This window comes from Halomonas sp. BC04, from assembly GCF_000568385.1.
Genome location: NZ_AZQX01000177.1, coordinates 1 through 97,298 on the forward strand (window position 1 = coordinate 1; position 97,298 = coordinate 97,298).

84 protein-coding genes and 22 pseudogenes are annotated in these 97,298 nt (G+C 58.0%); 76 read left to right on the top strand and 30 right to left on the bottom strand.

Annotated elements, in window-relative coordinates; translation table 11 throughout:
• The 37 genes and pseudogenes from Q427_RS12440 to Q427_RS28855 form a co-directional block, all read left to right on the top strand.
• Positions 1-135, top strand: a pseudogene (locus tag Q427_RS12440) (NADH:ubiquinone reductase (Na(+)-transporting) subunit D); the annotation flags it as partial.
• A gap of 1 nt (position 136) precedes the next feature.
• Entirely contained in the window at positions 137-754 is a 618-nt protein-coding gene (gene nqrE / locus Q427_RS12445) for an NADH:ubiquinone reductase (Na(+)-transporting) subunit E (protein ID WP_043514297.1), read from the top strand.
• A gap of 71 nt (positions 755-825) precedes the next feature.
• Positions 826-2,058, top strand: a complete 1,233-nt coding sequence (nqrF, locus tag Q427_RS12450) for an NADH:ubiquinone reductase (Na(+)-transporting) subunit F (RefSeq protein WP_043514300.1) — start codon at positions 826-828, stop codon at positions 2,056-2,058.
• Positions 2,055-2,846, top strand: coding sequence for an FAD:protein FMN transferase (locus tag Q427_RS12455; protein WP_043514303.1), 792 nt, complete (start codon positions 2,055-2,057; stop codon positions 2,844-2,846). The genes nqrF and Q427_RS12455 overlap by 4 nt, the downstream gene beginning before the upstream one ends.
• A gap of 15 nt (positions 2,847-2,861) precedes the next feature.
• A complete protein-coding gene (nqrM, locus tag Q427_RS12460; RefSeq protein WP_043514307.1) occupies positions 2,862-3,119 on the top strand; it encodes a (Na+)-NQR maturation NqrM in 258 nt (85 codons plus the stop codon).
• Positions 3,120-3,166: 47 nt separating this feature from the next.
• A pseudogene (gene sthA / locus Q427_RS12465) lies at positions 3,167-4,557 on the top strand (Si-specific NAD(P)(+) transhydrogenase).
• Between the two features lie 484 nt (positions 4,558-5,041).
• Positions 5,042-6,130 (top strand): polysaccharide export protein, encoded by a 1,089-nt coding sequence (locus Q427_RS12470; RefSeq protein WP_269321234.1) that lies wholly within the window; start codon positions 5,042-5,044, stop codon positions 6,128-6,130.
• Between the two features lie 122 nt (positions 6,131-6,252).
• A complete protein-coding gene (locus Q427_RS34000; protein WP_051496327.1) occupies positions 6,253-6,759 on the top strand; it encodes a Wzz/FepE/Etk N-terminal domain-containing protein in 507 nt (168 codons plus the stop codon).
• Between the two features lie 5 nt (positions 6,760-6,764).
• Positions 6,765-6,905 (top strand): annotated as a pseudogene (locus tag Q427_RS36890) (hypothetical protein); the annotation flags it as partial.
• A 156-nt stretch (positions 6,906-7,061) separates the two neighbouring features.
• Complete coding sequence (locus Q427_RS12475; protein WP_442905485.1) at positions 7,062-8,525, top strand: polysaccharide biosynthesis tyrosine autokinase; 1,464 nt, start codon at positions 7,062-7,064, stop codon at positions 8,523-8,525.
• A 46-nt stretch (positions 8,526-8,571) separates the two neighbouring features.
• On the top strand, positions 8,572-10,374 hold the full coding sequence (locus Q427_RS12480; RefSeq protein ID WP_043514311.1) for an ABC transporter ATP-binding protein: 1,803 nt from the start codon (positions 8,572-8,574) through the stop codon (positions 10,372-10,374).
• 52 nt (positions 10,375-10,426) lie between these two features.
• The gene (locus Q427_RS12485) at positions 10,427-11,242 is read left to right on the top strand and encodes a hypothetical protein (RefSeq protein ID WP_043514313.1); all 816 of its coding nucleotides are present in this window, start codon (positions 10,427-10,429) and stop codon (positions 11,240-11,242) included.
• A gap of 91 nt (positions 11,243-11,333) precedes the next feature.
• Entirely contained in the window at positions 11,334-12,212 is an 879-nt protein-coding gene (locus tag Q427_RS31290; RefSeq protein ID WP_155833552.1) for a hypothetical protein, read from the top strand.
• Between the two features lie 111 nt (positions 12,213-12,323).
• On the top strand, positions 12,324-12,899 hold the full coding sequence (locus tag Q427_RS12495) for a hypothetical protein (protein WP_043514318.1): 576 nt from the start codon (positions 12,324-12,326) through the stop codon (positions 12,897-12,899).
• 98 nt (positions 12,900-12,997) lie between these two features.
• Positions 12,998-13,708, top strand: a complete 711-nt coding sequence (locus Q427_RS31295) for a hypothetical protein (RefSeq protein WP_155833553.1) — start codon at positions 12,998-13,000, stop codon at positions 13,706-13,708.
• 220 nt (positions 13,709-13,928) lie between these two features.
• A pseudogene (gene tnpA, locus Q427_RS12505) lies at positions 13,929-14,254 on the top strand (IS200/IS605 family transposase).
• 168 nt (positions 14,255-14,422) lie between these two features.
• Positions 14,423-15,259, top strand: a complete 837-nt coding sequence (locus Q427_RS12510; protein WP_231613674.1) for a glycosyltransferase family 2 protein — start codon at positions 14,423-14,425, stop codon at positions 15,257-15,259.
• Positions 15,250-15,390, top strand: a pseudogene (locus Q427_RS30090) (transposase); the annotation flags it as partial. The gene Q427_RS12510 and the pseudogene Q427_RS30090, both read left to right, overlap by 10 nt.
• A 109-nt stretch (positions 15,391-15,499) precedes the next feature.
• Complete coding sequence (locus Q427_RS30095; protein ID WP_081785975.1) at positions 15,500-16,606, top strand: glycosyltransferase; 1,107 nt, start codon at positions 15,500-15,502, stop codon at positions 16,604-16,606.
• A 147-nt stretch (positions 16,607-16,753) separates the two neighbouring features.
• Positions 16,754-17,983: an ArnT family glycosyltransferase gene (locus tag Q427_RS12520; protein ID WP_043514323.1), complete on the top strand. Its 1,230-nt coding sequence runs from the start codon at positions 16,754-16,756 to the stop codon at positions 17,981-17,983.
• An 85-nt stretch (positions 17,984-18,068) separates the two neighbouring features.
• Complete coding sequence (locus tag Q427_RS31300; RefSeq protein WP_155833554.1) at positions 18,069-18,830, top strand: hypothetical protein; 762 nt, start codon at positions 18,069-18,071, stop codon at positions 18,828-18,830.
• 262 nt (positions 18,831-19,092) lie between these two features.
• Positions 19,093-19,761, top strand: coding sequence for a sugar transferase (locus Q427_RS12525; protein WP_043514325.1), 669 nt, complete (start codon positions 19,093-19,095; stop codon positions 19,759-19,761).
• Between the two features lie 153 nt (positions 19,762-19,914).
• Positions 19,915-20,634: an aldolase/citrate lyase family protein gene (locus Q427_RS12530; RefSeq protein WP_197030618.1), complete on the top strand. Its 720-nt coding sequence runs from the start codon at positions 19,915-19,917 to the stop codon at positions 20,632-20,634.
• The gene (locus Q427_RS12535) at positions 20,631-21,614 is read left to right on the top strand and encodes a D-2-hydroxyacid dehydrogenase (RefSeq protein ID WP_051496332.1); all 984 of its coding nucleotides are present in this window, start codon (positions 20,631-20,633) and stop codon (positions 21,612-21,614) included. The genes Q427_RS12530 and Q427_RS12535 overlap by 4 nt, the downstream gene beginning before the upstream one ends.
• Before the next feature lie 3 nt (positions 21,615-21,617).
• Positions 21,618-22,781 (top strand): glycosyltransferase family 4 protein, encoded by a 1,164-nt coding sequence (locus Q427_RS12540; protein ID WP_051496333.1) that lies wholly within the window; start codon positions 21,618-21,620, stop codon positions 22,779-22,781.
• A 3-nt stretch (positions 22,782-22,784) separates the two neighbouring features.
• A pseudogene (locus tag Q427_RS31305) lies at positions 22,785-22,883 on the top strand (NAD-dependent epimerase/dehydratase family protein); the annotation flags it as partial.
• A 50-nt stretch (positions 22,884-22,933) separates the two neighbouring features.
• On the top strand, positions 22,934-24,409 hold the full coding sequence (locus Q427_RS12545) for an acyltransferase family protein (RefSeq protein ID WP_197030620.1): 1,476 nt from the start codon (positions 22,934-22,936) through the stop codon (positions 24,407-24,409).
• Positions 24,346-24,918, top strand: a complete 573-nt coding sequence (locus Q427_RS31310; RefSeq protein WP_231613668.1) for an SGNH hydrolase domain-containing protein — start codon at positions 24,346-24,348, stop codon at positions 24,916-24,918. Before Q427_RS12545 ends, Q427_RS31310 begins: the two co-directional genes overlap by 64 nt.
• Before the next feature lie 88 nt (positions 24,919-25,006).
• A complete protein-coding gene (locus Q427_RS12550; protein WP_043514329.1) occupies positions 25,007-25,906 on the top strand; it encodes a hypothetical protein in 900 nt (299 codons plus the stop codon).
• 276 nt (positions 25,907-26,182) lie between these two features.
• Positions 26,183-26,287: pseudogene (locus Q427_RS34005) on the top strand (IS200/IS605 family transposase); the annotation flags it as partial.
• A gap of 84 nt (positions 26,288-26,371) precedes the next feature.
• A complete protein-coding gene (tnpA, locus tag Q427_RS12555; protein ID WP_043514331.1) occupies positions 26,372-26,686 on the top strand; it encodes an IS66 family insertion sequence element accessory protein TnpA in 315 nt (104 codons plus the stop codon).
• Positions 26,686-26,919 (top strand): annotated as a pseudogene (tnpB, locus tag Q427_RS34010) (IS66 family insertion sequence element accessory protein TnpB); the annotation flags it as partial. The gene tnpA (Q427_RS12555) and the pseudogene tnpB, both read left to right, overlap by 1 nt.
• A gap of 24 nt (positions 26,920-26,943) precedes the next feature.
• A pseudogene (tnpC, locus tag Q427_RS12560) lies at positions 26,944-28,242 on the top strand (IS66 family transposase); the annotation flags it as partial.
• A gap of 24 nt (positions 28,243-28,266) precedes the next feature.
• Positions 28,267-28,602 (top strand): annotated as a pseudogene (tnpA, locus tag Q427_RS12565) (IS200/IS605 family transposase); the annotation flags it as partial.
• 299 nt (positions 28,603-28,901) lie between these two features.
• Positions 28,902-30,095: a nucleotidyltransferase family protein gene (locus Q427_RS12570; RefSeq protein ID WP_043514335.1), complete on the top strand. Its 1,194-nt coding sequence runs from the start codon at positions 28,902-28,904 to the stop codon at positions 30,093-30,095.
• A 24-nt stretch (positions 30,096-30,119) separates the two neighbouring features.
• Complete coding sequence (locus Q427_RS32245) at positions 30,120-30,860, top strand: ABC transporter ATP-binding protein (protein ID WP_051496334.1); 741 nt, start codon at positions 30,120-30,122, stop codon at positions 30,858-30,860.
• Positions 30,861-30,874: 14 nt separating this feature from the next.
• Positions 30,875-31,939, top strand: a complete 1,065-nt coding sequence (locus Q427_RS28855; protein WP_051496335.1) for an ABC transporter ATP-binding protein — start codon at positions 30,875-30,877, stop codon at positions 31,937-31,939.
• Positions 31,940-31,960: 21 nt separating this feature from the next.
• On the opposite strand, the gene Q427_RS12580 is transcribed toward Q427_RS28855, so the two are convergent.
• The 5 genes and pseudogenes from Q427_RS12580 to Q427_RS12595 form a co-directional block, all read right to left on the bottom strand.
• Positions 31,961-32,233, bottom strand: coding sequence for a lasso peptide biosynthesis PqqD family chaperone (locus tag Q427_RS12580; RefSeq protein WP_043514337.1), 273 nt, complete (start codon positions 32,231-32,233; stop codon positions 31,961-31,963).
• A gap of 24 nt (positions 32,234-32,257) precedes the next feature.
• Entirely contained in the window at positions 32,258-32,683 is a 426-nt protein-coding gene (locus Q427_RS12585) for a lasso peptide biosynthesis B2 protein (RefSeq protein WP_043514339.1), read from the bottom strand.
• Positions 32,684-32,861: 178 nt separating this feature from the next.
• Positions 32,862-34,141 (bottom strand): annotated as a pseudogene (gene tviB / locus Q427_RS12590) (Vi polysaccharide biosynthesis UDP-N-acetylglucosamine C-6 dehydrogenase TviB).
• Positions 34,142-34,201: 60 nt separating this feature from the next.
• Positions 34,202-34,540, bottom strand: coding sequence for a hypothetical protein (locus tag Q427_RS34015; protein WP_231613669.1), 339 nt, complete (start codon positions 34,538-34,540; stop codon positions 34,202-34,204).
• Positions 34,519-36,216, bottom strand: a complete 1,698-nt coding sequence (locus Q427_RS12595; RefSeq protein WP_231613670.1) for a polysaccharide biosynthesis protein — start codon at positions 36,214-36,216, stop codon at positions 34,519-34,521. Before Q427_RS12595 ends, Q427_RS34015 begins: the two co-directional genes overlap by 22 nt.
• Positions 36,217-36,839: 623 nt before the next feature.
• On the opposite strand from Q427_RS12595, the gene Q427_RS12600 reads away from it, so the two are divergent.
• From Q427_RS12600 to galE, 3 genes and pseudogenes are all read left to right on the top strand, one after another.
• Positions 36,840-37,283, top strand: coding sequence for a low molecular weight protein-tyrosine-phosphatase (locus tag Q427_RS12600; protein WP_043514342.1), 444 nt, complete (start codon positions 36,840-36,842; stop codon positions 37,281-37,283).
• Positions 37,284-37,449: 166 nt separating this feature from the next.
• Positions 37,450-38,445 carry an NAD-dependent epimerase gene (locus Q427_RS12605; protein WP_043514345.1) on the top strand — a complete coding sequence of 332 codons (996 nt, stop codon included), beginning with the start codon at positions 37,450-37,452 and terminating at the stop codon, positions 38,443-38,445.
• A gap of 32 nt (positions 38,446-38,477) precedes the next feature.
• A pseudogene (gene galE / locus Q427_RS12610) lies at positions 38,478-39,496 on the top strand (UDP-glucose 4-epimerase GalE).
• A gap of 81 nt (positions 39,497-39,577) precedes the next feature.
• Here the strand turns inward: galE and Q427_RS12615 are convergent.
• The 9 genes and pseudogenes from Q427_RS12615 to leuS all read right to left on the bottom strand — a co-directional run bounded on the left by Q427_RS12615 (position 39,578) and on the right by leuS (position 47,458).
• Positions 39,578-40,003 (bottom strand): DUF488 domain-containing protein, encoded by a 426-nt coding sequence (locus Q427_RS12615; protein WP_043514348.1) that lies wholly within the window; start codon positions 40,001-40,003, stop codon positions 39,578-39,580.
• Between the two features lie 40 nt (positions 40,004-40,043).
• Positions 40,044-40,280, bottom strand: a complete 237-nt coding sequence (locus tag Q427_RS36280) for a hypothetical protein (protein ID WP_331280628.1) — start codon at positions 40,278-40,280, stop codon at positions 40,044-40,046.
• Positions 40,237-40,989: a PA2778 family cysteine peptidase gene (locus Q427_RS12620; protein WP_331280629.1), complete on the bottom strand. Its 753-nt coding sequence runs from the start codon at positions 40,987-40,989 to the stop codon at positions 40,237-40,239. Before Q427_RS12620 ends, Q427_RS36280 begins: the two co-directional genes overlap by 44 nt.
• 11 nt (positions 40,990-41,000) lie before the next feature.
• Positions 41,001-41,396: a PA2779 family protein gene (locus tag Q427_RS12625; RefSeq protein ID WP_043514350.1), complete on the bottom strand. Its 396-nt coding sequence runs from the start codon at positions 41,394-41,396 to the stop codon at positions 41,001-41,003.
• A gap of 158 nt (positions 41,397-41,554) precedes the next feature.
• On the bottom strand, positions 41,555-42,676 hold the full coding sequence (locus Q427_RS28860) for a GGDEF domain-containing protein (RefSeq protein ID WP_051496336.1): 1,122 nt from the start codon (positions 42,674-42,676) through the stop codon (positions 41,555-41,557).
• Positions 42,673-43,200: a hypothetical protein gene (locus tag Q427_RS12635; RefSeq protein WP_043514352.1), complete on the bottom strand. Its 528-nt coding sequence runs from the start codon at positions 43,198-43,200 to the stop codon at positions 42,673-42,675. Before Q427_RS12635 ends, Q427_RS28860 begins: the two co-directional genes overlap by 4 nt.
• Positions 43,201-43,293: 93 nt before the next feature.
• Positions 43,294-44,352: a DNA polymerase III subunit delta gene (gene holA, locus Q427_RS12640; protein WP_043514354.1), complete on the bottom strand. Its 1,059-nt coding sequence runs from the start codon at positions 44,350-44,352 to the stop codon at positions 43,294-43,296.
• Between the two features lie 110 nt (positions 44,353-44,462).
• Positions 44,463-44,846 carry an LPS-assembly lipoprotein LptE gene (locus Q427_RS12645; protein WP_231613671.1) on the bottom strand — a complete coding sequence of 128 codons (384 nt, stop codon included), beginning with the start codon at positions 44,844-44,846 and terminating at the stop codon, positions 44,463-44,465.
• Positions 44,847-44,865: 19 nt separating this feature from the next.
• Positions 44,866-47,458, bottom strand: a pseudogene (gene leuS, locus Q427_RS12650) (leucine--tRNA ligase).
• Positions 47,459-47,669: 211 nt separating this feature from the next.
• Between leuS and Q427_RS12655 the strand changes: the two are divergent.
• The gene (locus Q427_RS12655) at positions 47,670-48,185 is read left to right on the top strand and encodes a zinc ribbon-containing protein (RefSeq protein ID WP_043514358.1); all 516 of its coding nucleotides are present in this window, start codon (positions 47,670-47,672) and stop codon (positions 48,183-48,185) included.
• A gap of 60 nt (positions 48,186-48,245) precedes the next feature.
• Here the strand turns inward: Q427_RS12655 and Q427_RS12660 are convergent.
• Positions 48,246-49,549: pseudogene (locus Q427_RS12660) on the bottom strand (hypothetical protein).
• An 83-nt stretch (positions 49,550-49,632) separates the two neighbouring features.
• Positions 49,633-50,523, bottom strand: coding sequence for a LysR family transcriptional regulator (locus Q427_RS12665; RefSeq protein ID WP_043514361.1), 891 nt, complete (start codon positions 50,521-50,523; stop codon positions 49,633-49,635).
• A gap of 286 nt (positions 50,524-50,809) precedes the next feature.
• On the opposite strand from Q427_RS12665, the gene leuC reads away from it, so the two are divergent.
• From leuC to Q427_RS12775, 24 genes and pseudogenes are all read left to right on the top strand, one after another.
• A complete protein-coding gene (leuC, locus tag Q427_RS12670) occupies positions 50,810-52,261 on the top strand; it encodes a 3-isopropylmalate dehydratase large subunit (protein ID WP_043514363.1) in 1,452 nt (483 codons plus the stop codon).
• Positions 52,262-52,264: 3 nt separating this feature from the next.
• Positions 52,265-52,917 (top strand): annotated as a pseudogene (gene leuD / locus Q427_RS12675) (3-isopropylmalate dehydratase small subunit).
• Between the two features lie 119 nt (positions 52,918-53,036).
• Positions 53,037-54,117 (top strand): annotated as a pseudogene (gene leuB, locus Q427_RS12680) (3-isopropylmalate dehydrogenase).
• A gap of 156 nt (positions 54,118-54,273) precedes the next feature.
• The gene (gene asd, locus Q427_RS12685) at positions 54,274-55,386 is read left to right on the top strand and encodes an aspartate-semialdehyde dehydrogenase (protein ID WP_043514366.1); all 1,113 of its coding nucleotides are present in this window, start codon (positions 54,274-54,276) and stop codon (positions 55,384-55,386) included.
• 228 nt (positions 55,387-55,614) lie between these two features.
• Positions 55,615-56,205 carry a type IV pilus assembly protein FimV gene (locus tag Q427_RS32250; protein WP_051496337.1) on the top strand — a complete coding sequence of 197 codons (591 nt, stop codon included), beginning with the start codon at positions 55,615-55,617 and terminating at the stop codon, positions 56,203-56,205.
• A 10-nt stretch (positions 56,206-56,215) separates the two neighbouring features.
• Complete coding sequence (locus tag Q427_RS32255; protein ID WP_231613672.1) at positions 56,216-56,374, top strand: hypothetical protein; 159 nt, start codon at positions 56,216-56,218, stop codon at positions 56,372-56,374.
• Positions 56,371-56,979 (top strand): hypothetical protein, encoded by a 609-nt coding sequence (locus Q427_RS12695; protein WP_043514369.1) that lies wholly within the window; start codon positions 56,371-56,373, stop codon positions 56,977-56,979. The genes Q427_RS32255 and Q427_RS12695 overlap by 4 nt, the downstream gene beginning before the upstream one ends.
• Before the next feature lie 43 nt (positions 56,980-57,022).
• Complete coding sequence (locus Q427_RS12700; RefSeq protein WP_043514371.1) at positions 57,023-58,282, top strand: type IV pilus assembly protein FimV; 1,260 nt, start codon at positions 57,023-57,025, stop codon at positions 58,280-58,282.
• 7 nt (positions 58,283-58,289) lie between these two features.
• Complete coding sequence (gene truA, locus Q427_RS12705; protein ID WP_043514373.1) at positions 58,290-59,234, top strand: tRNA pseudouridine(38-40) synthase TruA; 945 nt, start codon at positions 58,290-58,292, stop codon at positions 59,232-59,234.
• A 637-nt stretch (positions 59,235-59,871) separates the two neighbouring features.
• Complete coding sequence (locus Q427_RS30105; protein WP_197030624.1) at positions 59,872-61,779, top strand: asparagine synthase-related protein; 1,908 nt, start codon at positions 59,872-59,874, stop codon at positions 61,777-61,779.
• A gap of 20 nt (positions 61,780-61,799) precedes the next feature.
• Positions 61,800-62,675: a hypothetical protein gene (locus Q427_RS32260; protein WP_197030625.1), complete on the top strand. Its 876-nt coding sequence runs from the start codon at positions 61,800-61,802 to the stop codon at positions 62,673-62,675.
• 140 nt (positions 62,676-62,815) lie between these two features.
• A complete protein-coding gene (locus Q427_RS32265; protein ID WP_269321235.1) occupies positions 62,816-63,025 on the top strand; it encodes a PqqD family protein in 210 nt (69 codons plus the stop codon).
• Positions 63,026-63,213: 188 nt separating this feature from the next.
• A complete protein-coding gene (locus tag Q427_RS12725) occupies positions 63,214-63,879 on the top strand; it encodes a phosphoribosylanthranilate isomerase (protein ID WP_051496338.1) in 666 nt (221 codons plus the stop codon).
• A gap of 72 nt (positions 63,880-63,951) precedes the next feature.
• Entirely contained in the window at positions 63,952-65,166 is a 1,215-nt protein-coding gene (gene trpB, locus Q427_RS12730) for a tryptophan synthase subunit beta (RefSeq protein ID WP_155833558.1), read from the top strand.
• Between the two features lie 9 nt (positions 65,167-65,175).
• The gene (gene trpA, locus Q427_RS12735) at positions 65,176-65,991 is read left to right on the top strand and encodes a tryptophan synthase subunit alpha (protein ID WP_043514383.1); all 816 of its coding nucleotides are present in this window, start codon (positions 65,176-65,178) and stop codon (positions 65,989-65,991) included.
• A gap of 66 nt (positions 65,992-66,057) precedes the next feature.
• Entirely contained in the window at positions 66,058-67,089 is a 1,032-nt protein-coding gene (gene accD, locus Q427_RS12740) for an acetyl-CoA carboxylase, carboxyltransferase subunit beta (protein ID WP_043514384.1), read from the top strand.
• 73 nt (positions 67,090-67,162) lie between these two features.
• Positions 67,163-68,374: pseudogene (folC, locus tag Q427_RS12745) on the top strand (bifunctional tetrahydrofolate synthase/dihydrofolate synthase).
• 28 nt (positions 68,375-68,402) lie between these two features.
• Complete coding sequence (locus tag Q427_RS12750; RefSeq protein WP_331280630.1) at positions 68,403-68,882, top strand: hypothetical protein; 480 nt, start codon at positions 68,403-68,405, stop codon at positions 68,880-68,882.
• On the top strand, positions 68,824-69,105 hold the full coding sequence (locus Q427_RS36285; protein WP_331280631.1) for an SPOR domain-containing protein: 282 nt from the start codon (positions 68,824-68,826) through the stop codon (positions 69,103-69,105). Before Q427_RS12750 ends, Q427_RS36285 begins: the two co-directional genes overlap by 59 nt.
• A 34-nt stretch (positions 69,106-69,139) precedes the next feature.
• Positions 69,140-69,721, top strand: a complete 582-nt coding sequence (locus Q427_RS12755) for a CvpA family protein (protein ID WP_043514385.1) — start codon at positions 69,140-69,142, stop codon at positions 69,719-69,721.
• A 138-nt stretch (positions 69,722-69,859) separates the two neighbouring features.
• A pseudogene (purF, locus tag Q427_RS12760) lies at positions 69,860-71,382 on the top strand (amidophosphoribosyltransferase).
• A 74-nt stretch (positions 71,383-71,456) separates the two neighbouring features.
• Positions 71,457-72,653, top strand: coding sequence for an O-succinylhomoserine sulfhydrylase (locus tag Q427_RS12765; RefSeq protein ID WP_043514387.1), 1,197 nt, complete (start codon positions 71,457-71,459; stop codon positions 72,651-72,653).
• A gap of 185 nt (positions 72,654-72,838) precedes the next feature.
• Positions 72,839-73,393, top strand: coding sequence for a cytochrome b (locus Q427_RS12770; protein ID WP_043514389.1), 555 nt, complete (start codon positions 72,839-72,841; stop codon positions 73,391-73,393).
• A 74-nt stretch (positions 73,394-73,467) separates the two neighbouring features.
• Positions 73,468-74,051 (top strand): annotated as a pseudogene (locus tag Q427_RS12775) (YceI family protein).
• A 93-nt stretch (positions 74,052-74,144) separates the two neighbouring features.
• Here Q427_RS12775 and Q427_RS12780 read toward each other — a convergent pair.
• Positions 74,145-74,939, bottom strand: a complete 795-nt coding sequence (locus Q427_RS12780) for a 2OG-Fe dioxygenase family protein (RefSeq protein WP_043514391.1) — start codon at positions 74,937-74,939, stop codon at positions 74,145-74,147.
• Between the two features lie 240 nt (positions 74,940-75,179).
• Between Q427_RS12780 and Q427_RS12785 the strand changes: the two genes are divergently transcribed.
• From Q427_RS12785 to Q427_RS12795, 3 genes are all read left to right on the top strand, one after another.
• Positions 75,180-77,036, top strand: a complete 1,857-nt coding sequence (locus Q427_RS12785; protein ID WP_442905484.1) for a putative bifunctional diguanylate cyclase/phosphodiesterase — start codon at positions 75,180-75,182, stop codon at positions 77,034-77,036.
• 117 nt (positions 77,037-77,153) lie between these two features.
• Complete coding sequence (locus Q427_RS12790; RefSeq protein ID WP_051496344.1) at positions 77,154-78,494, top strand: MATE family efflux transporter; 1,341 nt, start codon at positions 77,154-77,156, stop codon at positions 78,492-78,494.
• Positions 78,495-78,570: 76 nt separating this feature from the next.
• Positions 78,571-79,038, top strand: coding sequence for a Spy/CpxP family protein refolding chaperone (locus tag Q427_RS12795; protein WP_043514395.1), 468 nt, complete (start codon positions 78,571-78,573; stop codon positions 79,036-79,038).
• A gap of 279 nt (positions 79,039-79,317) precedes the next feature.
• Here the strand turns inward: Q427_RS12795 and Q427_RS12800 are convergent, their stop codons facing one another.
• A complete protein-coding gene (locus tag Q427_RS12800) occupies positions 79,318-80,838 on the bottom strand; it encodes a uracil permease (protein WP_043514398.1) in 1,521 nt (506 codons plus the stop codon).
• Between the two features lie 362 nt (positions 80,839-81,200).
• Here Q427_RS12800 and Q427_RS12805 point away from each other — a divergent pair, with 362 nt between their 5' ends.
• Positions 81,201-81,956 carry a Crp/Fnr family transcriptional regulator gene (locus tag Q427_RS12805; RefSeq protein ID WP_043514453.1) on the top strand — a complete coding sequence of 252 codons (756 nt, stop codon included), beginning with the start codon at positions 81,201-81,203 and terminating at the stop codon, positions 81,954-81,956.
• A gap of 98 nt (positions 81,957-82,054) precedes the next feature.
• On the opposite strand, the pseudogene Q427_RS12810 reads toward Q427_RS12805, so the two are convergent.
• Both Q427_RS12810 and Q427_RS12815 read right to left on the bottom strand, forming a co-directional pair.
• Positions 82,055-83,241, bottom strand: a pseudogene (locus Q427_RS12810) (amino acid aminotransferase).
• Entirely contained in the window at positions 83,242-83,580 is a 339-nt protein-coding gene (locus tag Q427_RS12815; protein WP_043514403.1) for a 4a-hydroxytetrahydrobiopterin dehydratase, read from the bottom strand.
• Positions 83,581-83,714: 134 nt separating this feature from the next.
• On the opposite strand from Q427_RS12815, the gene Q427_RS12820 reads away from it, so the two are divergent.
• Positions 83,715-84,329: a hypothetical protein gene (locus Q427_RS12820; RefSeq protein ID WP_043514405.1), complete on the top strand. Its 615-nt coding sequence runs from the start codon at positions 83,715-83,717 to the stop codon at positions 84,327-84,329.
• An 8-nt stretch (positions 84,330-84,337) separates the two neighbouring features.
• On the opposite strand, the gene Q427_RS12825 is transcribed toward Q427_RS12820, so the two are convergent.
• Both Q427_RS12825 and cfa read right to left on the bottom strand, forming a co-directional pair.
• Entirely contained in the window at positions 84,338-85,246 is a 909-nt protein-coding gene (locus Q427_RS12825; RefSeq protein WP_043514407.1) for a GGDEF domain-containing protein, read from the bottom strand.
• Between the two features lie 219 nt (positions 85,247-85,465).
• Positions 85,466-86,616 (bottom strand): annotated as a pseudogene (gene cfa / locus Q427_RS12830) (cyclopropane fatty acyl phospholipid synthase).
• Between the two features lie 166 nt (positions 86,617-86,782).
• Here cfa and pyrF point away from each other — a divergent pair.
• Positions 86,783-87,481, top strand: coding sequence for an orotidine-5'-phosphate decarboxylase (gene pyrF, locus Q427_RS12835; RefSeq protein ID WP_043514409.1), 699 nt, complete (start codon positions 86,783-86,785; stop codon positions 87,479-87,481).
• A gap of 14 nt (positions 87,482-87,495) precedes the next feature.
• On the opposite strand, the gene lapB is transcribed toward pyrF, so the two are convergent.
• The 3 genes from lapB to Q427_RS12850 are packed head-to-tail and all read right to left on the bottom strand — an operon-like array spanning position 87,496 to position 89,312.
• Entirely contained in the window at positions 87,496-88,683 is a 1,188-nt protein-coding gene (gene lapB, locus Q427_RS12840) for a lipopolysaccharide assembly protein LapB (protein WP_043514411.1), read from the bottom strand.
• Positions 88,684-88,989, bottom strand: coding sequence for a lipopolysaccharide assembly protein LapA domain-containing protein (locus tag Q427_RS12845; protein ID WP_043514413.1), 306 nt, complete (start codon positions 88,987-88,989; stop codon positions 88,684-88,686).
• A gap of 26 nt (positions 88,990-89,015) precedes the next feature.
• Entirely contained in the window at positions 89,016-89,312 is a 297-nt protein-coding gene (locus Q427_RS12850; RefSeq protein WP_043514416.1) for an integration host factor subunit beta, read from the bottom strand.
• Positions 89,313-89,603: 291 nt separating this feature from the next.
• Between Q427_RS12850 and Q427_RS34020 the strand changes: the two genes are divergently transcribed.
• The 3 genes from Q427_RS34020 to Q427_RS12865 all read left to right on the top strand — a co-directional run bounded on the left by Q427_RS34020 (position 89,604) and on the right by Q427_RS12865 (position 91,544).
• Entirely contained in the window at positions 89,604-89,831 is a 228-nt protein-coding gene (locus Q427_RS34020; RefSeq protein ID WP_231613675.1) for an FAD assembly factor SdhE, read from the top strand.
• On the top strand, positions 89,791-90,189 hold the full coding sequence (locus Q427_RS12860; protein WP_197030627.1) for a hypothetical protein: 399 nt from the start codon (positions 89,791-89,793) through the stop codon (positions 90,187-90,189). Before Q427_RS34020 ends, Q427_RS12860 begins: the two co-directional genes overlap by 41 nt.
• A gap of 152 nt (positions 90,190-90,341) precedes the next feature.
• Positions 90,342-91,544 carry an IS110 family transposase gene (locus Q427_RS12865; protein WP_231613673.1) on the top strand — a complete coding sequence of 401 codons (1,203 nt, stop codon included), beginning with the start codon at positions 90,342-90,344 and terminating at the stop codon, positions 91,542-91,544.
• Between the two features lie 436 nt (positions 91,545-91,980).
• Here the strand turns inward: Q427_RS12865 and Q427_RS12870 are convergent, their stop codons facing one another.
• The 3 genes and pseudogenes from Q427_RS12870 to Q427_RS12880 form a co-directional block, all read right to left on the bottom strand.
• Entirely contained in the window at positions 91,981-92,436 is a 456-nt protein-coding gene (locus Q427_RS12870; protein WP_043514418.1) for an META domain-containing protein, read from the bottom strand.
• A gap of 180 nt (positions 92,437-92,616) precedes the next feature.
• Positions 92,617-93,056 (bottom strand): annotated as a pseudogene (locus Q427_RS30115) (VOC family protein).
• A 196-nt stretch (positions 93,057-93,252) separates the two neighbouring features.
• Positions 93,253-93,747: a DUF411 domain-containing protein gene (locus Q427_RS12880; RefSeq protein ID WP_043514421.1), complete on the bottom strand. Its 495-nt coding sequence runs from the start codon at positions 93,745-93,747 to the stop codon at positions 93,253-93,255.
• Positions 93,748-93,838: 91 nt separating this feature from the next.
• Here Q427_RS12880 and Q427_RS12885 point away from each other — a divergent pair, with 91 nt between their 5' ends.
• Together Q427_RS12885 and Q427_RS12890 are read left to right on the top strand one after the other, a co-directional pair.
• Positions 93,839-94,375, top strand: a complete 537-nt coding sequence (locus Q427_RS12885) for a DNA-3-methyladenine glycosylase I (protein WP_043514424.1) — start codon at positions 93,839-93,841, stop codon at positions 94,373-94,375.
• 67 nt (positions 94,376-94,442) lie between these two features.
• Positions 94,443-95,510 (top strand): metal-dependent hydrolase, encoded by a 1,068-nt coding sequence (locus tag Q427_RS12890; RefSeq protein ID WP_043514425.1) that lies wholly within the window; start codon positions 94,443-94,445, stop codon positions 95,508-95,510.
• A 134-nt stretch (positions 95,511-95,644) separates the two neighbouring features.
• Here Q427_RS12890 and Q427_RS12895 read toward each other — a convergent pair whose 3' ends face one another.
• Together Q427_RS12895 and Q427_RS12900 are read right to left on the bottom strand one after the other, a co-directional pair.
• Positions 95,645-96,253, bottom strand: a complete 609-nt coding sequence (locus Q427_RS12895; protein WP_043514427.1) for an FMN-dependent NADH-azoreductase — start codon at positions 96,251-96,253, stop codon at positions 95,645-95,647.
• A 186-nt stretch (positions 96,254-96,439) separates the two neighbouring features.
• A complete protein-coding gene (locus tag Q427_RS12900) occupies positions 96,440-97,018 on the bottom strand; it encodes a superoxide dismutase (protein WP_043514429.1) in 579 nt (192 codons plus the stop codon).
• Positions 97,019-97,298 lie beyond the last annotated feature (280 nt).

Sequence of the window (97,298 nt, forward strand, 5' to 3'; positions counted from 1 at the left end):
CTGCTGCTGCTGCCGCCGTCGGCGTTCTTCATTATTGGTCTGCTGATCTGGGTGATTCGTGAAGCGCACCCCGAGCAGGTGGAAGAGAACGAGTTCGAGATGAAGCCCAATACTGCGCCGAAGGAGGCTGTGTAACATGGAACACTATATTAGCCTTTTCGTAGCCTCGGTCTTCGTCGAGAATCTGGCCCTGGCGTTCTTCCTGGGCATGTGTACATTCCTGGCGGTGTCCAAGAAAGTCTCGGCGGCCTTCGGCCTGGGTATCGCTGTCATCGTGGTGCTGACCATCTCAGTGCCGGTCAACAACGTCATCTACAATGGCCTGCTGGCGGAAGGGGCGTTGACCTGGACCGGTATCAGCGGTACGGAAAACGTCGATCTCTCCTTCCTGGGCCTGCTGAGCTATATCGGCGTCATCGCCGCCCTGGTGCAGATTCTCGAGATGTTCCTCGACAAGTATGTGCCCGTGCTCTACAACGCCCTGGGTGTGTTCCTGCCGCTGATCACCGTGAACTGCGCGATCCTTGGCGGCGTGCTGTTCATGGTCGAGCGCAACTACAACTTCGGCGAGTCGGTGGTGTACGGTTTCGGCTCCGGTGTGGGTTGGGCGCTGGCGATCACTGCCCTGGCCGGTCTTCGCGAGAGACTCAAGTACAGCGACGTGCCCGGTGGCCTGCAGGGTCTGGGCATCACCTTCATCACCGTGGGCCTGATGTCGCTGGGCTTCATGTCCTTCTCCGGCATTCAGCTCTGAGCCAGTGCGCGTTTCCGGCGGCGGCCGCCGCCGCCGGGAATCAGGTTACTCACAGCAAATAGGAAACCGACATGGTTGCAACATCTGTCATCTTGCTCGGTGTGTTCATGTTCACCCTGATCGTCATCGGTCTGACGTTGGTGATCCTGGCCGCTCGCAGCAAGCTCGTGAGCACCGGGGACGTGACCATCGAGGTCAATGGCGACCCCGAACACACTCTGAGCACCCAGGCTGGGGGCAAGCTGCTCGACACCCTGGCCGCCAACGGCATCTTCCTGTCGTCGGCCTGTGGCGGCGGCGGCTCCTGTGCCCAGTGCAAGTGCCGCGTGGAGGAGGGTGGCGGTGCCATCCTGCCCACCGAAGAGTCCCACTTCACCATGCGCGAGAAGAAGGAAGGCTGGCGCCTCTCCTGCCAGGTGCCGGTGAAGCAGGACATGAAGGTGGAGGTCCCCGAGGAGGTCTTCGGCGTCAAGAAGTGGGAGTGCGAGGTCATCTCCAACCCCAATGTCGCCACCTTCATCAAGGAGCTCAACCTCAAGCTGCCCGAAGGCGAGAACGTTGACTTCCGGGCCGGCGGCTATGTGCAGCTGGTGGCGCCGCCCTACGATATCAAGTTCTCTGACTTCGATATCGAGGAAGAGTATCGGGGCGACTGGGAGAAGTTCGACCTGTTCAAGCTCTCCCACAAGAACAACGAGGAAGTCATCCGCGCCTACTCCATGGCCAACTACCCGGAAGAGGTGGGGATCCTCAAGTTCAACATCCGGATCGCCACGCCGCCGCCCAACACCAACCATCCGCCGGGGCTGATGTCGACCTATGTCTTCAGTCTCAAACCGGGTGACAAGGTCACGGTGATGGGGCCGTTCGGTGAGTTCTTCGCCAAGGAGACCGATGCGGAAATGGTCTTCGTCGGTGGCGGTGCGGGCATGGCACCCATGCGCAGCCATATCTTCGACCAGCTCAAGCGACTCAAGACCGACCGTAAGATATCCTTCTGGTACGGTGCGCGCTCCTGGCGTGAAACGTTCTACAACGAGGAGTACGACAAGCTGGCCGAGGAGTATCCCAACTTCGAGTGGCACCTGGCGCTCTCCGATCCGCTGCCCGAGGACAACTGGGAAGGCCCCACCGGCTTTATCCACAATGTGCTCTACGAGAACTACCTCAAGGACCATCCGGCTCCCGAGGACTGCGAGTACTACATGTGCGGGCCGCCCATGATGAACGCCTCCGTGATCAAGCTCCTGCTTGATCTGGGCGTGGAACCCGAGAATATCCTGCTGGACGACTTTGGCGGATGATCTCACTCGCCTCACGGCGATTTTCAGGGCTGGCCCACGGTGGGCCAGCCCTGTTCATGTTCCTGCTGGTGATGCTGCCCATGGCACTGCTGAGTGCCTGTCGCAGCCATCTTCAGGAACAGCTGTACCAGGGCACCGCCCTGGGCACGGGTTACCATATCACCCTGTATGCCGATCTCGAGGCACACCAGCGCGAACGTATCGCGGTCGGCATACAAGGTGAACTGTCACAGCTCCAGCAGCAGCGAGAAGTCCTCCTTGGCACGCTGGCGGCTGCCTTTTCCGCTACCCCAGGGATATTGTCAGTTGCCCCGGTTTCGTTTGGCGACGAGCTGGAGCGCCTGATACACGCGCTTGCCGTCGATCGCCTCACGGAGTGGCTGACCGAGCATGACGTCGAACACATGATGGTCGAGGTCGGTGGCGTGATTCGCACCCGTGGACGACCACCCCGGGGAGGCTGGTGGCTCTCCCTGGAGCATGCGGGGATGCCGGAGCAGGGCGCGGGGCATCGAATCAACCTGACGGACGCGGCACTGGTGCACCGTCTGGTCAGGCCCACCCCGGTGGCGATTCCCACTCTGCCCAGAACCCTTGGCATCAGCGTGGTGGCTGAAACTGCCAGCGAGGCGTCGCGTCAGGCGCTGTTGCTGATGGCAGCCGAGCAGCAGGGTACGACACCCAGCCAGGCCCTGGCGATGGATAGTGCCGCCCGGTTCGTTGTCAAGACACCACAGGGTATTGAAATTCTCTACTCCGCGGCGATGGAGCCGTGGCTCGAGTACTAATCAGAGGAGCGCAACATGAATATCTTTTTCATGGTTCTAGGTTTCATGCTGCTTGTCATGGCTGCCATGGCGATTGGTGTGATCATGGGGCGCAAGCCCATTGCCGGCTCTTGCGGCGGGCTCAACAACCTGGGCCTCAAGGACGGCTGCGAGGTCTGCGGCGGCAAGGATGAGATCTGCGAGGAAGAGAATCGCAAGAACGGCCCCAGCGCCCGTCGCAAGAGTGACGAAAGCCGCGGCGCCGACCTGGGATATGACGCAACCCGGCGCTGATAGCCATCCTCAACCATTGAACTAGGGAAAAGGAGACGCGAGAGCCCATGGCAGTTCATAACTATGACGTGGTGGTGATCGGGACCGGTCCTGCCGGTGAGAGTGCGGCCATCAATGCCGCCAAGCATGGCAAACGGGTTGCGATCGTGGAGAAACAGCCGGCGGTGGGCGGCAACTGTACCCACTGGGGCACGATTCCCTCCAAGGCGCTACGCCACCAGGTCAAGCAGATCATGGCCTTCAATACCAATCGCATGTTCCGCGATATCGGTGAGCCCCGCTGGTTCTCCTTTCCCCGGGTCATGGAACGATCGCGCATCACCATCGACCAGCAGGTCGAGATGCGCACCCGCTTCTACGCCCGCAATCGAATCGATCTGTTCAGCGGTGTGGCACGCTTCAAGGACGAGCATACGCTGCTGATCCGTGATCGCCAGGAAGCACTGGAAGAGCTTGTCGCACAGAAGATCGTCATTGCCACCGGATCGCGGCCCTATCGGCCGGCTGATATCAATTTCCGCCACCCGCGCATCTACGAGTCGGATACCATCCTGAGCCTGTCGCATACGCCTCGTACCCTGATCATCTTCGGGGCGGGGGTCATCGGCTGCGAGTATGCCTCGATCTTCTCAGGTCTGGGCGTCAAGGTGGACCTGATCAATAACCGCGACAGCCTGCTCTCCTTCCTCGACGACGAGATCTCCGACGCGCTCTCGTACCACCTGCGCAAGCATGGTGTGCTGATCCGTCATAATGAAGAGCACGAGCGCGTGGAGGGCGATGAGTCCGGCGTCACGGTCTACCTCAAGTCGGGCAAGAAGCTGCGTGCCGATGCCTTTCTCTGGGCCAACGGTCGTACCGGCAATACCGACGAGCTGGGGCTCGAGAATATCGGCCTGGAGGCCAACGGCCGTGGGCAGTTGCAGGTGGACGATCATTACCGGACTTCGATTCCCCATATCTACGCCGCCGGGGACGTGATCGGCTGGCCGAGCCTGGCCAGTGCCGCCTACGATCAGGGCCTAAACGCCTGCGACGAGCTGCTCGATCGGGACTACCGCTACGTCAACGAGGTGCCCACGGGGATCTACACCATCCCCGAGATCAGTTCCTTCGGCCGTACCGAGCGCGAGCTGACCGAGGCCAGGGTGCCCTATGAAGTGGCCCAGGCCTTCTTCAAGGATACGGCCCGCGCCAGATCACCGGCGATACCGTCGGGATGCTCAAGATCCTCTTCCACCAGGACACCCTGGAGATCTACGGCATCCACTGCTTCGGCGACCAGGCTTCGGAAATCGTCCACATCGGCCAGGCGATCATGCAGCAGAAGGGTGAAGCCAACACCTTGAAATATTTCGTCAATACCACCTTCAACTACCCCACCATGGCCGAAGCCTATCGGGTGGCGGCGCAGAACGGTCTCAATCGGGTGTTCTGACCTCCTTCCAGTGTCTGAGTCAAAGTACTAGGTATTTCATCTTGCGCCGGTCGTTCCGACCGGCTTTTTTCGTGCTCCTGTTTCCTGACAGTAACACATTCCTTGGATAAATTTTTCGATGTATCTGTCTGCATAATCACAGAGTGGTGGTCGAAAAGGCTGTGATTGTCCGGTTTGTCGTCGAATAATCTTGTTCAAGGCAAAGTATGAGAAAAATGGTGAACGCAGAACCGCCCCATACAATGTAATCTTGTGTAGTCAGATGCAGTTCTTATGTTTTATTAAATAGTGTTCACGTGCGCTTGGCGCATGTGCACGGCGAGTGCATATCGGCTCCGGAGAACGCCATATAAAGACTCCCGGGCGGTAGCGTGGGAAAAACTTAGTTCTTTAGATATGGTTCAAAAAATATAATAACAAATCTCATCCAACGACATGAGATAAGGATGGCAAAATGTCACGTCTACGCAGGCTAAACGGAATAATGGCCATAGTGTTAATGGCAAGTCTTACTGGCTGTGTCATGGCGCCGGGTGGGCATATCGATTACAGCGCGGAGACGCCGGATATCGATCATCTGGTCGATATACAGGCCATCACCCCCCAGCTGGTGGCGCAGTACCGCCGTGAGCTCAACGGCGATGTGGCCACCCTGATGCCCGCCAGCCTGCGTGACGAGATCGAACACTATGAGTATCGGGTCGGCCCGGGTGACGTGCTGAGCATCGTCGTCTATGACCATCCTGAACTGACCATTCCTGCCGGTGCCGAGCGCAGTGCGGTAGAAGCGGGTAACACCGTGCGCCCTGATGGTACTATCTTCTATCCTTATATTGGCCGTGTCCAAGTTGGAGGTAGAACGACGGATGAGATCCGTACTCTCCTGACACGCCGCCTCGCCAGCTTTATTACCAACCCCCAGGTCGATGTCAGTGTCGCGGCCTATCGCTCTCAGAAGCTCTATGTCAGCGGCGCTATCGGTTCTGCCCGAACGCTACCGATTACCAGTGTGCCCATGACCGTCCTCGACGCCATCAGTGAGGTGGGCGGGGCTTCCGAAAACGGCGACTGGCACAACGTGATTCTCAATCGCGATGGCCGTAAGGAGTCACTGTCGCTGTATGCCCTACTGCGCGATGGCGATCAAACCCAGAACCGGCTACTGCGCGACGGCGATGTGCTGCATGTGCCCACCCGCGAGACCCAGAATGTCGCGGTGCTTGGCCAGGTGCGTTCGCCGGGCAACCTGAACCTTGGCAACGAGCGAATCACCCTCACCGATGCCCTGGCGAGATCCGGTGGAATAGACGAGATACGGGCAAGACCCTCGGGCATCTTCGTGATCCGCGTTCAGCCGGAAACAAGCGACAAGATAGCCACCGTCTATCAGTTGGATATCAATAACGCCACGGCCCTGACCATGGGTACCCATTTCCCGCTGCAACCGCAAGATGTGATCTACGTGACGGCGGCCCCGATATCCCGCTGGAACAGCGTGATCAGCCAGCTGCTGCCCTCGCTAACTTTCCCGGGAAGGATTTCTGGCACGGCGACGCAGCTCGGGGATCTTTAATCGCTGATGTTCGACACTTTTCTGGTGACCTGCCGCTGCAATATCTGTCGTAGCCCGGTAGCCGCCGCGATGTTGGAAGGCCGCTTGTGCCTGCCGATACACTAAAGGTCAATGATACCCTTATGTCTGATACAGCCCCACAGCCTCCTGCGGAAGAGGTGATCGACCTGGGCCGCCTGTTCGGCGTGCTGCTTGATCACAAGTGGATTATTGCCATTGTCACTGTACTCTTCATGCTCTTTGGCATCGTGCAGGGCAAGTTGGCAACCCCGATCTACGAGGGGGATTCTCTCGTACAGGTAGAGCGGCGCTCCACGGTCAGCCCGCTGGGGGACCTGAGCCATGCACTGGGCGGGGCCGGTGATCTCACTAATACCTCGGCAGAGATCCAGATTCTCCAGTCACGCATGGTGCTTGGCCATGCTGTCGATCGACTGGGCCAGGAGAACATTATCCGCCCGGTGACGATGCCCATCATTGGTGACTATGTGGTGCGTCAGGGCATCCAGCGCCCGGACTTTCCCATTATGCTGCCGTATATCAGTGACTATGTGTTGAGCAGCGGAATTCCTCAGCCCTCCTTCATGGAGCGCCAGCCTATGTATGGGGCGGTGAGAACCTCGAAGTAGCACGCTTCGTCCTGGCAGAGCACCGGCGAGGCCATGTCGTGGTCGTCGAGCGCGATAGCGAGGAGCGCTACCGCGTGATGCTCAATGAGCAGCACATTGGCGATGGCCATATCGGACAACTTCACACCTTCCTCGATGGCGAAATGGAACTGCTCATCGACGAGTTCAATGCCGCGCCAGGCGCCCAGTTCCGCTTGGCGAAGCGCAATCGCAATGGAGATATCCGTTCACTCGGTGGCAGGCTGCAGATTACCGAAGCCGCCGGGGGGCGTGGCTCACCAACCGGGGTGCTGCGTCTCACCATGACAGGTCCTGACCCGCAGGAGATCGTGCGCTCCCTGGACGCGGTGGCCGATACGTTCCTGACGCAGAATGTCGAGCGTCAGTCGGCCCAGGCCGAGCAGAGCCTGGCATTTCTGGAAGAGCAAACACCGGAACTACGCAGTCAGTTGACTGCCGCCGAAGAACGCCTCAACAGCTACAGGGCGGAGTTGGATAGCGTCGATCTGTCCAGTGAGGCGCAGGCGGCCGTCCAGCGCTATATCGATATCGAGCGCCGGATCAACGAGTTGGAATTCCAGGAAGCCGAAATGGCCCAACGCTATACGCATAGCCATCCCAGCTACCGCACACTGTTGCGACAGAAGCGCCACTTGCAGAATGAGAAATCTCAGCTAAACGATCGGGTCAACGAACTTCCGGCGGCTCAACAGGAGGTACTTCGCCTGACACGGGATGTCGAGGTGACCCAGGCAATCTATATCAATGTTCTCAATAAGGTGCAGGAACTTCAGGTCGCCAAGGCTGGCACCATCGGCAATATCCGTATCATCGACCGGGCCGAAATCAGGGGCATGGTCGCCCCCCAACGGTCACGGATCACGGTGTTAGCCACTCTGCTGGGACTAACCCTGGCAGTTGGACTGGTGCTGTTACGGGCCCTGTTCAAGCGCGGTGTAGAAACGCCCGACCAGATTGAATCGGCGGGTATGCCCGTCTATGCCACGATTCCACTATCGAACCAGCAGCAGCGCCTGGCACGCCGGGTCAAGCGCTGGAAGAACAAGCGCAACTCGGGGCGGGATATCATGGTCGGTGTGCTGGCTGAGCGAGACCCGACAGATAGCGCCGTGGAAGCGATACGAGGCCTGCGTACCAGTCTGCACTTCGCCATGCTCGAGGGGCGCAACCACCGCCTGATGATCTCCGGTCCCAGTCCCGGTGTTGGCAAGAGCTTCGTTTCCATTAACCTGGCTGCTGTGGCCGCACAGGCCGGCATGAAGGTGCTGCTCATCGATGCGGACCTGCGAAAGGGGCATATCCATCATGCTTTTCGCATGCGCGGCGAGCAGGGGCTCGCCGACTATCTGGCCAAGCAATTGGAACTGGACGATATCATTAAAGAAACCAGCATCGATAACCTGTCGTTTATTCCCCGGGGCAGGGTGCCGCCCAACCCTTCTGAGCTACTCATGCAACCCCGTTTCGTAGAAGGCTTGCTACAGCTTGATAAGCGCTATGACCTGATCATTTTCGACACGCCCCCCGTGCTGGCCGTGACGGATGGCTGCGTGGTCGGCAAGCACTGTGAAACTTCGTTGCTTGTTGCACGTTTCGAGAAAAATCCAGTTCGCGAGATCCAGGCGGCCAAGCGGCGTTTGGAAAGCAATGGCGTGGACGTACAAGGTGTCATTCTCAATGCCTTGGAGCGTAAAGCATCAACGGCAGCAAGTCACTATGGTTACTATCAATATAATTATCGCTAAAATGAATTGAGCAAAACATCTTAACTGGAAGCGGCGATCTATAGCTATGCTGTCAAATCTAAAAGATCTTTATTTTCTGCTGACCAAGGAGCAGCGCCGACGTCTTCTTCGATTGCAAGTGCTGATCGTGATCATGGCTATCGCAGAAGTCTCAGGTGTTGTCGCCATTGGCCCATTTATGGCATTAGTTGGTGATATGAGCCGTCTGGAGGGTGATGGGGTTCTGGCAAAACTGTATCAAATAAGCGGCTTCAGTGAGCCGACCGACTTCCTGTTCTGGCTGGGTGTGGCCGTGCTTGCAGCGCTGACTCTGGCTGCCCTGATCTCAATGTTTACCATTTGGCGACTATCGATGTATGCCCACCAGTTGGGTGCTGAGCTCAGTATACGGCTCTACAATCACTACATGCAGCAACCATGGCTATATCACGCCAACGGCAGCAGCACAAACTTGACGAGCAGGATTTTCCAGGAATGTCGACGTGTCACGGAAAATATCATTACACCTTTGCTTCATATCAACGCCAAACTGGTGATGACGACGCTGATGGCAGCAGCGATCTTCCTGTACAACCCATTGGTAGCGACGGTAGGGGTAGGCGTCTTTCTTGCCGCCTATCTGCTATTGTATCGTACCGTACGACGCCGCCTGTCTGCCAATGGGGCGTCCATTTCCCGCACTCAGGGTGAGCGCTTCAAGCTGATGATGGAAGGCTTTGGCGGCATCAAGGATGTCCTGCTGCTGGGTAGGCAAGCCGTATTCAATGAGCGTTTTGAAAAAATCAGCAGGCGGTATGGTCGTGCGAAGGGCATCAACAAGACCTTGGCTCAGGTACCGCGCTATGCAATGGAGCTGGTGGCCTTTGGCGCAGTCATCTTCCTGGTACTGTATCTGCTGGCAGCACACCACGGTAACCTCGGCACCATCCTGCCGATTCTTTCTGTATATGCATTGGCGGGCTTTAAGATTTTGCCGGCTTTTCAGATGATCTACTCTAATATTTCGACGATACGCGGCAATATGGCCGGCTACGAAAGTATTCGTGATGACCTCTATGCTAGCCGATATGCCGAGCATAACTCCCCTTCACCTCCCGAGCAGGCCGGCTATCTTGTGCCAAAAGAAAACATTGAGTTGCGTGATGTTGTCTTTCGTTATCCGAACAAGAGCAGTCCAGCGCTGGACGGTGTTTCATTGACGGTGCCTGCCAAACGGGTCATAGGCCTGGTGGGGTCGTCAGGATCAGGAAAATCCACAGCTATTGATATTATTTTAGGTTTGATAAAACCAGATAGCGGTGAGCTGTTGGTAGATGGACAACCGCTACTGGGAAGTAAAATGCGTGCTTGGCAAAACAGCCTGGGATTTGTTCCGCAAGCCATATTTCTCGCTGATGCCAGCATTAGAGAAAACATTGCATTCGGTCTGCCGCCTGAAAAAATAGACCCCGCACAGGTTGAGCGGGCTGCTAGTATGGCGAATCTCAATGAGCTGTTGTCACAACTTCCTGATGGACTTGATACACGGGTAGGAGAGCGGGGTATTCAACTTTCCGGAGGTCAAAGACAGCGGATCGGTATCGCTCGTGCGCTGTACAACGATGCGGAAGTGCTGATCTTTGATGAGGCAACCAGTGCCTTGGATGGTATTACCGAAAAGTTGGTAATGGAAGCCATCCACGATTTTTCCGGCAAGAAGACTATCATCATGATTGCCCATCGCCTGGCCACTGTAAAGCGGTGTGACTGTATCTATCTGATGGAGGAAGGGAATGTAATAGATGCTGGATCATATAATGACTTGGTCAAGCGAAACTTTCTCTTCAGGAAAATGGCTGATTTATCCTGACTGTTTCGTGATGCTGCTATGATTTTAACTTTCACTCCAGGAACTATTTTATATGGCCTCTAGAGTTGAAATGTTTGGCCCTATGGGGGCAGGAAAGTCGACTGTTTTAAAAGCGCTGTCGAAAAACAAGATTATTATTAAAAATAAAGATAAGATATTGACTCAAAGACAGATCGAAAAACTGGAATTTCTTGAACAAGTCAAACGTGACAGCATCTTGGAATATTTGGCTTACAAAGTATCATTTTTGTTTAATTTTGTTGAAGAGAAATTTATTTTCAAACACATCAATTCAGCGGCATGGCAAAGTATCAATAAGTATGAAGGACTGCCAGCTCTTGAAGACATATGGAGGGTGACGGTTGGCAACAGAAGGTATGCTTCAATTAATGCTGAGTTAGAACTTAAGAGAATGTTTTGGTTCGTAAAAGCAATTGCAAATTGTGCTCTTATGGAATCAAGTGACAAAGCCACGGTCGCGTTACAAGACGAATCCTTTATACAGAGAGGCATTAGCTTGAGCTTTCAGGATATCAACTATCACGAGAATCTGGAGCCATATTACACGATAATGCCACTACCCATCCTGGCTATCCATGTGACAGCGCCAGATAGTCTTCTGAAGACAAGGGTAGAAAAGCGTGACGGCAGCCAGAGCTCCGCAATTAAATATCTTAACAAATCTATCGAAATAAGCAAAGAGGTAGAGAGAATTCTGGAAAAGAGGGGGTGCGAGGTTTTCAGTATCAATACCGCTGTACCAGTATCTGATTACATCGATAGTCTTGCAAAGCACATCATTAAAATCTCGGAAAATACGCTGTTTAGCGAATTTGACTTCCGTGAAAAATCCCATAAAGAGCTTTGATTGTGCCTGGTATATTGATTGTCATGCGGCTCTTTTACTATGAGAAAAAGTGGTTTCGTATGACCCGAATTGGACGCATGAAGATGATCATATGAACAAGCAGATAGTCAAAACTGTCAGAAAAATTTTGTCTAGCGTCGGATTGAGTATTTATGCGGTAAATGAATCCTTCGTGGACTTCCGTTACCAGTTTCCAGACCCCAGGATTGCCGCTGTTTATTATAAGCCGGTAGTCATGATGGCAAAAGTCAAGGATGCCAGATGGAAAGCTAATGGAAGTGCGATTGATCACACCCACCCCATTGTTAAGATCCTTCGCCAAGCGGCTGATTCAAGTGATCGAAGCAAATTTGAAAAGTTGATCCGAAATCAAATTTTCGATTACTATGCTGATTATCAGCCCAGTGGATTGTGGGAATGTATTGGAATTAATTATTCCTCGAAATTTGATGAACTTCCACTACCGAGCCATACTAACAACCCGCCGTGGCCATGGTCACTCTATACTTATCTGAAAGATGAAAAATCAGCCGTCATCAAAAATGGTAAATTGGTAAAATCTTTGGCAAAAGAACATGGAGTACAACATTGGGGTCCTTCCAGCAGGAGCAAGATAGAGGCAGAAATATGGAAATTTGGAAGGTTGTTTGAATCCATCAGAAGAAATGGATTCATAGATTCCCCAAGTCATCGGGGAGGTTTTGTTGAAGCAGACGTGCTGGTGAATAACGAAGGAGATTGGAGGTGGATGATAGAACAGGGCCAGCATAGAGTGATGATGTGTGCTGTGCTTGATATAGCCGAGATCAATATCAAAGTCAGGAGGGTATTAACTGAAGAGGCGATTGAATACTTTCCTCATGTAATAAGTGGGCTCTATTCACTTGATCAGGCTGGGGATATTTTTCATAGAGTGATAGGGAAAAAAAATATGCTCGTATCAAAACTGCAACCTGAAGAAAATCGATAAACAAATACACTGGGAAGAAAAGCGGGGGCGCCGATGATTCCAAGTCTTCAAACAATTATAAACAACTGCTTAATTACCTGTAACGCGCTTGTTCCGACTCATGGCTGGCCCTTGAAGAGCAAGTGGAAGACCTATTGGATTGATCCCAAAAAGATTGTCTTGATGCAGGCGGGCGAGCCGAGGAGGGGCTTTGATAAAAGAGGTAGGATATCCATACTGCGTTACGGGAAGGTCTTGTCTGGAGACTGGGATCTGAAAACCTTACCCATAAAGGATACTGCATTATATCGAGGAATATATCAGAGATTCTGCCTGGGAATGAAGTGGAGTAAGACTGATCTATATCCATCCCGACTGAAGATTGAACATCCTGCATCGTCAACCAATGCGTGGGTAGAAAAAGCTGATGATCATGCGTATTTTTTTCGAAAAATGAACAATATAGAAAGCCTATATAAGTCCATCAGCAAGAGAAAAATTGATGAGAAAATGATAAAAAGAAAAGGGTTCTATAAAGACTTTATGTTCATCAATGTGGGGCGAAGTGGTGAGTTGATCAGAAATTCGGGTGGACTGCATAGGTTGATTATCTGCCAGATTCTTGAGGTAGATAGAATACCGGTGTATGTGCATACGATACACCGAGAGGCATGTCCCCACCTTGAGCAAGGTGTTATAGTGTTATAGGAAGAACAATGATTCATCAGTAGTGTGCTGAAAAATTGCTTGGCTCAAGTATATCGACATGCCTGATCACATCTTTGAGAAAAGTCGCAGGGAAAAATATGCTAATAGAATTTTCCGGACCACCCGGTTCAGGAAAAACATCGATCGCTGTACTGCTTCGTGATCGGGGTTTTGTTACTGTCAGAACAGAAGGTGATCCCGTAAAAAAAATTTGGCTTGTGATCTCCTGCTTTCTTTCGGCTCAATTTTTACCCACATTCATCGTGAATTATTTTTTCTTGAAACATCAGCTGTGTGGGGAAAAAAAAGCGCCACGACTGGCGTTACTTGCTTTTTTTGGAGCAATGTCAAAGAGTCTTAGAGACAAGAGTAAATATTATGTCAGGGACCAAGGATTTCTTCAGCTCGGCGATTGGGTTAATCCGAAAATCTCAGAGAGTCCTGAAGACTTGGCAAGTGTTCTAAGGCATATTTCAGGGCAGCCAGATATCGTGGTCCTTTTTTCTTTACCACCATCCTTGAGCGTCGAAAGGCTTGCCATAAGAGGAGATTTAAGCATTTGGCAGGAATGGTCAATAAAACGTGGTTTCGCCTCAGTGGAGGAAAGGATGGAGTTTCAGAGATCCAAAGAGTGGATAAAAATCGAATTGTGTAGAAGGCTGAGTGTTCCTTGTGTTTTGGTCAAGATTGACAAGCAAGGCAACATAGCAAGTATCATAGAAATAACGAACAACGATTCAATCAGCAATGAAAAGAAGCGAGTGCTAAACGAGCTTACCTTGGGAATCAAAGAAAGCTGGAAAGGTTAGAGGCATTAGAGGCAGAGGGCGTGATTTGGCATATAAAATATTATCAGAATTTAAATAAACCAAGTAGTCCCATAGCTTTGCCGGGGGACTCCCGAGGTTTGACCGTGTGATGCGGTCATAGGGAACCTCTAATCTCGGCCAATAGATAGGATGTTTCCAATGAGAGAGTGTCAGAGTCCCTGCCCATACGACATGGAATTGCAGTTAGCATGTTGTTTTCATCCCGACAAGCGAAATAAAGTCATTTTCGGTGCGATCCGTAAGCACCTTGGTGAAGTGCTCCATGAGCTGGCAAGGCAGAAGGAGTGCCAAATAGACGAAGGCCACCTGATGCGTGACCACGTCCACATGTGTATCAGCATTCCGCCGAAGGATTCTATATCATGGGGAAAAGTGCGATTCCGTTCGATGGCAAGGCATTTTATGGGAAGAGCAAAGAACTTTACTAGCAAGAGCTTTTGGGGAAGTGGCTACTTTTTTGCGACAGTTAGGCTAGATGAAGATATGGTTCGGGCCTACATCTGTAACCAGGGAAAGGTGGATTAGCATTATGATCAGCTTAAGTTTGGCATGTGAGAATGGCCGCCTTCAGGCGGCTCCAATTTTTGCCCCTTTGGGGGGCTAATAATATAAAGCCACCGCCTTTACAGGGGGGAGCTTACTGCACATCTAGGAGGGCGGGCTGTGAGTGAGCGTGATGATGTTACAGTTGTAATGACGTTTAAAAATTGTGAACGAACACTGGCTCGCGCGTTGATTTCCATAATAAAACAAACTACCACGCCGGATTGTGTTATATTGATTGATGATGGATCCACAGACTCCTCACTAGATATAGCTTTACGCTTTGAAGAAAAAAAAGTCAGAGTCTTTTCTGATGGAAAGAATTTGGGTTTGGCTACAAGGTTAAATGAAGGTATTGAATTAACAAAAACAAAATATTTGGCAAGAATGGATGCTGATGACATTATGCATCCTGAAAGGCTAAGAAAGCAAAAAGAATATCTTGAAAGCAATCCTATAATAGACATTTTGTCGACAGGTTACTACTTGTTTATAGATGATCCTTTTCAAATTGTTAGTCATACAAACTTCGAAGAGACCAAGTTGCTCAATTTCGAAAACATCGCAAAAGGGTCTGCAATACTTCATCCATCGGTAATGGGCAAAACTGACTGGTTTAAAAATAACAAATACGATGCTTTGCTTAGTAAGTGCCAGGACCAAGAGCTGTGGGAAAGAACAGTAAGCTTCTCAAACTTTGCTAGACTATCAGAAAGATTATTTTATTACAAAATCGATCATCCCGTAAATATAAAAAAAATAATTGAGACCCAGTTGTGTTCAGCCAAGATAGCTAAAGCCCGCAACAAATCTGATTTTAAAAAATATAAGATTATGAAAGCATATGCTAAAATAGCTTTCTATAAATCTTGTCAAATCTTGAGGCTGGAAGAGTATATTTCCAATAAGAGATTGGAGCGACTCCCTAAAGATAGAATGTTGATACAAAATGCCAAAGAAAATGTCAAAGAATTTTTAAAAGTCTAAATGGTGAGAGCTTTTGGGCAAGAGGCTACTTTGTTGCGACAGTTGGGCTGGATGAAGATATGGTTCGGGCCTACATCCTTAACCAGGAAAAGGCGGATGAGCATTATGATCAGCTCAAGTTTTACATGTGAGGATGGCCGCCTTCAGGCGGCTCCGGTTCTTGCCCCTTTGAGGGGGTAACAATATAAAGCCCCGGCTTTGCCTGGGGATATTTACTATGCTCAATGCACAGGCTTCCCAATGAAAATCATGCATATCCTCTCGTCGGCTGCATCGGGTGGTGCCGAGATCTATGTTCGTGACTTGGCAATCGAAATGTCGAAATTGAGACATGCTATTTTTCTTGTTTTCATTGACCGTGCGGAAGAAACCGGAAGGAGTCTTGAGTTCGAAGAAGAGTTTCTTGAACTCCTTAAAATCAATGGAATAGGTTACGTATTTATAGGGCAAGCTTCCAGAAAAAATCCGTTGATAGGGATATTTGCGGTCAGAAAAGCCTTCAAAGAGTGGCAGCCCGATATCATCCACACACATCTATATTACGCAGCCATTTTTTCCCTTTTTGCGCCTCGGTGTAAGATTATTTATACGCACCATAACATCAAGATAGGCGCACCAGAATTTATTTATCATCTTCTGGATATTCGTGTTTCATCGTATATTGGGATATGTCAGGCATGTACCAACCTACTCAGGAGCCTTACGCGAAAAAATGTGCATCGAATAGACAATGGTGTCTCTGGAAGACGAGTAAAGGTAAAAGATACCTACGAAAATAGCTCTCCAGTCAAGTTAGTGTTCGTTGGCACTCTCTCGGCTCAGAAGAATTTGAATTTACTTTTCCATGCTCTATCTGAACTCGCGGAACTCGACTTTCAGCTGTGTATTGCTGGTGAAGGGGCCAAGCGTGAAGAGCTGGAGCTTCTTACTTTGGAGTTAGGGTTGTCCGATAAAGTAACGTTCTTGGGAAATGTTTTAAACATCAAAGAGTTATTGTATGCATCGGATATCTTTGTCATGTCATCTGCATGGGAAGGATTGCCGATAGCACAAATAGAAGCAACGATGACTGGGTTGCCTGTCATCGTCACCAATGTTGGTGGGTGTGCAGAAATCGTTAACCAAGTACAGAATGGCATAGTTGTTGACGGCAATGTTCATAACTATGCTGTAGCATTGCGTAGCCTTATTCAGGACTATGAATACAGGAAAGTATTACATTTAAATGCTATAAAATGGTCCAGCCAGTATGGCATAGCATCTTCAGTAAATGCACATCTTGTTGTTTATCAATCCTTGTTGGAAAATGATGAGCATTCCCATTATAACTCTACTGGGAATGTGTGATATGTACATGTTTTCAGGTCGTAGTGAGGCATAAAAAATAACGTTGACTGAGAGTTCCACCTGAAAGAAAGCTTTTGTAAAATAAGTGTACATGCTGTTAATGGCGATAGAGTTAAGAATTTTATCAAGCAGGGTAATGAAATTCATATGGATCCTTACTTATTTATCATGATCATGTTTGCCATAACAGCAGTATGCTGCCTGTTGTTTGCCTTGCGCCACCGTTGGTTACTCTGGCCGCTAGTGTTTGCATTTCTGTTTCGTGTTATATTGATAGTTCTTGATTATGCCAAGATATTTTCGCCTCCTGGTGCACATCGGGACGGTGCGCGGTTCAGGAGAATAGCCCAACAGTGGTCAGAGCTGGAGTGGCGAGAGCTCTTTGAAATTCTCGATATCTCGTCGGCTTTTTTTTATTCGTGGTTAGGGGCCGTTGTCCATAAATTGGTTGGTATCTCTGACTTTATACTGTCTTCCATGAACTTTTTATTTGGACACTTGATTGTGGCCCTGACCGCACTGATTGTCTATGACCTGTTTGGGAAAAAGGCTGCTGTAATATCCGCCTATATTATTGCACTATATCCGTTTGCGGCGTTCAATTCAGTAATATCATTACGTGAGGAAGTATCCACCCTGTGCTTTTTGCTTGGCTTATACTTCTTCATTAAATGGATTGGTGGAAAATCTATATCAGGAATTATGTTGGGGCTTCTATTCTTTTCAGCTGCAGTCATGTTTCATCCGGGATGGATTGGAGCTTTCGTTGGAGTTGCCATTTATATGGCATATTTTATGACTAAATTATTGATGGAGGCCAGAAATTCGCTTATCAGGAAATATGATGTGCAGCGGATGATGGTATCGGCGGCGGTATTTATTGTTGCAGTGAGTATCATAACATTTAGTGGAGGGCTTTCCTTGGGCAAGGGGGTTGAAATAGGTACTGAAGAGGGGGCGGTAGGTGGAGCCATTGAGTCTCGATTCGAACGGGATCCGCAAGGGGGATCCGCTTATCCTGGCTCCATTGCGACTGGTAACCCCTATGCACAGCCTTGGTTGATCCCCGCCCGAATTATCTATTTCAACTTTGCGCCCTTCCCGTGGGATATCAAGACTCCTCGTCATTTGTTAGGACTGGTGGCCTCGATGCTTTATATCTTTCTCGCCTGGCGAGTCTATAAAGGCTGGCATCTCATTAAGCGGAAAGAAGAATGTATTGCACTGCTGCTTATATTTGGAGCTTTGACATTTATTTTCGCCATCGGTGTAACAAATATTGGGACGGCTATTCGTCATAAATCGAAATTTGTTGCCTTGTTTGTAATTTTGGCAGCTTCTTCCTTTAACTCCATAAAGGTGCGCTTGGCAAAATAGTAACGTGTGCGTGCGTCATGGGATGAACCTACCGGTTCGAATATCGGTTCGAATATCCTTTGACTAACTTATAGGATGGAACACCATGGCAATGAGAAATATTTTAAACTCTGTTCTAAAAAAAGGTGTTGTTCGTCGTTTTAATGCGTATAAGGTAGATATTGTCAACAAATTCAAGTATGGACTGAATGCCCCACTAAAATACCAGCTTCTTTACTGTGAGCCATCTCAAATTAATTCATATACAAGATTCAATCCAACAAACCTTCCCGAGCATCTTTCGTATATTCCAACATATCTTGTCAAGGATCGCACAATGATAAATGCTCTCAAGAATCAGTTTATCGTGGGGGGGGATTGGGACAAGATGATTGTTCCAATAAACTGTTTGAGAAGTTATCGACAGACTATAGAAAAACTAAGATCCGGTAGGTCTTGGCAAGAGGTTGGTGAGTTTGAACGCAATGTCTCAAAAACCATAGCGCTAACCAACATTAACAGAAAAGACAAGGAAGTTTTAGCTGAGAATCGTTTTAAGAAACTTGATGAGCTTATAAAAAATGTTGAAGAAACAAAGTATCTGAAGTCTCAATTCGAGTTAAAAAGAAATAGTTTTAGAGAGATGGGTGGAATAGAAGTGTTTGTTGGTAGGGAAGGGGAGTTAATCCAGGCCCATGGAGGCAGGCATAGGCTTGCAATAGCAAGACACTTTAGTCTTTCAGTAATACCAGTTTGTGTTAGCCTTGTCCACGAAGACTGTGTAAAATCAGGAAAATTTTCAGAACTTAAGAAAAGATCACTTAAACTAAAAGGGCGTCATGAATATGCCCAAAAAAAACAATCATAGTTTCCAATATCATGAGCCATGCTGATTTTCTGGCCAATAGATTTCCTGAATTTTCAGTGTGCATAAGATGGGTGAATTAGGGCGAAGCTTCTTGCAGATGAAGAATAAGAATGGCTATTAATTTATCTGTGTCTTTTTTGTCACGACAAGCAGATTTCTTGTTTTGAAAAAAATGAAATATTTCTGCTAATCGAGTCAGTGTTTTTGATAATATGTATATTAAAAAATATATTTTGATAATTGTCAATGCAGTGGGGCTGATATGAGTAATTTGTTAAAGCGATCTTTTGATATCGTAATTTGCACGGTTGTTTTGATTTTTATTTCACCCTTGATGCTACTCCTGGCTTGCTGGATAAAACTGGACAGCGTTGGGCCTGTGTTTTTTTTTCAGCGTCGTGCCGGTTTGTATGGCAAATCATTCCACATGATCAAGTTTCGCACCATGGTGCACCGTTCTCCCGAAGAGGTTGACCAACATAATGAGCCGGTGGTCAGTGAAGGCCGAGACCCGCGCATAACTCGTGCAGGGCGACTCATTCGTGCAATGAGTCTTGATGAACTACCTCAGCTCATCAATATACTCAAGGGTGACATGAGCGTGGTAGGACCGCGTCCCGTTCTGATGGAGCAAGTTGATGTTGTTCCGCCAAAGTATATGAAACGCTTCAATGTGCGTCCAGGGCTTACTGGTCTTGCGCAAGTGCGTGGGCGTCGTAGCTTGAACTGGTTGAGGCAATTAGCCTTTGATATTGAATATGTGGAACGCCGTAGCTTCCTCAATGATATCGGAATAATTTTCAAGACACTCAAGGTGATAGCACCAGGTAGTCCTATCTATGGCGGTAAAGAGCTTAACTGGCGTAGCTATCGAGATAAACTCAATGGTCGATTGCCAGAGGATAAGGACGTCGAGGAGGAAGTAAAATGAGCGGGCTCCAATTCATGATGATTACTGCCAGTCCCGACGTGGCTGCTTTTGTCGAACAGCATGGAGTGGCACGTATCTTCATGGACCAGGAGGTAATAGGGAAGTCCGAGCGACAAGGACACCTTGATACGCATAAGGCAGCTCATAGTCTCGATGAGATTGCAGCAGTTTCCCAGTGTATTAAGGCAAGCTGAACTTATGGTTCGCCTTAATCCGCTGCATTCCGGGACGTTTCAAGAGATCAATGCCGCCCTCTACCACGGCGCCCAGCGCTTGATGCTTCCGATGTTCACCAGCCGGGATGAAGTTGCATGCTTCCTTGACATGGTGAGTGGGCGGGTACCCGTCTCCTTTCTGGCGGAAACCCCCCAGGCTCTGGTGAGACTGCCCGACTGGATATCCCTGCTTACCCCTAGCCATGACGAGGTGCATTTCGGCTTGAATGACCTGGCGTTGGGGATGGGCCTAGACTTTTTGTTCGAACCGATGGCGGCCAAGTTGTTGGACCCAAGTGCCGAGCTGCTCAATCGGGCAGGGATATCCTGGGGCGTGGGCGGTATCGCACGCATTGGCCAAGGAGAGCTTCCGGCGGAAACCGTTCTTGGTGAGCATGTGCGGCTGGGGTCTCAATGGGTGATTCTATCCCGCGCCTTTCATGGTGGGGCAGCTTCTTCTACAGAACTGTGTGAGTGGCTGGATTTTCCATCGGAGATCACGAAGCTTCGCGATAGTGAGTGTTACTGGCACCAGGCAGGAAACGTTGAGTTAGAACACAATCACCGTGTACTTGCCAGCATCGTATACAGGCAGTTAGTTCGAACATATAATAAAAGTCATGATGGTGTTGATTTGCCTGGAAATGGAAGATCATGAGAACATGCAGAATAAGAATTGGTGTCAGTGTTGATTCCAATAGAAATGAGATTGTAAAAGAAATAATCGAAGAGTCCCTCGCACAAAAAGGAATAGAGGTAGATATTTTTGTTTGTAATACTGGTGATGACTTAAGGAAAGTCGACCCCGAGGTGATCGTTGGACATCAGCACGATGATGTTTTGAATTATTTGAGCTTTTCGGGAGAAAGCCTCAAGTGGTTGCATGTTCTGACCTCGGGGGTTGATGTCTTGGTAAATAGGTTGAGCTCTGTTGGCAATGCCCACAAGTTTAGAGTGAGTTGTTCTCGTGGTGTTCATGGTATTGCCATGCAGGAATATGTGCTTAGTATGATGCTGTTTTACTCGAAGAATATTGCTCTGTGGCAAGAGCGAAAGCATCATAGAGCGTGGCACCGCGAGCCGCTTTCGATGTTGTTTCAAAGTCAAGTTCTGATATTTGGAACGGGAGAGATTGGAAGGGAAGTAGCCCGGATTTGCAAGTTTCTTGAAATGAACGTTGAGGGCATTTCTAGAAGTGGTAGAAGTTTCGATTACTTTGATTCAGTCTACCCACAAGAGTGTTTGTTATCTAGGGTGCCTTTTGCTGACTATATTGTTGTTGCGGCCCCTTTGACGAAGGAAACAAAGGGGGTGTTCAATCATAATGTCTTTAATGAAATAAAAAAAGGCTGTGTTTTGATAAATGTTTCTAGAGGAGAGGTCATTGATGAAAAGGCACTGATTGTTGCTTTAAAATCAGGGCGCTTGAAAGGAGTGGCTCTCGATGCTTTCAATCAGGAGCCGCTTCCGGAAGATTCGCTATTATGGAGTCAGAATAATCTCATTATCACACCGCATATTTCCGGTATATCGCCAGCCGGGTTGGAGAGAGCCATTGAGATATTTTCATATAATCTTGAGAGTTGGTTGGACAATGGAAGCCTTCCAACAGAGGTGTTTCTGGAGCGAGGGTATTAGTCCATGCAATATCAGGAAAGTGAGCCTGCAAGGGTAGATGTTCTATTTGTGGCTGCTAACTCAAGGTCTTTGATCCACAATCGTGGTGATCTAATAATCTCAATGAAAGAAAAAGGGATTAATGTCGCAGCACTGGTTCCTCGCTATGACTATATGGAAGAAGTGCGCGAGCTTGGGATTCCTATTTTTTTGTATGACCTTGACAGGCACTCGTTAAATCCGCTGGTTTTTTTCCAACAATTATTCGGCTTGCTCAAAGCCGTGCGGGAGGTGTCTCCTGGTTCTGTCTTCTGTTATGCAGTAAAGCCCATTATCTTTGGTGCTGTGGCGGCAAAGGCCGCTGGTGTCAATAAAGTATTTTGTCTAGTGACTGGGCTGGGCTATGCATTTGCAGCTGATAAGTTAAAGGCTCGAATGATAAAGAGGTTTTCAATTTTTTGTTACGGTTTGTCATCATTGCTGAGTGATGTTTTCTTTTTCCAAAATTCTGATGACTTGAGTGAGCTGAGACATGGTTTGATCTTTTCATTATCCGATAGGCTTGGATTTGATAAAAAGGTTGTCAACGGTTCAGGCGTCAATCTATCCGAGTATCCCTTTTCTGCCATATCGTTCGAGCCCTTTATCTTTTTGTGTATGGCCAGGATGGTAAAAGAAAAAGGGGTGTATGAGTTTGTTGAAGCAGCGCGGCTTCTCAAGCCAAGATACCCCAATATTCATTTTATTCTAGTTGGGGCGCATGACATCAACCTTACAAGTTCCGTGGGGCTGTATGAGGTAGAAGCCTGGAAAAAAAGTGATTTTGTTGACATTAAGGAGCCGTTAAGTGATGTTGTTCCCCTTTTGATGAGTTCTACAGTGTTTGTCTTGCCATCGTATCGGGAAGGTACTTCACGAGCCATTCTGGAAGCTATGAGCTGTGGTCGCCCTGTCATAACGTCTGATGTTCCTGGCTGCCGGGGACCAGTCGTTCATGGTCTCAATGGGCTACTCGTAGAGCCACGTGACTCGAAAGCATTGGCTTCTGCTATGGAAAACATGATTACAAAGCCTCATTTATTGTCTGCCATGGGCATGAACTCCAGAAAGCGAGTTGAAGAGCTTTATGATGTGAAGAAAGTCAACCAGGAGATGTTGTCTTCCATTTGTCAACATCTGGAGATTTGAGCTGTGACTATTTTGGTTACTGGTGGTGCTGGATACATTGGCTCTCACACCGTTCTTCCCTTGTTTGAGGCAGGCCATTATCTCGTAGTGCTTGATCACCTCTTGATTTAATTAGGTGCAAATACGTTGACAGATAGGGAGTGGGCTATCCTGTGAAAGATAAACGTGCTTGTCAATATAACTATTCCCAGTATCGTAGCGACATACAGGGTATTAGAGCCACTGGGGCGATTTTGATTCTTGTTTATCATATATGGGGGGGTAAAGTTTCAGGAGGGGTGGACGTTTTTTTTGTCGTATCCGGTTTCTTGATGACTAGCCTGATATTGAAGCAGTATGTTACAGAGGGGGAGATCAGGCCATTCCAGTTTTGGGGAAGAATCATCAAAAGGATTTCACCTTCGGCATATGTGGTACTTTTAAGTACCATGGTTATGGCTTATTTCTTTCTTCCTTCCCCTTTCTGGCTTGAGTTCATCAATGAAGTCATTGCCAGCGCAGTACATCTGGAAAACTTTCAATTGATAAGGAAGTCCGTGGATTACTTGGCGGCTGACACCCCGGCTAGTCCGGTACAGCAGTTCTGGGCCTTGTCCATTCAGATACAATTCTATGCTCTCATTCCATTCCTGATCGGCTTCGGTGTTTATCTTTCTCGATACTTAGTGTGCTTGAGAGAGTCGGTTTTTATTCCTGTTTTTATTGTTTTTATAACTTCGTTAGCCTGTTCTATTTATTTTACTAGCGTTAGCCCAGAAGCCTCATATTTCAACCCTGCAACTCGGGCTTGGGAATTTTTGGCAGGAGCGTTGGTAGCTATCGTCATTCCTTGGCTAAAGGTCGAACGCAAAACGTCTTCAATATTGGCTGCCGCCGGATTGTCTGGGCTGCTTCTTGGTGGCGCCATCATCCCTGCTAGTTTCTCTTATCCTGGCTATGTTGCCTTGATTCCTGTCATGTCTGCGATTTTTCTTATCGTGTCGGGATTTCACCACAGCCAAAGTGGTGGAATAGTGCATCAGCTTCTGTCCAGTAGGGTGATGGTTGCGATCGGAGGGGTTTCCTTTACCATATATCTATGGCATTGGCCGCTCGTCGTTTTCTTTCAGCATCATACAGGCAGCACAGAAATTGGAGCTGTTGCAGGTCTGGCAATCATTGCAGCCTCTTTTGTCCTGGCCTTCTTGACGACCATGGTGATCGAAGCCCCCTTCAAGGCAATGAGCGGAAATAAGGTTTTGGCATCATGGCTGGTAGGTTTGGTATTTTTCCTCCCTGTATTTGCATCAGGTTTTACATGGAGAGAGCATCTTATATCGACGCAGAATAAAAATGCGGAATTATGGCGCAGCACGGATATCCAGCCTTATCTAGGAGACGCAATTTATTTACAAGGTGATGCAAGCATGATTTCTAAAGAAGAGCTGATGTCTACGCATAGAAACTTACCTAGCCCTTATGATGACGACTGCCATCAGACAAGAACCGCCTCTGAGGTGAGAGTATGTGAGTTCGGTGACTTGGAGGCTCAGACTGTGATGGCTCTAGTGGGGGGTCTCATGCGGTGCAATGGCTGCCGGCACTGTCGGAAGTCGGAAAATCCAATTCTATTAAAATCATCAACATAACTAAAAGTGCGTGCTCGCTGGGAGTGTTACCATCTTCCGACAGCTCCTGCATTGCGTGGAATGAAAAGGTGCTGGAAGTGATTTCCTCAATCAATCCCGCTGTCGTTGTGACAAACTCGACGCGAGCTGATGGCAGAAACGGTGTGGAATATGTTCCTGAAGGATATGTAGAGCAGTGGGAGAAACTGAGAGTTCTAGGTATACCGATTGTTGGAATCAGAGATAACCCTTGGTTCGATTTTGATGTTCCAACCTGTATTGCAAAAAATCGACAACATGCCTCCTTGTGCTCCAAGTCTAAGGCGGATGCCTTGCTTGATACTGATCCTGCTGGTGATTATGAGGACCTCATTAACGTTGTCGATTTATCCGATATGTTGTGCGCAGAGGATATCTGCCCCACTGTTTTCGAAGGATATCTGATGTATCGAGATCGTCACCATATATCTGTTCCTTATGCCAGGTTTCTGAGGCACAAGTTAATCGAACGAATTAATTGGCATGATTGATTGATTGTCTAACAATGATGATGTCAATTCTATGTTTTGGTCTTTGATATTTGTTATGAAGCTAACCTTGACGAAGGAGTCTTCGTAAATGGATGACAAGATTGCAATCGTTGTGAAAACGTCGCCCAGCAGGAAGTCCCTACTTTGGTTGATTGAATCGGTGAAACTTTCTTTTTCTGGTTTGGACTATCGTTTTTATATTGGTGATGAACAGCCTCTGGATGACTGGAAGTTAAAACTCTATGATGATCTGAGAAATGAGGGGCATCATGTGGTTGTTTGGGATCAAGTGGTTCCCGTTTCCATAGCAAAGAACAGGCTGGTTCAATCCTTGCAAGATGAAGTATTCGTTCTTAGGGCTGATGATGATTTTGAACTGGGTGGAGAGTTTGATATTAGAAAAATACTGAGAATACTGAAAAATAATAAGCATATCGATTACTGTGCTGATGTCGAGAGGCAGATTGGAGGTGGAAAGGGTCTGATATCAGGGGATGTACGAATACGCTCGGGTTTGATAAGTTTTCGGAAGGGAGGTAAGCCTCCCGTAGTGAGGCTGATAAGGGACGATAAGTGGAAGTACTTGAAAAGTGATGAAGACAGATTTGCTTATGCTGATTATGTCAGAGGACTGATCGTTCTAAAAAGACACTGCTTTGACAAGGTGATGTGGGACGAGAATATTTTTTTCAGTGGTGGGCATATGGATTTTCACATGAGCATGAAAAAGGCTGGATTGCAGGGAGCGTTCACACCGGATTCTGTTCATCTGCATAGAGATGATTTAAAAAGGATGTCAGTTGATTTGAAAAAAGAAAAGGAGTGGAGAGGGGCAGGGTCGAAAAACCAGACCCTGAAAAATGATCTTATGGAAAAAAAGTGGGGAGGAGTTCCAAAGGTGACATACGGAGCGTATCAGGGGGCAAAGATAAAAATAATGAAGTTATTCAGGAAATTGGCAAGGCGTTATGGCAATCCTGCTTCTTGATTGGCTATGGGCAGGTCTCATGATAGAGGCTAACCTTTTCATTTTCCAACAGTTTATCTGCCCGCAAGAAGCCCGTAACTTGTATTGATCGGCTACCGTGACCCCGGTATCAGTTCAAGAACTGCAGTTGTCAAGTTGTCCGATTGGATAGACAGCGGTTCCTGTCCTAAATAAATAAGGTAATCCCCCGGCTTTGCCGGGGGACTACCCGAGGTTTGACCGTGTGCTGCGGTCAAAGGGAACCTCCAGTCTCCGCCAAGAGATAGGATGTTCCCAATGAGAGAGTACCAGAGTCTTGCCCATACAACATGGAATTGCAGGTATCATGTTGTTTTTATACCGAAAAAGCGAAAGAAAGTGATTTTCGGTGGCATACGCAAGCACCGTAAGCGCCAATAAATCGGCACCTGTATTCCGGGGCTCTGCTTGGACACACTGATTCTCTCATTGAAGGGAGAAATCCGTATGAGCAGTGCCGATCGTGAGCGATTCTGGCAACAGCAAATCGGGGACTGGCAAGCCTCTGGCCTGTCCGGAATCGCTTACTGCAAACAACACTCGCTGACCTACCACCGGTTTGTCTATTGGCGCAAGAAGCTGACAGATTCGGGGCATTACCCGAATGAGACGTCCACAGTCACTGGATTTGCCAGGGTGGCACCGGTCTCTGGCGTGGCCGCCACAGACGGTTTGACCGTGTCATTGCCTGGCGGCGTGTCGATCACTGGCCTGCACGCCGGCAATATCGAGTTGCTGGGCGCGGTGCTGAGGCAGCTGTGATGCGTCACCGGTACCTGCGCCCGTCACTGGCGTTGCCGGAGATTTACCTGTACCGGGCGCCGATTGATTTCCGCAAACAGGCCAACGGCCTGGCCTTGCTGATCGAACAGGAGCTGGGCCACAGCCCCTTTACCGGGGCCCTCTACGCGTTCACCAACCGGCAGCGGAACAAGATCAAGTGCCTGATGTGGGAAGACAACGGTTTTGTACTCTATTACGAGGCTGTCGAAGAGGCAGATGTCCCTCGTTCCACCCGCAAGCGTCGTCAACGGGGCTTCTCCGACAAGTTGCTGCGCGAGCGAATTGAACTGACGCTCAGCGACGAAGAAAAGGTCGGGGCCAGCAAGACCTTCTTCACCAAGGTCAAGGAAGAGCTGCAGTTCATCCCGGCCCAGCTGAAAGTGCTCGAGTACTGGCAGGAAAAGGCGGTGTTCGAACAGGATGGAGAAGAGCGCATCCTTACCGCCACCCGCCCGCTTCACCCCCTGGGCAAATGTGTGGCCACCACCTCGCTGCTGGCTTACCTCATTACCTCCAAATACGCCGATGGCCTGCCGCTGTATCGCCTGGAGAAGATGCTGGGCCGGCTGGGTCATGAGGTTAGCCGCACCAGCATGGCAAACTGGATCATCCGTCTGGAAGGCGTGTTCAAACCGCTCATCCACCTGATGCGTGAGGCACAGAACGGCAGCGACTACCTCCAGGCCGATGAAACCCGGATCCAGGTACTCAAGGAAGAGGGCAAGACGGCGCAGTCGGATAAGTGGATGTGGGTCACCCGGGGTGGCCCACCCGGGCAACCCACGGTGCTGTTCGACTACGATCCGTCACGCGCGGGCAGTGTGCCGGTGCGGTTGCTCGATGACTTCAGCGGCATCCTGCAAGCCGATGGCTACTCCGGCTACGGGCAGGTGTGCCGTGATAACGACATCATCCGGATCGGGTGTTGGGATCACGCCCGACGCAAGTTCGTCGAAGCCGCCAAGGCGGCACCGGCCAGCAAAAAAGGCAAGGGCCAGAACCTCAAGGTCTCCAAGGCCGATGTGGCCCTGGGCCATATCCGGAAACTCTACGCGATCGAACGTCGGATCAAGGACCTGACCGATGCCGAGCGCCACCGCATTCGTCAGGCCCAGAGCCTGCCCCAACTGAAGGCGTTCAAGGCCTGGTTGGAAACCAACGTCGGAAAGGTCCTGAAAGGCTCCCTGACCCGCAAGGCCATGGAGTACACGCTGAACCAGTGGGATTACCTGGTGGGTTACTGCGAGCGGGGTGACCTGCAGATCAGCAATATCCTGGCCGAGAACGCCATCCGTCCGTTCGCACTGGGTCGAAGGGCTTGGCTGTTTGCCGATACCTCACAAGGCGCCAAGGCCAGTGCCACCTGCTTCTCACTGATCGAGACCGCCAAGGCCAATGAGCTGGAGCCTTCGGCCTACATCCACCACGTGCTGGCACACATAGCCGGGGCCGATACCGTCGAGAAGCTGGAAGCCTTGCTGCCCTGGAATGTGGATCTGGAGCCGGCTTCAAAAACGGTCGCTCAATACCGCTAAGGCAAGTGGGTCGATTTATTGGCGCTTACCAAGCACCTTGGTGAGGTTTTTCATGAGCTGGCCAGGCAGAAGGAATGCCAGATCGTAGAAGGCCACCTGATGCGAGATCATGTTCACATGTGCATCAGCATTCCGCCAAAGCACTCCGTGTCGCATGTGGTTGGTTATATCAAAGGGAAGAGCGCCATTTCGATAGCCAGGAACTTCATGGGAAGAACTCGCAACTTCACAGGTGAGAGCTTTTGGGCAAGAGGCTATTTTGTCTCAACAGTCGGGCTTGATGAGGCGATGGTCAGAGCCTACATCCGTAATCAGGAAAGAACTGACGAGCATTATGACCAACTAAAGTTCGGCATGTGAGGCTGCCGCCTTCAGGCGGCTCAGGTTCTTGCCCCTTTGAGGGGCTAACAAAATAAAGCCCCCGGCTTTGCCGGGGGATACTTACTAGATGCCATCGTGCCGTGGCAACGGCTGATCCGAATAGCAAGGCTGCCGAGCCGTAGAGGCCACTTCATGGTGGCCTCAAACAAGATGCTGGAGTAGAAAATCGTTCTCGGGCAGCTTCACAGGCCAGGTGATCAATTGTTCAGTGATTCCTTAGTGGCGAGTTTTCCTGAGTCCAGCGATTCGGATCCATCAAGAATAAGGATTGTCTTCTCATGCTGTCCATATCTTCTTCCCCTGCTTCATTTTCCCCTTCGCTGCAACTTCTCATCCTGCTATCCCGCCTTGAGCTTTCGATGGAGCAGGAAAAGTCGGCTTTGACGCTTTGCCAGCAGATCGACGACTGGACGCAGGTTTCCCGCCAGGCTCAACGGCGCTTTGTGTTGCCGCTGATATTTCAGCACCTGCGCCGACTGGCACCGGAAAACCTGCCGCTAGATCAGCTGAAAGCCATGAAGTGTCAATGCATAGGAGTGGTCCAGCATAACCTATTGGCGATTTCTGCCCAGCGAAAACTGGTCCAAGAATTACTGCAGCCACTCGGTATTTCTCACCTTTTCTTCAAGGGGTATAGTTTGGCGGCGCGCTACTATGATGATCCAGTTGTGCGCTTTTCCCGCGATATCGATGTTCTTTTACCGCGCAATCGAATGGTAGAATTGCTCGAAGTTGCCCTGGATAAGGGGTATCTCCCGCATGACCCGAAGGGGTTGGAAACGGATCGCACGAGTCTTGCCTTTCTCGGTCGTGTCCAAGGGGTTATCACATTGATGTCACCTCAGGGAGTGGTGGTGGAGTTTCATCAGCGTATCGATAATACTGGGACGATTTACAACACTGAGGAGCTCCTGTCGACTGCTGAGTTCGTTGCATTTGGGGATGTTGAAATACCCGTCATGCCCACGGCTGAACTGTTTGTCTATATCTGCCTGCATCATACCAAACACCACTGGTCTCATTTGCATTGGTTGGTGGATCTTGATGCGATTCAACGGCATCCCTCTTTTGATTTGAATGACGTCTATGCCTGTGCAGAAAAGAGGAACTTGACTGAAACTGTCAAAGCTACACTGGAACTGTACAAGGCATTGGCGTCTCCTAACCCAGGCAGCCAGCCGATGTCGGCTCATGGTAGACAATTGTTAGGGTCTTGTCTGGCGGCACTTGAGGGTGACTATGAGGTGGAGCAGGCGCTGAGTAGGTCTAGAGTCACACCTGATTTTTCCTTCGCTTGGCAAACGAACCGCTGGCATTGGCTTCGCTGGAAGTTTTTTGGTTGGTTACGAATCTTTCGCCCCAGCTACGCAGATTATCGCGACTGGCCCTTGCCGGTCGGCAGGCAGTGGCTCTATCGCCCACTTCGTCCTTGGCGAGAACTGTCTCGACGTCTTGCTTCATCCAGGCGTTGATTGCTACCACAACCAGGAGAGGGTATGTCCCAGCTTGCCAAGCTTACCGCACCACTCAACACCCTGCGCCGCATTCTGCCACTCTTGTGGCACAGTAGCCGCAAGTGGACGGTTCTCAGCGCCCTGCTGATGGCCCTGGAGGTGGTCTTCGGGTTGGCGGTGCTCTTTATGCTCAAGCAACTGGTAGATGTGGTGACCCAACAGCTGGGTAGCGAGGCCCCCACCGAAGGCATCCGCTCGGTGCTGTGGTACGTGGCTCTGACCGGGGGGTGTTCGCTGGCCTATCTGGTGTCGCGAGCCATGTCGGGCCTCGCCAGGGAAGCGCAGGGGCTGCTGGTGGCGGACCATATCGACCGGGAAATGCATGCCCGAGCGGTGAGGGCGGACCTGGCCTTCTACGAAAGCCCGCGCTACTACGACACGCTGCAGCGGGCGCGCCAGGCGGGTAACCAGCGGCCGGTGCAAGTCGTCGGCAACCTGATGCTGCTAGTCAAGAACGGCTTGATGCTGGCCGCCATTGTGGTGTTGATCATCACCATCAACTGGCTGTTGCTGCCCGTGCTATTGATCGCTATCGTGCCGGCGCTGCTGGTGCGCTTGCACTTCACCCGCCACCTCTACGAATGGCAGCACCACCGCACGCAGATGGAACGGCGGGCCGGCTACCTGGATTGGCTGATGACCTCCGATATCAATGCCAAGGAGCTGCGCTCAATCAGTTGGGGGATTACCTGCGCGAAAGCTATTCCGATTTGCGTGGTGTGATTCGGCGGGAGCGCATGCGTATCACCCAGCGACGCACACAGGTCGAGCTGGTCGTCGCGAGTATCGCCACTCTAGCGTTCTTTGGTGCCTTGGCCTATCTGGCGTGGCAGACCTCGCTAGGACGCAACAGCGTCGGTGATCTAGTGCTGTTCCTGTTGATTTTCCAGCGTGCCCAGTCGATGGGGCAGGAGGTGGTAAGGCAGCTTTCACAGCTCTATGAGGATCATTTGTACGTAGGGCTGCTGTTCGAGTTTCTCGATATTCGTCCGGCAATTGCCGAGCCGGTGCGCCCATTGCCGGTGCCGGAGCCAATGCATGAGGGCATCCGCTTCGAGCAGATCGGTTTTAGCTACCCCGGCACCGACAAGCCGGTGCTGTGTGATATCAATCTGCGTATTCGCCCCGGGCAGATCGTGGCCCTGGTCGGTGCCAACGGCTCCGGCAAGACCTCGCTGATCAAGCTGCTTTGTCGCCTCTACGATCCGACCTCGGGGCGGATCACCCTGGACGGCGTGGACATCCGCGAGTATGGCCTTGAAGAGTACCGCCGGGTGTTCAGCGTGATCTTCCAGGACTACGGGCGTTTTGCCGCCACGGCGCGGGAGAATATCCGCTTCGGAGATATTCGCCAGCCGGTCGACACGCCGTCGGTCGAGGCGGCGGCGGTCAAGGCCGGTGCGGATCCGTTTATTCAGGGGCTCAAGGCCGGATACGATACGCCCCTCACCCGGATGTTCGACGACGGCCAGGAGATCAGCATCGGGCAGTGGCAGAAGATTGCCTTGGCCCGGGCCTTTATGCATCGCTCCAGCGTGATCATTCTCGACGAGCCGACTAGTGCGCTGGACCCGGGGGCGGAGTTCGAGCTGTTCGATAACTTCCGTGAGCGCATCGATCACCGAGCCGCCCTGGTGATCAGCCATCGGCTATCGACGGTGCGCATGGCGGATTACATCTACGTGCTGGACCAAGGCGTGATCCGCGAACAGGGCACCCACGACGAGCTGATCCGGCAGGAGGGGATGTACTGCGATTTGTTCAGCCGGCAGGCACACCATTACCGGGAAGTGGATGCCTGAGCGGATGCATGAACAGCGGCGTTAACTGAGTTTGATCAAGTCCTCCTGCTGGAGCTGGTCGAGAAAAGTCACGACCTCGCGCTCGCAGGTCTCGCGATCCACGTCGAACTCCTCCAGGAGTCGATCACGGATCTCGGCGATGGTGGTTTCCTGCTCGATCAGCGACCAGATACGCTTGCCGACGGCTTGGGTGCCGTAGTACATGCCGTTCTTGGAGCTGAAGATCACCAGTTCGTCATCGACTTGGGAGGAGAGTGGCTCGTCTTGGCGCGTGACTCGGGTGTCCAGGTTCATGGTCGCTCCTTCAGGGTGAGGTTATTATGCCGAGCGGTCGGAGGCGGTGTGCCCGGGTGTTTTGATAAAGCTTGTAAGGGCAGTGAAACGGCCGTCGTGCTGGCCCAGCACGACGTGGTTGCCTACTCGCAGCCAGGCATGCGCCTTGAAATCCATCTCCTGCCGGTCGTTGAGCTCGTTGCAGGTGCCCAGCACCAGGCTGCTGGCAATGCCGCGTCGATTCAGCATCCACTGCGCCGCCATGGCCAGCATCAAGCAGGTAAAGCGGCCGCCGGCGCGGCGGTTGATGGCCTTGAGGGCCAGGTAATATCCCGAGCGCGGGCGTCGTACGCGGCTTGGGCGGGGTCGGCTTCGCCGGGGACCGAGGTGCCCAGCCGGCTCGACCACCAGCGAAACGGCAAGGCGCGGACCAGGAACCACGCGGCCGGCAGCAGCATAGCAGCCTCGCATAGCAGCCGTTTTCGGTTCCCTGCGAGCCGACGAAATTTGACAACCGAGTGCATGGCGCTTCCACTGTTGTTCGCTTGATTCATAACGTTTCGACTACCTCAGGCAGTATAGGCACGGTAGGGCGCCGTAACCCATGCTTCCGTTCTTATCGCACTAACCGTGGTGCATCAGCTGGGCGTTAGAGCCGCAGGTCGGCATCCCCATTCCCCAGCATGTATTTGAGATCATAGAGTACATGCTCGGCCTTTCCCCAGCTGCGAATCCGGGCTATGCCGAGATCATGAAACTCCCGGTGGCATACGGCCAGGATCACGGCGTCATAAACGCCCTCTTCGGGCTGGTCCAGGGGCTGGATCCCGTAGGCCAACAGGGCCTCGTCCTTGTCGGCGTGTGGGTCGAACACATCCACCGTGACATTGAAGTCAGCCAGTTCGTGGATGATATCGACCACTCGGGTATTGCGCAGGTCCGGGCAGTTTTCCTTGAAGGTCAAACCCATCAACAGCACCCGGGCGGCCTGCACCTGAATGCACTGTTTGATCATCTGCTTGACCAGCTGGCCGGCCACATAGGCCCCCATGCCATCGTTGATGCGCCGCCCCGAGAGGATCACCTCGGATGGTAGCCAACCTGCTGCGCCTTGTGGGTCAGGTAGTAGGGGTCGACACCGATGCAGTGGCCGCCTACCAGGCCGGGTCGGAAGGGCAGGAAGTTCCATTTGGTGCCGGCCGCCTGCAGGACTTCCTCGGTATCGATATGCAGGCGATTGAAGATCATTGCCAGCTCGTTGATCAGGGCGATATTCACATCTCGCTGGGTGTTCTCGATGACCTTGGCCGCTTCGGCCACGCGAATGGAGCTCGCCCGGAAGGTGCCGGCGGTGATGATCGAGGCGTAGAGATCATCGACAAAGTCCGCCACCTGGGGCGTCGACCCCGAGGTCACCTTGCGGATAGTGGTAATGCGGTGTTCCTTGTCGCCGGGGTTGATACGCTCGGGGCTGTAGCCGGCGAAGAAATCGACATTGTAGGTCAGGCCCGAGGCCGCTTCGACCACCGGAATGCACACCTCCTCGGTGGCGCCCGGATAGACGGTAGATTCGTAGATGACGATATCCCCCCGGGATATCACATGCGCTATGGTCTCGCTGGCCTTGATCAGCGGCGTCAGGTCCGGGCAGTGCTGACTGTCAATGGGGGTAGGCACGGTGACGATGTAGACGCTGGCCTCGCGCAGCGCGGCCATATCACAGGTGAAGCGTAGCTGGCTGGCCTGGCGCAGCTGCTGGGGCTCCACCTCCAGAGTGGTATCGAGCCCGTCACTCAGCTGTGCGATGCGCTGGGTATTGATATCGAAACCCAGGGTGGGGTAGCACTTGCCGAACTCCACGGCGAGCGGCAGGCCCACATACCCCAGGCCGATGATCGCTATCTTGACGCCTTCCAGGCCATCTCGCATGTCCAGGTTCGGTCGCATGTCGCTGTGCCTCGTCTCCATGATCATCCATCCTCACCGGTGTTAGCAGGGAGGGCCCTTGAAGAGTGATGCTGCGGTGGCTGCCTTGAGCAGCTCCTCAACCTTACGGGATGGCTGCGACTCCAAGTTGTCCTGGGTGGGGCAGTCGGGCAGCAGTACAGGACGCTTGCCAAGCTCGTTCCAGGCCAGGTCGACAATGGGCCCCTGGGGGTGGTAGGCGGCGGGGGCCTCTAGCAGCAGTTGTTGAATGCGCTGTAGATCGCCTGTCTTGGTGGCGACTCGCAGGCGCTGCAGCAAGTCTTCCAGGCGAGGCCACTCCCATAAGGTTTCTCGGGCAGAGAGGATCCGAGGATGCTGGGTCAGGGAGACATTCTCCCCCACCAGCAGCTCCTCATAGAGCTTTTCACCGGGGCGCAGCCAGTGAAATGGATCTCGATATCCCCATCTGGGTTGTCGTCATCCTTCACTTCCAGGCCCGACAGCCGCACCATTTCCCTGGCCAGCTCGGCGATCTTCACTGGGCTGCCCATGTCGAGCACGAAGACATCCCCACCCTGGCCCATGGCGCCAGCCTGCAGTACCAGCTGGGCTGCTTCGGGAATGGTCATGAAGTAGCGTGTAATGTCAGGGTGGGTGACGGTCAGAGGTCCGCCACTGGCGATCTGACGACGAAACAGCGGCACTACCGAGCCGGATGAGCCCAGCACATTGCCAAAGCGCACCATGCAAAAACGGGTGTCACGCTGGTTCATCGAAAGCGCCTGACAGATCAGTTCGGCCAGACGCTTCGTAGTGCCCATGATGTTGGTCGGGCGAACTGCCTTGTCGGTGGAGATCAGGACGAAGGTCTCCACTCGGGCGGCGATGGCGGCCTGAGCAGTGGCCAGGGTGCCAAAGATATTGTTGCGGACGCCTTCCAGTACGTTGTATTCCACCATTGGCACATGCTTGTAGGCGGCGGTATGGTAGATGGTCTGGACGTGAAACGTATGCAGTAGGGTTTCGAGACGCTGCTGATGTTGTACTGAACCCAGCAGGGGCTTGATCCGCGTGGTCACCCCCCCTGCCTGGATATGTAACAGCTCTTGTTCTATGCGATATAGTGAGTGTTCGCAGACATCCATTAGCAGCAGCTTGCGAGGCTTCAGCGCCAGAATCTGGCGGCACAGCTCCGAGCCGATCGAGCCGCCGGCTCCGGTCACCAGCACGACCTTGTCGCGGATATTGGCGTTCAATAGCTCCGGGCAAGGGGGCACGGGATCGCGCCCGAGCAGGTCTTCCAGGGAGACATCGCGGATGTCGTCCAGGTGAGCGTGCCCGTTGACCACATCATCCATACTCGGCACGATTTGCACGGGCAGGCCATGGGATTCCAGTGATCTCAAAATCTCGCGGCGTCGTGTATGCGTGGTACTGGGAATCGCCAGCAGGATCCGCTCGATGCCATAATCGGCGATCAGCTTGGGCAACTCAGAGGGCGCATGAACCTTGAGTCCCTCGAAATAGGTGCCTTGCATCCCGCGCCAGTCGTCGACAAAGGCGAAGGGAGCAAACTCGCTGCTCTGTCGCAGTGAGGCGATGAGCCGTGAACCGCAAGCACCGGCCCCATATATCGCCACGCGGGCCTTGTCGCGCACCAAGCTCCGCTGATAGAGACTACGCAGAAAGAAGCGGATTCCCCCGACGGAGAGCAGCGCCATCATGCCATAGATCACGGTTAGGGTGAGGGGGGCGGCCAGCCCGATCAGATAGCCCGTAGTGCCCATGATCAAGGCAGATGCTGTGACGCCGAAAAGAATGGTCTGCAGCGCCCGGGGACTCATGTAACGAATCACCGCGCGGTAGAAGCCCAGGCGAATAAAGAGCAGCAGGCTGAGAGTCAGCGTGACCAGCAGTACCTGCCAAACGACAGGCTCGAAGTGCAGAAGCCAGCTATCCTGCTTCACCATTATCGCCACCAGCAGGCTAGCTGACAGAAGTGCTACATCGGTCAGCAGCAGGATGATGCGCTTGTACCTTCTAGGCAGGCGAAACAAGTGCCTAAGCATCAATCGCATATCACGTTCCCTTTAGTAGGCGTAGATTCTCCCAATTTTCTTTCGAGTTGTGCAGCAGCATATGCCCTGATTCGGCTGCCACTGGGGAGTGGTTATCAATGTTATTATGCTGGATAACTTTACAAGCCTTACAAATTTTCCAACAGAATTATGAGGGAAGATACATGAAGTCTAGCGTGAAATTTCTTCGGCATAAGGTCAGTCCATTTTGAGTTTTAATTCATAAGAAAGTACACGGATTTTTGCAAAGCATTATGCGGAAGAAGAAGGTTTGTAAGCTACTTGTAAGAAAATGTACATATGAGTGTAAAAGAAAATTAGCAACGGACCCACTTGAATTTTGTGATCTAATAACAATTGATAACATAGTTATCTACGGTGAATGAAGCATGGCAAGTGGTTCAATGCGGGTGAGGCGGGGAGTAACCAGCAAGCATTACCGGACTGATGTTGTAAGGTAATAAGAAAGAATGGGAAGAGGCGTGGTGCTGAATTAGGCTAAATTCAAGTACAGGTTGGCGGCGAAGGCCCATGCCCTGCTGCTGGGATGAAAGCTCATAAAAGGCTACTACTATAGTAATGGTTGTAGTACTAACCTGTTAGGTGAGAGTAAAGAGGCTGCAATGTTCCAGCACATACTGGTGGTATGCACCGGAAATATCTGCCGCAGTCCGGTGGGTGAGGTGTTGCTCAAGCATCGCCTTCCTGACAAGCGCATTGAATCCGCCGGGCTGGGGGCGCTGATCGGCCACGGTGTGGCCCCCAATGCCGCGCGCCTGGCCGAAGCCGACGGACTCAACGTCAGCGACCACCAGGCTCGCCAGCTTACCGCCGAGATGGTTCAGGCCGCCGACCTGATCCTGGTCATGAGCGAAGGCCAGCGCCGCGCTGTCAGTGAGTTGTCTCCCCCCGCTCTTGGCAAGACCATGCTTTTCGGCCGCTGGTTGGGCAAGCCGGGTGGGCAAGGCGAAGAGATCCCCGATCCCTATCGCAAGAGTCCGGAAGCCTTCGCCCACGTCCACCGCCTGCTGACCGAGGCCGCCGCCGCCTGGGCGGCCAGGCTTTAAACGGCAGGGGCAAGCTACAGGGAACAAACTACAAGGAAAAAGTAGCCACCGGGTAAGTAACACCCATGAAATTCGAGGACCTTGCCGACAGGACCATAGTGTAGGCAGGCACAAGGGCGGCGGGGAATCTCCTGCGTCACGATGAATTTATAAGGGAACTTATCGAATGAAACTATTGATCACCGGCCTGGCCGGCTTTATCGGCCACGCCGTCGCGCGTCGGCTCAGCGGGCAGGGTCACGAGATTGTCGGTATCGACAACCTCAACGACTACTACGATGTGGCGCTTAAGCAGGCGCGCCTGAATGACCTGGCTGACTGCTCGGATGTGCGCTTTGAGCGACTGGACCTGGCTGACCGCGAGGGCATGGCGGTGTTATTCGCCGAACACGGCTTCGAGCGGGTGATTCACCTGGCAGCCCAGGCCGGGGTGCGCTATTCGCTGGAGAATCCCCACGCCTATGCCAATGCCAATCTGATCGGGCACCTCAATGTACTGGAGGGCTGTCGCCATCACGACATCCAGCACCTCGTCTATGCCTCGTCCAGCTCGGTGTATGGCATGAACGACAAGATGCCGTTTGCCACCGGTGACGCTGTGGATCATCCCGTCAGCCTCTATGCGGCCACCAAGAAGGCCAACGAGCTGATGTCGCACACCTACTCTCACCTGTACGGCTTACCCACCACGGGGCTGCGCTTCTTTACCGTCTATGGCCCCTGGGGCCGGCCGGACATGGCACTGTTCATGTTCACCCGGGCGCTGCTCGCCGGCGAGCCGATCCCGGTGTTCAACCACGGCGACATGTGGCGGGATTTCACCTATATAGACGACATCGTCGAGGGGATCCTGCGTATCCTCGACGTGGTACCGCCACCGGGTGGCGATACTGCCACCCCCGACAGCAGTAGCTCGCCCTATGCGCTCTACAATATCGGCCACGGCAGCCCTGTGGCGTTGATGGACTTTATCCACGCCATCGAAGGCGCCACGGGTCGCGAGGCGATATGCGACTATCAGCCCATGCAGCCCGGCGATGTGCCGCGCACCTGGGCGGATACCGAGGCGCTATTCGCAGTCACCGGCTACCGCCCGCAGATCAAGGTGGAGGAGGGCGTGGCTAACTTCGTCAGGTGGTATCGCGAGTTCTACGGGGTATAAACCCCTCACTGGAAGGGAAGGAGTTCCGTACCGTGACGATTCTGGTGACCGGCGGGGCTGGTTATATCGGTTCCCATACGGTGTTGACGCTGCTCGAAGCCGAGTATGAGGTGGTGGTGCTGGATAACCTCTGCAACGCTTCTCGGGAATCGCTCCGGCGAGTGGAACGGCTGACGGGGTGCGAACTGGCCTTTGTGGAGGGGGATGTTCGCGACCGGGCCCGTCTCGATACGCTGTTCGCTGAGTGGGACATCACGGCCGTGATTCACTTTGCCGGCCTGAAGGCCGTTGGGGAGAGCGTGCAGAAGCCACTTACCTATTACGAGAACAATGTGGCCGGCACGCTGAACCTGTGCCAAGCCATGCAGTCGTCGGGTGTCCATCGGCTGGTGTTCAGTTCATCGGCCACTGTCTATGGTGCCGAGGCGCCGGTTCCCTACCGAGAAGACTTGTCTAGAGGGAGTGCCAGCAGCCTTATGGTGCCTCCAAGGCGATGGTGGAGCAGATACTGGAAGATCTGTGCCGCGCGAAGAGCAGCTGGTCCGTGGCGCTGCTACGCTATTTTAACCCGATAGGCGCCCATGAGAGCGGCCAGATCGGTGAAGACCCTCAGGGTATCCCCAACAACCTGATGCCCTTTATCGCCCAGGTCGCCGCCGGGCGCCGCGAAGCACTGTCGATCTTTGGCAATGACTATCCCACCGCTGACGGCACCTGTGAGCGCGACTACCTGCACGTGATGGATCTGGCGGAGGGGCATGTCAGGGCTCTGGAGCACCTGGGCCGCGCTGGCGTGCAGTGCTACAACCTGGGTACTGGCAACGCCGTCTCGGTGCTGCAGATGGTTGCACGTTTTGTTGCCGTGAATGGGGTGCCCGTGCCTTACACGATTGCTCCTCGACGTTCCGGTGATCTGCCTGCCTTCTGGGCCGACCCCGCCAAGGCCCAGCAGGCGCTTGGCTGGCATGCGCGTCGTAGCCTGGATGACATGTTGCGTGACACCTGGCGCTGGCAGCAGCTCAATGCCAATGGCTACTCATCAACGATTTGACCCCTTTGGGGCCAATCCCTCAAGTCGGCTTGGCAGCTGGCGCGGTAAGCGAACGGTTACTGCACACCAGCCTAAGAGTCTCTATTCCTCATTCAGTTGATGCCCAAAACAGGGCGGTGAGCTTGGTTCGAGGTCGGCAGCATCTTCGTCGTGCAGTGCCTGCAGCAGCGCATCCCGCAGTAGAGGCAAGTGGGAGTCGTCGAGGTGCCGGGCTGCCGAGAGCAGGGTCAGTCGCCCGCGCCGGGCATGGCGCATCAGGGGCGTCAGGCAGTCTGGATCATCACGCAACTCGCCCCGGTAGCGTGCAGCGAAGACAGCCTCGCTGATCTCGCCCTGGTGGTACTGGCGCCTGAGTAGCGTAGAGGGCGATGCATCACGATACCACTCCGTCAGGGCCAGGCCCTCGCGGCGCTTGCCGCGAGGCCAGAGGCGATCTACCAGTACCCTGGCACCATCCCCTGCCTCGGCCGGGCTGTAGATGCGCTTGAGGACAATCTCGTAGCTCATGATCCGTCTCTTCCTGTTGCGAATGACGATCTAGCACATCCTAGTGCGCCTGCAATGCCTCTTGGGCCGTTGTCTGCCACTGGCCGGGAATCTCCGCCGCTCTCGATAGGGCGTGGTGGGCGTCATCGCCGTCACCTCGATTCTGCAGCGACAGCCCCAGGTTGAGCCAGGCCACGGCGAGTTTATCATCATGACGCACGGCGTCGCGGAAAGCCTCGATGGCGCCGTCCCGGTCACCAAGCCCATGGCGTGTATTGCCCAGTGCGAAGTGCCCCATGCGGACGTCGGGAAGCGGCTGACCAGGCTTCCCAGGCGGGTAGCGCCGCCTGCGGCCCCTGTACCTGTTCGTAGGAGGCGATCGAATCGAGCGCACGAAACTCGCCGATCGCCTCCGGCAGCCGTCCCGGTGGCAGTGCGACGAAAGCCCAGCGGTCGCTGCGCGCCCAGGTGGCGTCGAAGCGCCTGAAGGACTCGATGCGCTCGGCCTCCTCGCCGCTATGCAGGATCATCTCCCTGGCCTCAAGATCGTAGCCGATGGCCACGGCGTAATGCCACATGGGCCAGGCCGGGAGTGACAGATTTTGCATCACCACTACCGGATGGCCTGCCGCGATCTCGGTGAGCAGCGCATCGAAGGTATTGTTCAGCACGTAGGGGATGAGGCCATGGCGACGAGTGGTTGCCAGCATTTCCGGCTGGACGCTGCCCTCCCGGTCCGGGATGAAGACCTGTGGTATCAGGGTGTCCACCGTCACATCGACACCCTGGCTGTTGAGCACCATGGCCAGCGAGGCAGGCCCGCACTGGTACTCCCGCTGGGCATGGAAGGGCACGCCTGCGATCTCGGCCCGCATGGGCAGGGACGCTTCCGTGGCATCGGCCAGCTGCGGTGTGGTGGCGCAGCCAGCGAGCATCATCGAGAGGGCCGACAGCAGAACGCCCGCAAAGCGGGCGTTCAGGAGCTGCCGGAGTCGGCGGGCTGTCATGACGATTCCTGTCAACGTGTGAAGGGGAAGACGTTGGTCAGACCGAGGATGTCGGTGACCAGCAGGACGACGAAGACGAACAGCAGGGCACCCACGACACTGGCGCCCGCCGGCAACTGCTCGAGCTGCTCGGCCATTTGACGCGCCTCTTCATCGGAGAGGGCGGCCACTCGCGCTTCCACCTCGTCAAGGTCCACACCCTGGGCAATGAGCTGCTCCTGGACGTCGGCCCGAGAAAGTATCTCATGGATCCGCTCGCGATCGGCATCGGGCTGCTCGGCGCTCAGGGCGGCCTGGGTGGTCACCAGGTCACTGGCAGGCACGGGGGCGGCAGCGGCGACGGAAACACTCCCCAGCAGCATGGCGAGGATCAGTAGCGGGCTGAGATAGCGGTAGAGTCTTTTCATGACGATCTTCCTTCTTTTTGGTTTGGGCTTCCGGCTCTTGAATGATCCATATCGCCGTCGTGGCGAGCTGGATGCGTCCTGTACTCCAACGATGTCTTCCTAGTATAAGCAGAAAGGCCGTGATATTTCATGCCCTTGCAACATGTAAATGGCAGCGTTCAGGCGACCCGGGTGCAATTTCGCCCATCGGCCTTGGCTTTGTAGAGCGCCTTGTCGGCACGTGAGTAGAGCGAGTCGAAGTGTGAACCCTGCCCCTCTCCCGTAGCCAGCCCCAGGCTGACAGTGAGTGTCGTCGGCGCGCCGAGTGTCGGCTCGGTGAGCTCAGCGATATGGTGTCGAATCCGTTCAGCGAGTTCAAAAGCCCCTTCTGCCGATGTGTCAGGCATCAGGATGCAAAACTCCTCGCCCCCGATCCGTGCCACGATATCGGCCTGGCGTACCTCTTCCTGCAAGGCGTTGGCAAAGGCCTTCAGCACTCTATCACCGGCTGGATGCCCCAGGCTGTCATTGAGCTCTTTGAAGAGATCGAGATCGAGTAGCGCCATGCTCAGCGGCTGGTCGTTGCGCAGGCTCTGCTCGTGAAGACGACCCGCGACTTCCAGAAGATAGCGCCGGTTGCCAAGTCCGGTCAGCTCGTCGGCCAGGCTGAGGCGCTTCACGGCTTCTCGTTCCCTGTGCAGGCGTAGAAGAGCGAGCATGAGCCCGCCGACTACCATCAACACCAGCACGACCAGGGCACCGATTGCCCAGGTGAGCCGTTCCATGGTCAAGCGCTGCTCGGCGGCTGCGACGTGGATGAGTTCGTTGAGCTCGCTATAGGCCCATGACAGCTCGTTCTCGATCACGTAACCGAGACGCGTTAGCCCATCCGGGGCGACTCCGGCCAGCACGTCATCGACGTGGCGCTGCAGCTCTGGGATCTGCTCTTCTACACGACGCAGCCTGTCGAGCGCCGCGGCATAGTCGCCCGGATCAAGTTGGCTTCTTTCCAGCCCATAGGTGACGCCGTCGATATGCTGGGGTATGCGCCACAGCAAGTTCTCGAGGCGCTCTTCATGTATCTGCGGTGTCGGTGACTGCAGTCGGTCCAGCGTGTGGCGAAGCAAGACAGGGTGTTGCTGGGCCCGCACTACATCGGCTACCAGTGCCGCGTAGTTGGCCCCCACGTGCTGGCGCGCATTGATCACGTAGAGCCCTATCGCCAAGGCACAGACACCTGCCAGCAGGGTGAACCCCGAAGCCATCTGCCAGCTCAGGGTGCGGTGTTGGCGTTGGCTCATTGGGCCTGGATGTCTCGAATCGACCAGATCCAGTGGGTCATGCTCGCCGTGCCGGCTTCAACGGCCTCGGCATCGGCGGGTACGATCAACATGGTGGGGCCGAACTCCATGAGCGTCAGGGTGGCGCCATCAAGGCGTGTGGCGAGCAGGTAGCGTCTCTCCTTCCGGTCCTGGGGGGTGATGAAGACGGTATAGTCGTCGTGGGCGATAAGCCGTAGCGTGGCAGCGTCGTCAAGATCCTGGGCATCGAGAAAACTATCCAGCCAGACACCGGCGAAGCTCCCCTGTGGGCCTTCGAAATGTTGCAGTGTCACCTCATGGAGTGGTGATGACTCGATTTCGGCCCGGCTGACTGGCCGGCGCTCGCCGTCGCTATGAAGCGTGAGAATGGGTGTTTCATCCTGTGACGGGGCAAGCGCACTGGGGCTGGCTGCAGTCGCATGTGCTGCCGTCATGGCGAGCAGCACGCATGCACAGGTCGCGATGGCGACCTGCGACAGTGTCGGGGGTAAGAATCGGCTCATGCGTATGGCTCCCAGTTGACAGTGTTCAGCGGGATAATGGCAGGATTCCAAGCCGATTGTATGATGCAGAGTAAACGCTATGTATCAGGAGTGTTAACCCACCCGGTATGAGGAGGGTAGTTCCGCGAGCAGGCCGCGGCCGCCGGCCAGGGTCAGGGCCAGGTCGTGAAGGCCGTCCCACAGCGGCAGTGGGCTGGCACCCTTGATCGCCAGGTCCAGGCGCTGAGCCAGCAGCAGCAACTTATGCAGCCGCTTCAGGGGTAGTCGAGCGATGGCCTGCTGATAGGCTGGTCGACGCTTGTCGAAGATGGCGGGTTTCTGCGCCTTGCAGGCATGCTCGAAGCTCTGTCCCTGGTCCAGGTGCTGATGTAGCGAGAGCAGGGTGCGCAGCTCTCGGGTCAGCGCCCAGAGCACGATAGGCGACTCGATGCCTTCGCCACGCAGCCCGCGCATGATGCGCGAGACCCGTTCGCGCTCCCCCTTCAGGCAGGCATCCATCAGTGTGAAGACGTCATATCGGGCGCTGTTTTCGACACCGCCGGCGATCTGGGCCGGACCGACACGGGCTCCCTTGGGCAGCAGCAGGGAAAGTTTCTGCAGCTCCTGGTCGGCGGCCAGCAGGTTGCCTTCGGTTCGCTCCCCCAGCAGACGAGCGGCATCCAGGTCGAGCGTCAACTGGTGTCGCTCGGCGCGATCCCGCAGCCAGTACCCCAGACGGGAGGGATCCACCGGCCATACCGGCACGAACAGTCCGACCTTGTCGAGCGCCTGAAACCAGGCGCTCTTCTGCTGGCGATAGTCGAGCTTGCCCATGGAGATCAGCAGCACGTCATCGCTGCTCTGGAGGTCTCCGGCATGCTCCTTGAGCGCCTTGGCCCCTTCCTGGCCCAGGCTGCTCGAGCCGAGTCTCAGTTCGATCAGCTTGCTGGAGGCGAACAGCGACATGCTGGCGGCGGTTTCACGTAGCCTGCCCCAGGCGAAGTTGGCTTCCACATGGAGGATGTCGCGCTCTTCTACGCCGCGATCGCGTGCGGCCGCCCGGACGGCATCGCAGGCCTCCATGTGCTGCAGTGGCTCCTCACCGGCGACGATGACCACGGGGGGAAGCTTCTTGGCCAGCGCATCGGCAAGCTTGTCGGCAAAGACCTTCATCGTCTATTCGTCACTCCAGTGCACGCAGCCGGTCCAGGAGACGGCGGGTGGCATCGTGCCGCAGTTCCTGCCGGGCCTCCTCGCGGAGACCCTCCTGAGCCAGAAGGTTGTCATCGCTGACCGTGAAGCGGGTGACGACCTCGAGCTGCTGCTGAGGCAGCCGATAGGCACCGTCGGAGCGTCGTTGAACCGAGAAGGCACCCGGAGTTCCATTTCCAGCTCGCGGGCCCCGTTCCCTGGGTGCCAAGGGGGCGCTCGCGGAACGCCTCGGCTCCCAGGTTCAACACCAGTGGTGCCTGAGCGTGCACGTGGGTATCGCTGGACTCCAGCCTATCCCGCACCATTTCGGCAAAATCGCTGTCGCTACCGGCGATGGCGAGCTCGCTGAGAGCCGGGCCGGGCGAGTCGAGACCGCGCAGGCGATAACCGCAGCCTGCGAGGCCGAGACTAGCGCTACCGCTCAGCAATAGCCCCAGGAAGGTGCGTCGCTGCATGGATCGACTCCTTTAGGCATTACGCCACTACAATATTGACCAGCTTGCCGGGTACCACGATCACCTTGCGGACCGTCTTTCCTTCGATGTGACGCTGCACGTTTTCGGCAGAGAGTGCTTGGGACTCGATGGCGGCCTTGTCGGCATCCGCCGGTGACTCGATACGTGCCCGCAGCTTGCCGTTGACCTGCACTACCAGCTCGAGGGTGTCGCGTGCCAGGCTGATTCATCCAGCTGTGGCCAGCGAGCGTCGATGGCTGGCTCGTCATGGCCCAGGCTGTGCCACAGGGCATGGCAGGCGTGGGGCGTGATCGGGGAGAGCAGCAGAACGCAAGCCTCGATCGCTTCACGTGCCACGGCCCGGTTCTGGGGGCAGGCAGCGTCTCGGTCGGCCTGGAAGCGGCCCAATGCATTGGACAGCTCCATGACCGCGGCAATGGCCGTATTGAAGGTGGTGCGACGGCCGATGTCGTCGCTGGCCTTCTTGATGGTCTCATGGGTCTTGCGACGCAGTTCGCGTTGGGGCTCGCTCAGGGCGGCCACGTCGAGGTCGCCCGGCTCGCCGGTGGCCAGGTGGTCGTTGACCAGGCGCCACAAGCGCTTGAGAAAGCGGTGCGCGCCCTCCACGCCAGCGTCGGACCACTCCAGCGACTGCTCCGGCGGGGCGGCGAACATCATGAACAGGCGCACGGTGTCGGCACCGAAGCGATCGATCATCGACTGGGGGTCGACGCCGTTGTTCTTCGACTTCGACATCTTCTCGATGCCGCCCATCTCCACCGGCTGGCCGTCTTCGACCAGGACCGCACTGATCGGGCGGCCCTTGTCGTCGCGCTTCACCTCGACGTCGGCGGGGTTGAACCACTCCTTGCCGCCGTTGGGGGTCGAGCGATAAAAGGTTTCGGCGATCACCATGCCCTGGGTGAGCAGGCGCTGGAAGGGCTCGTCCACCTTCACCAGGCCCAGGTCGCGCATCAGCTTGGTGAAAAAGCGTGCATAGAGCAGGTGGAGGATGGCGTGCTCGATCCCACCAATGTACAGGTCTACCGGCAGCCAGTAGTCGGCTCGTTCGTCGAGCATGGCCTCATGGTTGTCGGCACAGCAGAAGCGCGCGAAGTACCAGGAGGATTCCATGAATGTGTCGAAGGTGTCGGTCTCGCGCACCCAGCCGTCGCCCAGGTCCGAGAACTCGGGCATCCTTTTCAGCGGCGAACCGCTGGCATCGACGGTGATTTCCATGGGCAGGGCCACGGGCAGCTCCTCGTCGGAGAGCGGCACAGTCTGGCCCTCGGGGCCGTACTTGACCGGGATCGGCGCCCCCCAGTAGCGCTGCCGGGCCACGCCCCAGTCGCGCAGGCGATAGTTGGTCTTCACCTCGCCGCGGCCGACTGACTCGAGCTTGGCGGCGATGGCGTCGAAGGCCTGCGTGAAGTCGAGGCCGTCGAACTCACCGGAGTTGATCACCGTCCCGTACTCTTCCCGGGCGCCCTCGGCGAGGTCCGGCGCCTGGCCATTCTCGTCGGCGATCACCGCCTCGATGGGCAGGCCATACTTGGTGGCGAATTCCCAGTCGCGCTGGTCGTGGCCCGGCACTGCCATGACCGCACCGGTGCCATACTCCATCAGCACGAAGTTGGCCACATAGACAGGCACCTCTCGACCGGTAAGAGGTTGTACGGCCCAGTGCCCGGTGGGCATGCCCTTCTTCTCCATGGTGGCCAGTTCGGCCTCGGAAGTGCCGCCGCGGGCGCATTCGTCGCAGAAGACCGCCAGCTCGGCATTCTCCTTGGCAGCCGCCTTGGCCAGCGGGTGGCCTGCCGCCACCGCCACGTAGGTCACGCCCATCAGGGTATCGGGACGGGTGGTGTAGACCGAGAGCGGCTCGGTGGTGCTGCCGTTTGCCGCTTTGATATCAAAGCTGAGTTCGACCCCTCGGGACTTGCCGATCCAGTTGCGCTGCATTGTCTTGACCTGCTCGGGCCACTCGATATTGTCGAGATCGGCCAGCAGCTCATCGGCGTAGTCGGTAATCTTGAGGAACCACAGCGGGATCTCCTTGCGCTCCACCAGGCGCCGGAGCGCCAGCCACGCCCCTCGATGACCTGCTCGTTGGCCAGCACGGTCTGGTCCACCGGATCCCAGTTGACGGTGGACATCTTCTTGTAGACCAGCCCCTTCTCCACCAGCTTGGTGAAGAACCACTGCTCCCAGCGATAATAGTCGGTATCGCAGGTGGCGAATTCCCGGCTCCAGTCATAGGCGAAGCCCAGCGCCTTCAGCTGATTGCGCATGTAGTCGATGTTGTCGTAGGTCCACTTGGCCGGCGGCACCCGGTTCTGGATCGCCGCATTCTCGGCCGGCATGCCGAAGGCGTCCCAGCCCATGGGCTGCATCACGTTCTTGCCCTGCATGCGCTGATAGCGGGAAACCACGTCACCGATGGTGTAGTTGCGCACGTGCCCCATGTGCAGCTTGCCGCTGGGGTAGGGGAACATCGACAGGCAGTAGAACTTCTCGCGGCTGGCATCTTCTACCGCCTTGAAGCACTGGTTCTCGTCCCAGAACTGCTGGGCGTCGCGTTCGATCTCAAAGGGCTTGTACTGTGCGTCCATCGGTTTTCGCGCTTACCTTGAATGTCGGGCACCGTGACGAGGCACGGTGCGGGTCGGCGGAGTCTTGTCCGGCGTCAGGCATCGATCGCATCTGGGCGATAAAACGTTGAACTGACGGCGAGATGTCGTCTAAATGGTAACCAAGGATACCCCACTAGGGCAGGACCGGCCATGCCCGGACCTCCCTGCGAGACGCTTCGAGGAGAATGACATGACTGAACGCCCGGACCCCCATCGCGATCACCGGCTGCGCGAAGGCTACGAGCGCATGCTGGACAGGCTGCGTGATGGCGCCAAGGAGCTGACCTGGGAGAATTTGCAGCAGGAGCTCGATGATGCCGTTGAGTTCGAGGCCGAACTCGAGGAATTCACCAAGGACGAGCTCGCCCTGCTGCGGGCCTGGGTCGAGCGTGACCTGGTCGACATGCGTCGCTACCTGCATGCCGGTGGCCATAGCGTCGCTACATGGCTGGGCATTGACCTCGACCAGCTCTCGCGGCGAGTGGCGGAGGCGCTGCTCTCCATCGCCGATCGTAGCAAGGTCGAGCGGTTGCGCTTCGAGGAGGACCTGGAGGCGGCCCGCGCCGACTACTGCGAGGGTGAGATGGCCGTCCCCGGGCGCATGGCCTGTGTTCACTGCGACGCTGTGGTCGACCTGGAAGGTGTGACGCGCATCGAGCCTTGTCACCAGTGTGGGCATCGTTACTTCTATCGCGTCTCGCAGTAAGCCCTTTCCTGCCTGGTCGGGCTGCTGCATGCCGGCTCGGCCTGCAAGCCTGAGCGGCCATTATAGCCAGGTGTCGAGCACCAGGATGGCCACCAGCACCAGGGCGCTGAGTGCCAGGGCATAGACCAGATTGTGACGCATCATGCGGTAGCCGCTGACACCATAGCGGCCCTGCAGCGACAGATTGATGCCTGACAGCGGCCCCACCGAGGTGCCCACCGCCCAGGAGGCAAGCGCGGTGAAGGCGAACAGGGTCTGCTCCTGGCCGCCCAGGCTAAGGGTCGAGGCAAGCACCGAGACCCCGATGATGGGGTGCAACCCCAGGACGGCACTTGCCACGATCGCCAGAAAACTGACCATGGCCTGGATGGCACCAAAGCGTCGAACAGCGTCCATTCGCTGCCCGTGGCTGCCGCCACCAGGGTGGATAGGCCCAGGGTCAACAGGCCGGCCGACAGAAACAGGGCTATCTCGCCACGCATCGCCGGTAGCCGCATCAGGGTGTGCTGACGAACGCGGTAAAGGGTCCACCGAGGGCCGGCAGGCAGATTGCTGGCCAGTGCCACCGCCGGCAGCAGGAAGGTGATGATGCTGACGATGCCGAGCCCGGGTGTCAGCTTGAAATGAAACAGCATCACCAGGGCTGCCATGGCAGCCGGCATCAGCAGACTGCGTGGCGAGAGCGAAAAGCCTGCGACCTCGGCCAGGTCGAATCGGCGGGACAGCTCCAGCGTGGTAAATGCGCCGCTGAGCAGGGCCAGGGGCAGGCCGATGGCGAGAATACGCGAATACTCCATGCCCGGCGCCAGGGTCATCACCACGCCCATGGAGGCGAAGAAGGGCGACCACAGTGCGGCGCTGGACAGTCCGCGATTCAGTGCCAGCAGTTGGGGCGTGGTCAGCGGGGCGCGCCGTGCCAGCCGGTCCCCGATCATGAATACGGTCGATAGATTGAGAATGGTGCCGAGAAGATGGACGCCGAGCCAGGTCCCCGCGGTGCCGCGCCTCCCGGTAACCGCCCGGCCCAGCGGTCGTTTCGAACCGCTGCGGTTGCCGATCAGGCCGATGAAGCTGACCCCCACCAGCATCGCGACCACATAGGTGTTGCCGCTGGTGATGCTGGGCCAGGCTACCTGGGCCCCGTAGTGCCAGCGTGCTGCGATCAACAGTCCCAGGCCGATGGCGGTCAATGCCCCGGCCTGCCAGCGAGTGCGCCAGGGAATGTCCCGCCACAGCAACAGGGTGGCCAGCCAAAGGGCGTAGCCGACGCCGTGGGGTAGCGGTACTAGCCCGGCAAAGCCGAGTATCTGCAGCACGAGTCCAAGCAGAATCAAGATGCCGGCCAGGGCATGGCGCGATGAAATCGGTGATGGATCGGGCGAGGACACGAGGCGCGAGGCTCCGGAGGAGAGACAATGGTTATTGTGAGCAGTCTAACAATATTGCCTTACCTTCGGCGACTCGCCTCGTCTCGCGCGTCTTCCAGCAGTGCCAGCATGGCCTTGGCCGCATTGGAAAGGGTACGACTACGGTGCACCAGATAGCCCAGGGAGCGATGAATGGCGGAATGCTCTACCTGGAGTTCGTGCAGTTCGCCGGCCACCAGTCGCTCCGGCAGCAGGCTCCAGCCCAGGCCAATGGCGGTCATCATCTTCAGTGTCTCGAGATAGTTGGTGGAGAGCGCCACCGGCAGCTCTAGGCCGGCGGCGGCGAAGCGCGACTCGATCAGCGTGCGGGTGAAGGTCAGGGGGCCCGGCAGCACGGCATCGAAGGCACACAGCGCGTGGAGCGAGAGCCGTCCGTGCCCGGCCAGCGGGTGATCGTGGGCGCAGACGAAGCACATCCGGTCATCCCAGATGGGCACGACGTCGAGCTGGGGGTCCGGGTGCGGCGCCAGCGTTACCACCGCCATCTCCAGTTCCCCGTCCAGTACCCCCTGGTAAGCCTGCTCCGAGTCAAGAAAGCGCAGGTCCAGGCGTACTTCGGGGTGGTCGCGCGTGTAGGCTTTCAGTAGCGGTGGCAGGCGGTGCAGGCCGATATGGTGGCTGGTGGCCAATGTCAGGCTACCGGCGATATCGCCGGTGAGATTGACCAGCGCCCGGCGGCTGTCATCCACCATCACCAGAATCTGCCGGGCGCGGGGCAGCAGCACCCGGCCCGCTTCGGTGAGCGTGACGCGGCGGCCGATGCGGTCGAACAGCCGCGCGTCGATCTGCTCTTCGAGCGTGGCGATACGCTTGGAGACCGCCGGCTGGGTCAGGTGCAGCTGCTCGGCGGCGCGTGAGAAACTGCCGTTGTCGGCCACGGCGAGGAAGGCTTGTAGGCTCTGGGTATCCACGGTTGCTATTTATTCCTTTGTTCGTCATCTATTCCTTTTTGGAATCCAATGAATAAATAACATGAATTGCTTTTATGGGCTAGCCGCGCAAGACTGCACTTAGCCAAAGCATCGCAATATCGCAACCGCTTAGTTGGGCGTGTCGGGGCTTTTCCGGCGGCAAATGACCTCCTCTTCGACCTACCCCCGGCGCCCCTCAGGAGCCCTGGATGCGATGGCTCTTATATAGCAAGAGCCAAGATAAACGACCGGACACGCAAAGGGCCCCAGAGCCCGGGAGAACGACATGGCAGGCCAGACACTCTATGACAAGCTGTGGTCGCAGCACCTGGTGAAGGAGCGCGATGACGGCACCGCCCTCATCTATATCGACCGCCAGCTGCTCCACGAAGTTACCTCGCCCCAGGCCTTCGAGGGACTGCGTCTGGCCGGGCGCAAGCCGTGGCGGCTCGACGCCAACCTGGCCACGCCGGACCACAATGTGCCGACCACGCTCAAGGAGCGTGCCGAGGGCAACGCCGGTATCAAGGATCCGGTGTCGCTGATCCAGGTGCAGACGCTCGACGACAACTGCGTCGAGTTCGGCATCGAGGAGTTCAAGATCAACGATCCGCGCCAGGGCATCGTCCACGTGGTGGGGCCGGAGCAGGGCGCTACTCTGCCGGGCATGACCGTGGTCTGTGGCGACTCGCATACCGCCACCCACGGAGCCTTTGCGGCCCTTGCCCATGGCATCGGCACTTCCGAGGTGGAGCATGTGCTCGCCACCCAGTGCCTGCTGGCGCAGAAGATGAAGAACATGCAGGTGCGGGTGGAGGGCAAGCTTGGCACCGGTGTCACCGCCAAGGACGTGGTGCTGGCCATCATCGGCAAGATCGGCACCGCGGGCGGCACCGGCTGTGCCATCGAATTCGCCGGCAGCGCGATTCGCGACCTTTCAATGGAAGGGCGCATGACCGTCTGCAACATGGCCATTGAGGCCGGCGCCCGGGTCGGGCTGATTGCGGTGGACGATACCACCATCGACTACCTTGGCAACCGGCCTTTTGCGCCATCCGGCGAGCAGTGGGAAGCTGCCGTGGCGGACTGGCGCAACCTGGTTTCCGACGCCGACGCCGAGTTCGACCAGGTAGTCACGCTGGACGCCGCCGAGATCGAGCCCCAGGTGAGCTGGGGCACCAGCCCCGAGATGGTCACCGGTATCTCCGGCGAGGTGCCCGACCCGGCCGAGTCCGGTGACGACACCGTGCAGCGCGGCTACACCCGTGCCCTGGAATACATGGGTCTCTCCCCGCGGCAGAAGATCACCGATATCCGGCTCGACAAGGTCTTCATCGGCTCCTGCACCAATTCACGGATCGAGGATCTTCGCGAGGCCGCCAAGGTGGCCCGCGGCAAGAAGGTCGCTGACTCCATTCAGCTGGCCATGGTGGTGCCGGGCTCCGGCCTGGTGAAGCGCCAGGCCGAGGCCGAGGGGCTCGACAAGATCTTCATCGAGGCCGGTTTCGAATGGCGCGAGCCGGGCTGCTCCATGTGCCTGGCGATGAACGCCGACAAGCTCGGCGCCGGGGAGCACTGTGCCTCCACCTCGAACCGCAACTTCGAGGGGCGCCAGGGCTACGGTGGGCGCACCCATCTGGTCAGCCCGGCCATGGCCGCCGCCGCCGCTATTGCCGGCCACTTCGTGGACGTTAGACAGCTCGCCGCCAATGACGATGCCCAGGTAAAGGAGGCCTGAACCATGAACAAGTTCGAACGCACCGAGGGACTCGTCGCACCGCTGGACCGGGCCAACGTCGACACCGACCTGATCATTCCCAAGCAGTTCCTCAAGTCGATCAAGCGTACCGGCTTCGGCGTCAACCTGTTCGACGAGCTGCGCTATCTCGACGAGGGGCAGCCCGGCCAGGACTGCTCGCAGCGCCCGCTCAACCCCGATTTCGTGCTCAACCAGTCACGCTATCAGGCGCAAGCGTCTTGCTGACGCGGCGCAACTTCGGCTGCGGCAGCTCCCGCGAGCACGCTCCCTGGGCCCTGGAAGACTTCGGGTTCCGCGTGGTGATCGCGCCGAGCTTCGCCGACATCTTCTACAACAACGCCTTCAAGAACGGCCTGCTGCTTGTCACGCTGCCGGAGGAGACGATCGACCGCCTCTTCGCCGAGGTGGAAGCCAGCGAAGGCTATCGCCTCGACGTGGATCTCGAGAACCAGCGGGTGATCACTCCCTCCGGCGAGATCCTCGAGTTCGAGGTCGATGACTTCCGCAAGCACTGCCTGCTCGAGGGGCTCGACGATATCGGCCTCACTTTGAAGGACGAGGATGCCATTCGCGCCTTCGAGCAGCGCCATCGCGCCGAGCGGCCGTGGCTGTTCCGCGATAGCGCTCAGGTCTGACTCTTTCATGCTGCATCCGCTGGAGGCACGGGGTTGATCCGGCGGCAGCAAAAGACCTCCTCTCCGGCCTGCCCCCGGCGTCCCGCTTGCGACGGCGGTAGTCAACCAAGGAAACAATGATGACACGCAAGATTCTGGTACTGCCGGGCGACGGCATCGGCCCCGAGATCACCGCCCAGGCCAGCCGCATTCTGGCGGCCTGTCAGGCCCGGGGGCCTCGACGTCGAGGTGGAAGAAGGTCTGGTTGGCGGCGCCGCCTATGACGAGCACGGCGAGCCCTTGCCCGCAGTGACCCTGGACAAGGCCAGGGCCGCCAGGGCGATCCTGCTGGGTGCCGTGGGTGGCCCCAAGTGGGACAAGCTCGAGGACCTCTCCAAGCGCCCCGAGAAGGGCCTGCTCGGTCTGCGCAAGAACCTCGGCCTGTTCGGCAACCTGCGCCCGGCCATCACCTACCCGCAGCTGGCCTCCGCCTCCAGCCTCAAGCCCGAGCTGGTGGCGGGCCTCGACATCATGATCGTGCGAGAACTGACCGGCGGCATCTACTTCGGCCAGCCCCGCGGCATCGAGGTTCGCAATGGCGAGCGGGTCGGCTTCAATACCTATATCTATTCCGAGAGCGAGATCGAGCGCATCGGTCGGGTCGCCTTCGAAATGGCGCAGAAGCGCGGCAAGCGCCTGTGCAGTGTCGACAAGGCCAATGTGCTCGAGGTCACCATCCTCTGGCGCGAGGTGATGGAGCGCCTGGCGCCGGAGTATCCCGACGTCGAGCTCTCGCACATGTACGTCGACAACGCCGCCATGCAGCTGGTGCGGGCGCCCAAGCAGTTCGACGTGATGGTCACCGGCAACATGTTCGGCGACATCCTCTCCGATGCCGCGGCGATGCTGACCGGCTCCATCGGCATGCTGCCCTCGGCTTCGCTCAACGAGAGCGGCCAGGGCATGTACGAGCCCTGTCACGGCAGTGCACCGGACATCGCCGGCCAGAACGTGGCCAATCCGCTGGCGACCATCCTCTCGGTGGCCATGATGCTGCGCTACTCGCTGGACGAGCCGGTGCTGGCCGAACGTATCGAGTCGGCTGTGGGCAAGGTGCTGGACGACGGCCTGAGAACCGCTGATATTGCCTCCGAGGGCATGCGTACCGTTTCTACCAGTGAAATGGGCGATGCGGTGCTGGCGGCCTTTGACGCAATTTGATACTGAATGCCGTGGAACTGCCCGCTATCTTGATTAGAGACAGCCTGCTTTCAGGCAAGCGTCTACCCGGCTCGCCTGTCTTGTTGTCGGGGCGGGTAAAATCGCCGGCCTGAAATCTGTATAATGTCCGGTTCATACTTTTCTGGAGGACTTCACATGTTGAAAGTCGGTTTCGTCGGTTGGCGTGGCATGGTGGGCTCGGTACTCATGCAGCGCATGCAGGAGGATGGAGATTTCGATGGCATCGAGCCGATCTTCTTCACCACCTCCCAGGTCGGCAAGCCCGGCCCTGACATCGGCGTGGACGTTCCTCCGCTCAAGGATGCCACCGACATCGAGGAGCTGAAGGCGCTGGATGTCGTGATCACCTGCCAGGGTGGCGACTACACCAAGCAGGTCTATGGCGATCTGCGCGGGGGCGGCTGGAAGGGCTATTGGATCGATGCCGCCAGCACCCTGCGCATGGAGGACGAGGCGACCATCATCCTGGATCCGGTCAACCGCAAGGTGATCGATGATCAGCTATCCCGCGGTGCCAGGACCTTCGTCGGCGGCAACTGTACCGTCAGCCTGATGCTGATGAGCCTGGGCGGCCTGTTCGAGGCCGACCTGATCGAGTGGATGACCTCCATGACCTATCAGGCCGCTTCCGGCTCCGGTGCCAAGCACATGCGCGAGTTGCTCCTGCAGATGGGTGCGCTGCGCGACAGCGTGGCCGATGAGCTGAACGATCCGTCCAGTGCCATCCTGGATATCGACCGCAAGGTCACGGCAGCCATGCGCAACGGTGATTTCCCCACCGATAACTTCACTGCCCCCCTGGCCGGCAGCCTGTTGCCGTGGATCGACGTCAAGCGCGACAACGGCCAGAGCAAGGAGGAGTGGAAGGGCACCGTGGAGACCAACAAGATCCTCGGCCTTCAGGACAACCCGATCCCCATCGATGGTCTCTGCGTGCGTATCGGTGCCATGCGCTCCCATAGCCAGGCTTTCACCATCAAGTTGAAGAAAGATGTGCCGATAGATGAGATTGAGGATCGCCTGGCCAGACACAACGACTGGGTCAAGGTGATCCCCAACGACAAGGAAGCCACCATCGCCGGGCTGACGCCGGCGGCTGTCACCGGCACCTTGACCGTTCCGGTGGGCCGCCTGCGCAAGATGCAGATGGGGGGGGAGTACCTCTCCGCCTTCACTGCCGGCGATCAGCTACTGTGGGGAGCTGCCGAACCACTCAAGCGCATGTTGAAGATTCTGCGCGAACAGTGATCCAGCGCTTGGAATAGCGATGGCGGGGCGCTTCTTTAGGGAGGCGCCCCGTTTTCGTTTGGCTGGATGACCGTGGCGGAAACTGGGCGCAAGAGCGGGCACGAATGCGCTCGGTCAGACAAAGACTGAAGAGAATGTGATACAAATTTCGTACTGGCTTGGTCATTGCCCGGGAAAACATCAAACGAACCGCTGCATGTCGGTGACGACGGCAACGCAAGGGAACCTATGAGACGCAAGCTGACAATTGCCATGCTGCTATCGCTGTCGGCCTCAAGCCTTCAGGCGCTGGCACTTGGGGTCGGGGAGGCCGCGGTGAACTCTCCGCTCAATGCGCCATTGCGTGCCACCATTCCGTTGACCGACACTTCCGGGCTGGAACCGGAGCTGTTGAGGGTGTCGGTGGCCGAACCCCGTGAGTTCGAAGCCGCCGGGCTGACCCGCTCGCCGTTGGCCGCCAGCGTGCGGGCTGCCGTGCAGGTGCGCGAAGGGCAACTGGTGGTGGATCTCATTACTGAGCGTGCCGTGCGCGAACCCTGGCTGGACTTGATGCTGAGCTTCGAGTGGCCAGGAGGGAGGCAGTTGCGTGAGGTCACCCTGCTGCTTGACCCGCCGGATTACGACCAGTTGCCAGTACTGGTCGGGCTATCGCCCGCGCCACCGGCCGCCACGACTGCGCGCTCCGCCACTGACCCCGTTCGGGAGGCGGCCGTCCCGGGCCTCCCTGGCTCAGTCGCGAGACGTGCAGTCCGGCGATCCGGCCTGGGTGAGCAGTGGCGATACGCTCTGGGCCGTCGCCGGCCGGCTGCGGCCCGATAGCGGTATCAGCATGGACCAGATGATGGTGGCGCTGGTCGAGGCCAATCCGGATATCTTCCCCTCCGGCAACATCAACGCCATGCGGGCGGGGCATGCCCTGATCGTGCCATCCGTGACGCCATCGCGGCCCGCTCTTCCCAGCAGGCCGGCGATGTGGTGCAGGCCATGAACCAGGCATGGGCCAGTCGCGGCAGCGGTGCTCCTGCAAGGGTACCCTTGGGAACGTCCGAGGTTGCCATTGCCGAAGCCGTATCTACCGAGTCAGCCGAGCTTGCCGACACCGGAGACGAGACCGAGTCTCCTGCCGAGGGCGCAGGGCTTTCCAGTGACGTGGCGGCGGCTGTTGGAGAGACCGCAGAGCCTCGCCTGACCCTGCTCAGCGATGCTGACCTGGCTGCCGAGGCCGCAGCGAGCCAGGTGGCATCTGCCGACGACGAAGCTGGCGGCGAGGCTGCCGGTACCCTTACCCAGGACGAGGCCGTCCAGGCTGGTGTCGAGTCGAGGATCGACCCCGAGGTATTGGCATGGCTCGATGCCGATGCGCTCATTCCCCAGGATGAAGCGCAACGCCTGGCCAGCCTGGAGCGTCGCTGGCTGGAGAGTCAGAGTGCCTCGTGGCGGTTCAGGCAGAACGTGATGCATTGCAGCTGGAGCTGGGTGACCTGCGCAGCGAGGTCGATGCAATGCGTGACCAGTTGGCCGCCCTGGTCGCCGGCGGTCAGGGCGTGGACGGCCCCGGCGGGGGTGGCATGGTGCCTCCGGGCGGGGAGGTGATCGAGTCGGATACACCTGGTGGGGGGCGGTCTACCAGGACGGGATGGACCGCCAGCTGATGCTGGGTGGGGCGGGTCTGGCAGCCCTGCTTGGCCTATGGTTGCTGATTCGCCGTCGTCGCTATCGCGAAACGGCAGCGACACAGAGCTTTGCCAGCATGCCAAGCGTGACCTATGGAGCGCCGGCTGAGCCCATGGGCGCGCCGTCGACGGCCTCTTTCACGACGCCACCGAGCGTGGCGGGTATGTCCGTCGCCAGTGCCGAGTCGACTGTCCACAGGCCGGCACCGATGCCGCAAGCCGAGGCGATCAGCGAGGCGGACATCTTCATGGCCTATGGCCGCTACGACCAGGCCAGGGAGAGCCTCCTGGCTGGGCTTGACCGTGAGCCCGAGCGGGATGACCTGCGGCTGAAGCTACTCACGGTGCATGTGGAGCAGGGGGACTGGACATCGGCGGAACGCGAGGCCGAGCGTCTTGCCGAGGGGGACGATCCCGCCTTGGTGGCAGAAGCCAGTCGACTCATGGCTGCTCATCGTGCGGCGGCGTCCGACGACGACAAGGGCCGGGACAAGGCACCAGCCGCATTTGCGGCCGCCGGAGAGTTGCCACCACAGACGTTCGATTCACTGCTCGACCCGCAGGGCGACGAAGCCGGGGAGCGCGGTGATGTCGAAGAGTGCGGCGAGGTCGATGAAAGCGGGAACATCGAGACGCAGGCGCCGCTTTTCGAAACTGTGGTGCCTTCGGATGGCGAGGACAGGGAGGCACAGGTCGGTGAGCCTGAGCCGGCTCCTCCATCAAATAGGGCAGATAAGAAGGCGACCGACATGCCTTCAGCCGACAGTGGCCATGCCGGTGCAAGCTCAACGATTGCGTGGGACATGATCGACTACCAGCCACCCATCCTCGACCCTGAGCCGGGGCGTCGCGAGGAAACGCCGATGCAGCCCAGCATCGATTTTCCCACCACCGGGTCAGGCATAGGTAAGGAGACCGAAGCACCCGCCGACGGTGCGCGGGAAGAGGCTGCACCTCTGGGCGCGGTGCCCCTGGGCGAGTCGCCAAGGATGGAAGAGGAAGAGTGGGAAGTGGAGGAGGTGGCCTTTCCGCCGCTGGACCGGGATAATGAGGGTGCTAGCGATACCTTGGCCGGGTTCGACGAGCTGGATGAGGCACGGCGACTGCTTAACGTCGGCGCAACGGAGCGGGCCTACGCCTTGCTTCAGCGCCTGCGGGATAGCGCCGACGACCCCAGGCTTCAGGCCCAGGCCAAGGAACTGATCACCCACTATCGACTCTGATGGCTGAATGACCCTCTTTCGACGTCTCGATGAACGCAACCCCCTCAGCGGTCGCCTGGCCCTGGGGGTGGAATACGATGGTAGCGCCTACTGCGGCTGGCAGCGCCTGAAGAACGCTCCTTCGGTGCAGGCCGAACTGGAGAGGGCGCTGGCGAAGGTCGCCAGCCAGCCGATCAAGGTGCACTCCAGCGGGCGTACCGACTCCGGCGTACATGCCACCCGCCAGATCGTCCACTTCGACCCCCCCGTGCCGCGTTCGCAGAAGGCGTGGGTATTCGGCGTGAACGCCAACCTGCCGCGGGACATTGCCGTGCGATGGGTGCACGAAGTCCCGGATGACTTCCATGCGCGCTTCAAGGCACTGGCCCGGCGGTACCGCTACATCATCCTCAACCAGCCGAGTCGGCCGGTACTCGAGAGAGCCAATGTCACCTGGTGCCGCGACCCGCTGGACGCCGAGGCGATGCATCGCGCGGCTCAAACATTGGTGGGCGAGCATGATTTCTCCAGCTTCCGGGCGGCAGGCTGTCAGTCCAGGACGCCCTGGCGCAAGGTGCATTTCATCGAAGTACACCGACATGGACCCTTTGTGGTGGTCGACATCCAGGGCAATGCCTTTCTCCATCACATGATCCGCAATATCGCCGGCGCCCTTGTCACCGTGGGGCGCGGCGAGCGTGGCGACGATTACCTGGCTGAGTTGTTGGCGCTGAAGGACCGAACCCTGGGGGATGTCACGGCCCCGGCCTGTGGCTTGCACTTCGTCGATTCACTCTATGACGAGGTCTGGGGGCTGCCCCGGGAGCCGCTCGGGCCCAACCTGCTGGCGTTTCTCGGCGAATGGACCGGTGAGCGGGAGCTGCCCGACTGCCCCATGATCCAGTTCCGACGCGCTCGGCCGGCGGCGAAGCAGGTAGATGTAAAGAGCGAAGGAATAGTCGGGCTAGATTGACTGTATGGCCAATCTGCAGCATATGGAGCTCGTTCGAAGGGGGCGGGCATGCGGTGCCGGCCCCGGTCAAGGGCATGAAATTTCTGGTGTAAAGACTGAGCCATATCAATAGTATGAAAAAAAGCAAGCGATGAACCGCACTTCTGGCTGATATCGCGAAGCGGGGAATGGCTGTATTCCTGTTACATGGAATAGCTGTAATGGTAGCAACGGAAGCGTTGGGTCTTCTCAATTCGGTGATGGGTGCAGGAGTGAAAGCAATGGATAATCAATCAAAGTTTCAGGCGACCGAGAAGTCTCCTCGTGGCGAGTACACTGCACACAGCTCAAGCGCTGGGGGGAGGTGGCGGATCTGACTCAGCAGGGGCGGTCGGGAGGCCCTGGTGATGGAATGTTTGCAGCTCCTTATGGGAGTGTGACACACACGCCGCACGGCTGAAATCAACAAGTCTCGAGGAAAAGTATAGATTTTTGAGTTCTTTTTCATGGCTCCTTGATGAGCGCTCATCTTGACGAGCGCTCTTATTTGTAAGTTGTGGTCAGTGCCTCTTTATTCGGGGAGCGTATTCTTTTGAGCGGAATGTGCGGGATTATTCGCTTTGACAACTCCCCTGTTGATAGGCGAGAGCTTGAGAGAATGGTGGCTGCTGCTGCCTATCGTGGGCCGGACGGTATTTCTTTTCATCTATATGATTCCATAGGGTTTGCTTGTCTATCCCTTGATGTGACGGCAGATGGTAGTGGTGCATGTCGGCCTGTCGTTTCAAAGTCCCGTCAGTCAGTATTCATAGCCGATGCGCGGTTGGACAATCGAGAGCAGTGCTTGCATGCCTGTCCGCCTGCGGGGTGGCTAGAGCGTGGGCAGGCTGAGACCAGTGGCTCTCAGAGCCAGGCTTCGCATACTGATGCCGAATTGATGCTCGGTGTTCTGCTTGATCATGGCGATGGAGGAGTCGGTCGACTCGTCGGTGATTTTGCCTATGCGCTTTGGAGCTCGAGTCGTCGGGAGCTGCGCCTGGCACGCGACCCGATGGGCATGCGTTCACTATACTATCGAGTCGAGCCCAGGCGTGTGCTGTTTGCGACTGAGATTAGCCAGCTATTGGCTGCTGAGGGAGTGGGTCGTCGTTTGAATGAACAGGCGGTGGCGTGGCATCTCGCTGGAATGCAGGTACCAGCGGGGAGTGTTTTTTTCGAGGGCGTAGAGGAAGTCAAGCCTGGCGAAGAGGTTATGGTCGATTGTGAAGGCAGGGTGAGAAAGCGAATATATTGGCAGCCTGATCCTGCCAATAAAATTCGCTATAAGGATGATCGTGACTATGCGCTGCACCTTCGTGATTTGTTGATTGCTGCGACGAGTAGTCGGCTGCGATCGCGACTGCCGGTTGGTATTAGCCTGAGTGGTGGGATGGATTCTGGAACAGTGGCGTCGGTCGGTGGTTGGCTGCGCGAGAGGAAGAGTGATATCCCGGAGATGCTCGCCTATAATTGGGCATTTCACGATGTCCCTGAGTGTGATGAGCGTCATTTGTCTGACTTGATTGCTAGGCGTTATGCCATTCCTTGCCAAGATATTGCTGATAGAGAGACTTATCCTCTTGGTGGAGGCGCGGGTGTCAAGTCTCATGTCGATACCCCTTTTACATTAATTTATCAGGAGTTTGTAAATCATGTGATGATGGCGGCCAAGGCTGGCGGGTCTGGAACCATACTGTTTGGATCCCGTGGTGATGTCTTGATCGGCGGCGAGGTATTCGATTTTAATGGAATCCTGCGAGCGGGGAAGTTTCGGCTTATGGGTAGGGAGCTTGCTTGCATGGCGCAAGCGCGTGGTATTGAGAGACGAAGTGATTTTTTCAAGTTTTCATTGCGTAAGTTGATGGTGAGTTGTTTTTCCGAAGAGTCTGTGGCGGCAGCTCATAATAGTTATCGTAATTTTGTCTCGGCTGGAAAAATGACTGCGGGAGAAACTCGGAGGGGACCAATTGCCAACGCTGCTCGGCATGTGAAGCTCGATTTCTTGAAAAATGCCGGCCTGCCTGATAAAGACCCTGTATTTCTGGCCGCAGAGGCCTATCCGGATCGGGCTGTGCGTGACCGATATTCCCATATTTTCTCTTCAATTGCTATGCGAGTCATGCAGTCTGCTGAAAGAGGGGCCGCTGAACATCGCATGTATTTTGCTGATGTGTGGAGTGACCGGAGGATTGTTGAGTTCGTGCTGGCTTGTCCTCAATATGTCATTCATCGGATGAGTCAACCAAAGCGTCTGGTGCGGATGGCAATGGAGGGGATCATGCCAGATGAAGTGATCAGAGGGGCTCGCAAGGTATCCCCTGAAGAGCTGTATTATAAAGCGCTGCGTAATGGTTCTCGTGATGTTGTCATGAGCCTCATGACCAATAGTCGTTGCGCCGATATGGGGTATGTGGAAGATGATGTGTTCAAGGAGAGATTCCAGTCTTTCTTGAAAGGTGAGCGGCCTTGTGACGATATATGGCCGACGCTGACCCTGGAGATGTGGTTACGAAAGCACTGGTCATGATTGGCTCTTGGGGAATAGCTATGCAGTCGGATATTGATGCTCTTGTTTTGTTATCAGGGAACCGGCAGGCCAAGCAGTTCGTCGAGTTCACCGGCTTGGCAGATACGGCTTCCGCAGTCAATAGCTTGGCAGAGGCGATCATGGCGAATCCGTGTTGGGATGCATTGTCGAACCCTTGTCTTGTTGCTCGAGTCGATCCAGACCTCATCTTGGGCGTTTTTGGTAACTTCTCTTCCTCTGATCGGAATAGACTCGTTTTGTTGTCGAATCAAGTTACTGCAGTGCTGAGGGCGCACCGCTATTTTAGTTACCATTCGGCAGAGAAAGTGGCGCAACGGCTTGCAGATTTGCTTGTGGAGCGTTATGGGGCCGAGGCCATTTCAAGATTTCACTTCACCGCCATTCCCAGAGGTGGTCTCATCGTTCTTGGGATGCTTTCCTACTTGCTTGGTTTGCGCCCGAATCAGGTTGAGGTGTCGCATAAGATTACTATGCCGAAAAACGGAACGCTGGTGATTGTCGATGACTGTGCCTTGACAGGTGTGAGGTTCCAGCAATTCCTGAGACGCGTTGATGCTGATCATATTATATTTTGTCCTATGATGGCGGTTCCTGAATTGCGCTTCGCGATTGAGCGTCATGAGCCAGGGTGGATGTGGTCATTATCGCCGAAGAGCTTAGAGATACAGGCGTTGATAGCATGGGCGAATATTATGACCAGTGGTGCGAGAAATATCGGAAGCTATCAGGTGATAATGGCTATCGCGTCGGGTTCACCGAGCCTGTTGCCTTCTCCTGGTGTGAGCCGCAGACGCGATATTGGGATCCAGTATCCGAGCGGTTCGAGGCAAGCTGGAATCTCTGGCCGCCCAATTTATGTCTTAGTCGACGCGTGACAGCGAAAAAGCTACAACATAAACGTGCAGCGTCCGGAATTCCAGACAGCTTCACGCTGCTTGCCGAGGGACCTGGCCCCTTACGAGCCGGCGATCGTGTGCTCTGGGCCGAGATGGATACGGCCATTGCTGTAGCGCGGATGTCTGTGGAACCAGCTGACACGGCCCTCTGTTTTCGCCTGGAAGGAGTGGCTGCCGATATGTGGCGCTGTGTGCTCGAGCATGGCACTCTGGAGGGTGCGGTGGCTGCGCTGCTCGAGTATTACGAGGTCGATCCGGCAACCCTGCGTCTGGACCTTGCTGCCTTCGTTGCCGAGCTTGAGAATAATGGGCTCTTGATATACCGCTAGTTTATCCGGCATCCCTGGCGAAGCAGTCGTGAAGTGTCCCCTTCTGAGCGACACAGGCTATGATGCAGCCATCAGGAATCTGCAGCGAACTGAGGGCGTCAGTCATGGACTCGGTCGGCGAGCCACGGTAAGTTTCACGCCATTTGGCGGTTTTGAACGCGGCGGTTAGGGTTTCACTGAGGTATGGCATGAGTTTGTCTGACCAAACTGCGGGCCTGTTTTTACTGGCCCGCACCCGCATCAAGTTCTGCGGCCTGACTCGCCCCGAGGATATCGACGCCGCCGTGGCGGCAGGCGCGGATGCGCTGGGATTCGTCCTCTGGCCCGGCAGCAGCCGCCACGTCGATGAGTCGCGCCTGGCGGCGCTCGTCGAACGAGTGCCCGCCTTCGTCACCCGCGTCGGGCTCTTCGTCGATCAGTCGCCGGAACTGATCATGCGAGTCAGCCGATATCTGGACCTGCTGCAGTTCCACGGCGATGAGAATCCGGCCGATTGTGCCGGCTTCGAACGCCCCTGGATCAAGGCACTGCGCATGCGTGATGGTCTCGACCTGCATGCCGCTGCGGCCGACTATCGGGGTGCCCAGGCGCTGTTGCTGGATGCCTATCGGCCCGGTGTGCCCGGTGGCACCGGAGAGACCTTCGACTGGTCGCGAATCCCCGCAAGCCTGGCAAAACCTGTTATTCTCGCGGGAGGTCTGACGCCGGCCAACGTGGCCCAAGCCATCACCAGAGTGCGTCCCTTTGCGGTGGATGTTTCCGGTGGCGTCGAGGCGGCACGCGGCTGCAAGGACCCCGAGCAGCTGCTGGCCTTCGCGGCGGCGGTGCATGGTGCCGATGGCCGGTGCCGCTGATTGTGCGTAGCGTCGACCGTATCTCCCTTGTATTTCCCCTGTTCCTACTGGCGACCCTGTGAGGTGTCTTTCGTGAGCAAGTTCAGTGACCTGACCCGACTGCCGGATGCCCGTGGCCATTTCGGCGCGTATGGTGGCCGGTTCGTTTCGGAGACCCTGAGCTTCGCCCTGGACGATCTGGAGAAGGCCTATCTCAGCCTTCGTGACGATCCCGAATTCCAGGCCGAAATCGACTATGATCTGGCCCATTACGTGGGCCGTCCATCACCGCTCTATCATGCCGAGCGATGGTCGAAGCAGCTTGGCGGGGCGCAGATCTGGCTCAAGCGGGAAGACCTCAACCACACCGGCGCCCACAAGGTGAACAACACCATCGGCCAGGCACTGCTGGCCAAGAAGAGCGGCAAGCCGCGGGTGATCGCCGAGACCGGCGCCGGGCAGCATGGCGTGGCCACGGCCACCGTCGCCGCTCGCCTCGGGTTGAAATGTGACGTCTACATGGGTGCCGAAGACGTGCAGCGCCAGAAGCTCAATGTCTATCGCATGCACCTGCTGGGGGCCAACGTGATTCCGGTGGACTCCGGCACCCGCACTCTGAAGGACGCCATGAACGAGGCGCTGCGCGACTGGGTGACCAACGTCGACGACACCTTCTACATCATCGGTACCGTGGCCGGCCCGCATCCCTATCCCATGCTGGTGCGTGACTTCAATGCCGTGGTCGGCCGCGAGGCGCGCCGGCAGTCTCTGGAGGAGTTCGGCCGGCTACCCGATGCGCTGATTGCCTGCGTCGGTGGCGGCTCCAACGCCATGGGCCTGTTCTACCCCTTCGTCGAGGACGATGAGGTGGTGATGTACGGCGTCGAGGCAGGCGGAGACGGCGTCGAGACCGGACGCCACGCGGCGCCGCTCGCATCCAATGCGCCCCGGGGCGTGTTGCACGGCAACCGTACCTACCTGATGTCCGACGAGGGTGGCCAGGTTTCCGATACCCACTCGATCTCGGCGGGACTGGACTATCCCGGCGTCGGCCCCGAGCATGCGCTGTGGAAGGACGCTGGGCGGGTCAACTACGTGGCAGCCAACGATAAAGAAGTGCTCGAGGCGTTTCGCGAGTTGACCCGGGTCGAGGGCATCATGCCCGCGCTGGAATCCGCCCACGCCCTGGCCTATGCCAAGGTGCTGGCGCCGACCATGCGCCCCGACCAGAACATCGTCGTCAATCTTTCCGGTCGCGGCGACAAGGACATCATGACGGTTGCCAAACTCGACGGCATTGAATTCTAAGGGGCTCAAATGAATCGTATCGACCAACGCTTCGCCGCGCTCAAGGCCGATGGCCGCCGGGCGCTGATTCCCTTTATCACCGCCGGCGACCCGGCCCCCGAGCATACCGTCGGGTTCATGCATGCCCTGGTGGAGGCGGGTGCCGACATCATCGAGCTGGGGGTGCCCTTTTCCGACCCCATGGCCGATGGCCCGGTGATCCAGAAGGCCTGCGAGCGCGCGCTCAAGCACGGCGTGCGCTTGACCCATCTGTTCGAGATGGTGCGCGAATTTCGCCAGACCGACACCGACACGCCGGTTGTCCTCATGGGCTACCTGAATCCGGTTGAACGGATCGGCCTGGATGCCTTCGCCGACCAGGCCGCCGCAGCGGGTGTCGACGGGGTGCTCACCGTCGACATGCCCCCGGAGGAAGCCGATGTGCTAGGCCCGATCCTCAAGGCGCGCGGGCTCGCATCGATCTTTCTCGTTGCCCCTACCACTTCCCCTGAGCGGGCCGCTACAATATGCGGCCATGGCGAAGGCTACCTCTACTATGTGGCCCTCAAGGGTGTCACCGGTGCCGCCACGCTCAACGCAGAGGACGTGGCCGCCCATCTGGCCCCGCTGCGCGAACTGACCGATCTTCCTCTCTGCGTTGGCTTCGGCATTCGTGACGGAGCCTCGGCGGCGGAGGTCGGCAAGGTGGCCGACGGCGTGATCGTCGGCAGTGCACTGGTCAGCCGTATCGCCGCCAATGCCGAGAATCCTAGCGTCATTGCCGGTGAGCTCAAGGCGGTATTGAGTGAGATGCGTACGGCGCTGGATGCCCTGAGCGAGCGCTGACATCGCCAACCGATTCGATACACGACGCCCGGCCACGCCGGGCGCGACAGCATACGGAAGCCTTTCATGAGCTGGCTTGACAAGATTGTCCCTTCCATGGGGCGTATACAGCGCAAGGATCGACGGGCCAGTGTGCCCGATGGCCTCTGGCGCAAGTGCCCCAAATGCGAAGCGGTGCTCTACCTGCCTGAGCTGGATAAGCACCACAACGTCTGCCCCAAATGCAATCATCATTTGCGGCTGACCGCGCGCAAGCGCATCGACTGGTTTCTCGACAAGGATGGGCGCGAGGAGATATCCGCCGATCTCGAGCCCACGGACCGACTCAAGTTCCGCGACTCCAAGAAGTACAAGGATCGCCTCAGCGCCGCTCAGAAGGAGACCGGCGAGAAGGACGCACTGGTCGCCATGCGCGGTAGCCTCGATGGGCTGCCGGTGGTCGTGGTGGCCTTCGAGTTCACCTTCATGGGTGGCTCCATGGGCGCCGTGGTGGGGGAGAAGTTCGTGCGTGCCGCCACCCTGGCACTGGAGGAGCGCATACCGCTGATCTGCTTCTCCGCTTCGGGTGGGGCACGCATGCAGGAGGCGTTGTTCTCGCTCATGCAGATGGCCAAGACCTCGGCCGCGCTGGAAAGGCTGCGCGAGGCAGGCGTCCCTTATATCTCGGTCCTCACGGACCCGGTGTTCGGTGGTGTCTCCGCCTCCCTGGCCATGCTCGGCGACCTCAATGTAGCCGAGCCCAACGCCCTGATCGGCTTCGCCGGCCCGCGGGTCATCGAACAGACCGTCCGCGAGAAACTGCCCGAAGGCTTCCAGCGCAGCGAATTCCTGCTGGAGCACGGTACCGTGGACATGATCGTATCGCGGGGCGACATGCGAAACAGGCTGGGTGGGGTGCTGCGCAAGCTGACCCATCAGCCTGCCAGCGGTCTCGACGATGAGTTGCTGGCGGAGCCGGACCTGGTCGATATGGCCGAACAGGTAGAAGGAGTGGAGCTCGAGCAGCTCGGCGCCTCCGAGCCGGCCGACGACCGAGACGCGACTTCGGAGCCGGTTGATTCCGACAACGAAGCCGACCGTTCCGAGTCGCCGCGTTGACCCGGTCGTGACGCGACCCGCTACATCCCGGCGCCTCGATGCCTGGCTGGCAAGGCTGGAAGCAGCGCATCCCATGGGCATCGACCTCGGTCTCGACAGGGTGGCCGAGGTCGGCCGGCGGATGGGGCTGCTCGATGCCACCCTGGCTAGGCGTGTCATTACCGTGGCTGGGACCAACGGCAAGGGCTCCACGGTGGCCATGCTCGAGGCACTGGCCCGTGCGCACGGCCTTTCCACCGCCAGCTACACTTCGCCGCACCTGCTGCGCTACAACGAGCGGCTGCGCCTGGATGGGGCCGAGGCCAGCGACGCCATGCTGATTGCCGGGTTCGAAGCGGTGGAGGCGGCACGCCTTGACGGCGATCCGCTCAGTCTGAGCTACTTCGAAGTCGGCACCCTGGGCGCCCTGTGGGCCATCGCCGGCTTTCAGCCGGACCTGGCAATCCTGGAGGTCGGCCTGGGCGGACGCTGGATGCGGTGAATATCATCGATGCGACGTGGCGGTGGTGACCACCATTGCCCGGGATCATTCGGCTTACCTGGGCGACGACCTCGAAGGCATCGGCCGTGAGAAGGCGGGTATCTTTCGTCCTGGCAGGCCGGCGGTCCTGGGTAGCCAAGTGCTGCCCGACAGCGTACGCGCAACGGCTTCAGCGCTCGGGACTCCGGTCTTGACTTTAGGTGAGACCTTTCAGTGGCATGAGACGGGGCCTTCCAATTGGCGCTGGCAGGGTGCTGGGCTCTCCATCAATAACGCTTCCCTTGAAGACTTGCCGGACCCCGGCCTGCCGCTGGACAATGCAGCAACGGCCCTTCAGGCACTCGCACTGGCCGATGTGGCCCTGGATGCCCCCGCCTGCCGGCTGGCGCTTACCGAGGTCAGGCTGCCTGGGCGGATGCAGTGCTGGGGCAGTGGTGTCTCGACGTCGGGCATAATCCCCACGCCGCGGCCTATCTGGCGGGGCGGCTGCAGGCCATGCCCTGTACAGGCAGAACCTGGATACTGCTGGGCATGCTGGGTGACAAGGATGCCGATGGGGTGATCGGTGCACTGTCGACAGTGGCGGATGCCTGGGTGACAGTGACGCTGGAGGGCTCACGCGCACGCACGGCCGAGGAATTGGCCGAACACGTGCTTGGCAGTGGTGCGACAGTGGCCTTTCAGGCGGCCTCGCCGGAGGCAGGCGCCAAGTGGATCAGCGACCGGCTCTCCCCTGAGGATCGAGTACTGGTCTGCGGCTCCTTCTTTACCGTAGGCGCCATTCTGGCATGGATGCAGGCGTAGGTCTGGCTTAGCTGGGCAGGAGGTCAAGATGAAGTACGGAATGCGTGAACGAGTCAGTGGGGCGATCATCCTGATCGCCCTGGCGGTGATCTTCGTGCCGATGCTGTTCGACGACCCGGCGCCTCGCGACGAGCGGCCGCAACCGGTCATGAGCATTGAACAGCCGGTTCCGGTTGAGCGCCGCGATGTGCCCGATCCCCAGCCCCCGGGCAGCCTGGGGGAGATACGTGGCCCAGAGTCGGCGGGCGAGGTTGGCACGCTGCCTGAACCTGTGGATATGGATGCCGCCGAATCTGACGTCGAGGCAGTGGAAGAGACGGCCGTTGTCGAGGTGCCGCCTGCCGATGTGATCCAGCCGGACCCCGCGCAACAGGCCGGCGAGCCACCGGCTCGGGACGCCGCCTGTCGAGGACCCCATTGCCGACCTGGCCCGTGCGGCATCCGAGCGGATGGACAGCCAGCAGGCCGACCCTGCGCCGAGCGCCACGCCAGCGACTCCCGCCGGTGAGTGGGCGGTACAGGTTGGCAGCTTTGGTGAGCCGGGCAATGCCGAGCGGCTTCACGCCCAGCTGGAGGAGCAGGGCTTCTCTGTCTATAGCCGTCGGCGGGACAACAACATGACCACGGTATATGTCGGGCCCTATGACTCATCCGAGTCCGGCGAACGCGCCATGGCCGAACTGAAGGAGCAGGCCAACCTTCAGGGACTGCTGGTGCGGGTAAGGGAGTGACGCAGGGTGAGGGAGTGATGCAGAGAGTGAGCCCATGTTACTGACCTGGATCGACTGGATATTTCTCGGCGTACTGGCGGTGTCGACCCTGGCGGGTTTCATGCGCGGCCTGATTCGTGAAGGGCTCGGGCTCGCCGCCTGGATCATCGCCCTGCTGGCGGCACGACTGCTGGCCGAGCCGGTGGCCGATCTGCTGTCGGGTTTCATCGACAACCCCGATGGTCGCCTGGTGCTGGCCTTCGTGCTGGTGATTCTCGGCGTCATCCTGCTCTGCGGCATCGTCATCCGCATGGTTCATGCGGCGGTGGAGTGGGTCGGCATGGGTTTTTTCAATCGCGTGGCCGGTGCCTGTTTCGGCGTGGCGCGTGGAGCGGCGATACTGATCATCGCGACCATCCTGATCACGCTGACGCCGTTGGCCCAGCTGCAAGCCTGGCAGGAAGCCGAGCTGAGGCCCGCCTTCGAGCAGCTGCGTGACTGGGCGGTCAGCCAGCTGGAGGCGTGGGAGGATCGGGTGCCCGAGACGCCCGAATCGTGGCGAAACCTGTCGTTTCCGGATGGTCGCGAAGCTCCCGAGCCCACTGAATCGTCGGTGCCCGACGATCGAACGCTCTGAAGCCCATGCTTTGCAACACACCCGTTTTTCAACACCGGCCCTGACCGGCCGATTTTCGACGATTGACCCTGAACTGCGAACGACAAGCGAATGATAAGCCGGCCCAGGCCGGCCCCCATGGCAGCGAGGTAAGGTGGAATGTGCGGTATCGTGGGCCTTCTGGCCAAGCAGACCGTCAACCAGGCGATCTATGACGCCCTGACAGTGCTACAGCATCGCGGACAGGATGCCGCCGGCATGATGACCTGGAGCGAAGGCCGCTTCCTGCTCCGCAAGAGCAACGGTCTGGTACGCGATGTCTTCCATACTCGCCACATGGCGCGCCTGAAGGGCAACGTGGGCATTGGCCACGTACGCTACCCCACGGCCGGGTCGTCCAGCGAGGCGGAGTCCCAGCCTTCTACGTCAACTCGCCCTACGGCATCTCCCTGGCGCACAACGGCAACCTGACCAACTCGGATCAGCTCAAGCAGGAGCTGTTCTCCTCCGACCTGCGTCACATCAATACCAGTTCCGACTCCGAGGTGCTGCTCAATGTCTTCGCCCATGAGCTGGGCAAGCAGGGGCCGCACCTGGAGCCGGGTGATATCTTCGACGCCGTGCGTCGTGTCTATCGGCGCTGCCGGGGTGGCTATGCGGCCGTGGCGATCATCAACGGCTTTGGCCTGGTGGCATTCCGCGATCCCAACGGCATTCGTCCGGTGGTGTTCGGTACCCGCGACGAGGGCAACGGCCAGGAGGTGATGATCGCCTCGGAGTCGGTGGCACTCGACGTGGGTGGCTTCGAACTCCACCGCGACCTGGCGCCCGGCGAGGCGATCTTCGTCGACATGGAAGGCAATATCCACACGCAATCCTGTGCCGACCGGCCCAGCCTCTCGCCCTGTATCTTTGAGCACGTCTACCTGGCCCGCCCGGACTCCATCCTCGACGGGGCCTATGTCTACGGCACCCGCATGCAGATGGGCCGCAAGCTCGGCGACCGCATTCGCAGCGAATGGCCGGAACACGACATCGACGTGGTCATCCCGATTCCCGATACGTCGCGCACCTCGGCACTGGAGTTGGCCCAGCACCTGGGCGTGACCTACCGTGAAGGCTTCATGAAGAACCGGTATATCGGCCGCACCTTCATCATGCCGGGCCAGACCCAGCGCAAGAAGTCGGTGCGCCAGAAGCTCAACGCCATCGATATCGAGTTCAAGGGCAAGAACGTCCTGCTGGTGGACGACTCCATCGTACGTGGTACCACCTGCAAGCAGATCATCCAGATGGCCCGGGAAGCCGGCGCCAACAAGGTTTACTTCGCCTCGGCGGCGCCGCCGGTGCGCTATCCTAACGTCTACGGGATCGACATGCCGGCCGCCACGGAGCTGATTGCCCATGGGCGCAGCGAAGCGGAGGTGGGCGAACTGATCGGCGCCGACAGGATCTTCTATCAGGACCTGGACGACCTCAAGGCGGCCTGTCGTGAGGTGAACCCGGAACTGGCCACCTTCGATTGTTCGGTCTTCGACGGTCGCTACATCACCGGCGATATCGATGCCGGCTACCTGTCGGCCCTCGAAGCATCGCGCAACGACGCGGCCAAGCAGCAGCAGAGCACGGGTGGTCACGCGCTGGTGGGAATGCACAACCAGGATGACGACATCGACGATTGATCGCTGTCACTGCGCCATCGACCACTCTGGCCAAGAGCTCTCCACCACCGTTGCGACGAAGAAAGGGACCGAACATGCAAGACGACCCGACACCGGAAGCGGCCTGGGCGCTGGAGACCCAGGCGATTCGCGCCGGTCACCAGCGCACCTTCGAGCAGGAGCACAGCGAACCGATATTCCCCACGTCGAGCTTCGTCTATGGCAGTGCGGCGGAAGCCGCGCGGAAGTTCGGAGGTGAGGAGGCCGGCAACGTCTACTCGCGCTTCACCAATCCCACGGTGCATACCTTCGAGCGTCGTCTTGCGGTCATGGAGGGGGGCGAGCGCTGCGTGGCCACCAGTTCCGGCATGTCGGCCATCCTTGCCACGGTCATGGCACTGCTGGCGGCGGGGGATGAGATCGTCGCCTCCCGCTCGCTGTTCGGTTCGACGGTCAGCCTGTTCGACAAGTATTTCGGCAAGCTGGGCATTTCCACACGCTATGTGGAATTATCGGATCTCACGGCCTGGGAAGCGGCCATCACACCCAAGACCCGGCTGCTGTTCGCCGAGACCCCCTCCAATCCGCTGTCGGAGGTCGTCGACATCAAGGCGCTGGCCGAGATCGCCCACCGTCATGATGCCCTGCTGGCCATCGACAACTGCTTCCTGACGCCGGCTCTCCAGCGGCCTCTGACACTGGGGGCCGACCTGGTGATCCACTCGGCCACCAAATACCTGGACGGGCAGGGCAGGGCAGTGGGCGGAGCGGTGGTCGGGCGCAACCAGGAGCTCGAAGAGGTCTTCGGTGTGGTACGAACTTGTGGCCCCTGCCTGAGCCCCTTCAACGCCTGGATTTTCACCAAGGGGCTTGAAACCTTGAGCCTGCGCATGCGTGCCCATTGCACCAATGCGCTGGCGCTGGCGCAGTGGCTGGAGAGGCAGCCGGCGGTGGAGCGGGTCTACTACAGTGGGCTTGAGCACCATCCCCAGCATGCGCTGGCATCGCGACAACAGCAGGGATTCGGCGCGGTACTCGGTTTCGAGGTGAAGGGCGGGCGTGAAGGTTCCTGGTCGGTCATCGATGCCACGCGCATGCTTTCCATTACCGGCAATCTGGGCGACGTGAAAACAACCATCACCCATCCTGCCACCACGACCCACGGGCGTCTCTCCGAGGAGCAGAAAGCCGCGGCAGGGATCGCGGAGGGGTTGATTCGGGTGGCCGTCGGTCTGGAAAATCTGGAGGATATTCGTACCGATCTCGCCCGGGGCCTCGACGCACTGGCTTGAGCCAGTGCCGGGACGGTAAACCGACCGGCTCTGTCAGCACATTGGCGTATGTTCAATTAGTTCCATCTGCTTTGCGCTGCAGCATGGGATTTTTCCGAACGTTACATGCAGATTTTTTCAGCGGACCTCCGCGTCACCCTCGGGTAAGCTTGCGAACGATTCGTTTTTTCGAACGAGGATGTCGCATGTGGCGTAACACTCGCTCCGGCTGGGGCCTGATCAGTATCGCACTGCACTGGCTCAGCGCTGTCACCATTATCGGGCTCTTTGCGCTGGGCTGGTGGATGGTCGATCTAAGCTACTTCCACGCCTGGTACAATCTGGCGCCCTGGTGGCACCGTTCCATCGGCATGCTGCTGCTGTTCGCCACTCTGTTGCGCCTGGCGTGGCGTTTCATGCAGCCGACACCTGCCGCCCAGGGCAGTCGCTTCGAACGGCTGGCGGCGCATCTAGGCCACACTGCGCTCTACGGGCTGTTGCTGGTGGTCATGATCAGCGGTTACCTGATCTCAACCGCCCGAGGTCGCGGGATCAGTGTTTTCGACTGGTTCGAGGTGCCGGCGCTGATCAGCCGGCTGCCCAATCAGGAATCCATCGCTGGGGATATACACTGGTACAGCGCCCTGGCCTTGATGCTGCTGGCCAGTGGCCATGCCCTGGCGGCATTCAAGCACCACTTCCTCGATCGCCACGACACCCTGGCACGCATGCTCAACCCGTCGCATTCACGCCGCGGTTGAGCGGTCCGTTTCGATGGCGCCGCCCAGGCGTCGCCATCACCCTCGAGTCGTTTCATCCCCAAGGAGAGACCTCCATGCTGAAGAAGACAACCCTCGTTACCGCACTGACCGCCGCTGCCCTGATTCCGCTGTCCCAGGCTCAGGCCGCCGACTATGTCGTGGACACCGACGGCCAGCACGCCTTTATCCAGTTCAAGATCAACCACCTGGCTACTCGTACATCCTGGGCAACTTCGAGTCCTTCGAAGGGCGCTTCCACTACGATGCCGACAACCTCGAGGCCTCCAGCGTCGAGATGGAAGTCGACGTCACCAGCCTCAACAGCAATCACGCCGAGCGCGACCGTCACTTCCTGAGCGATGACTTCCTGAGTGCTGGCGACTACCCTACCGCCACCTTCGTCACCACCGGCTTCACTCCCAATGGCGACAGCGAAGGCGTACTGACCGGTGAGCTGACGCTGAAAGGGGAGACCCGCGAGGTCGAGATGCCGGTCACCCTGATGGGCGAGGGAGAGGACCCCTGGGGCAACTATCGGGCCGGCTTCGAGGGCAGCACCATGCTGACGCTGGAAGATTATGGCATCGACATGAGTGACTTTCCGGAAGTGATGCACGAGCTCGAACTCTACGTGACCTTCGAGGGCGTTCGTCAGTAATCTAGCGCTAGCCATTTGATCTAATGGAAAAAATATGCCCCCGAGGTGATCCTCGGGGGCATTTCTTCTTCAATCGGCTCGTTCCAGGAACCGTTAGTGAGTTTCGTTGAGCACCGCTTCGGGGAAGTGGCGTCTCAGCATGCGGTTCTGGAATTCATCCACGAAGCGGCTGTTGATGATGATGATAAACCGCTCGAAGGGTGCCGCAATATTGCACTGCCTGATGCCATCGACGCTATGAAACACTCTATCGTCACGAAGATGAAGAATATCACCGGGATCCAGAGTGGCATCCAGTAGGGAATACCTCCCCTCCTTGTCATGGTAGAGATGATTTTCGGCTCCGGTGACGTTCTCCCTGTTGAGCACCATGATGCTCAGTGCCTTGCAGCCATCGGCGTGAATGCCCTGGCCTTGGAGTGGATCGACACACCCTTCGCCACGTACGCCCGTAATCTGCATCAGGATCGGCTCCCGGGGCCCGATGTTCCAGAGCCTTGCCCAGGCCCGCACGAAGGCTTTGACATCCGGCCGGGACATGAACTCCCGGGTAAGAGGTGAATAGTAGCGCAGTCGGTCGGCCATGCTTTCGGCATCGTTGAAGGCGCCGCCCTGGGCCATGGGGCACTCCCCCATGTCCTCGACATCATTCTCCTCGTTGAGTGTCAGCCATGACATACGCTTCCAGCGTAGATTGACGTAAGGATCGCGCGGCAGGTCGGCGAGGTAGCCTTGCCAGGCGGCCAAATCAATCCTCGAACGGACCTCGGTTCTTGCCCAGTGTCGGTGAGCCAGCGATTCGATGACGTCTGCAGGCCAGTAATCCGCCAAGGGGTGGGCGGGCATGGTCGTGTGATCAAAGCCGTGCTTGAGCGTATCAAGTTTCATGAGAATTTCTCCTGTTGAGCGAAATTGCCCAGTTGTTGCCTGTTGGAAAAACAAGGCAGCAGGAGAAAAATGAGAACATTTGTTGCAAAAAGCAACGAAATGTAGTGAAAAATAGAGCCTTCGCGATAGGCTTACCGGACCAGTATGTGTATAACTATTAGTTGTACATATTCCATGCTGGTTAGCAAGGCATCCTATACAAAGCTTGGCTTCGCCCCTTTGCGCTGAATGAGGTTCCTCATGACTGGCCGCGAAAACCGTCACAGACGAGAGCCGGAATGCCCACTGGAGGAGAGCCACAAGGACCTGTGTGACATGACCGAATCCGAGCCCTCGATCGACAGGCTTGATTCCGGCACGTGCGAAACAGAAGTGGACTTGCTGCGCCGACAGTACCTGGAAAGCGAGCACCGGTTTCGTGCCCTGCTGGAAAGCCTGCCCAAGGTGGCGGTTCAAGGCTATGACCGCGATCGGCGCGTCATCTACTGGAATGAGGCCAGCAGTCGACTCTATGGATACAGTGCCGAGGAGGCGCAGGGTCAGTTGCTGGAAGACCTGATCATTCCAGACTTCATGCGAGAGAGTGTTGTCCAGGCTCATCGAGCCTGGGTCCAGAATAATATTGAAATTCCGGCGGAAGAGCTGGAGCTCCAGCACAAGAGTGGGATATTGGTACCGGTTTTCTCCCACCACGTGATGTTGGGGGAGCATACCGACTCCCCCTTGATGTTCTGCGTGGACGTGGATCTCGCCGACCAGAAGCGTGCGCATCGTGACCTGGATTTTGCCACTCGCTTCGATAGCCTGACCCACCTCTTCAATCGCCAGACGTTCGAAAATGAGCTTGGGCTATTGATTCAAGACTGCGAGCGTCAGGGGCATCATCTGGCACTGGTATATCTGGATATCGACCACTTCGTTGAGGTCAACGATGCGCTGGGCTACGAGCAAGGGAACTACCTGCTGATCGACCTTGCACAGCGCCTGCGTCGATGCCAACGAGCAACCGACCTGATCGCTCGTGTCTCCAGCGATGAGTTTGTGCTGGCCTTTCCCGGCCTGCTGAAGGAAGCGGATATCAGGCGCCTGGTCAACAAGGTCCAACGGGTCTTTCGTGCCCCCTTTGTGCTGAACGGTCGTGAACAACAGATATCAGCCTGTATCGGTGTGGCTCTCTTTCCAGACAATGGGCTGGCGGCGCGTGACTTGATCCGTAATGCCGATGTGGCCAAGAACCGGGCCAAGTTGGATGGTCGTGGAAGCCTGCGCTACTTTCAGCAGCAGTTGCACGATGAACTTGTGCGGCAGCACGATCTTGGAACACAGCTTGACCAGGCAATGGAGAACGGTGAGTTCTCCCTGCATTACCAGCCACAGGTATCGGCGACCAGTGGTCGGATCGAGAATCTGGAGGCGCTGCTGCGCTGGCAACCAGCGGAGGGGCCCCAGGTAGGGCCGGGCGAGTTCATTCCACTGGCCGAGCGATCTGGCCTGATCCATCGCCTGGGAGACTGGGTGATGGAGGAGGCCTGTCGCCAGCAGCAGGTCTGGAAGCGCATGAACTTCGGTGAGCATCGAATCGATATCAATGTCTCCGGGAGTCAGCTCACGCGCCCCGGCTTCCTGGAGCGTTTCGAGTCTTGCCTGGTGCGGTATGGGTTGGCGCCACAAGATATCGGTATCGAACTGACGGAAAATGTCCTGATTGACGCGGACGAGAGCGTGCTCGAGGGGCTGACACGCCTCTATCATAGAGGCGTGCGCATCGCCATTGATGACTTCGGCACCGGCTACTCATCGCTGAGCTACCTGAAGCATTTTCCAGTTACGGCCCTCAAGATCGATCGCTCCTTTATTCGTGACGCCCCGAATCAACCCAAGGATCGGGCCATCATGGAGGCGGCGATCTTTATCGGCCATCGTCTTGGCCTTGAGGTTGTCGCCGAAGGCGTCGAGAACGCTGAGCAGTTGACACTGCTCAGGGAGATGCACTGTGACCTCATCCAGGGCTATTTCTTCTACCGGCCGATGCCGGCCGAAGAAGTGGTTCGCCTACTGGCTGGCTTTATCCCTGGCCCTGAGGGGCTATCGGACTGAACGTCAGGGTAGATTGACGTAGAATACCCGGCTCCCTTGCATACTGGAGCCGCTGTGGTCGCTGCTGACAAGACTCAAGTATCCCTGGGCCTGACCCTGTGGCGCCAGACCTGGCCCATGGCCATCGGCGTGCTGGCGCTGCTCGGCTTTCAGCTGGTGGACAGCGCCTTCATTGCTCGGCTGGGTACCGCGCCGCTGGCAGCACAATCCTTCACCTTCCCGCTATCGTTCCTGGTCATCGGTGTTCAGGTCGGGCTGGGGATCGCGATTGCCGCGATGATTTCCCGCACACTGGGGGCCGGCGAACAGGAGCGCGCCCGGCGACTGGGCTTTCTGGTGCTGTTGGTGGGTACGACCCTTATCGCACTGCTGGCACTGCTGCTCTGGTGGGTGCAGGAGCCGGTATTCGCTCGCCTGGGGGCCGATGCGGCCACGCGCGAGCTGATCCGTGCCTACTGGGCACCTCAGCTGCTGGCGGCATGGCTGGGTGCCGCGCTCTACTTTGGCTACAGTCTGTTTCGCGCCCATGGGGATACGCGACTGCCCGGCAAGCTGATGGTCATCACCAGCCTGGTAAATCTGACGCTCGACCCCTTGTTGATCTTTGGTATCGGACCCTGGGAGGGGCTGGGACTGCCCGGCGCCGCCTGGGCAACGACACTGGCATTCAGTTGTGGCCTGCTGGTACTGGGACGTCGCCTCATGCGTACCGACTGGCTGTCGCGTCGTGGACTGGGAGGAGAACTGGCCCGCTCGGCCCGCCCCTTTGCCGGTATTGCTGGCCCCGCCATGGTCAGCCAGTTGATGCCCCCTCTGGCAGCCATGCTGGCCATCTCGGTGGTGGCGAGTCTCGGCGAAACCACGGTAGCGGCCTGGGGATTGGCCAGCCGTCTCGAGACGGTGTCACTGATGGTGGTTCTGGCCATGACCATGTCCCTGCCTCCTTGGCTGGGGCGCTGCTATGGTGCTGGGGACTGGGAGCAGATTCACCGGCTCATGAAGCTGGCGCTCAAGGTCGTCATGCTCTGGCAACTGGGACTCGGGGTGGTGATGGCGGGTGCAGCATCCTGGGTAGCGTTGGCGCTCTCCGGCAACCCCGAGGTGCGTGATGATCTGGCTATCCTGATCCGGTTTCTGTTGCCGAGCTATACCCTGCTCGGCGTCTGCATGCTGGTGGTCTCGGCGGGTAATGCCCTGGGCTGGCCACTGCGTGCCATGCTGCTTTCCTGTGCGAGACTCTTTCTCTTCTACCTGCCTTGTCTATGGCTGGGGGCGCAGCTCGGAAGCCTCACCGGATTGGCGCTGGGAGCGGCGACCGGTAATCTGCTGGCCGGATTGACCGCCTGGTATATGCTTCGGCGGATCCTGGGCAGTAGTCCCCAGCGCCTCGGTAGTGGCAGGGAAGGTGTCGAGTCTGATCGGCCGCTACCTGATGTCAGGAGCAACGGGCCGAACTAGTTGTGTTTTCCCTTGTCAGGGGTAGGGTGGGTGGCCATTCAGCCACAGACTTGTCCATGACGAATCGGAGCAATAGATGAAAGTAGTCAAACTTGTAGCAACGGCCCTCGTGGCACTGGGCATGGCATCACCGGCCATGGCACAGCAGTCCATGCAGGCTCCGCCGCAGCAAGGTGACCAGGTGGATCAGCTGAATGAATTGCTGGACCTGAACGATGGCCAGCAGCAGGAGATTCGGAGCCTTCTGGACGACGCCCAGCAGCGGTTGCAGCCCATGGAGCAAGAAGCCCAGGCCCTTCAGACTCGGCTGGCCGACCACATCGATCCCAATTTCGATGAGTCAGCGATTCGTCAGGACGCAACAAGGTTGGGTGAGCTGACCGGCGAGCTCGCCGCCGAATCAACTCTGCTGCAGGCCAGAGTGGAAGCCGTCTTCACTGAAGAGCAGCGTAACCAGCTGGAAGAGGTGATGGCACAGCAGCAGCAGCAGATGAATCAGATGCGACAGCAAATGCAGCAGCAGCAAGCTCCGCCTGCGCAGTAATAAAGTCGCCTGACCGATGGGCGCAATCGCTGATTGGTCTGCTATGGGCGCCACCGGGCCGTGAGCCTGGTGGCGTCCTGCCGTCATAGGCCGACTGCTACGAAATAAGGTTCATCGCAGACTAGTGCCGTCAGGCGCCTTGGCGGAGACTGTCATGACCGGCTACGATCATCTGCGACAGCGACACCGCCCGCTTCACGCCAGTCTGCGATGAACCCGTATAAGGCCCTGCCGGGTAAACCCGGCAGGGCCTTTTCGGTGGTTGAGCGGGCGACAGGCCTAGTCGGCAGCGGGAGGCGTGGTGGGTGCCGGTCGTGGAGCAGCAAGGCGCTCCTGTTGCCAGGCGAAGTAGAGGAAGAGCACCCCCATGCCCAGATAGCCCAGGGTGAAGTCGGAGGCCGCATTGAAGGCCAGTTCGGGTGCATGCATCAAGCCCACGAAGGAGAACCCCGCTGCGATGGCGGCAAACACGGCGGCACGGCGGAAATGATGGTCGATCACCGATACGGTCATCGCACCGATGAAGATGGCCATGAACATGGCGCCCTGGCCCATGGCAACGATACCACCCGAAATATCGGCAACCACCTCGCCGGCACCGCGATTGAATCGCGTCATGACGTAATTGGCGAAGTAGGGCAGCATGGCCAGCGCGACAGCGGGGTAGTAGCGCGTATCGTTGCTCTGGAAGGCGGTGGCGATCATCGACATGCCGACGAATACCAGGATGGGCGCCACCACCGACACCGGAATGATGGCGGCCAAGGCGGCAATCAGGCCGAACATGGTGGCGATGGCGTAGACGGCGCCGTTGAGAATGCTGTAGCCGCGACCGGCCCCCATCCACTTGGCGCCTACCGTGGCGATGTAGACGGTGGTGGGAAAGACACCGCCGAACAGTGCACCGATCATGGTGCCGGCACCGTCCACGGCCTGGCATTCGCGGACGTCGTACTTGTCACCGGCGGCTTCCATGGCCTCGACGTTGTTCATGGTTTCAATCGCATTGTAGAGAGTGATCGGCAAGACCACCGTCAGCACCGCCAACATACCGGTGAACAGCAGGCCCAGGCCCTCGAGCCAGGCCAGGTTGGGCAGCAGCGGATAGAAGCCCAGGTGGGTGAAGGCATCGCTGAAGCGTTCACCACCGGCATCGCCGATCAGGTAGGCCATGGCGGTGCCTAACACGATGGCAAAGAGCGAGGTGGGAATCCGGAATGGCATGGATACCCTGGCGACCAGGCCGATGATGATGATGGCCAGCACCAGCAGGCCGACGATCGGCATCTCCAGGGTCTTGAACAGCATCTCGCCGGCGATGAAGGTGAGTGCGACACCGGCCACGGCCCCGAGCATGGCGGCACGAGGCAGGTGGTACTGCACCCAGCGTCCCACCAGGCTGACCAGCGCTTCGATGGCGCCGCTGATGAAACAGGCGGCTACCGCCACTTTCCAGGCCAGTTCGGCGTCCCCGGTCAACTGCTTGGCGGGCAGCAGTACGCCGAACAGGAAGACGAACATCACCGGCGTCGAAATGCCGTAGGAGAGCGCAGTGACATCGGCGCGGTTCTCCTTGCGTGCCAGGCGGGCCGCCGTCCATGCGTAGTAGAAGTTGCCCACCATCACCGCCACGGCGGCCCCCGGAAGCACCTGGCCGAAGACGATCGATGCGGGAAAGCCCATGCCCAGCATGGTGATGGCGATGATGACGAAGTTGGCAATATTGTTCTGGAACAGGGCGAAGAAGGCGTCGGTGTCCTCCTTCTTGTACCACGGGTAGTGCACAGGGGTTGCCGCCATGGTGAGCCTCTTCTGTTATGGGGTTGTATACAAGGCCGGGTCAGTCTGGCTTTTTTCTGACTGTTTGGTCAAGCCTGCTTTAGGCTTAGCCGTAACGCCGTGCCAACGCTCGTGGAAAGTCAGGCGGCTTGACGTGACGCGGGATAAGATAGCCGTTACAGAAGTTGCGGTTTACTAAAGAAAAAGTGCATTCTTGGTGTACTGAACCATCTGCGCGCCCTGGCTGCCGAATGGTCGAGACGGTTCGGTCACCGCTATCGCAAGCCCAAGCCGATGGTTCGACGTGTTCCGTCACCCTGATTCATGGCTCCTGAGCTTGCTGCCGCAGTTTCCCATTGCGCCGAACGAGGAGGGGAGTGAAGGTGGAGCACTTGGATAGCTGTATCGTTCGTCACTTCAGCTACTACTATGACCTGCCCCGTGAAGACGTAAAGCTGCTGCTCGAGCTCGAAAGAAGCCCGACAGCAGTCAAGGCGGGCACGCAGCTCTGGGAGGAGCGGGATAGCGCCAATGAGTTCTGCACCCTGAGCCGTGGCTGGGCCTACTCCTACCGCATCCTGGAGAATGGCACCCGTCAGATTCTCGAACTGTTCTTGCCGGGCGATATCATCGGCCTGCGGGAGTTCGCCTTCTCCCAGCGCCTGGCGGGGGTGAAGATGGCCGAGGATGGCGTGGTGTGTTATTTCCCGCATCAGCACGTACTGGATCTGTTTCGCCAATCAATGATCCTGACGACCATCATGTTCGCCATTTCCAGCCGCCAACAGGTGCTGCTCACGGAGCGTCTGGTCAACCTGGCCCGACGCAATGCCAAGCAGAAGCTGGCGCATTTCCTGCTGGAAACCTACCAGCGCCTGAAGCAGACGCAAGCCGAGGGTCACGACAGCTTTCGCCTGCCGTTATCCCAGGAGCTACTGGCGGACCTGCTCGGCCTCAGTCCGGTTCATGTCAGCCGTACCCTGACCGCCCTCAGCGATGAAGGGCTGGTCTTCCGGGAGCGCCACACCGTGACGATGCCGGACCTCAAGGCGTTGAAGGCGGTGGCCGACTTCGATGATCGCTATCTCATCGACAATATTCGGCCGCTGTTCCATGCGATTGAGTCTCCACGGAAGTGACGCACAGGAGAGCCAGAAGTTACCGATAGGCCTTCCCTTGGCCTGACACACGACGGCCCCCCGAGCATGGCTCCGGGGGCGTCGTGGATGGCGCTGAATCAATTGACGGCAGCGATCGCCTTGGCCAGGTAGGGAAGGTTCTCGTGAGAGAAGCCTGCCACATTGGCGCGCCCCGAGCGCACCATGTAGATGCCGAATTCGTCCCTCAGCCGGTCGACCTGCTCCGGGGTCAGGCCGGTATAGGAGAACATGCCACGCTGCTCCGCGACACAGGCATACTTCTGGTCGAGGCCATAGGGCTTGAGGGCCTCGACGAAGTCGCGACGCAGGGTATTGATGCGGTCGCGCATTTCAGTCAGCTCCTCGCGCCACAGGGCCGTGAGTTCAGCTGAGTGCAGTATTTCGCTGACGATGGCGCCGCCGTGGGCCGGCGGGTTGGAGTAGTTCTCACGAGCCACGATGGCGACCTGGGAACGCACGTTCTCCATCTGCTCGGTGTCCTTCGCCACCATGATCAGGCAGCCGGTACGCTCGCAGTAGATGCCGAAGTTCTTGGAGCAGGAGCTGGTGATGATCACCTCATCGAGGGTCTCGGCCATCAGGCGAACGCCATAGGCATCCTCGTCGAGCCCCTCACCGAAGCCTGGTAGGCGAAGTCGATCAGCGGCAGCAGTTTGCGCTCGCGGACCACGCCCAGGACCTGTTGCCATTGATCGCGGGAGAGATCGAACCCGGTAGGGTTGTGGCAGCAGGCGTGCAGCAGCACCACATCGCCCTCGGGAATCGACTTCAGGGCCCCGAGCATGCCGTCGAAGTCCAGACGATTATCGGCATCCACATAGGGATACTTGTGCAGTGTCAGACCGGCGGCAGGGAAGATGCCCAGGTGATTCGGCCAGGTCGGGTCGCTGACCCAGATGTCCTTGCCGGGCAACTGGTGGGCAATGAAATCCGCCGCCAGGCGCAAAGCGCCGGTGCCGCCCGGAGACTGGGTGGCGCTGGCACGGCCGGCCTTCAGCACCGGTGACCCCTGGCCCAGCACCATGGGCAGGACCACTGCGCCATAGCTTGGAGCGCCGTGGGAGCCAATGTAGGTCTTGGTGGTCTCGTTCTTGAGCAGCAGGGCTTCGGCTTCCTTCACGGCGCGCATTACCGGCGTGTTGCCGTGAGCGTCCTTGTAGACGCCAACGCCGAGATCGACCTTCTGGGGGTTGGTGTCCTTCTTGAAGGCCTCGATCAAGCCGAGGATGGCATCCCCGGGGACCCGCTCAATATGTTCGAACATTTAATTCGCTACCTCGTCGGTTCTGGCGGCAAGTATGAAGTCGTTGCGGTGCAGGCCTTGAATCTTGTGTGACCACCAGGTCACGGTAACCTTTCCCCATTCGGTCAGCAGGGCCGGGTGGTGACCGGCCGCCTCGGCGATCTCGCCGACACGGTTGGTAAAGGCCAGCGCCTGCTGAAAGTCGGTGAAGGTAAAGACCCGCTCAAGCTGCATGATGCCATTGCGCTCGAGGATCTGCCACTCGGGAACCTCCGGCTTGAACAACAGTATCTCTGCGTCGCTGACGGTTGGTGCATTGCGACGGCAGGCCTCGCAAGGCTGCCGAGAAAGCCGGGGCATGGCATCCTCCTGGGGTAGTGTCGAGAGTGTCGGGAGCGTCATATCACTTTCGGGCCGTACGGATACCCTGTCAATCAATCGGAGGGCTTGGCTTGAAGGTCTATGCTGGGAGTGCATGCTTCAAGGAGTGCGCCATGCCTCGTTTCGCTCACCGACTGCCACTCTGGCTCAAACTCCTCTTTTCGGTCTGGATCCTGTTCTGGGCGCCGGCCTATGCCGTCATGCTGGGTGCCCAGAACTACTTCTGGCTATGCAATCTGGCCAGTTTCCTGATCCTGATTGGACTATGGATGGAGAACCGGCTGCTGCTCTCAATGCAGTGGTTGGCCGTGCTGCTGGTCGGGCTCTTCTGGGGATTTGACGTAGGGGTAGCCTGGCTGACCGGGTTCCACCCGATCGGCGGCACCGAGTACATGTTCGACCCGGAGCACCCCCCGTTGGCGCGCGTGCTGTCGCTCTACCATCTGGTGCTGCCCTTCGTGGCGGGCCTTGCCGTACTACGGCTCGGCTACGCTAGCCGCGCCCTGGTGTGGCAGACGCTGCTCACCTGGCTGGTGATTCCACTGACCTATGTGTTCACCGATGCCGAGCGCAACATCAACTGGGTGCATGGTCCCTTCGGCATGCCGCAGGAGATGCTTGCGCCGTTTGCCTACCTGGCCATATTGATGCTGGGATGGCCGCTGGTGCTTTATCTGCCGGTGCATGGCCTGATGCGTTATCTCCAGCGGCATGGGATTGTACGTTGAGGTCGGCGTCAGCTCACGACCCGGTTGCGGCCCTGGTGCTTCGCCGCATACAGGCAGCGATCGGCACGTTCAATGAGGACGTCCCGAGGCTCGCCTGGCCGGTATTCGGCCAGGCCAATGCTCACGGTGATCTGTCCGGGCTCGATGCCAAAGGCGTGTTCGCCAATGCGCTGTTGGAGCCGCTTGGCAAGGGGACGGCTACGGACGAGTGGAGTGGTCGGCAGGATCACGGCGAACTCCTCGCCACCGAGTCGAGCGATGGTGTCTTCCTCGCGCAATACCGCTCGGCAGAGGCGGGCGAGTTCCACCAGCACCTGATCGCCCTGGAGGTGTCCCCAGGTGTCGTTAACGCGCTTGAAGTGGTCGAGATCGATCAGCATCAGTGACAGGGGTGAGCCATGCCGGTTGCATCTCGATATCTCCTGGTCGAGTTTCGCCATCAACTTGCGGCGGTTGGCCAGCCCGGTGAGGTCATCGGTATCCGACAGGCGACGCAGTCGGGCCTCCTCCGCCATCTGCTCGGTGATATCGATCATCAGGCCATGCCAGAGTATGCCCGTCTGAGCATCCTCTGGCTGTGCGCGCAGCGCCACCCACCGGGAGCGGCCAGGGGCCAGTCGGATACGGAATTTCGTCGCGATTGGCACGTGCCAGCGAGCCGAACGTTCGATGGCGGCCATCAGCTTCGGATAGTCGTCTTCATCGAGCCGGTCGAGCATGTGCCGTGCGTCCTGGCTCATTGCATCACGGTCGATGCCAGGCAGGCCGGTGCCGCTACCGGCCAGGTAGGGGAAGTGCATGTGACCATCCAGGCCACGATGAAACTGGAAGATGATGCCGGGCAGCCGTTCGGTAAACTCACGAACCTTGCCAGGCATCTCCAGCCCCCCACCCGTCATGGCGTTCTCTTCGGTCATGCGGGCGTCCTTTAGTCCCTGCTGCGTGCAGGCCTGTCGCTTTTGTCATGTCTAGAGCGGCTCAATGCGAGACGAGAACCGATGCGTGGGCAGTACCGTCATCACCGGCCGATTCATTGGCGAGTCGCTAATATACGTTGTAACTGAGCGTAAATCATCTGGCTGTTGTTGTAGGAAATTGCCGACAGTGGTTGTAGGTATATTCATTCGCAGCCTGGCTCATCGTGGAGCGTCATAGCGAGAGGCACGGTTGTGGGAGAAGACGACTTGCCATAGCTGGAGATCCCTGGCGCGGAAGGCACCAGCGCAAACAGAAAGATAGTAACGGAACATGCGGTGTGTGCGTTCGCTGTAGCGCTCGGCAAGCTCTGGCCAGTGGTGCTCGAGGTTCTGGAGCCAGGCCATCAGCGTTGTATCGTAGTCGGGCCCGAAATTCTGCCAGTCCTCCATCAGCAGCAGGTCTTCGCTGGCATCTGCCACCTGTCGGGCAGAAGGCAGGACGCCATTGGGAAAGATATAGCGATCGATCCAGGGGTCGACGGTGATATAGGAGCTGTTCGAGCCAATGGTATGGAGCAGGAAGAGTCCACCATCCGCCAGTACCCTCGTGACGGTTTCGAAGTAGGCGCGATAGTTTCTGTGCCCCACGTGCTCGAACATGCCGATGGAAACGATGCGGTCATAGCATCCCTGGATATCGCGGTAATCCGCGAGACGAATCTCGACAGGCAGCCCAGAGCAGCGCTGCTGAGCCAAGTCAGCCTGTTCCCGGGAAATGGTGATCCCGGTGACGGAGACGCCGTAGTGCTTGGCGGCATGCTTGGCAAAGCTTCCCCAGCCACAGCCGATGTCGAGTATCCGCATGCCGGGTTGCAGTTCGAGCTTGCGACAGGCGAGCTCCAGTTTGGCCAGCTGTGCTTCGTGCAGGGTGTCGGCTTCCTTCCAGTAGCCACAGGAGTAGCACATGGTAGGGTCGAGGATGCTTTCGAAGAGGTCGTTACCCAGGTCGTAGTGGGCTTCTCCGACCATGTAGCGCGCGCCTTGCTTTGAAGATTGATCAGCCCGGCCTGGAGGCGATACATCAGTCGGTCGGAGGGTGGGCGGGCACGCTCACCGAGACCGTGCTGTAGCAGGCGCTGGGCCAGTTCGTCGAGGCGTTCGCACTCCCACCAGCCATCCATGTAGGACTCGCCAAGGCCCAGCGAGCCCTGTCGGAGTATTCTGGAGCAGAAGTCGGGATGATAGATCCTCGGGTCCCACGGAGCATCGCCGTTCAAGGTGATGTCGGAGCCTTCCAGCAGCGATTCGAGGACTCGCCGGGCACGGTTATCGGGTAGGTTGATGGGGCCGATTCGAGGGTTGCTGGTCATGGTGTCCTCCCGGTCCAGCAGGCAAGGGCTGGGGTAAGGCCGCCGGCCCTGCTGCTGTGTCTTTTTTCTCCTTGGCCTTGAGCATAGCCCAGGCGATGGGGAACGGTTAGTCGAAGGGCTGATATACTCCCTGCAACCGACCAAGCTGCCGACTGGAGCCCTCATCGTGTCTAGTGATTCGCCGCTGATCATCGCCCTGGATCAACCTTCCCTTGATGCCGCCCTTTGCCTGGCTGACCGGCTCGACCCGACTCGCTGCCGGGTCAAGGTGGGCAAGGAGCTGTTTACCCGTAGTGGCCCGGATGTGGTCGAGGCACTGCATGGGCGAGGCTTCCAGGTCTTTCTGGATCTCAAGTTCCACGATATTCCCAATACCGTGGCAGGTGCCGTTCAGGCGGCCGCCGAGCAGGGGGTCTGGATGGTCAATGTCCATGCCGGGGGTGGGCGGCGAATGATGGAGGCTGCTCGGGAGCGACTCGAGCGCCATGGGCTGGCCACGCATCTGATTGCGGTCACGGTATTGACCAGCATGGAAACGGCGGATCTACAGGAGGTGGGCGTCACGGTGGCGCCTGTCGAACAGGTCGAGCGACTGGCGCGGCTGGCCATGGATAGCGGTATGGACGGTGTGGTCTGCTCGGCTCAGGAGTCGGCTCGGTTGCGCGAGCTCTGTGGCGACAGCTTCCTCAAGGTCACGCCCGGCATTCGGCCGAGCTTCGCCACGGCGGATGATCAACGTCGAATCATGACGCCGCGCGAGGCAATGGCGGCTGGCAGCACTCACTTGGTCATAGGTCGGCCCGTGACCCGGGCCGACGATCCCATGGCGGCCCTGGAAGCCATCGAGCAGGAACTGCTGGCCTGACCCCAGCTGTCGGATCACTCTCCCTCGATGCCTGTAATCGGTCGGGTCGTCCCCCAACTGCGGCAGCGTGGGCACTGCCAATGCAACGGTTCGCCGGCGAAGCCACAGCGACCGCAGCGGTGGCGCGGTCGTGCCAGCAGCAGGGTGTGGGTGTGCTGCTTGAGCAGTTGGATACGGCTATCGGGTGCGCCCCGCTCATGCTGCTGGTGCTGGTAGAGATCGAGCAGATAGTCGAGTCCACCGAGGCTCGGCGACTGGTTGAGCCGTTCGCTGACCAGGTCGATGGCGGCCTGGTTGCCTTGGCGTCTTCTCAGTGTCTCGGCCAGCCTGATGATCAGGCTGGTGAAGTGGGCACGCTCCAGCAGGCCTTCCAGCCGGGCAACCAGCCCTTCTTCGTCACCCAGCATCTGATAGGCGTGGTGCAGGGGTTCCAGTACCGTGGGAATAAAATCCATGTCCTGATCGGGAATGCGCATCAGGAAGCGAATGGCGTCCCGGTACTGGCCGGTATCCTGGGCCATGGCCGCCAGCAGCAGATTGGCACGAACGCATCTTGCGTCGACCGAGAGCGCCTGTCGCAAATGCTTGCGGGCCAGCCCGGGGCTGGCGGAGTGGCGCTCCTGATCGGCCAGTTCGCAGAGCCAGTGGGCGGCGGCGCGGCGGATATCGTCATGCTGGCGGGTCAGGGTGGGGTGCGCCACGTCGAAGGCGGCCTGCCACTCGCCCTCGCGATCGAAGAGGTCGGCCAGCAGGCGCTTGGCAGCATGGCGAACCTCGTCCCGACTGGATTCTCGAATCAACTGCTGCAGCAGGCGTTCGGCCCGGTCGAGCAGGCCCAGGTTGAGAAAGTCGCGGGCCAGCTCGAGCTGGACCTGATCGCTCTGTGCGGCCGTGAGCGTGGGTCTGGCCAGCAGGTTCTGGTGTATCTTGACGGCACGGTCGGCTTCGCCCCGGGTGCGGAACAGGTTGCCCAGGGTGATATGGGTATCGATCGTTTCGCTGTTGACTTCGAGTGCACCGACAAACGTCTCGATGGCGCGATCCGGCTCCTCGTTGAGCAGGTAATTCAGGCCAACGAAGTAATCCCGTGACAGTGACGCCGGCGCTTCGTCATCGCGGGAGCCCCGCCGTTCACGGCGGCCAAGCCACCAGCCGATGGCAACGGCTGCCACCAACAGGGCCAGCAGCAGGACGTCGGGCATCTAGGGCAGTTCCTTGAGCTCCTGCACACGCAGCCGGTCGAGCTCCTTGCGCTGTTGCCGATTCTGGCGTTGGGCTCGGGATAGCGCCGTTCGCAGCCTGAGCCATACCCCGGTCATGGCCAGCATGCCCAGGAGCACGCCACAGACCAGGGCAGCCAGCAGCCAGACCGAGAGCGACACGGCCGGCAGTTCCATCCAGATCAGGTTGAGGGGCACTGTCTGTTGGTTGTTCACGGCAAACAGGATGCCAACCAGCAGCACCGCCAGCAGAATGATGGCCAGGATAAGGCCTTTGAGCCAACGCATGTGGGTATCCCTTGTGATGAATTCGGTTAGTAGCCGAGGGCGCGGCTGGCATTGACCTGCTCGCGAAGCTCCTTGCCCGGCTTGAAGTGTGGCACGAACTTGCCCTCGAGCGCGACCGGCTCGCCGGTCTTGGGATTGCGGCCGACGCGTGGCTCGCGATAGTGCAGCGAAAAGCTGCCGAAACCGCGAATTTCCACTCGTCCGCCCTCTGCCAGGGTGTCGGTGATGTCATCGAGGATCAGGCGAACCGCAGATTCGACTTCCTTGATCGAAAGCTCCGGCTGATGCATCGCAATCTGCTCGATCAATTCGGATTTGGTCATCGGTGATCTCCAAGCAGTCCCCGGATCCGGTTGGACCTGGGCGGCATTATTCTTCTTTCATCAGCATACTGCGCAAACCGAGATAAAACAACGCACTACGACCATGGTCAAGGAATGTGTCGAAACCGGCTCGCTGAGCTGTCCCGTTCAGGTGGCTCCGGTATACTGACGCTTCACTCACCTGCACAGTCGAGGCCGACGTTGAGCGATGTGACGAAATCGGATGACCCAGCGACTAATCCTGAGGCCGCTGCCCTGCGCCGGCAGCTCTACTGGCACTCACGCCGCGGAATGTGGGAGCTGGACCTGCTGCTGATACCCTTTCTCGAGCACTGTTTTGACCATCTGGATTCCGAGGACCAGAAGGCTTATCGCCTGCTGATCGAAGGGGAGGATCAGGATCTTTTTGCCTGGCTGATGCGACGCGAACAGCCGGAAGATCCTGCCTTTCATCGAATCGTGCGGCTGATTCAGGAACATGCCGAGAACGCCGATAACGATCCGCGTCGTCCCGTCTAGGCTGGCACGCTGGGTCCATGCGCTGTTGTCACTGGCGCTGCTGGCTTTGCTGATTGGCCATGGCAGTGCCTGGCTGGCAGGGCTGGGTCTCGCCTGGCTGCTGCTGGTGGCTTGGCGGCTCGAGCAGGGTCATGCCTGCGGAGAACTGAGGATCGTTCCCGAGGGAAAAGTCGGCTGTCGCTGGCACTGGCGGCCCGAGCCAGGCGAAGAGCGACATGATGTCGCACTGCGTTGCCACTATCTGGGCCCCTGGCTGATAGCGCTCGAGATCGATGGGCGCCGCCTGTGGCTATGGCCGGACAGCAGTTCCCGTGAATCGCTTCGTCAGCTGCGCCACTGGCTGGTTCAGTCTGTTTGACTGGCTCCAGCGCAGTTTCCCGCTTCCCTTTTCCTGCCACGGCAGGCAATTACCACCTTGTAGACATGATGGATTGACCTGCCCCTCCTCAACGTCGTGGGTTACGTTGAAGTTGGGCAACAACACAGAGCCACTATTGAGGGAGGCAGGTCATGAAACAGTCTAACGCAACTCAACAGGTCGTTGTGGTACGTACCGCCGCTGAGCGACTCAACGCAGCCAGCTACGTCCATGCCGCTTATATCGGACTGGATGTTCACAAGGCTACCATCGCGGTCTCCATCGCCGAGGCGGGACGGCAGGACCCCGAGTTTCGCGGCGAGATCCCCAACGAACCCAAGGCCGTTGACAAGCTGATTCGTCAGCTGAGCGAGCGTTTTGGCGGCCAACCCCTGTTGTTCAGCTATGAGGCGGGGCCCTGCGGTTATGGGCTCTATCACCAGGTCCAGGCCAGCGGCCAGGATTGTGAGGTCGTTGCCCCGTCATTGATCCCCCGCAAGGCCGGTGATCGCGTCAAGACTGACCGGCGTGATGCCCAGATGCTGGCTCGCCTGTCACGCTCCGGCGAACTCACGCCGGTGTGGGTGCCCACGCCGGAGCAGGAGGCGATCCGTGATCTGACGCGAGCCCGGGAGGACATGAAAGCCATCGAACTCAAGGCCCGGCAACGGCTAAGCGCTTTCCTGCTGCGACATGGCAAGGTCTATGCCGGCAAGAGCAAGTGGACTCAAGCGCACTTCCGCTGGCTGGAGACGGTCCGCTTCGACACCCCGGTTCAGCAGATCGTGCTGGAGGAGTACGTCGATGCCGTGAAGGAGGCCCAGCGCCGAGTGGCCGGCTTGGAAAAGCAGATGGAAGCGGCACTGCCGAGCTGGTCGTTGGCGCCGGTGGTCGAGGCACTGATGGCGATGCGCGGGATCGGCTTGATCACCGCCATGACGGTGCTCGCTGAGCTCGGCGACCTCAGTCGCTTCGACTCGCCACGGCAACTGATGGCCTATCTGGGCCTGGTGCCCAGCGAGCACTCCAGTGGCTGCAGCCGACGCCAGGGCGGCATTACCAACACCGGCAACGGCCATGTGCGCCGCGTGCTGGTAGAGGCCAGCTGGAGCTACCGCTTCCCGGCCCGCAAGACGCGTGTCATTCAGCGGCGTGCCGAGCGGACCTCGTCGACGGTCCAGGCCATGGCCTGGGAGGCACAGAAGCGTCTGTGCGGACGTTACCGCCGACTGGCCGCCACGGGCAAGGCAACGCAGCTGGTCATCACGGCAGTGGCGCGTGAACTGGCGGGTTTCCTGTGGGCCATCGCTTGCGAGGCCATGGGCAAACCGCACGGTAGCCGGGCCACGGCATGACGGCCGCGCCCCAGTGTCTACGTGTCAGGGAGTGTCGGGCCGGTGGGAGAACCCCTGATACTCCTATGAGGCTCCCGCCCTCCGGGGCGGGGTGACCCTCGACTGTAGAGCAGGGTAGCTCCGCGACGAAGTGATGAAAGGTCGGTACCCAACCCACGAATACCAGAGAGATCCACCGTCGCTGATAGCCCTTCGCTCCCTGACCCGTAGGCATTGAGGACAACCGCATGCACCAGTGACAACCGAACCCTTGACGGGTCAATCCATACCAGGAGTAGCTTCAGCTCACGACTGGAGGCCGCAGGACTCCCGGCGGTGTTGCCCGGCATAGGCGATAAGCGGTAACGCCGCGGCCTCCACCAGGCGCCTGCTGAAACTTATGCGTAATCAGGTCGGATGTTGAAAAGCGCGGACTTGGCCGCGCTTTCCAATATCGTCAGTTGGCCTTGCGCCAGCCCCCTAACACCCGCTGATCCGGGCCGAAGAACACCAGTCGGTCGTGATCGATGAGGTAGCGGTAGGCGGTCTCCATCATGGTAGTGACGCGGCGGGCATCGTCGAGCTGTGGGCAACCCATTTTCGTGCTGGCCAGCTCGCGGAACTGAATGCGATTGCTGCCATCCAGTTGCACCTTGCCATTGATCGCGTTACAGCCGTCATGGCCGGTGACGCGGCCGTCGGCCGCAATCACGAAATGGGGCGTGGTGGGCATGGAGAGACGCTCATTGGTGCCGACCAGCAGCAGGTTCCAGCGCTGCCCCACCACCGGGTGGTCGCTGGAGACGCGCACTTCGTCTTGACGAGTCGGCTCGGTGGGCTTGCCGCCACACGCAGCCAGGGTCATGGCGACGAGCGCCAGCAGCAGCGCTCGGCCAGAGAGAGTCTTGTTCATCGAGAGATTCGTTCCTTATTGCTCTATGCCGGTCTTAGGAAGCGCTGAACAAATTGCCGAGCGAGATGAAGCGCAAGGCGCACGGAGCGCAGAGACCGGAGCCTATGGGGTATAGGTGAGGATCTCTAGCACCGCGCAACGCAGCGATTCGCTCGCGCAGGCATTTGTGCAGTGTTTCCTTTACCAGGTGCCGGTGTTTTCCATTGAAACCCAGGGCTCTGCTGGTGGCAGCGCCTCCCCCCTCTGCAGCAACTCGATGGAGATGCCGTCGGGGCTTCGCACGAAGCCATATGGCCGTCGCGGGGTGGCCGATTGATGGTGACTCCACTCTCCTGCAGGCGCTCGCACAGGGCATAGATATCATCGACCCGGTAGGCGAGATGGCCGAAGTTGCGTCCACCGGTGTATGTCTCGGGGTCCCAGTTCCAGGTCAATTCCAGCTCGGGAGCCTTGAGTTCCGCCGAGCGCGCCTCGTCCTCCGGTGCTGCGAGGAATACCAGGGTGAAGCGCCCCTTCTCGTTCTCCTTGCGGCGCACCTCCTTCAGGCCGAGCAGATCGCAGTAGAAGCGCAGCGACTCATCCAGGTCGCTGACGCGCACCATGGTGTGCAGAAATTGCATAAGCCCTCCTTGTCTTTCATCTCTTCAGGCGAACAGCCAGGGAATCGCTGAACAAATCGGCGAGCGAGATGAAGCGCAAGGCGCACGGAGCAGAGGAACCGGAGCATATGGGGTATATGTGAGGATCCGACGGTCCGACGCTTCGGCTCCGCGCAACGCAGCGATTCGCTCGCGCAGACAGTTGTGCAGTGTTTTCCTAATCATGAGTGTACTCGTTGAAGACAGCCGGCGTCCGGTCCTCGTGACGCCAGGTGAGCACCGCATAATCATCAAAGCGGCCGGTTTCCATGCCCGGTGAGCCATGGGGCATGCCAGGCACCGTCAGACCCACCACCTCAGGACGCTCCTCGAGCAATCGCTTGATGTCGGCCGCCGGAACATGGCCCTCGATGACATAACCATCGATCAGCGCCGTATGACAGGAGGAGAGTTCCGGGGTGACACCGTGCTCCACTTTTACCGAGCGCATGTCGCGGGTCTTGTGCTGGCGAACCTCGAAGCCTTCCTCCCTGAGATGATCGGCCCAGTCGGTGCAACAGCCACAGTTGGGGTCCTGATACATCTCGACCACCGATCCGGCTTGAGTGCTGGCGCCGGGCGTCAGGACAAGATACAGGGCCAAGGCACCGCCGGTCAGCAGGGATAGCGCCGCTGCCTTTCTCGTCTTGCGGTTTACCGTTAGGTTTTTCATGCTAGTGACTCCTGAAGCGTGACGCCAGATAGTGGAATCGTGACAAGCCGATGCGAGCTTGCCAATAGCAAAAGACAGCGGAGAAGGCAAAATGTCACATTATTGTGACCTGGCACCGGGTCACCCGTTTCACGGCCCCTACCATGACACAGAATATGGTTTCCCCGTCGGTGACGACCGAGCGCTTTTCGAACGACTGGTGCTGGAAATCAACCAGGCCGGGCTCTCCTGGCTGACCGTTTTGAAGAAGCGCGATGCCTTTCGCCTCGCCTTCGAGGACTTCCACATCGACCGGATCGCCGACTATGGGGAGGATGACAGACAGAGGCTGCTGAGTGACGCTGCCATCATCCGCAACCGGCTCAAGGTGGATGCGGTCATACACAATGCCGGGGTCGTGCAGTCCCTTCACCGGGAGCATGGCAGTTTCAAGGCGTGGCTGGAACACCACCATCCCCTGCCCCATGCCGACTGGGTCAAGCTGTTTCGCAAGACCTTCCGCTTCACCGGGCCCGAGATAGTGGGTGAATTCCTGATGAGCACCGGCTACCTGCCCGGTGCCCATCGCGACGACTGCCCGGTCCAAGCCCGCATACTCTCCGCCGGCCCCGCCTGGCAGTCAGACTGACCGCTTTTCGAAAAGTCCGATTTTCGAACAGACCCGGACTTGCGACCGGTAAAAGGAGGCGAGACATATGGATACCCTGACTCAGGCGGCACTGGGTGCAGCGGTGGGGGGCGCCGTGCTCGGCCATCGGCTGGGCCGCAAGGCGGTGGTGATCGGTGCCGTCCTGGGCACCCTCCCGGATCTTGACGTCTTCTTCGACTATGGCGATGCGGTGGCAAACTATACCCAGCACCGCGGTTTCACCCACTCGCTGTTCGTACTGACCGGGCTGGGCACCCTGCTCGCACTACTCGCCCAACGTTTCGCTCCGGCCGGTGACATCGCCTTGCGCCACTGGTGGGCCTTCTTCGTCCTCTGCCTGGTCACGCACCCGCTACTCGATGCCCTGACCACCTACGGCACTCAGCTATGGTGGCCCATGGATGTACGGCCCAGCGCCTGGCCGATCATCTTCATCATCGATCCACTCTATACCCTGCCACTGCTGGTGGGCATCGGGGTGGCACTCGTCACCGGTAACGGCCGGCGCGGCCCCGCCTGGGGGCTGGCGCTCTCCAGTGCCTACCTGCTGTTCGCCATGGGTGCCAAGACGCTGGTGGAGTACCGCCTCGAACCGGTGCTGGCCGAGCAGGGGCTGCAGGACGCGCCGCGCCTGGTGCAGCCCACCCCCTTCAACACCCTGCTCTGGCGGGTCACCATCATCGACGAGGCGCTGCAACACGAAGCCCTGATGAGTATCTTCGATGGCAACAGACGGCCCGTCTTCGAAACCTTCGAGCGAGGCGCCGAACTGGAGCCTACCGCGATGTCGTTAGAGCAGGGAGAGCAACTCGATTGGTTCGCCGGCCCTTTTTTGCGCTACGAGATCCGCGACCATGAGGGTGAAGAGACCCTGGTGGCCACCGATCTGCGACTCGGCATTCCCGGTTTCCATGCCTTCAGCTTCAGCCTGGCGGTCCGAGAGGATGACGCCTGGCTACCGGCGGTCCCGACGGAGCAGCTACCGTACGATGTGCGCGTTGATCGCGATGCCCTCGGGCAGCTGGCCTCACGCATCTTCAGCCCCGAACCCCCGCTCTGCACCAGCGACTTCGTTGCCGACCGCTGGGTGGTGGACACACCGGGGGCATGCTGAGCGATCTTGCCGAATCGCAGACAAGACGCAGCGGGGGCGGCCCAATGGCCGCCCCCGCTGTACTATTTTTCCGGACTGTTTCAACGGACTATCTCTCCGGGCTATTTCGGCGTCAGCCGATAGCGATACCGCCCTCAGAGAGCAGCCACCAGCCCATCGATGGCCTGCCTGGCCTCCTTGAGGGAGGCATCGCGATGACCCTCACCCATGGCCAGCCCCTCGGCAAATACCACCGTCACATCGGTGATGCCGATGAGGCCCAGCATGCCCTTGAGATGCGGTGTCTGGCTGTCCATCTCGGTGCCGGCGTATTGCCCGCCGCGGGCTGCCAAGATGACGGCACGCTTGCCTTCCACCAGGCCCTGGGGCCCCTTGTCGGTGTAGCGGAAGGTCTCGCCGGCACGCAACACCCGGTCGAACCAGGCCTTGAGCTGGGAGGGAATGCCCATGTTGTACAGGGGCACTGCCAGCACCAGGAAATCGTGCGCTTTCAGCTCGTCGATCAGCCCGTCGGAAAGCTCGGCCAAGGCCCGCTGCTCCGGCGTGCGCTCCGCCGCTGGCACCTGCCAGCTGGAAAGCTCGGCAACCCCCAAGTGCGGCAGCTCGTCGGCCACCAGGTCGCGGCGGGTCACCTCGAGGGTCTCCCGCTCATTGCTGCGTGTGGTGAAGTGCTCTGCCAAGGCCATGGACTGGCCCTGGGTACCGAGAATGGATGAGGTGACGACGAGTGCGCGGGTGGTCATGGCAGTTCTCCTGGAAAGCGGGGGAAGATGGCTGCCATTCTATTGGCCAATATAATTGTACAAAAGCGCAATATTTCGCCTGAAAAGAACAATTAAATCGAAAGAAATAGACCAGAGACACAAAGGCCCTGCCGCGTGCGGCAGGACCTTTGTCAGCGTCTCAAAGCGCCATGACGGCGCTGGGGATCAGCTGAAGTTCTGGGCGACGAAATCCCAGTTGATCAGGTTCCACACGCTGTCCAGGTACTTGGGACGGGCGTTGCGGTAGTCGATGTAGTAGGCGTGCTCCCACACGTCGATGGTCAGTACCGGCGTCTGGCCATGGGCGATCGGAGTGTCGGCGTTGCTGGTGTTGACGATATCCACACCGCCGTCGGCTGTCTTGATCAGCCAGGTCCAGCCGGAACCGAAGTTGGCCACGGCGTTGGCATTGAAGGTCTCCTTGAACTTGTCAAAGGAGCCGAACTTGGCATTGATCGCCTCGGCCAGTGCACCGCTCGGCTCGCCGCCACCGTTGGGAGACAGGCAGTGCCAGTAGAAGGTGTGGTTCCACACCTGGGCCGCCTGGTTGAAGAGGCCGCCTGACGCGCTCTTGATGATCTCTTCCAGCGACTTGTTGGCGTTGTCGGTGCCTTCGACCAGCTCGTTGAGCTTGGTGACATAGGCCTGGTGATGCTTGCCGTAGTGGTATTCGAGCGTCTCGGCGGAGATGTGCGGCTCGAGCGCGTTCTTTTCATAGGGCAGTGCGGGCAATTCAAATGCCATCGGGTCTTGCTCCTTGCTTTCACGGTGGGAATCGAAGCGATCCGGACTTGCCTCCTGGCCGCCTCGTCGGTATTTTCCAAGCATACACTAGATTAATTCCAACGGGCACCATGTCAAGCGACCCCAATGAAAAACCGGCGGATACCGCCGCGGAGCGATTGCTGAACCTGCTGAAGTCCCGCGGGCCGCACTCCGCTGCCGAACTGGGCGAGATGCTCGGCTCCACCGGCGAGAATGCCCGCCAGCAGTTGAGCAAGCTCGCGCGCCGGGGGCTGGTGGC

Bases quoted from the DNA above. Each gene is read 5' to 3' on its own strand.
- asd (WP_043514366.1), top strand. From the start codon at position 54,274: ATGTTGAAAGTCGGTTTCGTCGGTTGGCGTGGCATGGTGGGCTCGGTA.
- Q427_RS12895 (WP_043514427.1), bottom strand. From the start codon at position 96,253: ATGACCACCCGCGCACTCGTCGTCACCTCATCCATTCTCGGTACCCAG.
- Q427_RS12870 (WP_043514418.1), bottom strand. From the start codon at position 92,436: ATGAACAAGACTCTCTCTGGCCGAGCGCTGCTGCTGGCGCTCGTCGCC.
- Q427_RS12900 (WP_043514429.1), bottom strand. From the start codon at position 97,018: ATGGCATTTGAATTGCCCGCACTGCCCTATGAAAAGAACGCGCTCGAG.
- Q427_RS12485 (WP_043514313.1), top strand. From the start codon at position 10,427: ATGGCCTCTAGAGTTGAAATGTTTGGCCCTATGGGGGCAGGAAAGTCG.
- tnpA (WP_043514331.1), top strand. From the start codon at position 26,372: ATGAGCAGTGCCGATCGTGAGCGATTCTGGCAACAGCAAATCGGGGAC.
- Q427_RS12475 (WP_442905485.1), top strand. From the start codon at position 7,062: ATGACAGGTCCTGACCCGCAGGAGATCGTGCGCTCCCTGGACGCGGTG.
- Q427_RS12700 (WP_043514371.1), top strand. From the start codon at position 57,023: ATGGACCGCCAGCTGATGCTGGGTGGGGCGGGTCTGGCAGCCCTGCTT.
- Q427_RS30095 (WP_081785975.1), top strand. From the start codon at position 15,500: ATGAAAATCATGCATATCCTCTCGTCGGCTGCATCGGGTGGTGCCGAG.
- Q427_RS12585 (WP_043514339.1), bottom strand. From the start codon at position 32,683: ATGCGAGGCTGCTATGCTGCTGCCGGCCGCGTGGTTCCTGGTCCGCGC.
- Q427_RS12750 (WP_331280630.1), top strand. From the start codon at position 68,403: ATGAAGTACGGAATGCGTGAACGAGTCAGTGGGGCGATCATCCTGATC.
- Q427_RS12550 (WP_043514329.1), top strand. From the start codon at position 25,007: ATGGATGACAAGATTGCAATCGTTGTGAAAACGTCGCCCAGCAGGAAG.
- accD (WP_043514384.1), top strand. From the start codon at position 66,058: ATGAGCTGGCTTGACAAGATTGTCCCTTCCATGGGGCGTATACAGCGC.
- Q427_RS31300 (WP_155833554.1), top strand. From the start codon at position 18,069: ATGGCAATGAGAAATATTTTAAACTCTGTTCTAAAAAAAGGTGTTGTT.
- Q427_RS34020 (WP_231613675.1), top strand. From the start codon at position 89,604: ATGTGGGAGCTGGACCTGCTGCTGATACCCTTTCTCGAGCACTGTTTT.
- Q427_RS12755 (WP_043514385.1), top strand. From the start codon at position 69,140: ATGTTACTGACCTGGATCGACTGGATATTTCTCGGCGTACTGGCGGTG.
- nqrE (WP_043514297.1), top strand. From the start codon at position 137: ATGGAACACTATATTAGCCTTTTCGTAGCCTCGGTCTTCGTCGAGAAT.
- nqrF (WP_043514300.1), top strand. From the start codon at position 826: ATGGTTGCAACATCTGTCATCTTGCTCGGTGTGTTCATGTTCACCCTG.
- Q427_RS12600 (WP_043514342.1), top strand. From the start codon at position 36,840: ATGTTCCAGCACATACTGGTGGTATGCACCGGAAATATCTGCCGCAGT.
- Q427_RS30105 (WP_197030624.1), top strand. From the start codon at position 59,872: ATGGTGGCTGCTGCTGCCTATCGTGGGCCGGACGGTATTTCTTTTCAT.
- Q427_RS36285 (WP_331280631.1), top strand. From the start codon at position 68,824: ATGGACAGCCAGCAGGCCGACCCTGCGCCGAGCGCCACGCCAGCGACT.
- Q427_RS12725 (WP_051496338.1), top strand. From the start codon at position 63,214: ATGAGTTTGTCTGACCAAACTGCGGGCCTGTTTTTACTGGCCCGCACC.
- Q427_RS12765 (WP_043514387.1), top strand. From the start codon at position 71,457: ATGCAAGACGACCCGACACCGGAAGCGGCCTGGGCGCTGGAGACCCAG.
- Q427_RS12510 (WP_231613674.1), top strand. From the start codon at position 14,423: ATGACGTTTAAAAATTGTGAACGAACACTGGCTCGCGCGTTGATTTCC.
- Q427_RS12785 (WP_442905484.1), top strand. From the start codon at position 75,180: ATGACTGGCCGCGAAAACCGTCACAGACGAGAGCCGGAATGCCCACTG.
- Q427_RS32265 (WP_269321235.1), top strand. From the start codon at position 62,816: ATGTCTGTGGAACCAGCTGACACGGCCCTCTGTTTTCGCCTGGAAGGA.
- Q427_RS12615 (WP_043514348.1), bottom strand. From the start codon at position 40,003: ATGAGCTACGAGATTGTCCTCAAGCGCATCTACAGCCCGGCCGAGGCA.
- truA (WP_043514373.1), top strand. From the start codon at position 58,290: ATGACCCTCTTTCGACGTCTCGATGAACGCAACCCCCTCAGCGGTCGC.
- Q427_RS12625 (WP_043514350.1), bottom strand. From the start codon at position 41,396: ATGAAAAGACTCTACCGCTATCTCAGCCCGCTACTGATCCTCGCCATG.
- Q427_RS12540 (WP_051496333.1), top strand. From the start codon at position 21,618: ATGCAATATCAGGAAAGTGAGCCTGCAAGGGTAGATGTTCTATTTGTG.
- Q427_RS12535 (WP_051496332.1), top strand. From the start codon at position 20,631: ATGAGAACATGCAGAATAAGAATTGGTGTCAGTGTTGATTCCAATAGA.
- lapB (WP_043514411.1), bottom strand. From the start codon at position 88,683: ATGCCCGACGTCCTGCTGCTGGCCCTGTTGGTGGCAGCCGTTGCCATC.
- Q427_RS12770 (WP_043514389.1), top strand. From the start codon at position 72,839: ATGTGGCGTAACACTCGCTCCGGCTGGGGCCTGATCAGTATCGCACTG.
- Q427_RS32260 (WP_197030625.1), top strand. From the start codon at position 61,800: ATGCAGTCGGATATTGATGCTCTTGTTTTGTTATCAGGGAACCGGCAG.
- Q427_RS12480 (WP_043514311.1), top strand. From the start codon at position 8,572: ATGCTGTCAAATCTAAAAGATCTTTATTTTCTGCTGACCAAGGAGCAG.
- Q427_RS12695 (WP_043514369.1), top strand. From the start codon at position 56,371: ATGAACCAGGCATGGGCCAGTCGCGGCAGCGGTGCTCCTGCAAGGGTA.
- Q427_RS12865 (WP_231613673.1), top strand. From the start codon at position 90,342: ATGAAACAGTCTAACGCAACTCAACAGGTCGTTGTGGTACGTACCGCC.
- Q427_RS12580 (WP_043514337.1), bottom strand. From the start codon at position 32,233: ATGAACCTGGACACCCGAGTCACGCGCCAAGACGAGCCACTCTCCTCC.
- Q427_RS36280 (WP_331280628.1), bottom strand. From the start codon at position 40,280: ATGGGGCACTTCGCACTGGGCAATACACGCCATGGGCTTGGTGACCGG.
- Q427_RS12795 (WP_043514395.1), top strand. From the start codon at position 78,571: ATGAAAGTAGTCAAACTTGTAGCAACGGCCCTCGTGGCACTGGGCATG.
- Q427_RS12790 (WP_051496344.1), top strand. From the start codon at position 77,154: ATGGCCATCGGCGTGCTGGCGCTGCTCGGCTTTCAGCTGGTGGACAGC.
- Q427_RS28855 (WP_051496335.1), top strand. From the start codon at position 30,875: ATGCGTATCACCCAGCGACGCACACAGGTCGAGCTGGTCGTCGCGAGT.
- Q427_RS12525 (WP_043514325.1), top strand. From the start codon at position 19,093: ATGAGTAATTTGTTAAAGCGATCTTTTGATATCGTAATTTGCACGGTT.
- Q427_RS12880 (WP_043514421.1), bottom strand. From the start codon at position 93,747: ATGAAAAACCTAACGGTAAACCGCAAGACGAGAAAGGCAGCGGCGCTA.
- Q427_RS12820 (WP_043514405.1), top strand. From the start codon at position 83,715: ATGCCTCGTTTCGCTCACCGACTGCCACTCTGGCTCAAACTCCTCTTT.
- Q427_RS12655 (WP_043514358.1), top strand. From the start codon at position 47,670: ATGACTGAACGCCCGGACCCCCATCGCGATCACCGGCTGCGCGAAGGC.
- Q427_RS12635 (WP_043514352.1), bottom strand. From the start codon at position 43,200: ATGAGCCGATTCTTACCCCCGACACTGTCGCAGGTCGCCATCGCGACC.
- Q427_RS12470 (WP_269321234.1), top strand. From the start codon at position 5,042: ATGGCCATAGTGTTAATGGCAAGTCTTACTGGCTGTGTCATGGCGCCG.
- Q427_RS12595 (WP_231613670.1), bottom strand. From the start codon at position 36,216: ATGCGATTGATGCTTAGGCACTTGTTTCGCCTGCCTAGAAGGTACAAG.
- Q427_RS12530 (WP_197030618.1), top strand. From the start codon at position 19,915: ATGAGATTGCAGCAGTTTCCCAGTGTATTAAGGCAAGCTGAACTTATG.
- Q427_RS12845 (WP_043514413.1), bottom strand. From the start codon at position 88,989: ATGCGTTGGCTCAAAGGCCTTATCCTGGCCATCATTCTGCTGGCGGTG.
- Q427_RS12645 (WP_231613671.1), bottom strand. From the start codon at position 44,846: ATGCAGCGACGCACCTTCCTGGGGCTATTGCTGAGCGGTAGCGCTAGT.
- Q427_RS32255 (WP_231613672.1), top strand. From the start codon at position 56,216: ATGGACCAGATGATGGTGGCGCTGGTCGAGGCCAATCCGGATATCTTC.
- Q427_RS34000 (WP_051496327.1), top strand. From the start codon at position 6,253: ATGTCTGATACAGCCCCACAGCCTCCTGCGGAAGAGGTGATCGACCTG.
- Q427_RS12570 (WP_043514335.1), top strand. From the start codon at position 28,902: ATGCTGTCCATATCTTCTTCCCCTGCTTCATTTTCCCCTTCGCTGCAA.
- Q427_RS32245 (WP_051496334.1), top strand. From the start codon at position 30,120: ATGTCCCAGCTTGCCAAGCTTACCGCACCACTCAACACCCTGCGCCGC.
- Q427_RS12860 (WP_197030627.1), top strand. From the start codon at position 89,791: ATGCCGAGAACGCCGATAACGATCCGCGTCGTCCCGTCTAGGCTGGCA.
- Q427_RS12825 (WP_043514407.1), bottom strand. From the start codon at position 85,246: ATGACCGAAGAGAACGCCATGACGGGTGGGGGGCTGGAGATGCCTGGC.
- Q427_RS31290 (WP_155833552.1), top strand. From the start codon at position 11,334: ATGAACAAGCAGATAGTCAAAACTGTCAGAAAAATTTTGTCTAGCGTC.
- Q427_RS12605 (WP_043514345.1), top strand. From the start codon at position 37,450: ATGAAACTATTGATCACCGGCCTGGCCGGCTTTATCGGCCACGCCGTC.
- holA (WP_043514354.1), bottom strand. From the start codon at position 44,352: ATGAAGGTCTTTGCCGACAAGCTTGCCGATGCGCTGGCCAAGAAGCTT.
- Q427_RS28860 (WP_051496336.1), bottom strand. From the start codon at position 42,676: ATGAGCCAACGCCAACACCGCACCCTGAGCTGGCAGATGGCTTCGGGG.
- Q427_RS12850 (WP_043514416.1), bottom strand. From the start codon at position 89,312: ATGACCAAATCCGAATTGATCGAGCAGATTGCGATGCATCAGCCGGAG.
- Q427_RS12890 (WP_043514425.1), top strand. From the start codon at position 94,443: ATGGATACCCTGACTCAGGCGGCACTGGGTGCAGCGGTGGGGGGCGCC.
- Q427_RS31295 (WP_155833553.1), top strand. From the start codon at position 12,998: ATGCTAATAGAATTTTCCGGACCACCCGGTTCAGGAAAAACATCGATC.
- Q427_RS12620 (WP_331280629.1), bottom strand. From the start codon at position 40,989: ATGACAGCCCGCCGACTCCGGCAGCTCCTGAACGCCCGCTTTGCGGGC.
- Q427_RS12520 (WP_043514323.1), top strand. From the start codon at position 16,754: ATGGATCCTTACTTATTTATCATGATCATGTTTGCCATAACAGCAGTA.
- Q427_RS32250 (WP_051496337.1), top strand. From the start codon at position 55,615: ATGAGACGCAAGCTGACAATTGCCATGCTGCTATCGCTGTCGGCCTCA.
- Q427_RS12780 (WP_043514391.1), bottom strand. From the start codon at position 74,939: ATGAAACTTGATACGCTCAAGCACGGCTTTGATCACACGACCATGCCC.
- nqrM (WP_043514307.1), top strand. From the start codon at position 2,862: ATGAATATCTTTTTCATGGTTCTAGGTTTCATGCTGCTTGTCATGGCT.
- trpA (WP_043514383.1), top strand. From the start codon at position 65,176: ATGAATCGTATCGACCAACGCTTCGCCGCGCTCAAGGCCGATGGCCGC.
- Q427_RS12885 (WP_043514424.1), top strand. From the start codon at position 93,839: ATGTCACATTATTGTGACCTGGCACCGGGTCACCCGTTTCACGGCCCC.
- Q427_RS12800 (WP_043514398.1), bottom strand. From the start codon at position 80,838: ATGGCGGCAACCCCTGTGCACTACCCGTGGTACAAGAAGGAGGACACC.
- Q427_RS12455 (WP_043514303.1), top strand. From the start codon at position 2,055: ATGATCTCACTCGCCTCACGGCGATTTTCAGGGCTGGCCCACGGTGGG.
- Q427_RS12815 (WP_043514403.1), bottom strand. From the start codon at position 83,580: ATGCCCCGGCTTTCTCGGCAGCCTTGCGAGGCCTGCCGTCGCAATGCA.
- leuC (WP_043514363.1), top strand. From the start codon at position 50,810: ATGGCAGGCCAGACACTCTATGACAAGCTGTGGTCGCAGCACCTGGTG.